We start from the raw sequence: 115,343 nt of genomic DNA, 5'->3' as shown, positions 1-115,343 counted from the left end.
CATCCCCGCCCTCGCGGCGGCGGCCGTCCTCCTCCTCGCGGGGTGTACCTCCGCGGGTTCGGGCTCGGGAGGTGACGGACCGTCCAGCACCCCGGTGAAGGGCGGCACGGTCGACGTCCTCTTGAACGCGGACTTCTCGCACCTCGACCCGGTCCAGGGCTTCGACGGCGGCGTGAACAACTTCTACCGTCTGATCTACCGCACGCTGACGACGCAGTCCACGGGCGAGGGCGCCAAGGGCACCGAGATGGTCCCCGACCTCGCGACCGACCTCGGCACGGTGAGCGACGACGGCCTCCAGTGGACGTTCACGCTCAAGGACGACCTGAAGTTCGAGGACGGCACGCCGATCACGAGCAAGGACGTGAAGTTCGGCGTCGAGCGCTCCTTCGACCCGGCCATCGCCGTCGGATCGCCCTACGCCCGCCTCACGATCGCCGGCACGGACTCGTATGAGGGCCCGTACATCACGGGTGACCTGCCGTCCATCCAGACGCCGGACGACCAGACCATCGTCTTCACGCTCAAGGAGCCGTTCGCCGACTTCGCGAGCGTCGTCGGGCAGAACAGCTTCACACCCTTCCCAGCCGACACCGAGCGGGTGACGACGACGAGCCTCGACAAGATGCCGATCGCCTCCGGCCCCTACAAGGTCGACAGCTACGAGCGCGGTTCGCAGCTGAAGCTCGTCCGCAACGACTCGTGGGACCCGAAGACGGACGACGTCCGCAAGGCCTACCCGGACGGCTTCGACTTCACCTTCGGTCTCGACGCCTCGACCATCGACGAGCGCATGATCGCCGGCCAGGGTGACGACGCGAACGCGATCGCCGGGTCCGTCCAGGCGGCCTCCATCTCCCGGATCCAGACGCCGGCCCTCAAGGCACGCACCATCGCCGGTCTCCAGGGCTGCACCACGTACATGGGTCTGAACACGACCAAGCCGAACATGGACAACCCGCTGGTCCGCCAGGCCATCGCCTACGCCATCGACCGCGAGTCGGTGAAGGACGCCTCGGGCGGGTCGCAGCTCGCGGACATCGCGACCACCATGCTGCCGCCCACCGTCGCCGGTCACACCGAGTTCGACCTCTACCCGAGCAAGGACAACGCCGGCGACCCGGAGAAGGCCAAGGAACTCCTCGCCGAGGCGGGCCTGCCCGACGGCTTCTCCTTCACACTCGACATCCGCAGCCAGCCCAAGATGCAGGCGCAAGCCGAGGCGGTGCAGCAGGCGCTCGCGAAGGCCGGCATCACGGTGAACTTCAACCTCATCGACACCTCGACCTACTACGAGGTCATCGGCACGACGTCGCAGCAGAACGACGCCGCCATCACCGGCTGGTGCCCGGACTGGGCCTCAGGCTCGACCTTCCTGCCGCCGCTCTTCGACGGTTCGCAGATCTTCCCGAAGGGCAACTCGAACATCGCGCAGCTGAACGACCCCGCCGTCAACGAGCGCATCGCCGAGATCCGCGCGATGACCGACACCGACGAGGCCAACGCCGCCTGGGGCGCGCTCGACGAGCAGATCCAGAAGCTCGTACCGACGGTGCCGCTGCTGTTCGAGAAGACGGTCATGGTCGTCGGAGCCAACGTCGCGGGTGCGTACTCGCACGCCGGGTACTCCGGTGGCATCGACTACGTGTCCGTCGGCCTGTCCTCGGCCGGCGAGTAGTCGGAAAGCCGGTAGCCGCAGATGTCGTCGTCCGTTCCCAGTGAGCTGACCACCGTCGCCGAGGAGGTGGGTGCGCCGGTCGGTGCGCCCACCCCCGCGCGGCGGGTGATCGCCACCCTCCGTTCCAGCCCACCGGTGCTGCTCAGCGTCGCGTTCATCGTGCTCGTCGTGCTGCTCGCGATCCTCGCCCCACTGATCACCGCGATCAGCGGCTGGGGTCCGTACACCTTCGACAAGTCGGCGGTGGACTCCGACCTCGGCGGCGTACCGATCGGCAACCTCGGCGGGATCTCCGCCGAGCACTGGTTCGGGGTCGAACCCGGGAACGGACGCGACATCTTCGCGCGCATCGCCTTCGGTGCGCAGGTGTCGCTGTCGATCGCCGTCTCGGCGACCATCGTCACCACCGTGCTCGGCGTGGTGCTCGGCATGCTCGCCGGCTTCTACGGCGGGTGGGTCGACCAGGTCGTCTCCCGCGTCATGGACTTCCTCATGGCGTTCCCGTCGCTCATCTTCATGATCGCGCTCCTGTCGGCCCTGCCCGCCGGCAACCGACCGGTCCTGCTCGTCGTGGTGCTGAGCCTCTTCGGCTGGCCGTACACCGCCCGGGTGGTGCGCGGTCAGGCGATGTCGCTGCGGACGAGCGAGTTCGTCGAATCGGCGCGTGCGTCGGGCGCCGGGGGCATCCGCATCGTCTTCCGCGAGATCCTGCCGAACCTCCGCGGCACCATCATCGTCCTGGCCACCCTCGCCGTTCCCGGTTACATCGGCACGGAGGCTGGCCTCTCCTTCCTCGGCGTCGGCGTCACCCCGCCCACGCCCAGCTGGGGCCAGATGATCGCGACCGCGGTCGGCTGGTACGCGGTCGACCCGATGTACTTCCTGATCCCCGGCACCTTCCTGTTCCTCACGGTGCTGTCCTTCACCGTGCTCGGCGACCGCCTGCGCAAGGCCCTCGACTCGGGAGACGCCGCCTCATGACCCTCTACCTCCTGCGCCGCATCGCGTCGGCGATCGGCATCCTGCTGCTCATCAGCCTCTTCACCTACGCCATCTTCTTCCTGCTGTCGCCCGACCCGGCGGTGCAGATCTGCGGCAAGACCTGCACCCCCGACCGCATCGACCAGATCCGGGCGCAGCTCGGGCTCGACCAGCCGTTCTGGCAGCAGTACCTCGAATTCATCCGGGGGATCGTCATGGGCCGGAGCTACGGGGAGGGTGCCTCGGCGGTCTCCTGCGCGGCGCCGTGCCTCGGCTTCAGCTTCCAGACGAACGAGTCCGTCATGGACATGATCACCGCGCGCTTCCCCGTGACCGCGACGGTCGCGATCGGTGCGGCGGTCCTCTGGCTGCTCGTCGGCGTCAGCGGTGGCCTGCTCAGCGCCGTCAAGCAGGGGACCGGCTGGGACCGTGGGGCGATGATGGTCGCGCTCGCCGGCATCAGCCTGCCGAACTACTTCCTCGCGCTCCTCCTGCAGTACGTCCTCGTGGTGCAACTGCAGATCCTGCCGTTCCCGCAGGCCGTACCGTTCGCCGAGGACCCGGTGCGCTGGTTCCAGAACTACCTCATGCCGTGGATCGTGCTCGCCCTCGGCTACGCGTCGATGTACGCGAGGCTCGTCCGGTCGAACGTCATCGACACCCTCGGTGAGAACTTCATGCGGACCGCCCGGGCGAAGGGCCTGCCCGCGCCGCTCATCCTGCGCCGCCACGCGCTGCGCCCGGCGCTCACCCCCGTCGTCACGCTCTTCGGCATGGACTTCGCGGGCCTCCTCGGTGGCGCCCTCATCACCGAGACGGTGTTCGGACTGAACGGCGTCGGCAAGCTCGCCGCCGACTCGATCGCGAAGAACGACCAGCCGGTCATCATGGGCGTCACCCTCCTGGCCGCGTTCTTCGTGGTCATCGGCAACGTCGTGGTCGACGTCGCGTACACGTTCCTCGACCCGAGAGTGAGAGTGAAGAGCGCATGAGCCCCACCGTCACCAGGACCATCTCCCTGCCCGTCCCCGGGGCGGCGCTGCTCGAGGTCGACGACCTCACGGTCACCTTTCCGACCACCTCCGGTGACGTCGACGTGGTGCGGAAGGCGTCGTTCGCGGTTCAGCACGGCCAGACCCTCGGCATCGTGGGCGAGTCCGGCTCCGGCAAGTCCATGACCTCGCTCGCGATCATGGGACTGCTCCCGAACGGCGGGCGCACGACCGGCAGCGTCCGACTGAGCGGACACGAGCTCGTCGGGCGCAGCGACCGTGAGATGCGCCGCGTGCGCGGCGACCGGATCGCGATGGTCTTCCAGGATCCGCTCTCCTCGCTCAACCCGTACTACACCGTCGGACTGCAGATCGAGGAGGCGTACCGCGCCCATCGCGGCGGTTCCCGGAAGGCCGCCAGGGCCGTCACGATCGAAGCCCTCGAACGGGTCCGCATCGCGGACGCCTCCCGGCGCGTCGACCACTACCCGCACCAGTTCTCGGGCGGCATGCGGCAGCGCATCATGATCGCCATGGCGCTCTGCCTGGAACCCGACCTGCTCATCGCGGACGAACCGACGACAGCACTCGACGTCACCGTCCAGGCGCAGATCCTCGACCTCCTCTCCGAACTGCAACGGGAGACCGGCACCGGCATGATCTTCATCACCCACGACCTCGCCGTGGTCAGTCAGGTCGCCGACGACGTGCTCGTCATGCGTGGCGGCGACCCCGTCGAGATGGGCACCGCCGAGCAGATCTTCTCCCGGCCGCAGGCGCCGTACACCCGTGCACTGCTCGACGCCCTGCCGCGGATCGACGACCCGTTCTCCGAGCGGCCGACGGCACCCGCCACGACCGGAGAGGGACGGGCATGAACGACGCACCAGTGCTCCTGCAAACCACCGGGCTCACGAAGGACTTCACGACCAGGGGTGACGGGGCGTTCCGCGCACGCACCACCCGGTTCCGCGCCGTCGACGACGTCGGGTTCGCCGTCCGCGCCGGCGAGACGCTCGGCATCGTCGGGGAGTCGGGCAGCGGCAAGTCGACGACCGCGCGGATGATCGCGAAGCTCATCGAACCGACCGCCGGCACGATCACCTTCGACGGCGAGGACGTCACCACCGCGCGTGGCCCGGCGCTCGCCGCGTTCCGGACGAAGGTGCAGGTCGTCTTCCAGGACCCGTTCTCCTCCCTGAACCCCCGGCACACCGTCGAGCGCATCGTGTCGGCACCGCTCGACTACCAGGGCATCACCCCGAAGCAGGGCAAGCGCGCCCTCGTGCGCGACCTGCTCGACCGCGTCGGCCTGAACCCCGACCACCTCCAGCGCTATCCGCGGCAGTTCTCGGGCGGCCAGGCCCAGCGCATCGGGATCGCCCGGGCGCTCGCCGTCTCCCCGAAGCTCGTCATCTGCGACGAGGCGGTGTCGGCGCTCGACGTGTCGGTGCAGGCACGCATCATCGACCTGTTGCGGGACCTGCAGGCCGAGCGCGGCCTGAGCTACCTGTTCATCGCGCACGACCTCGCCGTCGTGCGGCAGATCGCCCACGACGTCGCCGTCATGCACCGGGGCAAGGTGGTCGAGCAGGGTGACCGCGAGGCGATCTTCGACCACCCGCAGGACGACTACACGAAGACCCTGCTCGCCGCCGTGCCCTCCATCGACCCGAGCTGGGAGGCCGCGCGTGCCACCATGCTCGGACAGGAGCGGACGCACGGATCGACCGCCGGAAGGACAGAGGCATGACCCACCGCACCACCACCTCCCTGCTGCCGGGGATCCACGTGACCGACCACACGGTCGACGTCCCGCTCGACTGGCGGCGCCCCGACGACGGCCGCACGATCAGCCTGTTCGCCCGCGAACTCGTCGACCCTCTGCGTCGCGACGAGCAGCTCCCGGTCCTCGTGTTCCTCCAGGGCGGACCGGGCGGCAAAGGCCCGCGTCCGGTGTCCAGAGACGGCTGGGTCGCCGAGGCCCTCCGCACCTTCCGGCTCGTGCTGCTCGACCAGCGCGGCACCGGCCGGAGCACCAGGATCGACGGCCGGTCCATCGCGGCCGTCGGTGACGCTGCCGCACAGGCCGAGTACCTGGAACGCTTCCGGGCCGACTCGATCGTCGACGACGCCGAGTACCTGCGCCGCACCGTCTTCGGTGGCCGTCGCTGGTCGACGCTCGGTCAGAGCTACGGCGGGTTCCTCACCCTCACCTACCTCTCGCGAGCCCCGGAGGGACTGGCCGCCTGTTACGTCACGGGCGGTCTGGCAGGCATCCACCCGTCGGCGGCTGAGGTCTACCGCCGCACCTATCCGCGCGCGGAGCGCAAGAACCGGGCCTTCGCCGAGCGGTACCCCCAGGACGTCGACACCGTCGCGCGGATCGCCGACCGACTCGCCGCCGATGAGGTGCTCCTGCCGGACGGCGACCGACTCACCGTGCGGCGCTTCCAGAACCTCGGGATCGACTTCGGGATGAAGCCCGGTTACGAGCGTCTCCACTGGCTGCTCGACGAGGCGTTCGACAGTGGCGACCGCTTGAGCGACACCTTCCTGGCGCAGGTCTGGGGGAGGACGTCCTACGTCGACAACCCCCTCTTCATCGCCCTGCAGGAGAGCATCTACGGTGCCACCGGCTCGGGGGCGACCGCGTGGGCGGCGCAGGCCGAGCGCGATGCACGGCCGGCGTTCGCCGAGACGGCCAGGCCGCTGCTGTTCACGGGCGAGATGGTCTACCCCTGGATGTTCGAGGAGATCCGCTCGCTCCGACCCTTCCAGGGCGCGGTGGAGCGACTAGCGGCCAAGGCCGACTGGGACCCGCTGTACGACCCCGCTGTCCTGGAGGCGAGCACGGTGCCGCTCGCCGCGGCCGTGTACTACGACGACATGTACGTGGACGCGCAGCTGCAGTTGGAGACGGTCGACGCGGTCGGCGGGGCGACCGCCTGGGTCACGAACGAGTACGAGCACGACGGGATCCAGGACGCCGCCGTGGTGCGCCGCCTGTTCTCGATGGTGGACGAGCGCGGCGGCCGTCGCGCGGATGAGGAGCAGGCATGACCGACACACAGCAGCAGGCACCCGAGCAGACGGCGGGCCTCGCGTCGGCGACCACGGAGGCACCCGCCACGTCCATGCCGCGCCCGGCGAACCCGGACCCGAAGCTGCCCCGTCTGGCCGAGGTGCCGGCGTTCCGCGAGTTCCTCAGCACCGGCTGGGGCACCCCCGACCGCACGCCGCCGGTCGAGCCCGGGATCGCCGCAGCCGCAGCCGAGCACCGTCGTCGGTTGAGCGAGGCCTTCGTCGGGCAGACGCTCGTCGTCGCCGCCGGTCGCGCGCCCGTCCGGGCCAACGACTCGAACTACGACTTCCGCCCAGACAGCGACTTCTTCTGGCTCACCGGCTGCTCCGCCGAGGACGCGGTCATCGTGCTGCGTCCGAGCGGCACCGGTCACGACGCGACGTTGTACATCCCGGCACCGGCGCACCCGGGCGAGACCGGGTTCTTCGCCGACGCCAACCACGGCGAACTCTGGGTCGGTTCGGCGCCGGGGCCGGCCGACTGGTCCGCGGTCCTCAACCTCCGGGTCGAGGTGCTCGCCGCGCTGCCCGACGCGCTCCGAGGCGTCGAACGACCACTCCTCGCGGGGACCCTGACCTCGCGGCATCGTGCGCTCGAGCCGCTGACGGTCGCGCCGGAACTCGGCCGCGTGCTCTCGGAACTGCGCATGATCAAGGACGACTGGGAGATCGCGGAGCTGCGGCGGGCGGTCGACGCGACCGTCGGCGGGTTCTCCGCCGTGATCCGGGAGCTGCCGACGGCCCTCGCCGGCGGCGGTGAGCGTTGGCTCCAGGGGACCTTCGACCGGCACGCCCGCACCACGGGGAACGGCCCCGGCTACTCGACCATCGTCGGCAGCGGTGCGCACGCACCCACGCTCCACTGGGTGCGCTGCGACGGCCCGGTCCGCCCCGAGGACGCGATCCTGCTCGACATGGGCGTGGAGACGCGTGCGTTCTACACGGCGGACGTCACCCGCACCTTCCCCGTCTCGGGCACCTTCAGTCCGGAGCAGCGTCGCGTCCACGACCTCGTCGAAGCGTCCCACCGCGCCGGGATGGCCGCCGTCCGCCCGGGCCGCGACTTCACCGACTTCCACCACGCGGCCATGGAGGTCATCGCGCAGGGACTCCACGACTGGGACCTCCTGCCGGTGTCCGTCGACGAGGCTCTGAGCCCGGTCGGGCAACAGCACCGGCGGTACCTCGTGTGCGGCATCGGTCACCACCTCGGCCTCGACGTCCACGACTGCGCGAAGTCCTCCTACGAGGCCTACCAGGGTGGCTCGATGGCCCCCGGTATGGTCCTCACGGTCGAGCCGGGGCTGTACTTCCACGCCTTCGATGAGACGGTTCCACCGGAACTGCGCGGCATCGGCGTCCGGCTCGAGGACGACCTCCTCGTGACGGCCGACGGCGCCGAGGTGTTGTCGGATGCGCTGCCCATCGACGCGTCGGGCATCGAAGCGTGGATGCGCGCCCAGTAACCTGAGCGGACCGTGGTGGGAGACGAAGGATGGGAGTCGCGATGAGCATGTCGGCGATCCGACCGGCCGAGGAACGGCTGAGCCTGCGGGCGCAGGTGGAGCGGGCGGTGTCCGCGGCGATCATCTCGGGCGAGCTCGCGCCGGGGACGATGATCTCGGTACCGACGCTGGCGGTGCAGTTCAACGTCTCGGCGACGCCCGTCCGTGAAGCGATGCTCGATCTCGAGAAGCGCGACTTCGTGGAGGCGGTCCGGAACAAGGGGTTCCGTGTCACGGTCGTCAGCGAGGCCTCGCTCCGCAACACGGCGCAGATCCGCCAGCTCCTCGAGCCGCCCGCGATGGCGGACCTGGCGGAGGTCTTCGACCACGGGTCGCTGCCCGAGCTCCGGCAGCAGGCTGACGACATCGTGGCCGGTGCCCGCGACGGCGACCTGACCCGGTACCTCGAAGCCGACCAGGCGTTCCACCTCGCGCTCACCGCGAAACTCGGCAACCCGCTGCTCGTCGAGCTCGTCGCGGACCTCCGCGGACGTACCCGCCTCGTGGGGTTGGCAGCCATGCTCGATTCGCAGCAGCTCGACCGCTCGGCCGTGGAGCACCACGAGCTCCTCGACGCCCTCGAGCGGGGTGACGGGGCCGCCGCTCGCGAGCTCATGCACCGACACATCGGGCACACCACCGGCTGGTGGGCCGGCAAGCCGGAATCCGACGCCGAGTAGCCCCTGGCGTGCGTGCGCGGACCTCGACCAGGATCCGCGATCGCGCACGCTTGCCTGTTCAGTGAATGTGTGACACATTACTGAAAGCCCTTCCCCGCACCGACCGAGAGGACCGCCCATGACCCGCATCGTCATCGTCGGCGCCGGCATCGTCGGTGCGGCCTGCGCGCGGATCCTCGCCCGCCGCGGCGCCGAGGTCGTCGTATTGGACCGTTCGGCGGCCGCCGGCGGTACGAGCGGCTCGGGGGAGGGGAACCTGCTCGTCTCCGACAAGGGGCCCGGCCCCGAACTCGACCTCGCCCGGTACGCTTCACGCCTCTGGCCCGTCGTCACCGCCGAACTCAGTGCCGAACTCGGACCGACCTTCCCGAGCATCGAGTTCGAGCGCAAGGGCGGCATCGTGGTCGCCACAACCGAGGCCGGCGCGCAGCCGCTGCTCGACTTCGCCGCCGCCCAGCGCGCGGCCGGTGTCGACGCCCGGCCCCTCACCGAGGACGAGTTGCTCGCGGCGGAGCCGTCGATCACCCGCTCCTCCACGGCGGCCGTCCACTATCCCGAGGACGCACAGGTCCAGCCCGTCATCGCCACGGAGGCCCTGCTCGCCTCGGCCCGGCGGGCGGGCGCGATCGTGCGCACCGGCGTCACCGTGACGGGCGGCGTCCGGAGCGCGACCGGTCGCCTCGCGGGTGTCCGGACCTCCGTCGGCGACGTCTCGGGCGATGCGGTCCTCGTCTGCGCCGGTCCGTGGTCGGCCGAGCTCGGCGAGGTGCTCGGGGCACCCGTCCCGGTCCGTCCCCGTCGCGGCATGGTGCTCGTCACCACCCGCATGCCGCACCGCGTGCACCACAAGGTCTACGACGGCGACTACTTCGGGGCCACGCAGTCGAGCGACGCCTCGCTCCAGACCTCGAGCGTCGTCGAGTCGACGGCTGCGGGCACCGTCCTCATCGGATCGAGTCGGCAGCAGATCGGGTTCGACGCGCGCCTCGACGTCGACGTGCTCCGCGAGGTCGCGGCGAAGTCGCTGCGCCTCTTCCCGTTCCTCCGCGACGCCTCGGTCATGCGCAGCTACGGTGGCTTCCGGCCGTACATGCCCGACCATCTCCCGGTCATCGGCCCCGACCACCGCCTGGACGGCCTGTGGCACGCGACGGGCCACGAGGGCGCCGGCATCGGACTGGCCCTCGCGACGGCCGAGCTCATCGCCGCCCGCCTGCTCGGCGGATCGGCCGACCTCGACGACGCCCCGTTCCGACTCGACCGCCCGGGGCTCGCCCCGCACCTGCACGTCGACCGGCCGGCGGAGGTGGCCTGATGGTCTCGAGACGACTGCCCGCGACGAGCGACCGGATCCTGCCCGGCCCGGAGGACGCGCTGCGCATCGACCTCGACGGGACGCCCGTCGACGGACTCCGCGGCCAGACGATCGCCGGTGTCCTGTTGGGTTCCGGCGTCCTCGCCTGGCGCCGCACCAGCGGGGCCGGGAAGCCGCGCGGCGTCTTCTGCGGCATCGGGGTCTGCTTCGACTGCATCGTCACGGTGAACGGCCAGCGGGACGTCCGTGCCTGCCAGCGTCGCGCCGCGGACGGCGACCGCATCGAGACGCAGCACGACGCCCTCCCGGAACCCACGACGGAGAACGACCCGTTCGGGGACCGGACATGAGCGCCCGGCAGCGGGAGGTCGTCGTCGTCGGTGCAGGTCCCGCCGGCCTCCAGGCCGCGCTCGCCGCCCGGGCCCTCGGTGCGTCCGTCACCCTGCTCGACGCCTCGGACGAGCTCGGCGGTCAGTACTGGCGGCACCTGCCGGCCAGCCGGCCGTCTGCGGCCGAGGCCTCGCTGCATCACGGGTTCGAGCGCTTCGTCGCCATGCGCGCGGCGCTCGACGCCGACGACGGCTGCACGGTGATCACCGAGGCGCAGGTGTGGGCGATCGACGTCGACCGCGCCGCCGTCGACCACGGCTCCGACGACGTCTCCGGGGCGACCGGCCTGCGTCTGCACGTCCTGGTCGGACCGCCGGACGGCACCGACCGCACGGCGCTCACCCTCCGGCCGGACGCGCTCGTCCTCGCGACCGGCGCGCACGACCGCACGCTGCCGTTCCCCGGCTGGGACCTCCCCGGCGTCTTCTCGGCCGGTGCCGCCCAGGCCCTCGCGAAGGGCGAGCGCGTCGCCGTCGGTGCGCGGGTGGTCGTGGCCGGCGCCGGACCGTTCCTGCTGCCGGTCGCCGCCTCCTTGACCGCGACCGGATCACGCGTCCTCGGCGTCTACGAGGCCACGACCGTCGGCGGACTCGCCAGGGGCTGGCTCCCCAAGCCCTGGCAGCTGCTCGGCGTGACCGGGAAGGCCGGTGAGCTGCTCGGCTACGTCGGCGGCCACCTCCGTCACCGGATCCCGTACCGCGTCGGCCACGCGGTGGTCGCTGCGCACGGTACGGACCGGGTCGAGCGCGTGACCATCGCCGCCGTCGACGCCGACTGGTCGCCGATCCCCGGGACCGAGCGCACGGTCGACGCGGACGCCGTCTGCGTCAGCCACGGGTTCACCCCACGGCTCGAGCTGCCCGTCGCGGTCGGCTGCGCGCTCACCGAAGCCCGGTTCGTCCAGGTCGACGACGAGCAGCGCACGAGCGTCCCGGCCGTCTTCGCGGCGGGGGAGATCACCGGCATCGGGGGCGTCGACGCCGCGCTCGCCGAGGGCGCGATCGCGGGGCACGCTGCCGCCGGCGGACTCCCCGGTGCCTCCGGGATCCGTGCCGCCGTGAGCCGACGCGACACGTTCCTCGCCTTCGCCGACCGGCTCGAACGCGCCCACGGCATCCGCGCCGGCTGGAGCGACTGGCTCGACGACGACACCACCATCTGCCGCTGCGAGGAGGTCGACTACGGCTCGTTGCGCACGACGGCGACCGCCACCTGCGCGACCGGCCTGCGCTCCCTCAAACTCAGCACGCGCGCCGGGCTCGGGATCTGCCAGGGGCGCATGTGCGGTCGCACCGTCGAGGAGCTCCTCCACCGCGTCGCAGCCGAATCCGGCGGCAGCGGCCTCATCGACGGCGTCTCGAGCGACCGCCGGCCCATCGCCTCCCCGCTGCGCATCGGCGAACTCGCCGCGCAGGCACCGGGACACCCTCCTCACGAACCGCCGTCGACCCCGACGGCCGAACACCCAGGATGACCGACCGGTCTCCGCACCATTCCCTCGGAAAGGAACCACCCATGGCCAAGCAGTTCGACCTCGGCGGCGTCATCGTCGCGACCACCCTCGCGTTCAAGGAGGACGCCTCGGCGCCCGCAGGCCTCGCCGTCGACTACGACCGCTTCGCCGAGCACTGCAACTGGCTCATCGAGAACGGTTGCCGAGGCGTCGGCCCGAACGGCTCGCTCGGTGAGTACTCGTCACTCACGGACGCCGAGCGTCGCAAGGTCATCCAGGTCGCGGTCGACACCGTCGGCGACCGCGGCCTCGTCGTCGCCGGGGTGCACGGCGTCGGCTGGCACCAGGCCCAGCAGTGGGCCGAGTACGCGAAGGAGGACGGCGCGGACGGCGTCCTGCTCCTGCCGCCCACCATCTACCGGGCGAACGACGACGAGGTCATCGAGCACTACAGCCGCGTGGACGAGGTCGGCCTGCCGATCATGGCCTACAACAACCCCATCGACACCAAGGTCGACCTCACGCCCGACCTGCTCGTCGAACTCGCCAAGCTCGAGCACGTCGTCGCCGTGAAGGAGTTCTCGGCCGACATCCGTCGGGTGCTCGAGATCCAGGACAAGACCGACCTCGACGTCATCGCGGGAGCGGACGACCTCCTCTTCGAGTCCCTCGTCGCCGGTGCGGTCGGCTGGTTCGCCGGCTACCCGAACGCCTTCCCGCGCGAGGCCGTCGAGCTGTACACGCTCGTCACCTCCGGTCGCGTCGACGAGGCCCGCACCCTCTACCGCGAGCTCGTGCCCGTCTTCGGGTGGGACTCGAAGACGGAGTTCGTCCAGGCCATCAAGCTGTCGATCGACATCGCCGGCGAGAGCTACGGTGGTCCGACGCGTCCGCCGCGCGGTCCGCTGAACGCGCTCCAGACGGAGCAGGTCACGACGCAGACGCGTCGCGCGCTCGACTACCTCGCGGCACGCTGAGCCTGGTGGCCGACGCGACACCCCGACCACGACCACCAGTCCTGAGAGGCACACCATGAAGTCCTCCCGCATGATCAGTGCGGTCGATTCGCACACCGAGGGCATGCCGACCCGCGTCGTCACCGGCGGGGTCGGCGTGATCCCCGGCGCGACCATGAACGAGAAGCGCCTCCACTTCATGGAGCATCTCGACGACCTGCGGCTCTTCCTCATGAACGAGCCCCGCGGTCACGCGGCGATGAGCGGGGCGATCCTGCAGCCGTCCACGCGTGCGGACTGCGACTGGGGCGTCGTGTACATCGAGGTGTCCGGCTGCCTGCCGATGTGCGGGCACGGCACCATCGGGGTCGCGACGGTCCTCGTGGAGACCGGCATGGTGGAGGTGGTCGAGCCGGTCACGACGATCCGGCTCGACACCCCCGCCGGACTCGTGATCGCGCGGGTCGACGTCAGCGACGGGCACGCCGACCGCGTGACGATCGAGAACGTCCCGAGCTACGTCGACCGCCTCGACGCCACGATCGAGGTGCCCGGTCTCGGCACCGTGCCGTACAGCCTCGCGTTCGGCGGCAACTTCTACGCGATGGTCGACCTCGACGACGTGGGCCTGCCCTTCGACCGCGACCGTCAGCAGGACATCCTCGACACGGGCCTGCGGATCATGGCGGCGATCAACGAGCAGGCGCCGCCCGTGCACCCCGAGATCGCCGGCCTCGACCACTGCCACCACGTCGAGTTCATCGCGCCGGGATCCGACGCTGTGCTGTCCCGGCACGCGATGGCCATCTTCCCGGGGTGGTTCGACCGCTCGCCCTGCGGCACCGGAACCTCGGCCCGCATGGCCGAGCTCTGGGCCCGCGGTGAGCTGCCACTTGATCAGGACTTCGTCAACGAGTCCTTCATCGGCAGCCGGTTCACCGGCCGGCTGATCGCCGAGACGTCGGTGGCGGGCCGGCCGGCCGTCATCCCGACCATCTCCGGTCGGGCCTGGGTCACCGGTATCGGCTCCTACCTCCTCGACCCCGCCGATCCGTTCCCGACCGGCTTCCAGTTCTGAACCACACCATGATCCCGGAGGATCACATGACGACCACGCCAGCCCCCGACGCCCCCATCGCTGAGACCACCCCCGAGCAGCTCGAGGAGGTCCTCCGGGGAGCCGCCGCGGCTGCACCCGCATGGGCCGCGACGCCGGCGGACGCCCGTGCGCGTGCGCTCGTCGCCGTCGCCGACGCCCTGCAGGCCCACGCGGACGAGCTCGTCCCGGTCGGCATGGTCGAGACGGGGCTCGCCGAGGCCCGGCTCCGCGGCGAGCTCCTCCGCACCGCCGTGCAGCTGCGGCTCTTCGTGGAGACGATCGTCGACGGCTCCTACCTCGACGTCCGGATCGACGAGGCCGACCCGGACTTCGCGCTCGGCGCGCGCCCGGAACTCCGCCGCGTCCTCGTGCCGCTCGGCCCGGTCGTGAACTTCGCTGCGAGCAACTTCCCCTTCGCCTTCTCCGTCGCCGGTGGTGACACCGCGTCGATCCTCGCGGCCGGATGCCCGGTGATCCTCAAGGTGCACGACGGGCACCCGCGGCTCTCGCTCGCGACGGCGGCCGTCCTCGAGGCCGCGCTCCGGGCGTCCGGGGCTCCTGACGGCGTCTTCCAGACGATCATCGGCCAGGAGGCCGGCGTCGTCGCGCTGCAGGACGAGCGCGTCCGGGCCGGCTCCTTCACGGGCTCCCTCCGGGCGGGTCGGATCCTCGCCGACCTCGCGGCGGCACGCCCCGTCCCGATCCCGTTCTTCGGCGAGCTCGGCAGCGTCAACCCCGTGTTCGTGACGCAGACGGCCCTCGACGAGTCCGCGGCGACCATCGCGACGGGGTTCGTCACGAGCGTCGCGGGGTCGGCTGGTCAGCTCTGTACGAAACCTGGTTTCGTCTACCTGCCGGACGGCGCGGGGCTCGACGAGTCGATCCGTGAGGCTGCTGCCGCGGTCCCCGAGCACCGACTCCTGAACGACCGCATCACGGCCGGGTACCAGGCGAGGCGCGACACGATCCTCGGCACCGACGGCGTGCGGATCATCGCCGAGGGGTCGCTGCGGGTCGACGAGGACGGCGACGGCTGGGCGACCCCCACGATCGTCGCCGTCTCACTCGACGCGCTGCGGGCCGGTCGGGACGCCCTGCTCGACGAGGCCTTCGGTCCGTTGTCGATCCTCGTTGAAGTCCCGGCCGGTACGGCGCTCGCACCGCTCGTGCCGGAGTTCTGTGAGGGCAACCTGACGGCCACCCTGCACGCCGGTGCCGACGAGACGAGCGACGACCTCGTGGAGCTCGTCCAGCAGCTCTCGGCGCACGCCGGCCGCGTGCTGTTCGGCGGTTGGCCCACCGGCGTCGCGGTCACGCCCGCCATGCAGCACGGCGGACCGTGGCCGGCGACGACGAACGACTCGAGCACCTCGGTGGGGACGGCCGCGATCACCCGTTTCCTGCGGCCGGTCGCGTTCCAGAACATGCCGGACCGGTTCCTGCCCGAGGTGCTGCGATCGTCGGCCACCGGCGTCCCGCGGACGATCGCACCCGCGGGCGAGTCGACGCACTGGGGCGAGGCGGCTCAGCGCTGACGCGCGGCCGGCCGGTCTCCCGGACGGCGAGGCGTCAGATGGCGCCCTCGACCGTGGCGCCGACCTCGTCGTCCTCCTCGTCGTCGGGGAGCGGCGGGTCGTAGGCCCAGCTCGGCGCGAGCGCCTTGATCCGCGCACCGCGCCACTGCCATGTCGCCCACAGCGGGTACCAGTAGAGCGGTGCGATCGCGCCGGTGATCACGAGTCGGTCGCGGTACAGGGTCTTCGTCGGATCCTGCTTGTCGCGGGCGACCGCCATCTGGTGGTCCCACCCGGCGAGCTTGCTGAGCGGCCCGCTGACCGGGTCGCCCTGGTCGTGGAGGATGCGGGTGCCGTCACGGCGCTCGATGAACTCGAGGTCGATGATCTGGTCGCCGACCGGGATCGCGCCGGCGGCCTTCACGCGCACGCGGTGCGCTCCCGGCTCCCAGATGGTGGGGAACCCGTCGGCGTCGAGCGCCTCGAGGCCCATGACGGGGCTGTAGAGCTCCCGCAGGACCGCCGGGGAGCGGAGTGCCCGCCAGGCGACGTCGACATCACAGTCCAGGACGAGTTTCAGCATCACGCGCATGCCTCAGTGTCGCATGTGCGGCTCGGCGGCTGCAGGGGGTGCGCCGGTAGGGAAGACTGTGCCTATGGCTATCCGGTACTGGCTGGGCGTGATCCAGCGGGATCACGTCGTCCTCGGCGTCCGGCAGGGCTTCGTGCAGATCAACCACGGGCAGCGCGGCGGTCTCGACCAGATGCGCGAGTCCGACGGCTTCGTGTACTACTCGCCGAGGGTCAGCACCCCGGACGGCGCGCCGCTCAAGGCGTTCACCGCGATCGGGCGGGTCTCCGACGACACCGTCTACCAGGCGGCCGTGCCTCGACCGGACGGAGCCGATTGGCGGCCCTGGCGGCGGAGTGTCGACTGGTACCCGGACGCGGTCGAGGCGCCCATCCGTCCGATGCTCGCGCTCCTCGACTTCACGAGCTTCACCCGGAACTGGGGTGTCCAGCTCCGTCGGGGGTTCCTCGAGCTGAGTCGTCACGACTTCGAGCTCATCCGTAACGAGATGCGTCCGCCCCACCCCGACGACCGTCGCTTCCCCACCGCCTCCCGCTGACCCCCTCCTGCCCTTGCGCCAGCGCGGTGCGCTGACGTCACCGCGGGTCTGGCGCGTGAGCGCGCCCCTCCGGAGGCCCGCACTCACGTCCGATGACCCGCGCTCGCGTCAGCGCACCGCGCTGGCGCCCGCCCCCACCGAGGTCTTCGGACGCAACAGTCGTGGGGCGGGTGGGTGCGCCTGGATACGATGAACGGGTGAGTACCGCAGCCGCCACCCCGCCGCCCGTCCACCCGCCGCTCGCCCAGACCAAGTACCAGGTCAGGTTCGACTGGGGCGTGGCAGGAGCTGGCCGGGTCGAGGCGGCGGACGTCGCGGTCGTCGTGGACGTGCTCCACGCGACGACCTCCGTCGAGCGGCGCGTGAGCGGTGGGGAGACCGTCGCCGTCGCCGAACTGGACGACCGCGGGGAGACGGCTCAGATCGCGACCCTGCTCGCCGACGCGGGTGCGACGGTCGTCGCCGGGTGCCTGCGCAACCGGTCGGCGGTCGCGGACTGGATCATCGCGAAGCAGGCCGAGCTCGGTCGGCGCACGAGCATCGTCGTCATCGCGGTCGGCGAACTCGACGACACGGCCGAGACCCGGTTCGCCGTCGAGGACCTCTTCGGGGCCGGTGCCGTGATCGAGGCGCTGGGGCTCCGCGGCATCGACTTCACCTCACCGGAGGCCGCTGCCGCCGCCGCCGCGTACGAGGGCCTGCGCAACGGCGTCGGGCACCTGCTGTCCGCGTCCGCCACCGCCCAGCAGCTCGCGCAGGCGGGTGCCACGCAGCACGTCCAGGCGGCACGCGAGGTCGACGTGTCAAGCGTCGTCCCGGTCCTGGACGGAGCCGTGTTCCGGGCGTAGTCTCGGCGCATGCGCGCACTCCTCGGAACCACCGTCCTCGCCGAAGCCCCCGAATCGGAGCTCATCAAGATCGAGGGCAACTGGTACTTCCCGCCGTCGAGCCTCAACCGCGAGCGCTTCGTCGAGACCGACACCCAGTACCACTGCCCGTGGAAGGGCGACGCCCAGTACTGGGGCGTCACCGACGGCGGCGAGGTCAAGCCCGATGTGGCCTGGTCGTACCCGACCCCGTATCCGACCGCGTTCGACCGCGTCGGCAAGGACTTCTCCGGCTACGTCGCCTTCGGGAACGAGGTCCAGGTCGTCGACTGATGGCCGACTGGGGCGACCGCCCGCAGCCGCCTGAGCGCGGTGGGGAGCGCGAGACGATCGAGGGTTTCCTCGATCTGCAGCGCGCGAGCATCGTCTGGAAGGCGCGCGGACTCACCGACGAGCTCGCGGCCAAGCGGCTGCTGCCGAGCATCACGACGGTCTCGGGCGTCATCCGACACCTCGCCGATGTCGAGCGCAGCTGGTTCCGCGAGGACATGGACGGGCAGTCGGACGTCCCAGCGCGGTGGACCGACGACGATCCCGACGGCGAATGGCGCGTCACGGCCGAGGACAGCCTGGCCGAGATCATCGCCGACTACGAGGCGGCCTGTGCGGAGTCCCGCGAGGTGGCGTCGCGGTATCAGCTCGACGACGTCTGCCTCGGCAACGACCAGCGGTTCACACTGCGGTGGATCGAGCTCCACATGATCGAGGAGACGGCCCGGCATCTCGGGCACGTCGACGTCCTCCGCGAACAGCTCGACGGCCGCACGGGCGAGTAGCGCCGCGGCCGTCGAGCGAGCCGAGCGTCAGTCGACCACGAGCGCTGCTCGGTCGCGTCCCCGTGAGACGCGGACGACCACGGTGACGACGGCTACCACGACCGCGACGATCAGCGCCGTGACCCCCGCTTCGGTCGACAGCAGTTCACCGGTGAAGCGGCCCACGGCCACCCACGCCAGCCCCCAGCAGAGCGACAGCATGGGGGCGATGCGCCCACGTCCGACGACCGCGAGCAGGATCCCGACCGCGCCGGCGACCGCGAGGACGATGATCGCCCAGACACCGGCGGCCGGGCCGTCCGCGCTCCCGATCCCGGATCCGACGAGCGCCGCGGTGATGTTCGCCGCCGTCGCGACGCACACCCACCCGAGGTAGAGGCCCATCGTGCCGTCCGTGATGATGGCGTCGACCATCCCGGCCGGCCTGGTGCGGAGCACGATGACGAAGATGCGGGCCAGGACACCCAGGAGGGCGACGATCACGAACACGCTGAGGATCAGGAAGCCCGCCTGCACCACGAGGATCCACGCCGCGTTCAGCAACAGGCTCGCCACGACCCAGTAGCCGAGACGACGGTGCCGCTCGCGGGTCGTCTGCGAGGGCAGGAACTGCCAGACCGCATAGGCGACGAGCCCGAGGTAGATGACGCTCCAGATGGAGAACGCAGGTCCGTCCGGTGCGATCGGCGTCGACGAGGCGCTCAACGCGCCGTTCGCCGCGTTCTGGACCTGCGTGCCCCCGGCGGCTCCCGACCCGATGTAGGAGCCGATGATCGCGAGGACCGCGCTGACGGCGACGGCGATCTGCCGGACGCGGTCCGCGGTGGTGGGTGAGTCGATGCCGGTCATGACGCGTGCCTCCAGAATTGTGCAGCTAGCTGATCAATTCAGCGTACGCCACCGTCGGGCACCTCGCGGGGGCTTGCGCCGACGCCGCGGATCAGCCTGCTCAGAGGAGCTTCCGCAGCGTCCGCAGGTTTCGCGTGGTGACGTACGGTTTGAACCGGGCCTTCGAGGACTCCTTCGCGAAGGCGGTGTCGGTGCTCGACCCCTTCGGGACCTCCCAGTAGAGGACGCCGTCGCCGGGTGCGACGCGGTCGGGCTGCTCCCCGGCTGCCGCCGAGAACGCGAACAGTGCGTCGAGCGAGCTCTGTTCGGAGGAGAACATGACGTACGGCTGGACCTCGTCGGCCTCCGTCCAGGGGTAGGCGTCGACGATGTCGGCGAGTGCGTGCTGATGCGTGAGCACGATCCACGCCTCGTAGCCGAAGGCCTCCGCGAGCGCCCGCTCGATTCGCCGTTTCAGCGCGCCGCGTGCATCGTGCGCCGTCTCGCCGGGCTCGTGCTCCGGGTCGTCGAAGACGACGTTGCCGCTCGCGAGGACGGTGCGGACTCCCGTGAACCCGGCCGATCGGAACACCTCGGCGAGGTCCGCGGAGCGGATCGTGACGCCGCCGACGTTGACCCCGCGCAGGAGTGCGATCCAGCTGTCGGCGGGAACCGCGGTGCTGGTCATGACCCGATGCCCGGCTCGGGCTGGGTGGAGCCGTCGAACGCGGCCGCCCGACGCCGCATGGCCGGCGTGACCTCCCGGTGCACCCAGCTGAGGAGGAAGCGTTCGTCCCAGGAACGCGAGCACTTGCCACACGAGGTTGCCCGGCTCGGGCGCCGATGCCGGTAGAGGACATGGCCCGAGGGGCAGGTGCCGACCCACGGGGCGAGTTCGTCGGCCGTCTGGCCCTCGTGGAGACGCGAGCCCTCGTAGCCGATCTCCTCGGCGACCTTGCGCCACTTGGGTCCGTGCCCGGCGCGCGCCCCGGCGAGGGCGTGCGCGACCTCGTGGAGGAGGATCTGGTGGATCTCGTCGTCGTCGTAGCGTGCAGCGAGATAGCGCGAGACGGTGATGCGCTTCGTCGTGAAGTTGCACAGGCCGGCGCGTCGCTTGGCGTTGTCGAAGCCGAAGGTCCAGACCGTCGGGTCGAGGTGCAGCACGATGAGCGCCTGTGCCCACGCCGTGACCCGACTGAGTTCTGCCATGCCTGGATGGTACTCCCGGCGACCGACACCGGACCGCAGGAGCGGGACGACCCTCCGGTGTGGCGGTCGCCCTCAGCGGGCCGCGAGCGGGGCGAGGGGGAGTTCGACGATCCGGTCGTCCTCGGTTCCGGGCGAGCCCCGGCCGTCGGTGTTGTTCGTGAGGATCCAGGCGGTCCCCGGCGGGCCGGCGACGACGTCGCGGATCCGTCCGAACTCGCCGACGAGGTAGGGCACCGCGTCGATCACGCCCACGAGCGCGCTGCTCCCCGCCGGGACGTGCACGCCGTCGGTGATGCCGTACAGGCGCTCGCCGCGGAGCGAGGCCATGAAGATCGTGTCGTCGATGATCGCGAGACCGCTCGGGCTCGCGTCCTCCGTGGCCCACTGCGCGACCGGGTCGATCATGCCCTGGGCTCCGGCGATGCCCTCGGCGACCGGCCAGCCGTAGTTCCCACCGGGGGTGATCCGGTTGAGCTCGTCCCAGGTGTTCTGGCCGAATTCGCTCGCCCACAGGCCGCCGTCGCGATCCCACGCGATGCCCTGCGGGTTGCGATGGCCGAGGGAGTGGACGGGCGACCCCGGGAAGGGGTTGTCGCCCGGTACCGCGCCGTCGGGCGTGAGCCGCAGGATCTTCCCGCCGAGGCTGCTCACGTCCTGGGCCAGGCTCCGGTCACCGGCGTCACCCGTGGTGGCGTAGAGCATGCCGTCCGGTCCGAACGCGATGCGTCCGCCGTTGTGGTTCCCGGCCCGGGGGATGCCGACGAGGACCTCCTCGACGCCGCCGAGCGCGTACGACCCTGCCGCTCCCGTGAGCGGGAACCGCACGATCCGGTTGTCGGACGACGTCGTCAGGTAGGCGTAGAGCCAGGTTCCCGCGGTCTCCGATCCCGCCGGCGTGAGGGCGGCGAGCCCGAGCAGCCCGCCCTCGCCTCCCGCGGCCACCCCGGGGACCACGCCGACCTGCCGCACCGCGCCGCCGCTGACGACCTCGAGGATATCGCCCGCGTCGCGCTGGCTCACCAGCGTGCTGCCCGAGACGAGTCGGACCATCGACCAGGGCGCGTCCAGGCCGCCGACGACCGTGGTGGCCTCACCGGTCGGGGCGACCGGCCCGGTGGGAACCGCGGATGTGGGCGTCGATGCGGACGCACTCGGCGCGGGGGAGGGGGAAAGGGAGGCCGTACCCGGTGATCGTGGCTCCCCGTCGGTGCAGGCCACGAGCGCCAGGGCGGTGGCGGCGAGCAGGGTGGTGAGCGAGGCGGGCGCACGCAGGCCCCGTCGTCGCGGCGTCTGCGTGGTGGCCATGGTCAGCCCTTCGTCTGGAAGATGCCCTGGGCGGGGTTCGGGGAGGGGACGGCGGTCGTGTCCGTGACGACCTGTGCCCCCGCGATGAAGGCGCGCAGCTCGGCGCCAGCCACCGCCTTGGCGGGGTGGGGTCCGGCCGCGAGGAGCCTCGGCAGGAAGTCGAGTGGGAGCGCGGTGTTCGAACCGACGAGGACGACGTTCCCGAAGCGGCGGCCTTTGAGGATCTGCGTCTCCGCGAGGGCGGCGACGTGTGACACGGAGTCGGCGAGCGTCGCGGCCTGTCCGCGGGCGAAGGCGAGTCCGCGGCCGTCGGCGACGTTCACGACGATGACGCCGGTCGGCGACAGCAGCTCGACCGCCGAGGCGTAGAACTCCGTGCTCGTGACGTGGGCCGGCGTGTTGGCGCCGCTGAAGATGTCGACGACGACGAGGTCGACGGTGCCCCGGAGCCCCGGCGGCAGCTTCGCGACGATCTCGCGGGCGTCGCCGTAGCGGACGCGGATCTGGGCGCGCTTCGACCAGGGGAGGTGCTCGCGCACGAGATCGATGAGTTCGCGCTCGAGCTCGACGACCTGCTGCCGCGAGCCCGGCCTCGTCGCCTCGACGTAGCGGGGGAGGGTGAGCGCGCCGGCGCCGAGGTGTACCGCCGTGATCGGCTGACCGGGATCGGCGATCTCGTCGATGATGTGACCGATGCGCTGGATGTACTCGAAGAAGAGCTCCTCGGGCTGATCGAGGTTGACGTGCGACTGCGGCGTGCCGTCGACCACCAGCTGATAGGTGCCCGGCACGAAGCGGTCGGCCTCGATCCTGGCCAGGTATCCGCTGACGCCGAGTCGTACCTGTGCCTCGTCCATACCCCCACCCTAGACTTTCCCGCAGGCGTGGGAGGCGGAGCGGAAGGGGTGCGGCCGTGGCGCAGGTGGACCTCAACAGCGACCTCGGCGAGGTCTGGCGCGGCGTGCCGACCGCCGACGACGACGCCATGTTCGCCCTCATCACGAGCGCGAACGTCGCCTGCGGCTTCCACGCCGGGGACGACGCGTCCATGCGCGACGCCGTCCGCCGCTCGACGGCCCACGGGGTGTCGTTGGGAGCCCACCCCTCCTACCGGGACGAGGCGGGCTTCGGGCGCCGCGACCAGGACGTACCCGCCGAGGTGCTCGAAGCGGAGGTCTTGGAGCAGCTCCGCGCCCTGCAGCGAGCGGTCGACGAGGTCGGCGAAGCCGACGGGACCGCCGTGGGGCTCGCCTACGTGAAGCCGCACGGCGCCCTCTACAACCGGATCGCGCACGACCGGGTCCAGGCGCGGGCGGTCGTCCGCGCGGTGGTCACGGCCTCCGAAGAGCTCGGGCGACCACTTCCCGTGCTCGGGATGCCCGGCTCCGTGATCGGACGCGAGACCCTCGCCGCCGGGCTCCGCTTCGTCGCTGAAGCCTTCGTCGACCGCGGCTACCGCTCCGACGGTTCGCTCGTCCCGCGTGATACCCCCGGGGCACTGGTCACCGATGAGACGGCCGCCGCCCGCCGCGCCGTCTCCCTCGTCCTCGACCGACGCATCACCAGTGTCGACGGTGCCGGCGTCGAACTCGACGCGGTCTCGCTCTGCGTGCACGGCGACACCCCGGGAGCCGTGTCGCTCGCCACGGCGGTCAGGACCGCCCTGCTGGACGCCGGCGTCGCACTGGTCGCGCCGTGGTGAACACGGACACCTCATCGGGACCCGTGCTCCGAGCGATGGGGGAGGAGGCCGTACTCCTCGAACTCGGATCGCTCGAGGACGTGCTGCTCGTGCACCGGGCGCTCGCCGCGTCGCGCCCGGCGGGGCTGGTCGACCTCGTCCCGGCCGCCCGGACCGTGCTCGCCGTGACGGACGCGCGGGGTCCGGCGCTCGCCGCGGTGGGGACCTGGTTGCTCGCGACCGCTGAACGGGCGCTCGCACCCGGCGCGGGAGGCTCGGCGGTCGCTGTCGAGGAGGAGCTGGCGCGGCCGGACGTCGTCATCCACGTCCGCTACGACGGACCGGACCTCCGCGAGACCGCGGAGCTGCTCGGCATGGAGGCAGCGGATCTCATCGCCTGGCACACCGCTCGCGCATGGACCGTCGCCTTCAGCGGCTTCGCGCCGGGATTTGCCTACCTCGTCCCGGAACGGGAGGACGAGATGATCGGCCGGCCACTCGAGATCCCGCGCCTGAGTGTGCCGCGGACGACCGTCCCCGCGGGTTCGGTGGCGCTCGCCGGAACGTTCAGCGGCGTCTATCCGCGTGCCTCCCCGGGCGGGTGGCGCATCATCGGGACGACCGACGCCGTCCTGTGGGAAGATGCAGCGGACCCGCCCGCCCTTCTCGTCCCCGGCGGCCGGGTGCGCTTCGTGCAGGTCGCCGCATGATGGGCGGGACGCTGCTCGTGGAGGCGGCGGGACCGGCGACCACCGTGCAGGACCTGGGTCGACCTGGGGCCGCGGCCCTCGGGGTCAGCCCGTCCGGCGCGCTCGACCGCGGCGCCCTGCGCCTCGCCAACCGTCTCGTCGGCAACCCGGAGGGCCGTGCGGCGCTCGAGGTCGTCCTGGGCCCGTTCGTGGCCGTCGCCGAGGTCGACCTCTGGATCGCCGTGACCGGTGCGTGGGGTCCGATCACCGTCGACGGCAGGCGGTCCGACGGGCACCGCGCCGTCCGCGTACAGGCCGGCTCCCGGCTCGAACTCGGCGCGGCGACCCACGGGCTCCGGTACGTCCTCGCCGTCCGCGGCGGCTTCGACGGCCCGCGGCTCCTCGGCTCGCGGTCGACGGACACCCTGGCCGGCCTCGGCCCGGCACCGGTCGTCGCCGGCGATCGACTCCCGGTCCTCCCCACCCCGCGCCGCCGCGTCCCTCCGCTCGACATCGCCCCGTGGACGCGGCCCGACGCCGGGGAGCGTCTCGTGCGGATCTCGCCGGGGCCCCGCCGGGACTGGTTCGACGACGCCTCCCTGCGGCGCCTCGTCGAGCAGCCGTGGACCATGACGGCCGACGCCGATCGCATCGGGATGCGCCTCGACGGGCCGCCGCTCGAGCGACTCGATCCCGGTCGGGAACTGCCGAGCGAGGGCATGGTCGCCGGGGCGGTCCAGGTGCCGCCGAGCGGTCTGCCGACGATCCTGTCGGCCGACCACCCGGTCACCGGCGGGTATCCGGTCATCGCGGTCGTGCGTGCCGCGGACCGAGACTTCCTGGCGCAACTCCGGCCCGGTCAGCGTCTGCGGTTCAGCACGGGTTGACGGGAACACCGGGGGCGACGCGGCGGTTATACCGGAAAGTCGAAAACTCGTCAAGGAAAGAGTAGACACGCCGAAGATTCCGGCATATAGTTGTTCTTTGCGCTCCCAGAATCTCTATGCCTTCATATTGCGGTCGGCTGGTGTGCGGGTCCAACCCGCCACATGTTCTCTTTCTGGTGAGTAACTCCACTGACGACCAGTAACTCGGCCCCCAACAGGCCTCCGGAGGTTATCCCCTTGGCTGCTGCGCGCAACGCAACCACCAACTCACCCAAGAACGGCCGCGGAGCATCCCGCCTCTCGTTCGCGAAGATCACCGACACGCTCACGGTTCCAGACCTCCTGGCTCTGCAGACCGAGAGCTTCGACTGGCTGGTCGGCAACGACGTGTGGAAGGCACGCGTCGCAGAAGCCACCCAGGCCGGCCGACAGGACCTGCCCACGAAGAGCGGCCTCGACGAGATCTTCGAGGAGATCTCGCCCATCGAGGACCTCGGCGAGACGATGCAGCTCTCCTTCGCCAACCCGTACCTCGAGCCCGAGAAGTACTCCATCGACGAGTGCAAGGAGCGCGGCAAGACGTACGCGGCCCCGCTCTACGTCGAGGCCGAGTTCATGAACCACCTCACCGGTGAGATCAAGACGCAGACGGTCTTCATGGGCGACTTCCCGCTCATGACCGAGCGCGGTACCTTCATCATCAACGGCACCGAGCGTGTCGTCGTCTCGCAGCTCGTCCGCAGCCCGGGCGTGTACTTCGAGTCGGCTCAGGAGAAGACCTCCGACAAGGACATCTTCTCCGCTCGCGTCATCCCGAGCCGCGGTGCCTGGCTCGAGTTCGAGATCGACAAGCGCGACCAGGTCGGCGTCCGCATCGACCGCAAGCGCAAGCAGTCCGTCACCGTGTTCCTCAAGGCGCTCGGCATGACGAGCGAGGAGATCCTCGAGGAGTTCAAGGGCTACGAGTCGATCGAGCTCACCCTCGAGAAGGACACGATCCTCACCAAGGAGGACGCGCTCCGCGACATCTACCGCAAGCTCCGTCCGGGCGAGCAGGTCGCTGCCGAGGCCGCGCGTGCGCTCCTCGACAACTTCTACTTCAACTCGAAGCGCTACGACCTCGCGAAGGTCGGCCGGTACAAGATCAACAACAAGCTCGGTCTCGACAAGCCGCTCAGCGACTCCGTCCTGACGACCGACGACATCGTCGCCACGATCAAGTACCTCGTCGCCCTGCACCGCGGAACGGCCACCCTCCCGGGTGTCCGCAACGGCAAGCCCGTCGACCTCCGTCTCGACACGGACGACATCGACAACTTCGGCAACCGTCGCATCCGCGCCGTCGGCGAGCTCATCCAGAACCAGGTCCGCACCGGTCTGTCCCGCATGGAGCGCGTCGTCCGCGAGCGCATGACCACGCAGGACATCGAGGCCATCACGCCGCAGACCCTGATCAACGTGCGCCCCGTCGTCGCCGCGATCAAGGAGTTCTTCGGGACCTCGCAGCTGTCGCAGTTCATGGACCAGAACAACCCGCTCGCGGGTCTGACCCACAAGCGTCGCCTCTCGGCGCTCGGCCCCGGTGGTCTGTCGCGTGAGCGTGCAGGCGTCGAGGTGCGAGACGTCCACCCGTCGCACTACGGCCGCATGTGCCCGATCGAGACCCCGGAAGGCCCGAACATCGGCCTCATCGGTTCGCTCGCATCGTTCGCGCGGATCAACTCGTTCGGTTTCATCGAGACCCCGTACCGTCGCGTCGTCGACGGCCGGGTCACCGAGGACATCGACTACCTGACCGCGATGGAAGAGGACAACTACATCGTCGCGCAGGCCAACGCTCCGCTGAAGAGCGACGGCCACTTCCAGGAGGACCGCGTCCTCGCCCGGAAGAAGGGCGGCGAGGTCGACCTCATCCCGTCCGAGGAGATCGGCTACATGGACGTCTCCCCGCGCCAGATGGTGTCGGTCGCGACCTCCCTCATCCCGTTCCTCGAGCACGACGACGCGAACCGCGCACTCATGGGTGCCAACATGCAGCGTCAGGCCGTCCCGCTCCTCATGTCGGACTCGCCGCTCGTCGGTACCGGTATGGAGGGCTACGCAGCCATCGACGCGGGTGACGTCGTCACCGCCGACAAGGCCGGCGTCGTCCAGGAGGTGTCGGCCGAGTCCGTCACCATCCAGCTCGACGAGGGTGGCACGCAGACCTACTACCTGCGCAAGTTCGACCGCTCCAACCAGGGCACGAGCTACAACAACCGCGTCATCGTCTCCGAGGGTGCACGCATCGAGGCCGGCGAGGTCATCGCCGACGGCCCCGCCACGGAGAACGGCGAGCTCGCGCTCGGCAAGAACCTCCTCGTCGCCTTCATGACGTGGGAGGGTCACAACTTCGAGGACGCGATCATCCTCAGCCAGAACCTGGTGAAGGACGACGTCCTCTCCTCGATCCACATCGAGGAGTACGAGGTCGACGCCCGCGACACCAAGCTCGGCAAGGAGGAGATCACCCGTGATCTCCCGAACGTCAGCCCGGAGCTGCTGAAGGACCTCGACGAGCGCGGCATCATCCGCATCGGTGCCGAGGTCCGCCCCGGCGACATCCTCGTCGGCAAGGTCACGCCGAAGGGTGAGACCGAGCTCTCCGCCGAGGAGCGCCTGCTCCGCGCCATCTTCAACGAGAAGAGCCGCGAAGTCCGCGACACCTCGCTGAAGGTCCCGCACGGTGAAGCCGGCACGATCATCGCCGTCAAGGTGTTCGACGCACAGGACGGCGACGACGAGCTCGGCTCGGGCGTCAACCAGCGTGTGGTCGTCTACATCGCCCAGAAGCGCAAGATCACCGAGGGCGACAAGCTCGCCGGCCGTCACGGCAACAAGGGTGTCATCGCGAAGATCCTGCCCGTCGAGGACATGCCGTTCCTCGAGGACGGCACGCCGGTCGACGTCATCCTCAACCCGCTCGGCATCCCCGGTCGAATGAACTTCGGTCAGGTCCTCGAGATCCACCTGGGGTGGATCGCGAAGCAGGGCTGGAACGTCGAGGGCAAGCCCAGCTGGGCCAAGAAGCTCCCGGCTGCCGCGCACTCGGCCGAGCCGAACACCAAGGTCGCGACCCCGGTGTTCGACGGCGCCTCCGAGGAGGAGATCGCCGGTCTGCTCGACTCGACCAACGTCACCCGCGACGGCGACCGCCTCATCGGTTCCTCCGGAAAGGCCCGTCTGTTCGACGGCCGCTCCGGCGAACCGTTCCCGGCACCGGTCTCGGTCGGCTACATGTACATCCTCAAGCTGCACCACCTCGTGGACGACAAGATCCACGCGCGTTCGACGGGTCCGTACTCGATGATCACGCAGCAGCCGCTCGGTGGTAAGGCTCAGTTCGGTGGACAGCGCTTCGGTGAGATGGAGGTCTGGGCCCTCGAGGCCTATGGAGCCGCGTACGCGCTCCAGGAGCTCCTGACCATCAAGTCCGACGACATCCTCGGCCGCGTCAAGGTGTACGAGGCCATCGTCAAGGGCGAGAACATCCAGGAGCCGGGTATCCCCGAGAGCTTCAAGGTGCTCATCAAGGAGATGCAGTCGCTGTGCTTGAACGTCGAGGTCCTCTCGGCCGACGGCACCGCGGTGAGCCTGCGCGACACCGACGACGACGCGTTCCGCGCCGCCGAGGAGCTCGGGATCAACATTTCCTCCAGGTTCGAGTCGTCGTCCATCGACGAGATCTAAGCCTGACCACTGTAGAGACTGACGAAACCTTTCATAGGAGATACATTGCTCGACGTCACAACTTTTGACGAGCTTCGCATTGGTCTGGCCACCGCAGACGACATCCGTGCCTGGTCGCACGGAGAGGTCAAGAAGCCCGAGACCATCAACTACCGCACCCTCAAGCCCGAGAAGGACGGTCTGTTCGGTGAGCAGATCTTCGGTCCTTCCCGCGACTGGGAGTGTGCCTGCGGCAAGTACAAGCGGGTCCGCTTCAAGGGCATCGTGTGCGAGCGCTGCGGTGTCGAGGTCACGAAGTCGTCGGTGCGCCGTGAGCGCATGGGCCACATCGAACTCGCCGCCCCGGTCACGCACATCTGGTACTTCAAGGGTGTCCCCTCGCGCCTCGGCTACCTGCTGGACATGGCGCCCAAGGACCTCGAGAAGGTCATCTACTTTGCGGCCTACATGGTCATCGATGTGGACGAGGACGCACGTCACCAGGACATGCCCGGCCTTGAGAACGAGCTCCGTCTCGAGATCAAGACCCTCGGCGACCAGCGCGACTCGCGCATCGCAGACCGCCTGAAGAAGCTCGAGGACGACCTCGTCGCCCTCGAGGAGGAAGGCGCCAAGAGCGAGCAGAAGCGCCGCACCAAGGACGCCGCCGAGAAGGAGATGAGCCAGACCCGCAAGTCCTACGACGAGCAGATCGCTCACCTCGAGCGCGTCTGGGAGGACTTCCGCAACCTCAAGGTCGGCGACCTCAAGCCCGAGGACTCCGTGTTCCACGAGCTGCAGGACCGCTTCGGCCTGTACTTCGAGGCCTACATGGGTGCCGAGGCGGTCAAGAAGCGCCTGCTGTCCTTCGACCTCGCGGCCGAGTCCGAGCTGCTCCACCACCAGATCGCGGAGGGCAAGGGTCAGAAGAAGATCCGCGCCATCAAGCGTCTGCGCGTGGTCAACTCGTTCCTCATCACCGGCAACTCGCCGGCGGCGATGGTCCTCGACGTGGTCCCGGTCATCCCGCCGGAGCTCCGCCCGATGGTGCAGCTCGACGGTGGCCGCTTCGCGACCTCCGACCTCAACGACCTCTACCGTCGTGTGATCAACCGCAACAACCGTCTGCGTCGTCTGCTCGACCTCGGGGCTCCCGAGATCATCGTCAACAACGAGAAGCGGATGCTGCAGGAGGCCGTCGACGCACTGTTCGACAACGGTCGTCGTGGTCGCCCCGTCACCGGTACCGGCAACCGTGCCCTGAAGTCCCTCAGCGACATGCTGAAGGGCAAGCAGGGTCGATTCCGCCAGAACCTGCTCGGCAAGCGCGTCGACTACTCGGGCCGTTCGGTCATCATCGTCGGCCCGCAGCTGAAGCTGCACCAGTGTGGTCTGCCCAAGCAGATGGCGCTGGAGCTCTTCAAGCCGTTCGTCATCAAGCGCCTGATCGACCTGAGCCACGCTCAGAACATCAAGGCCGCGAAGCGCATGGTCGAGCGCAGCCGTCCCGAGGTCTGGGACGTGCTGGAGGAGATCATCCGCGAGCGTCCCGTGCTGCTGAACCGTGCGCCGACGCTGCACCGTCTCGGCATCCAGGCGTTCGAGCCTCAGCTCGTCGAGGGCAAGGCCATCCAGCTGCACCCGCTCGTCTGCGCCGCGTTCAACGCGGACTTCGACGGCGACCAGATGGCTGTCCACCTCCCGCTCTCCGTCGAGGCCCAGGCCGAGGCGCGCATCCTGATGCTCGCGTCGAACAACATCCTGAAGCCGTCCGACGGCCGTCCGGTCACCCTGCCCACGCAGGACATGATCATCGGTCTCCACCACCTGACCACCCTCAAGGAGGGTGTCGAGGGTGAGGGCCGTGCCTTCTCGTCCGTCGCCGAGGCCATCCTCGCGAAGGACCAGGGCTCGCTCGACCTCAACGCCAAGGTGCGCATCCGTCTGACCGACGTGACGTTCGCCGAGGGCACGGGTCCTGAGGGCTACGAGGGCTCGGGTGTCGCACTCGTCGAGACGACCCTCGGTCGCGCACTCTTCAACGAGGCGCTGCCGGCGGACTACCCCTACGTGGAAGACGTGGCGGACAAGGGCAAGCTGTCCTCGATCGTCAACGACCTCGCGGAGCGGTACCCGAAGACGGTCGTCGCGGCCACGCTCGACAACATCAAGGACGCCGGTTTCCACTGGGCGACGCGTTCCGGTGTGACCGTTGCGCTCAGCGACGTCCTGACCCCGCCGAACAAGCGCGAGATCGTGCAGGGCTACGAGAAGCAGGCCGCCAAGGTCCAGAGCCAGTTCGACAAGGGTCTGACCACGGATGCCGAGCGTCGTCAGGAGCTCATCAAGATCTGGACGGAGGCCACCGAGAAGGTCGCCGAGGCCATGCGCGCGAACTTCCCGGCGGACAACACCATCAACCGCATGGTGTCGTCGGGTGCTCGTGGTAACTGGCTGCAGATCCGCAACATCGCGGGTATGCGAGGCCTGGTGAACAACCCGAAGGGTGAGATCATCCCTCGCCCGATCATCTCCTCCTACCGTGAGGGCCTGTCGGTCGCGGAGTACTTCATCGCGACCCACGGTGCTCGTAAGGGTCTGGCCGACACGGCGCTCCGTACCGCCGACTCGGGATACCTCACGCGTCGTCTCGTCGACGTCTCGCAGGATGTCATCATCCGCGAAGACGACTGCGGCACGACCAAGGGTCTCGAGCTCGCGATCGCGAACGTCGACAGCTCCGGTGAGCTCGTGCGCGACCCGAACGTGGAGAACTCCGTGTTCGCCCGTTCGCTGGCCGCTGCTGCGGTGGGCCCGAAGGGTGAGGTCGTCGCCGAGGCCGGCGAGGACGTCGGTGACGTGCTCATCGACAAGCTCGTCTCCGCGGGTGTCGAGAACATCAAGGTGCGCTCGGTCCTGACCTGCGAGTCGACCGTCGGTGTGTGTGCAGCCTGCTACGGCCGCTCGCTCGCCACGGGCAAGCTCGTCGACATCGGCGAGGCCGTCGGCATCATCGCGGCCCAGTCGATCGGTGAGCCCGGTACCCAGCTGACGATGCGTACCTTCCACACGGGTGGTTCGGCATCGGCGGACGACATCACGCAGGGTCTGCCTCGCGTGCAGGAGCTGTTCGAGGCTCGTACCCCCAAGGGTGCGACCCCGATCGCCGAGGCCGCCGGTCGCATCACGATCGACGAGAACGACAAGGCTCGTAAGGTCATCCTGACGCCCGACAACGGCGACGAGCCGGTCGTCTACCCGGTGCTGAAGCGTGCGGTCCTCCTCGTCGAGGACGGACAGCACGTCGAGCTCGGTCAGAAGATCCACGTCGGTGCGGTCGACCCCAAGGAGGTTCTGCGCGTGCAGGGCGTCCGCGAGGTCCAGAAGCACCTCGTCGGTGGCGTCCAGGGCGTGTACCGCTCGCAGGGTGTCCCGATCCACGACAAGCACATCGAGGTCATCGTGCGCCAGATGCTGCGGAAGGTGACCGTGGTCGACCACGGCGACACCGACCTGCTGCCCGGCGAGCTCGTCGACCGCCTGCGCTATGCCGAGCTCAACCGCTCGGCCGTGTCGGAGGGTCGTCGCACCGCATCGGCTCGCCAGGAGGTCATGGGTATCACCAAGGCGTCCCTCGCGACCGAGTCGTGGCTGTCGGCCGCTTCCTTCCAGGAGACCACGCGTGTCCTCACGCAGGCCGCGATGGAAGGCAAGAGCGACCCGCTGGTCGGCCTCAAGGAGAACGTCATCATCGGTAAGCTCATCCCGGCCGGTACCGGCCTGGCGCGTTACCGCAACGTGACGGTCGAGGCCACCGAGGAGGCGAAGGCGGAGCGTTACCCGAACCGCATCTTCGGTGAGGACGGCGCGTTCAACGAGTCCGACCTGAGCTTCGTCGACTTCGACAGCTTCAGCTCCGACGACTTCACCCCGGGTAACTACAACTAGGGCTGAACGACTCACCCGGAGGGCCCGTCCCGATCGTTTCTCGATCGGGACGGGCCCTCCGTCGTTCGTTCGCCCATTCCTGGGCGAACAAGCGCTCGTTTGCCCAGGAATGGGCGAACGAATCGAGTACCGGTGAGTTGTGTGGCGGGTCTCCGCACGACATGCTGGTCCGATGAGTGATCAGCCCGAGCAGCCCACCGGCCAGTTCCAGCCGCTCGAGCCGGACGCGACTCCGGCGCAGCCAGACGTCCGCTACGGTGCTCCGGCACCCCGGCGGAAGCGCAATCGCGTGGTCATCGGTTTGAGCGTGCTCGCCGGTGTGCTGGCGATCGCGCTCGTCGTGGTCATCGGGCTCCTGGTCGTCGGCCCGGGCGGTACCCCTGCCGCCGACTCGACCCGTACACCGAGTGCGACGGCGACCGCCGGCTCCTCTCCTGCTCCGACCGCGACCGACGCCGCGGAGACGCCCGCGGCGCCGGTGCGTCCGACCGAGTGCACGCAACTCTTCCCGGCCGGCTACATCGACTCACTGACCTCGGACGGCTTCCTCGCGTTGAATCCGGAGTGGTCACTGCCGGAACTCGCCACCGACTTCTTCGGTTCGAACGACAGCGCACTCGTGGCCGTGATCTCCTCGAACACCGACCGTCTGAACTGTGCCCTGGTGAAGGCGAGCGGTGGCGGCGACGTCGGCATCACCACCAACGTCCTCTCCATCGACGCTGCGACCCAGGCGTCGGTGGTCGCGCGCATGAACGAGGCCGGTTTCACCTGTTCCGAGGAGACCGGAGGCACGATGTGCTTCACCGAGGTCTCGGAGGACGCCGGGACGTACGGCGAACGTCACTTCGTGCGGGACGGCACGTGGATCGCCACGAGATGGTCGAACACGACCATCAGCGGCTGGACACAGGCGATCGTCTCGACGCTCTTCCCTGCCTGACGGCCGGGCGACCGTTCTCAGGAAGTGCACGGCGCGCCGCGCAACCACGGGCTGGAGACGCCGCCGGACTCCTGAGAAAGGGTCGGAGAACGGTGGCTAGGCGATGCTCCAGTAGTACACGGAGGCGCCGGGGTGGATGACGGTGATCGCCTCGTCCACGGTGCGGTAGTCGGTGTCGTCGGTGTGTCCCGCGTAGTACACCTGGGTGCCGGCGTCGGTGGTCTCGACCTTCGACACGATGCCCGTGTGGTCGCGGTCCCCGCTGTTGTCCCAGTCGAACTGCACGATGTCACCGACCTTGACCTGGTCGCGCTGCGTGTCGTCGAGAGCGGTGGCGAGGTCGGGGTGCTCCTCGACGTAGTTCATGAAGAACGTCGAGCTGACCCAGGCCTTCGAGAAGTCGAAGTCGTCACCGGTCCCCTCGGCCCACCAGTCCTCGTCCATCGTCCACCCGCGTTCCAGCAGACTCTGGCTGGCGAAGTTCGCGCAGTCGGTGTCGACCAGGGAGCCGTATTCAGCCAGGTTGTAGTCGTTCCAGTGCGTGAACACGTAGGCCATCTGCGCGTCGACGGGGCTCGTGATGTCGTAGCTGTAGCTCAGCGCATCACCGTCGACCCGGAGATCGTCCGCGTAGACGGCGATGCCGACGTCGGCAGGGGAGAAGCCGGTGGCTGCCGGCACGGCGACGGTCACCTCGGTGCTCGTCGCCGACAGGATCCGGGCTTCCTCCTCGCCGAACACGACGCGGGTCACGCCGTCCACGTCGACACCGCTCACGGTCAGGGTGCTCCCGCCTGCGACGGATCCGGTCGTGGCGGAGATCGCGGTGACCGCCGTGGCGTTGACCGTGGAGGCCGGGACCGTGGACGTCGTCCCGCCCAGAGCCTGCGCGGCCGGCTCGGATCCGGTCGCGTCGGAGTGCTGCAGCGCGATCGGGGTGATCACCGCGGTGGCGAGGAGGAGGACGGCTCCGGCAGTGGTGCCGGCGACCACGCGTCGCGCGCGCAGGGGGAGGGCGCGGTAGCGGGAGGAGAGCCGCCTGAAGGGGGAGCGGGAATCGACGTGACGGTCGTGGGGGAGTTGCTCGGGCATGGGGCCTTTCCGGGGGATACGCCATGGGGGATCGGCGTCGCGGGATCGGCAGTGATCCGACAGATGGCTGTTCGAGCTCCCACCCAACCGCACGGAGCTGAGGGGACCGTTTCCTCCGGATATGAATCGGACCTGAATCGGGTCGACGGGAGTGAGCGAGTCCCGGCGAGGTTGCCGGGCATCCGCGTCCCGGCTTGCTACCGTGGCGAGCGGAGCGCCGTGAGGGCGCTCCTGAACTGGCTTCCGCCGAAGGAGTACGCGATGAGCACCCAGAACCCCGAGCCCGGATCGCCCACCGACCCGAGCACTCCGGCGGCTGCCCAGACCGCGTCTGGCTCCGCGCGTCCCACGACCGCGGCCGAACAGCCCGCGGCCGAGCGGCCCGTGGCCGAGCGGGACATCCTCTCCGAGGACACCGTGCAGCAGGACACCATCACCACGGCGGACGGCGTCGGGGCGGACCCGGTCGTCGACGACCGCCGGGTCGCAGACCGCGCCGACACGGCCTCGGACGCCGGGGTGCGCGAGACGCGTCCCTACCAGCCGCACACGCCGCAGCGCGCGTACTCGAACATCGACTTCGACGATGACGACACCGCCGGTACCCCGACCTCGACCTCGACCACCCGGCAGGCCGACACCGGTGCCCACCCGTACCCCGCGGCAGCCTACGAGCCGGTCGCCCGCTCCGGCGCGACCGCGACCGCCACCGCCGCAGAGACCGAGCAGCAGCAGGCCTTCCCGCTGTACGTCCAGGCGCCGTCCGAGCCGGAGGTCCGCGGCAACCGCGGCTTCGGCATCCTCATCGGTCTCCTCGGTACCATCATCTTCGCCGGCCTCTACGCGGCCGCTGTCGCGGGCCTTCAGCTGGTGCTGGAAGGCGACGGCACGTTCGTCGAGAACCTCATCCAGATCGCCACCAGCTGGCCGTTCCTCATGGCCGCCGCAGGCTTCTTCCTGGCCTGGGTCGTCACCGCGACCATCGTGAACCGTTCCGGCTGGGTGCACTGGGTGCTCGGCGGCTTCATCATCGGCCTGGTCGTCTTCCTCGCGTGGGTCGGCGGGTTCCTGATCCAGGAGCGCGCGTGGACGCTCAGCATCGACGAGATCCTCGCCGAGGTCACCGGTGTCGCCTTCACCTTCGGGCCGGTCCTCGCCTTCGTCGTCGCCCGTGAGATCCCCGTCTGGCTCGGTGGTTGGATCGCGGCACGCGGACGCAAGGTGCGCGAGGCGAACCTCGAGGCCCGCGCCGAGTACGAGCGCGTCCTCGAAGCCGGACCGACGACCGCCCGCTGAGCATGACCGGTGACGCGGACGGAGCACGTGGCCCCTGGTGGGTCGCCCCGTTCGCAGCGGTCACCTACGTGGCGCTCGTCGTCTGCGCCTTCGGGTTCATCAGCCTGCTGGCGGACCTCGACGTCGTGACCGACCGGGACGCCGGCCCGCTGACCGGTCCGCTCATGGTCGTGGTCGCCACGATCGTGGTCCTCTGGGCGATCATCCGTGAGACGCGCCGCACACCGCTGCGCGTCTCGGTCGGCTCCGCGGTCCTCGCGGGGCTCCTCGCCTGGCTCGCCTACGGGGTGAGCGGCGGCGTGTTCGACGCGATCGCCAGCCGGGACGGAGCGGACGCCGCCGCCTTCGCGGTGACGACGCTGACCGGACCGTTCTCGGTCACCGTGGGTGTGCTCGCGCTCGTCATCGTCCTCGCGGCCGCCGCTGTCGCGACCTCGTCGACCGGGCGGCGCCCGACCCCGCGCTGGCCCTGGGAGCACGACGCGCGGTGAGCCGATGCGACGTCCACCCGGGGCCGCTCGCGAGGTGCGCCGCCCGTCCCTCCCCACGAGGGCGACGGCGTAGGCGATAATCGATCCGTTGCCGTCGTCGGCCGACGGCGCTTGGGGAGGAACCACCGATGAGATCACCCGACCTGACCGACACCGGTCTGGATCTCGACCTCGCGGGGACCGCCGACGACGTCGTCGCCCTTGTCCAACGTGCGGTCGCCGCCTCCGGTGAGGATGCTCAGCAGACCAGGCACTACGTCGCGATCGACGGTGGGACGAGCGCGGACATCCGGTTGCGGGTCGTCTCGGTCGACGACCCCGCGCCACAGCTCGCGTTCGCGATCACGACCGCCCCGTCCGCACGCGGTACGGCGGCGGCGACCTTCATCATGCAGCACGGCGTCCAGAAGCGCCGGCGTCAGCGCTCGTTGCTCGGACAGGAGCCGTTCCTGAGCTTCCTGCGCGCGCTCGCCGAGCTGGTCTCGGAGTCCGATCCCGGCGCGTCCGCCACCCTGCGCGTGCACGGCACGCGCACCGAGCTCGCTCCGCGTCCGGCGGAAGCACCGACCAGCGCCGACGCTGGGCCTGCGGCGACACTCGCGAACATGCCCGTCATGGGCGGAGCGGTCTCCGCGGGCTGGTCTCAGACGGTGACCGACGCGTCGACCCCGTCCCCTGCCACGGCTCCCGACGTCGCGATCCCGAGGGATGCCGATCCGGCGCCGGCCTCCGACACACCGGCAGCCGAGCCTCCGGCCCCCGAACCCGCCGTTCCCGAGGCACCGGTGATCGGGGTCCCGACTCCCGCCACAGGGGCTCCCGAACCACAGTCGACCCCGTCGAGTTCCGCGCCCGTGTCGTCGCCGGTCGTCGTCGAGCCACCGACTCCTGCAGCACCGCTCCGTGAGCCGCAGGCAGCGCCCGCCCAGACGCGCGCTCCGGCCGCGTCGACGTCCTCCGTCCCGCCCGAGCTGCAGATCACCGTGCCCCCGGGGCTGATCGCCGGCGCTCCGATCGCCCCGGAAGCGCCCGACGCGCCCGCCGGTGCCTCAACGCGCGCCACCGAGCAGGCGCCGGTCCATGCCGACCTCGGCGCGACGGTCGTCTCCGCATCGCTGCGAGCGGGGGACTTCGCGCTCGAGCTGCCCGACGGCGAGCGCATCCCGCTCCGCGGGCCGATCCTGCTCGGACGCAACCCTGCGGCGCGGCCCGAACAGCCCGACGCCGAGCTGCGCTCGCTCGTCGACCCGCGCATGTCCGTCTCGAAGACGCACACGGTCGTCGTACCCGGACGACGGTCGCTCCGCGTGACGGACCTGCACTCCACGAACGGCACGACGATCACGGACGCGTCCGGCGCGGTCACCGTCTGCCAGCCGGGCGAGGCCTACGTCGCGGAAGCCGGGTCGACCATCGGGATCGGCGAGTTCCCGATCCGCGTCGTCGTCGGCTGACGGGCCTCCGGGGCATGGGGAGTGCTCCCCATCGTCGTCACCCGCGCTCTCGGTTACGCTGAACGACGTACCCGCTGAGGAGCCATCGGCGGGCGGCGCAGGTCCACTGCGCCGGTGTCACGAAGGGGAATGATGAGCGAGCAACCACTCGTCGTCGACGGGGACCAGATCCTGGCCGTCGCCGCACCACTGACACCCAGCGGGTCCGGCCTGCCGCAGAACGTCCCGCTCGACTTCTCCGGCAGCTGCAGCAGCACGGTGACCGCCGCGGCGGAGAGCTTCGCGATGTACATCTCCGTGCACGTGGCCCTCGCCGGCGGAGCGATGGTCGAGGCCGGTCGCGCGGCGAGCGACATCGTGACCGCCTGGGAGCAGACCGACGCACAACTGAACCCGGGAGGAGAGGGCTGATGGCCAACTGGACTGCTGACGATCCGGGGCGGATCGACTCTGGCGCGCTCGGCACCACTGCGACGACCATTCAGACGACCGAGACGAGTCTGACCGAGGCACGCACGGTCGCGGTCACCGCTCAGGGTGGCATCTCAGACGCCATCTGGAGCGGCGACGCCGCGACCGCCTGGGTGTCCTCCCTCTCGACCCCCATCGGCAAGATCGACGCGATCACCCCGGCGATGGCCGCAGTGCGCGACGCGATCGCCACGTACACGACCACGGTCGACGACATCAAGACCCGTGCGACGAGCTACACCGAGATGATCTTCCAGGCCAACATCTCCGCCAACCAGACCTATCTCGACCCGATGGGTGGGCCGACGCCCGAGCAGCAGATGCAGCGCGACCAGGTCCACCAGGCGGCCGTCGCCGATCGGCAGAGCGCGCAGCGCCTCCTCGACGCCCTGTCGGAAGAGCGCCAGGCCGCCGACGATGCGCTCGCGTCGGCGCTGTCTTCACCGGGTGGTGACAACTGGGACCGGCAGCAGGCCGCCCTCGCGGCCATCGGCATCACCTCCGCATCCGACCTCACCCCGTCCGCCGTCGCCCGCGGCATGGCGGAGATGGCGGCCGAACTCGGGAACGGCACGTTCGAGACCGATCTCGCGGCACAGCTGCAGTCGCTGTACGCGCTCTACGGCAACGACCCGTCCGTCATGGCGCAGATGAATCTGGCGCTCGGCGGCGAGGACCTCATCTCGCTCATCAGCCGGATCGACGACGCCGGTGCGAACGGATGGATGACCCCGGCAGCGGCGCTGCTCCTTGCACAGTCCGTCCGCGGTGGTCTGTCCGTCGGATCCCAGCGTTGGACTGACGCGGTCGGCCAGAACTTCGCGCAGGAGCTCTACGACGGTTCCGCGTCCGTTCATGGCACGGAGAGCTGGACGAGCCTCGCGTTCCTGTTCGGCGACGAACAGGACAACCCGATCGGAGAGACGACGACGGTCGGTCTCGCGAACATCGCCGACGAGATGGAGCGCGGTCTGCCCGGCGCGCACGAGGGCATGTACGGACCCGCACAGGGCGTCATGGGCCCCGGCGGCTTCCTCAGCCTCGCCGAGGCGGAGCAGGCCGGCTACGACGTCAACCGCCTGGGCGACTGGACCTCGCGGGTCTTCAGCACGCTGGGTGAGTACCCCGAGGCCGCCATGGACTGGCTGACCTCGACGGAGCAGGACCCGTACCGCGACGCGCCGCTGTACCCGGACGAGCCCTACGGCTCCGACGACCTCGGGGCGAACCGCCTGGAGTACTGGTACGGGCGTCGCGATTCGAGCCTCGACGGGTTCGAGGGCGTCCTCGCCCTCTGGGAGGGCGCACAGTCCATTCCGGGCGGTCCGGCGGACGGAAACGCCTACATCCCGGAGGCCTGGGATCAGGCGTCGACGCTGAGTCATGACGTCATCGCCCGGCTCATCGGCGAGCCTCGTGCGACCGAGGATGCCGCCGGCTACGTCGCCGGCAACCCACACTTCGTCAGCGAGAACCTCAGCGAGCTGGGGAGTATCAAACTGGTCGAGGCGCTCGCCCCGCAGATGCCCGGACTCGTCGAGTACCCGATGGTGGGAGGCCAGAACCCTGATGGTGTCACCGATCCGACGACGTCGATCAACCCGTTCGGCATCGAGGGCGACCCGCGGGTGTATGCCAACCTCTCACCCGAGGCCCTCGCTCGGATCCTCGGACTGGCCGGGAGCAACGGCGGCGGTGCCGAGGCGCTGCAGGCCGTCGTCAACGATTACCAGAACACCGTGCTCGGCGCCGCGGAGCTCGGTCTCTACAACCCGGTGGACGCCGCCACCCGGGTGTCGACGTTGCAGGCCGTGCTCGACGGCAGCACTGCCGGAGTCGACCTCGGTGAAGCCACCCGACACGACGAGGCCGTCCAATCGGCCATCGGTGTCGTCGAGACCGGAGTCGGCATGTTGCCGATCCCGGGGCTCGACAAGCTCGTAGGGACGCTCGGTGACGCGATCGCCGAGAAGATCGCCAGCGAGGGTATCGGGTACATCCGTGGCCAGTTGACGGATGCCGCGACTGGTGCGGCGGGCGATGCCTGGGCGGGCTCGCACGACGATCTGCTCACACAGCTCGAAGACGGTGGCGATGCACGTTTCCGCGCGACCCAGATCGGGGTCGCCCAGACGCTCATGGAGCTCTCGCCGCCGGACGGGCTCGTCCCTCCGACGACGGACGACGCAGAGGTCTGGTGGGACTGGGTGCAGGACAACCGGGAAGCGCTCGACGACATCATCGACCCCGCCTCCGGAAGCACCCGCACCTTGGCCTCCATCGCCACCAACGCGTCGAACGCGTTCGACGCGTACCAGGCGGATGCGGAGGGTTGATGCGCGGGTGATCGGTGCGGTCACCCTTGCAACCCTGGCTCTCGGCTCACTCGCGGCCTGCACACCGATGGATGACGAGCCGGTGCCCGCTCCGACGGTCGTCTGGGCGTCTGCGGCGCCGCAGGGACCCCTCGAAGCGGACCCGTGGGTCGTGGCCGTCCGCGCCTCCCTGGAGGCGCAGGCGATCGCGATGAATCGCAACGACTTCTCGCTCTCCGAGCTCACCACCACCACCGGGTACGACCTGCGGTCCCGTCTGTACGGTGCCGCTCGCGACCGGGTGACGAACAGCGGCGGCACCGAGATCCTGCCCGGCCCGCTCCCGTTCGCTCCCGTGGAGGTGACGGGCGGACCGGACGAGGAGAACACGTCCGTTCGCGGCTGCGTCGCCGAGCGATGGGCGAGCGAGGCGGGAACCGCACCGGCTGCTCCGGGTGCGCGCGGCATCGAGTACCGGCTCGAGCGGGTGGACGGTGCCAGGATCGTCACGTCGACGGTCAACCTCCCCGAGCTCGACTGCTCGAACGTCGAGCTCGCGGTGGCACTCTTCGATCCGCTGCCGGAGCCCTCGACGGTCGACGATCCCGAACAGATCGTCCGCCCGACCCGCGATTGATCGCGAGCGGTGCCGCGTTCAGTCGCCCGCCCCGCTTCCGTCGCTAGGCTGATCGGGGTCGCGCCGAGCGACCCGCACCTCCAAGGGGATCCTGCATGCGCATCAAGCTGACGTTGACCAGGCCGTCGGGCTCGTCCGCCGACATCGTCGTGACGACGGACGCGGCGGCGAGCATCGCGGAGGTCGCGTCGACCATCGCGCGCGTCGACCCGCAGGGGCCCGACTCCGCGAACGCCGACTTCACGCTGCACGCCCGCCTGCCGGGCTCGACCGAGACCCTCCCGCTCCCGCCGGAGGCCCCGATCGGCGAGGCGTGGGTCGGTTCGGGTGCCGTCATCGAGCTCGCCGACGCGGGCGTCTACTACTCCGCGGCGCGCACCGGTCAGGCGCCGGCCGTCGCGGTGGTGCGGGTCCTCTCCGGCGATGACGCCGGCCGTGAGTTCACCCTGCCGGCCGGCAGCTGGACCATCGGTCGCGAGGCGAGCTGCGACATCGTCCTCGACGACCCGCTCGTCTCGAAGCGGCACGCGCGGCTCGAGGTCGGTGGCGAGATCGAACTCGTCGACCTCGGCGCGGCCAACGGCATCGTCGTCGACGGTGGCATCGTGCCCCGACTCAAGGTCATCGAGCCGGAGCGCGTGCTCATCGGCGACACCGAGGTCGAGATCGGGTTCGCCGGGACCGTCGGCCGTGCGGGCGTCGTCCCGAAGGCCGGGCCCGTGTACTTCAACCGGTCGCCGCGGGTCGAACAGCGCTACGCGGGGGAGACCTTCCCCGCCCCCGAGCCGCCGACCGAGCGCGAGAACCAGCCGTTCCCGCTCCTCGGCATGCTGACGCCGATGCTCCTCGGCGGCGCGATGTACTTCTTCACGAAGAACCCGCTGTCGCTCATCTTCATCGCCATGACGCCGCTCATGCTCATCGGCAACTACTTCACCGGTCGCGGGCGCAACAAGCGCAAGCTCAAGCAGCAGATCAAGATCTTCGACGAGCGGCTCGAGTCCCTCGGCAAGCAGCTCGCGGCCGAGCGGGAGATCGAGCACGACGTCCGCATGCGCGAGGCACCGTCCACTTCGGAGGCGCTCAAGCACGCGCTCACGCGTGGGCCACTGCTGTGGACCAGGCGCCCCGAGCACTGGTCCTTCCTGAACCTCCGGCTCGGCGTCGGCACGATGCCGTCGAGGAACGAGGTCTCGGCGAAGGCTCGCGACAGCTTCCTGCCGGAGTTCCAGGAACGGCTCGAGAAGCTCAAGGACCAGTACGCGACCGTCGCCGACGTCCCCATCATCGACAACCTCTACGACGCGGGCGCGCTCGGCATCGCCGGTTCACCGCAGACCGCCGGGGGAGCGGTGAACGGCATCCTCGTGCAGCTCACCGCCCTCCACTCGCCGGCCGAGGTCGTCGTCTCGGCGATCGTCTCGCCCGCATGGTCGAACGCCCTCTCCTGGGTCAAGTGGCTCCCGCACGCGTCGTCGCCGAACAGCCCGCTCGACGTCGGCCACCTCGCCGACAGCGTGTCGAGCGGCAACCTGCTCCTGGCAGCGATCGAGGAACTCGTCCAGACCCGCCTGCAGGCGGCCAGGGCCGGCGACGCCCGACGCGGAGCCATCTCCGAGAAGCAGGCCGCCCAGGAGCGCGGCGCGGAGATCGGGACCAAGAGCTCCAACGACACCGGCACGAAGTCCCCGATCCCCGCGATCGTCCTGCTCATCTCCGACGACGTCGGCGTCGACCGCGCACGCCTCGTCCAGCTCGCCGAGATCGCGGCGGACGCGGGCGTCTTCCCGATCTGGATCGCCGACGACGTCGTCTCGCTGCCGGCCGCCTGCCGCACCTTCCTGCAGGTCCCGGAGGCCGGCGCCGGCGTCGACGCACCGGCGACGGTCGGCATGGTCCGCCTCGGCTACTCCGTCGACGACGCCCGCCCGGAGTTCGTCGACCCCGTGACGGCCCTCGACTACGCCAGGCGCATGGCGTCCGTGATCGACGCCGGTGCCCTCGTCGAGGACTCGAGCGACCTCCCGCGGTCGGTGTCGATGGTGACGCTGCTCGGGCCGGAGCTCACGACCTCGAGCGACGCCGTGGTCGACCGCTGGCGGCAGAACTCGTCCATCCACGACCGCACGCCCGGGCTCCCGCCGAAGCCCCGCCGGGCCGGCCAGCTGCGCGCGACCGTCGGATCGGGCGGTGTCGACGCCATGCACCTCGACCTCCGATCCCAGGGCCCGCACGCCCTCGTCGGCGGGACGACGGGTGCCGGTAAGAGCGAGTTCCTGCAGGCCTGGGTGCTCGGGATGGCGGCCGAGTACAGCCCCGACCGCGTCTCGTTCCTCTTCGTCGACTACAAGGGCGGTTCGGCCTTCGCGGATTGCGTGACGCTCCCGCACTGCGTCGGACTCGTCACCGACCTCAGCCCGCACCTCGTCCGCCGGGCGCTCACGAGCCTCCGGGCCGAGCTGCACTTCCGTGAGCACCTGCTCAACCGGAAGAAGGCCAAGGACCTCCTCGAGCTCGAGAAGCGCGGCGACCCGGACTCGCCGCCCGCCCTCGTCCTCGTCATCGACGAGTTCGCGGCGCTCGTCGGCGAGGTCCCGGAGTTCGTCGACGGCGTCGTCGACATCGCCCAGCGCGGTCGCTCCCTCGGGATCCACCTCATCATGGCGACCCAGCGGCCCGCCGGTGTCATCAAGGACAACCTGCGCGCCAACACCAACCTCCGTGTCGCACTGCGCATGGCCGACGAGTCCGACAGCCAGGACGTGGTCGGCGTCAAGGACGCGGCGCACTTCGACCCGGGCGTGCCTGGGCGTGGCATCGCGAAGACCGGCCCCGGCCGCCTGAGCATCTTCCAGTCGGGCTACGCGGGCGGTTGGACGAGCGACGAGCCCAAGCGCTCCGACATCGAGGTCCGTGAGCTCCGGTTCGGCGGCGAGACGCGTTGGGAGGAGCCCCGCGCGGCCGACGCCGAGGAGGAGCGCGACCTCGGCCCCACCGACCAGCAGCGGCTCGTCGCGAGCATCATCGCCGCAGCCGACCGTGCGTCCATCCCGGCGCCGCGACGACCCTGGCTCGACGAGCTGGCACCCGTCTACGATCTCAGCAAGCTCCGTCAGCGGTCCGACGCCGAACTCCTCATCGGTGTCGCCGACCTCCCGGACTCGCAGGAGCAGCGTCCGGTCTACTTCCGGCCGGACGTCGACGGCCACATCGCCGTGTTCGGCACCGGTGGCTCGGGCAAGAGCACCGTCCTGCGGACCCTCGCGACGGCGGCCGGCATCACGCCGCGTGGCGGTCCGGTCGAGGTGTACGGCCTCGACTTCGGCGCGGGCAGCCTCCGCATGCTCGAGGCCTTGCCGCACGTCGGATCGATCATCCCCGGCGACGACCAGGAGCGCGTCATCCGACTGCTCCGCCGGATCAAGGAGATCGTCGACGAGCGCAGCGTCCGGTACGCCGAGGCGAACGCGTCCTCCATCACCGACTACCGCCGCGTCTCGGGTCGCAACGACGAGCGCCGCATCCTCCTGCTCGTCGACGGCTTCCAGTCCTTCCGGCAGGAGTACGAGACGACGCTCGGCCTGTCCTCCTGGTACACGCTGTTCCAGCAGCTCATCACCGACGGCCGCCAGCTCGGCGTGAACATCGCGTTCTCGGCCGACCGCCCGGGCTCCGTCCCGACGAACATCAGCTCCGGTGTGCAGCGACGCGTGGTGCTGCGCCTCGCGGACGAGACCGGCTACCAGCTCCTCGGGGTGCCGAAGGACATCCTCGGCCCCGAGTCGCCCGCCGGCCGGGCGATCGTCGACGGCCTCGAGGTCCAGGTCGCGATCCTCGGCGGTTCGCCGGTGCTGTCGGACCAGTCGGTCGCGACGGTCCGGCTCGCGGAGGCCATGTCCCGCGCGGGAGCCACGATCACGGCCCCGCCGATCGGCGCACTGCCGAAGGAGATCGAGGCGCGCGAGCTGCCCGAGCGCGTCGGCGACCGCCCCGTACTCGGCATCGGCGACGCCGACCTCGCACCGATCGGCTTCGACCCGACCGGCGCGTTCCTCGTCGGCGGCCCTCCCGGCAGCGGTCGGACGAACGCCGTCGCATCCCTGGTCGGCGCCATGCGACGCTTCGATCCGGCGACGCGCTTCGTCTACTTCGGCTCCAAGCGCTCGGAACTGCTGCGGGAGCTTCGCTTCGACGAGTCGGCCGTCACCCCGGAGACGATCGCCGAGCAGGCGAAGGCGCTGTCCGCGGCGATCGCGGCCGAGACGGTGACCGGCCGGACGGTCGTCGTCATCGAGACGCTGTCGGACTACCTCAACGGCATCGCCGACCCACCGCTGGTGGAGCTCATCAAGGCCATCAAGCGCAGCGACCATCTCGTGATCGCCGAGAACGAGGTGTCGGGATGGTCGTCGTCCTGGCCGCTCATGGGTGAGATCAAGAGCGCCAGGCGGGGCATCCTGCTGCAGCCGGAGCAGATGGAGGGCGATCTCGTCCTCCGGACGACCTTTCCCCGGCTCGCACGCAAGGACTTCCCGCAGGGGCGCGGAATGTACGCGAACCGCGGTGCGCTGTCGCGCGTGCAGCTGCCGATCGCGCCCGAGTTCCCCGTCGCCTGAGCGGCGTCGTCCCCGGATGGGGACTGCATGGGGAGTGCTCCCCATGTGCTCCCGCGAGGCGTTGTGGTTACATGATGAAGGCACCGACGGTGCCGGTGACCACAACGAAGGAGCAAGACTCATGGCCAACATCAACGTCAACTACAGCGAGATCAAGCAGGCCGCCGTCAACCTGACGACGGGTAAGGGCGAGGTCGAGACCACGCTCAACCGCCTCCAGACCCTCATCAACAACCTCGTGTCCTCCGGGTTCCAGACCGACACCGCGTCCGGCACCTTCAACGAGACCTACACGGCCTTCACGCAGAGCGCGACGGTCACGATCCAGCACCTCGACAAGCTGTCGGGCTACCTCAACAACGCTGTGACCACGCTCGAGCAGACCGACGCAGCGCTCGCTGCCGGCGCCGGCCAGTAGTCACCACCGTCGGCTTCGCTCTGCGCGCCCTCCCGACCACGTGTCGGTGAGGGCGCGCGGTTTTTCCGGCGAAGGCGACCCACGGCGACAGCGAGGCAGCATCACCCGACGAGGAGCGAGCAGTGTACGGCGACACCCAACAGATCCGCCTCCGCGCGACGGAGCTCCGAACCCTCGCGACCGAGGTCCGTGGCCGTGCCGGAGACCTCCGCTCGGCGGCCGAGCTCGCGTGGACCTCCACCGCGGCGGAGACCTTCATCGAGCAGCTCGGCACCCGGGCGGTCTCGCTCGAGAACTCGGCGACGCAGCTCGACGACGCCGCTGACAAACTCGACGCGCACGCGACCGCCGTCGAACACGTGAAGCAGCTCATCGAGGACGCCGCGCGCTGGGTGGGCGACCGCTGGAACGACGCGGTGAACCTCGTCTCCGGTGCGGTCGAGACCGTGAAGGACGGTGCCGCGAAGGTGTTCGAGTTCTTCGGCCAGGAGGTTCCGGACTTCCTCGTGCACCAGGCCAAGGACATCGTCGCCTCCACGCCATCGCTGCCGACCCCCGGTGACCGCAGCTGGTTGGACCTTGCAGACCTCTACCGCAGCCGAGGATGGACCCCCTGATGCCCATGACCCGTACCCGCCCGGCTCCGGCCGCGGCGGCCTTCCTGCTGACCGCCGACGAACTCCACGTCCTGGAGCACCGCACCCCGCACATCGTGCTGCCACCCGCCTTCCACAGCGAATGGGGTTCGGAGGTGTCGTCCGCCGACGTCCGTGAGCGCGAGCAGCGAGCCGTCGCGCGGCTCCGGGAGCGGCGACTCCTCGCCCGCGGCGACGACAGCCTCCCGGACGACCTCACCGCCGACGTCGATCCCGATTTCGCCGCCTTCCTGTCGATGCCGCAGTTCGCGACGGCGGCCGTCGACGCCTCCTGCTGGACCCTCGACCGGACGGCGATCCAGTCCGTCTCCGTGATCGGCGCGCACGCCCTGGCGCTGTTGCGGACGCAGCGGGTCGACCACTCGGACGCGTCCGTCGTCGAGCACGGCACGGCCGCGCGCGACGAGGACGCCGTCGAGATCCGCGCCTTCGACACCGCCGGGCTGGCCCAGCAACTCCTGCGGCCCCTCTCCGCGCTCCACGACGTCCCGGATGTGCGGGGTCGTTCGACCGACGTGGTCGTCCTCCCGCTCGCGGACGCCGAGGCGCTCGTCCTCGCGCTCCGCCAGGACCGACCGGACGTCGTCGGCGCGGTCGTCGAACAGCTCCACAGCCCGGAGGCCGCTGTGCTCCTCGGCGGTGTCGCGCGGCGGATCGACGGCGGCTTCCGGCTCGATGCGCTCTCCCGGAGCGGGGAGCCCATGAGACGGTGGACGGACACCTGGCTCCGCGGTGCCGACGGCTGGGTCGCCGTGTCGGTCGACACGCCGGACGTCGAAGCGGCGGGTATGGACCCGACCACCGTCGCCGAGGGGACCCGGGTCTCGATCCGGGCCGTCCGTCGCGCGGACATCGTCGCCGAGGTGTTGGCGATCGCCGCGACCATCCAGGGAGCACGCGCATGAGCGGGATCACGGTCTCCGGCGGTACTGGAGGCGTCGGCGCGAAGCTCGACGACATGCGGCTGCAGGCACGACAGCTGTCCACGCTGTCGACCGAGCTGATCGGGCGCTCGGGAACCGCGGCCGCGAAGGCGGTCGACGGCGACCTCCTCGAGTCGATCATCCTGTCACCGGTCACCGGGGCGGCCGCGGAAGGCGCCATCGTCCTCGCCTCCGGTTCCCTCCTCCTCGTGGCGACCGAGACCGGCGTCTCCGCCGTCTTCCTCGAGGGCGCCGTCGTCGCCTACGAGACCGCCGACCAGCTGATCGCCGCAGCGACGGTCGCCCTCCACAACGGTGTCGCCTTCGTCGTCGGCGTCCTGGCGGTGCCGGTCGGCGTCGTCGTCGCGGCGGGCGCCGCAGTGGTCGGCGGGGCGTGGATGCTCGGCGTCGCCGGTGGCAACGTGGTCCTGGAGGGCGTGGAGTCGCTGGTCGACGGCGCGCAGCAGACCATGGACCAGATCGGCGACAACCCCTGGCTGCTGCTCTCGCCGGCCGGTGTAGCCGGACTCTTCGCGACCAACTCGATCTCGGCGTACTCACCGCAGGACGTGATCGACCGTACGGCCAAGACCTACTCGGAGGCGCTCGAGAACCTCCAGGAACTGGCGGCGCTCGGGAACACCGTGCTCGGCGAGAACGCCTGGCTCGTCGACGTCCTCACGGACGGGGCACCCGGCCTGCTGACCGGTCTCGCGTTCGTCGGCAACGTGATCCCCGGGTTCAACGGGCTGATGACCGCGTTCACCGGGCAGGTCTGGCCACCGCTCACCTACGAGCAGGCGGTGGCGGCGATCGCGGGCGGCGGGAACCGGTTCGGGCTCTTCGAGGACGGCTCCGCCAGCCTGTCGGTCGGACACGATGGAAGCCCCCGGGGGATCCCGGTCCTGCACGGAGACGTCCGCGGCATCGGTGACCTCATGGGAGGGTCCAGCGCCATCGACAGCATCGGCGGCGAGGAGTTCAGCGACATCAGGATCGTCGAGACGGCCGGCCCACCCAAGTCGTTCATCGTCCAGATCCCGAGCACGATGGTCTGGAACCCCGACGCCGGGTCGGCTGCGAACGACTCGACATCCGACGTCGTCGCGATGCAAGGTGAGCAGACCGCGCTGGCGGCGGCGGTCCTCGATGCGATGCGCGCCCAGGGCATCTCGCCGACCGATCCGGTCATGCTCGAGGGCTTCAGTCTCGGGGGCATCACGGCCGGCCTGATCGCTTCCGACCCGTCTGTGCCGTTCAACATCACCCATGTCGTCACAGCGGGTTCGCCCATCGCGCGCTACGACATCCCCGACGACGTCGAGGTGCTGTCGCTCGAGTTCGAGGAGGACCCGGTCGCGCGCCTGGACGGCCGTGAGAACCCGGACAGCGCCAACTGGACGTCTGTCCAGGGTGACGCCCCGCGGCTCGTCGATCCGGAGAGCGGCGAACTGGAACCGCACGAGCCGGGCATCGCGTCGTCGCACAGCTCGCGCCGGTACGAGCAGTTCGCCGACGAGGTCAGCCGCGCCGGTGATCCGAGTGTCGACGCGTTCCTCGATTCTGCGGGAGGATTCTTCAGCGGCGAACAGACCGTTGTGGACTATCACGGAAGGCGGAACTGATGCATCGGATCCTCAGTGTCGTGGTCGTCTCCGTCGTGCTGACCGGCCTGCTCGCCGGTTGTGCGCTGCTGCCCGGCGCCCGGCGGCCCGCGTCGACCGGGGCGCCCGGGCCTTCGTCCGAACAGGCGCGATCGACCGATGAGGCGATCGCGGCCATCGAGGAGGTGACCGGTGTGGCGGCGCGGATCTCGCCGGCCAACGACGGTTCCACGCGCTATCTCGCGGTCAACCTCGAGTTGGATGAGACCTACGATGCCGGTGTCGTCCCCGAGCGGCGTGCGAACCGCGACGCGGCGCTGCTCGACTTCGTCCTCGCCCAGGTCTGGTCGCAGACCGAGGACGCCCCGGAGCGCTTCGTGACGCTCAGGGTCACCGGTGCCGGTCGCGACACGGCGTGGGTGACGGACACCCTGACGACGCTCGGCGTCGCGACGATCCCCTACGGCGGCGACGTCGTCTCCTTGCGTGGTGTCGATCTCGACGACCGATACGGCACCTGGCCCGGCGAAGTCCCAGCGCTTCCGGACGACCTGGCAGGAGAGGGATGACGACGATCGAGACCGCGCGGTCCACGCACACCCTGCGCAGCGAGGGGCGGACCGACACCGGGCTGGTCCGACGCCTGAACGAGGACGCGTTCTACGCCGGCGCGCCCGCCTTCGTCGTCGCGGACGGCATGGGCGGGCACGAACGCGGCGAGGTCGCGAGCCGTGAGGTCGCGGCGGCGCTCGAACGTGGCATCCCGATCGGCATCCCGACGACGACCGAGGCGGTCGTGACCACGATCGTCGCCGCCAACGCGGTCATCCGCGGCATCCCCACGCCGAACGGGGTCATCGGCACGACCGTCGCGGGCCTCGCGCTCGTGGCGCTGTCGCCGCAGACCGACCTCCATTGGATGGTGTTCAACGTGGGGGACTCCCGGGTGTACACCTGGGCCGACGGCGCACTCCGTCGGATCACCGTCGACCACTCGGCCGTGCAGGAACTCGTCGACGCCGGCTCCATCACGGAGGCGGAGGCGCGCGAACACCCCGATCGCAACATCGTGACGAAGGCGATCGGCGTCGAGGCCGGCATCGACCCGGACGTCTGGCTCCTTCCCGTCGTCGGGCGGCAGCGGTTCCTGCTCTGCTCCGACGGGCTCACCGGCGAGCTGTCCGACGAGCGGATCGCCGAGGTCCTGTCGCAGGGCTTCGAGGGAGCGGCAGACCGCCTCGTGGAGCTCGCGCTGGCCGCCGGTGGGCGGGACAACGTGACCGCACTGGTCGTCGACGTCGTGTCGACCTCGCTGATGTCCAGCGGCCCCGGCTACGATGACGCGGGTGGTCTCGGGTATCTTGAAGAGACGATGCCGCGAGGCTAGAGGAGTGGCCGTGTACTCGTACGAAATGGAACCGGCCGAGGTCCGCCGTTGGCTCGCTGTGGCGGGACCCGGCAGGCTGGTGCTGGTCGACGCCCAGGGCGACGACTCCGCCGCTGCAGCATTCGCCGCAGACCTCCCGGGCGACGCGTCGCTGTCGTTGATCGTCGACCGCCTCGCCGCCGGCGGTCTCTCGAACACGCCCGCGTTCGCCGCGGCCGTCTGGGACGGATCGGGAGCGACGGTCATCGTGCGCGGGCTCGCCGCGGCCGTCGTGACGAGCGCCGCCGGGACCGAGACGGTCCTGGGCGCCCGCGCCACCACCTGGGTCGAGGAACACCACGCGGACGCGGTGAGCGTCACGCTCCGGAGCGACCAGCCGAACCCGTCCGGCGTGCGACTCCCGCTCGGGTCGGGAGCCGTCTGGACGACGTCCATCACGGCGACCCTCGACGAGGAGTCCACGGCTTCCGTCGCCGCTCCGACCAGCGACGAGCGCCGGTCGACCGAATCGTCCACCGATGCGCCGACGGCGGCGGAGCAGCTCGCGGCCCCGCCCGTCCCGGCTCCCGCCGAGCCCGCTGCGTCCGCGGCGACCTCGGACGACGCGGACGACGGGACGGACGGCGACGAGGCGACCCCGGTGGCGCACATCGAGCCGGCGCAGTCGCTCCACGTCGTGCCGTCCGTCTCCGACACCCAGTTCTTCCACGACGAGGACGACCCGGACGAGACCCCCTCCACCCCGGAGGAGCCCGTCGACGAGGGCTATGACTTCCTGTTCGGCCAGACCGTGCTCCGACCGGTCGGTGCGGCGGCGGTCGACGAGGCCGGCGACGCGGAACGCGCGGCGGCCGAGGAGTCGGCGCACCAGCAGGCGGCAGCCACCGCGGTCGCCGCGCCGGAACCCGCGGCAGTCGGACCATCGGACCTCGGCGACCACGACGGCCACACGATCCTCGCCGAGGACCTCGCCGCGCTGCGTGCGCGTCGAGCGGCCGAGACCCCGCCTGCCCGGTCGTCCACGCCGTCGGCGACCCCGCTCACGTATCTCGAACTCCCCGGCGGCACTCGCCAATCGCTCGCCTCGCCCGTCGTCCTCGGCCGGGCGCCGAGCGTCTCGCAGGTCCCGGCGTCCGTCGTCCCGACACTCGTCACGCTCACGGGCGACGACATCTCGCGGAGCCACGTGCGCGTCGCGGTCGAGGGCGGCACGGTCGTCGTCACCGACCTCCACTCGCGGAACGGCACGCAGGTCGTCCTGCCCGGTCAGGCACCGCAGTCCCTCCGACCAGGGGAGCCGACACCGGTGATCGTCGGGACCGTCATCGACCTCGGCGGCGGCGTCGCGCTGCGCGTCCGAGAGGGCTGACGTGCGCCGTTCACCCTCGCAACCGCCGGCCATCCCCGGGCTGCGGTTCGAACGACAGCTCGGAGCGGGTGGGTTCTCCGACGTCTTCCTGTACGAGCAGCAGTTGCCGAGGCGTCAGGTCGCCGTCAAGGTGCTCCTCGCCGAGCACCTCAGCGAGCAGACCCGTGAGGCCTTCGTCGCCGAGGCGAACCTCATGGCGCAGCTCTCCGCGCACCCCTACATCGTCACGATCTACACGGCGGACGTCGCCCCGGACGGACGACCATACCTCGCGATGGAGTACTGCGCGGGGCCGAGCCTCGCCGAGCAGGCGAAGCTGCGGCGGTTCGCCGTCGCCGATGCGCTGCGCACCGGCGTCCGCCTGGCCAGTGCGGTGGCGACCGCCCACGCGGCCGGCATCCTCCACCGCGACATCAAACCGGCCAACGTGCTCACCAACGCGTACGGCTGGCCGGCGCTGACGGACTTCGGCATCTCACAGGCCGTCGAACTCGAGGTTCCGACGAACGCCGGCCCCGGGCGCCCTGGCGACGTCGGTTCCACCGGTGCCTCGGGCACGCAGACGGTCGGTCTCTCCATCCCCTGGTCGCCGCCCGAGATGTTCGAGGACGAGCCGCATCCGGACGTGCGGTCCGACGTGTTCTCCCTGGCGGCGACGGTCTACACGCTCCTCGCCGGGCGGACGCCGTTCGAGATCCCCGGGCAGTCGAACGGTGCGGCCGACCTCATCAGCCGGATCGAGCGCGGGACCATCACGCCGCTCGGGCGCGACGACGCACCGGCTTCCCTCGTCGCGACGCTGCAGAAGGGCCTCGCGAAGGACCGCGCCAACCGTTTCGAGAGCGCCGTCGACTTCGCGCGGGCGTTGCAGCGCGTCGAGATGGAGCTGGCGTACGCGCCGACACCCATCGACATCCCGAACCTCGTGCAGCCGCAGTCGCAGACCCCCCGACCGGACACGTCCAGCAGTGCGTCGGACGAGACGCGGGTCCGACAGGTCCCGACGGTCGAGGCCCAGCCGCGTCCCGGCGTGCCGAGTGTGCAGCCTCCGGTCGGCGACGAGACGGTGGTCCGCTCGGCGGGACCGCTCGTGCAGCCGATCCAACCGTCGGCGCCGATCACCGTCGGAGCGGCCTCGGCGCCTTCCGAGACGATCCGCCGCGACCGCCTCGAGACCGCCGCCGCAGGTCCGGCGGAGGACCCCGATGCCGGTACGGACGGACGAGGCGGACGTCGCCGACTGACCCGCCTCCTCGTGGTGGGCGGCGTCGCGGTGCTCGCGGTCGGTGGGATCGCGGCCGGGATCATCTGGCAGGGCGCGGCCGCCGACCCGAAGCCGACCGCCGCCGCGACCGGGGCGCCGATCCAACTGAGCGACGTCCCCTCGCCGAAGCCGTTCGGGGTGAACATCAGCGAGGACGGCAGCGTCGTCACGTTCATCTGGGACAACCCGGATCCGCAGGACGGCGACTCGTACATCTACCAGGTGACGAGCAGCGGCAAGAACTCGCCGAAGGTGCCGACCTCGACGTACGCGGTCGATCTGAAGCCGAGTGCTCCGGGCGCGCAGTTGTGCATCGAGGTGGTGATCGTCCGGGGCGGCGTCACCTCGCCCGATCCACTCGAGATGTGCTCGCAGCAGTAGCGGGACGGACGCACGGGGAGCGACACGATGACAGATATCAGGGGGACTGGGCGATGAGCATGGACGAGGCGACGGACACGACGACGACGAAGACGGCGGTGCGCGTCGAGTTCTGCGGCGAGGAGTACGCCGTGGACGCACGCAAGCCGTTCCTGATCGGGCGCGAGGGCGACCTCGTCGTCGACGAGAACCCCTTCCTGCACCGCACCTTCCTCAGTGTCACCTTCGACGCCGGGCTCTGGTGGCTCACGAACATCGGGAACACCCTCTCCGCGACGGTGACGGACACGACCGGCAACGTGCAGGCGTGGCTCGCGCCCGGCGCGCGGCTCCCGATCGTGTTCCCCGAGCTGCAGGTGCTGTTCAGTGCGGGGACGACGACCTACGACTTCACGATCACCTCGGATCTCGAGTACTTCAGTCCGTCGCAGCTCTCGACGACCACCGCCGGGACCACGACCGTCGGTCCGATCCACCTGACGAGCAGCCAGCGCCTCCTCATCGTCGCCCTGGCCGAGGACGTCCTGCGTCAGGCGTCGCCCGGCCGCGGTGAGATCCCGGCGTCTGCGGCCGCCGCCGCCCGCCTCGGCTGGAGCCAGACCACCTTCAACCGCAAGCTCGACAACGTCTGCGACAAGCTCGACAAGTTCGGGGTGCAGGGGCTGCGCGGCGGACCAGGCAAGCTCGCGACCGGACGTCGCGCACGACTGGTCGAGTACGCCGTCTCGACCAGGCTCGTCGACGCCAGCGACCTGCCGCTCCTCGACCATGCCGACCAGGCGGGCGTCGACGGGGGACGACCAGCCTGAGGTTGACCCCCGCAACCGTTTTCCAGACGGCACTTGTTTGTTAGAGTGACTCCGCGTTTGCAGCGCGGTGCGTGGACCGTGCCTTGACCGAACATCACCTGGGGGATCGTGAGCAACTGGAGCGCCTGGCTGCGCAAGCGCAAGACCGCGGCCTCCATCACGGCACTGTCGGTCCTCGTCGCCGTACCGGTGACCGCTGCACTCATCCACCAGGGCTTCCCCGTCACCGAGGTCGACCTCGAGTCCCGCGACGTCTGGGTCACCAACGGTGAGTCCCTGCTCGCCGGGCGCCTCAACGATCAGATCTCCGAACTCGACGGAGCGGTCTCGACGGCCTCCAACAACGCCGACGTGCTGCAGGACGGCGACGACGTCTTCCTCCAGGACAAGGCGCTCTCCTCGCTCGAGCGCATCGACCCGGCGTTCACGAGTCTCATCCAGCGCGTCTCGCTGCCGACCGGCGCGACGGTGCACTACGGCGGCGACCGACTCTCGGTCGTGGCGGGGGAGACCGGCAAGCTCTGGTCCGTCGACGCCGCCGGAGAACTCCGGTTCGACCCCACGGAGACGAAACCGATCGTCTCCATCGGCAAGGCCGGTCAGGCGGTCGTCACCTCGACGGGCACCATCCTCGCGGTGGCACCGGCGAAGGGGATCCTCTACCGCATCCTGCCCGACGGCACGAAGACCGAGTCGAAGCTCCCGAAGCTCGACGAGTACCAGCTCAGTGCGGCCGGTGAGCAGGCGGTCATCCTCGACCTGAAGTCCGGCGACCTCGTGAAGCAGGACGGCTCCATCGTCGAGCTGCCCGGCAAGCCCTTGAAGATCCAGGAGCCGTCGGCCTCCGACGACGCTGCCGTCATCGCGACCGGCGACTCCCTCGTGCGCATCCCGCTCGGTGGCGGCGACCCGGAGGTGCTCGACGCGGACGTCGTCACCGAGGCGACGAGTGCGGCCGAGGTCACGGCCCCGGTCAACCTCGACGGCTGCATGCACGGTGCGTGGGCCTCCTCCAGCCGGTATGCCGCCGAGTGCGCCGACAAGAAGCCGGTCATCGCCGACATCAACCCGGAGACCGTCGGGCAGCAGCTCGTCTTCCGGGTGAACCGCTCGGTGATCGCGCTCAACAACGTCCAGACCGGCAACTCCTGGCTCGTGCAGGCGAACATGCGCCTCGTCGACAACTGGGACGAGGTGACGCCTCCGCAGGAGGAGGACGGCGAGGACGGCGACGAGAAGGCGTCAGAGCAGTCCTTCGAGGACACCCTGGCCGAACGGACCGAGGAGAACCGGCCGCCGATCGCCCGCGACGACGCGTTCGGCGTCCGCCCGGGCCGCGCGACGGTCCTGCCGCTGCTCGACAACGACTCCGACGCGGACGGCGACGTCCTGACCATTCAGAACTTCGGCGACATCGGTCCCGAGACCGGCAAGCTGGAGTACATCGACGGCAAGCGGGCATTGCAGTTCACGCCCGCAGAGGGCTTCGTGGCCGGGACGACGTCGTTCCGGTACTCGGTCAACGATGGACGGCCGGGTGGCGTGGCCGAGGCGAACGTGAGCATCGCCATCAAACCGCCCGAGGTCAACGAGCCGCCCACGTCCCATCGCGAGGCCGCCGTGTCGGTCGAGGCCGGGCAGACGGTCACCTACAACGTGCTCGCCGACTGGCGCGATCCCGACGGTGACGACATCTTCCTCCAGTCGGCCTCGCCGGCGTCCGGCGACCTCGTCCGCTTCACCCCGGACGGCTTCGTGACGTTCACGCACGCCTCGCCCGAGATGGGCCCGCGCGACGTCAAATTCGTCGTGTCCGACGGCGTCACCTCGGCGGAGGGGACGCTCAAGGTCGACGTGCAACCCGCCGGCGCCCTCAGCCCCATCGGTACACCGGACTTCGTCTCGACCTTCGTCGGCGAGTCCGCACAGGTCCTGCCACTCGCGAACGACCAGTCACCGAGCGGTGCGCCCCTCGGTCTCATCGGTGTCGAAGCCCTGCAGGGCGGACTCGTGTCGTCGCCGAGTCTCGAGAAGCAGTCGGTCACCGTCTCGTCGAACGAGCCGGGCACCTACTACCTGAAGTACACGCTCGGTGCCGGCATCGCCTCGAGCATCGGGCTCATCCGCGTCGACGTGCTGGAGAAGCCCACCGACGTGCAGCCACCGGTCGCCGTGAAGGACGAGGGCTACCTGCGACCGAACGAGACGATCACGATCCCGGTCCTCGCGAACGACGAGTCGCCGGGCGGTCAGGTGTTGGCGCTCCAGTCCGTCGACGTGCCGGACGAGTCCGCCTCCCTCTCCGTCGAGGTCCTCGACAGTGCCGTGGTGCGCGTCTCCTCCTCGGCACCGCTCGAGGGACAACTGCAGTTCACCTACACGGTCTCCGACGGGACCTCCTCGGCGACGGCGGCGGTCACCATCGTCCCCGTGCCGCCGCTCCCGAAGCACCAGGCGCCGGTCGCGAGCGACGACGCCGTCGTGGTGCGCGCCGGCGACATCGCGAACGTCGCCGTGCTCGACAACGACTACCACCCCGACGCGGCCGTGATGTTGGTCGACCGCGAGCTGGTCGACGTGCCGACCGCCGGCCTGGCCTTCGTCGACGACGACGAGGTGCGGTTCCAGGCGCCGACCGAGCCCGGCACCTACACCGCCACGTATCGCGTGTACGACACCTTCGGCGAGGCCGACACGGCCACGGTGACCTTCAACGTGGTCGGCGAGGACAAGAAGAACAACCAACCGCCCGTCCCGCAGCTGCTCACCTCCCGGGTGTTCGCCGGTGCGACGGTCCGCGTGGACGTCCCGCTCGACGGTCTGGATCCGAACGGCGACTCGGTGGTCCTCGACGACATCGCCTCCGCGCCCCTCCTCGGTCGCGTCATCGAGCAGGGGAGCACCTGGTTCGTCTACGAGGCGGCCCCGGACTCCTCCGGCACCGACACCTTCCAATACCGGGTCAAGGACACCTACGGCGCGGTCGCAGTGGGCACGATCAAGATCGGCGTCATCGGGCGTCCCGAGGTCGACGGGCAACCGAACGCGGTCGACGACTACATCGAGGTCCTCCCGGGCAAGGTCGCCTCCGTGCCGGTGCTCTCCAACGACTCCGATCCGAACGGCTACAAGCTCAAGCTCGAACCGAAGCTGCTCTCGGTGGACGACGGCCTCACCGCCGAGGTCAGCAAGAGCCGCGTCGTGATCGAGGCGCCGGACGAGGAGGCCTTCTTCACCGTCCGATACCAGATCACCAACGGCAAGGGCGGGATCGACAGCGCCTACATCCAGGTCAAGGTCACGAAGGACGCGAAGCCCCAGTTCCCCGAGGCCGACGACCACGTCCTCGAGGACGCCGACATCGTCGGGAAGAAGACCGTCGACATCGACGTGCTCGACGGTGCGCAGAACCCCGGGGGGCTCGTGGACGACCTGCAGCCGAGCCTCGAGGGTGCGAACGCCCCGTCCGGCGAGGTGCGCGACGGTGGCACCATCCGGGTCACCCTCACCGACCGACGCCAGGCGATCGCCTATCGGTTGACGGATCCCGTCACCCAGCTGAGCGGCGCGGCGTTCATCATCGTGCCGGCGGCGACCGACGGTGAGCCGCCGCGGATCAAGAGCCCTCTGCCCGAGCAGATCGTCAAGGTCAACGAGACGCGGACCTGGAAGCTCTCGGAGATCACCGAGGCGCCTTCCGGGAAGCCCGTCACCATCGCCTCCGAGGGCAGTGTCGTGAACTTCCGGAGCAACGGCACGTCGAGCTACGTCGACGACGCCACGATCACCTTCACCCCGGCCAAGGACTACCGCGGACCGGCGTCGGTGAGTTTCGAGGCGACCGACGGCCGGGACAGCAAACTGCTCACCCTGCCGATCACGGTGGGTGACCCCGACCTCGAGGACGTCCCGCCGACGTTCACGCCGCCGACGGTGACGATCGAGGCCGGAGAGGCACCCATCACGGTCGACCTGCGGGCGTCGAGCGACCACCCGAACCCGAAGATCCTCGCAGCCCTCACCTACCAGGGCTTCGGCGGGACCACAGCGGGCGTCCAGGGGAACCTGTCGGGCTCGCAGGTGACGATCTCCGCCCCGCAGGGCACCCAGCCCGGCACCTCGGCGACGCTCACCTTCACCGTGAACTACAAGGAGTACTCCGTCCCGGGGTCCGTCGACGTCCGCGTCGTGTCGTCGACGAGGCCGCTCCCGCGTGCCATCGACGACCGCGTGGAAGAGGGCCGCAAGAACAAGGCCGAGTCGATCAACGTACTCGCCAACGACTACAACCCGTTCCCAGACACGCCGCTCAAGATCCTCGACGCCACGGTCGAGAGCGCCCCGGCGGGTGGAGCGACGGCCTCGGTGTCCGGGAGCTCGGTCACCGTCACGCCCGGTTCGTCCAAGAGCGGGACCGTGAGCGTCATCTACACGGTCCAGGACGCGACGAACGACCCCAACCGACGAGTGCAGGGCCGCATCACCGTCATCGTGAAGGACGTCCCCGATCCGCCGTCGCTCAATCTGAAGAGCGCGAAGAGCGGCAAGATCACCGTCGTCGTCGGCGGTTCGCCCGCGAGCAACGGCGCGCCCATCGAGTACCACGCGGTGAAGTGGAGCGGCGGCGGGGAGAAGCAGTGCGCCCCGGGGAACGACTGCACCTTCGACGTCACGAACGGGCAGAGCTACACCTTCTCCGCCTACGCGCACAATGCCGTCGGCAACAGCGCGGACTCCGAGACGGTCACGGCCACCGCCTACGGCGTCCCGACCGCGCCGCAGAACGTGTCGCTGCGGGCATCCGGAGATGCCCCGGCGACCCTCACCATGCAGTGGGCGAGGCCAGCGGATGACGGTGGACAGGTCACGAGCTACAGCTGGCGGATCATGAGCGGTTCGAGCACCGTGAAGACGGGGACGACGGGGAGCACCAGCGATTCCGTCGGCGGCATCGGCGCGGGCACCTATCAGGTGTACGTGTCCGCGACCGGGCCCGGCGGAACCGGCCCGGAGGGCGGACCGGCGGAGGCCACGGTCAAGGATCCGCCGCCGCCGAAGCCCAGCGGCTCCCTGTTCAAGTCCGGGGGCGCGCATGCCTGTCAGAGTGGCGGCACCGGCTGCTACGACGTCGGTGTGAACTACCAGAACGTGCCCCAGGGCAATTACACCGTGGACATCACCCGCGATGGACGCGCGATCGGCACGTCCATGAACGTGACCGTCGGTGGTAACGGGAGCTTCACGCACCACAACCATCTCGGCGTCATGACCGGCGGCGAGACCATCGCCGCGACGTTCCGGAACAACGCCACCGGTGAGACGTTCACCATCGGCTCGATGTCCGGCTCGGCCTGGAACAACCTCTAGAACCACAACGACCTTCACTTCACGGAGAACACACCCATGACTGTCACGCAGGAACAGGCCACCTGGTTCGCCGACGCGTTCGGCAAACTCGTCGGCAACGTCGAACAGGCCATCCTCGGCAAGGAGCACGTCATCAAGCTCGTGGTCACGGCCATGCTCTCGGAGGGCCACGTGCTCCTCGAGGACTACCCGGGCACCGGCAAGACCGTGCTCGCCAAGGCCCTCGCGAACACGCTCGACGGCACGAGCTCGCGGATCCAGTTCACGCCCGACCTCCTGCCGTCCGACGTCACCGGTGTGACGATCTACGACCAGGGCAAGGGGATCTTCGAGTTCCACAAGGGACCGATCTTCGCCTCGATCGTGCTCGCGGACGAGATCAACCGCGCCTCGCCGAAGACGCAGTCGGCGCTCCTCGAGGTCATGGAAGAGGGCATCGTCACGATCGACGGCACGAGCTACGAGGCCGGCAAGCCCTTCATGGTCATCGCGACGCAGAACCCGATCGAGCAGGCCGGGACGTACAAGCTGCCCGAGGCGCAGCTCGACCGGTTCCTCATCAAGACGACGCTCGGCTACCCCGACCGCCAGACCTCGGTGAACCTGCTGCTCGACGCCTCCAACCGGGCCCGCGCGACGAAGGTGCAGCCGATCATCGCCTCCAGTGCGGTCATCACCATGGCGCAGCTCGCTACCGAGGTGCACGTCGACGGCAGCATCCTCGAGTACGTCGCCGACGTCGTGGCTGCCACGCGGGACGACCAGGACGTCGCGCTCGGCGTCAGCATGCGTGGTGCCCTCGCGCTCGTGCGCGCCGTCAAGACCTGGGCGATCTCGCAGGGACGGACGTACGTCACCCCTGACGACGTCAACGACCTCGCGCAGGCCGTCCTCGCGCACCGCATCATCATCGACCCCGAGTCCGACTTCGCCGGCGTGACCGCGCAGGACGTCGTCGCCCGGGTCCTCGTCAGCATCGCTCCGCCGGCGTACCGCGCAGCATGAGTGAGACCCTCGAGCAGCGCGCCGCCGCCGCGTCGGACGGATCCGACCCGGTCCGCACGGCGACGGTCGGCGCGCCTGCCGAGACGAGCCCGGACGGCCCCGACGCGCACGACGACGGTGGGCCGGTCCCGGCCCGACGGCCGAACCCGGTCCGCGGCCTCGTCGACGGCGTGGGCGCCGTTGTCGTGCCCTGGGTCAGGGTCGCCTGGACGGCGGCGCAGCCTGTGCTCGCCGTGGTCAGCGGCCTCGGCTGGGTCGTCCTGGCGATCGGCGTCATCGCGACCGTCGCAGGCTTCATCCTGGGGTGGGCGGAACTCGTCTTCCTCGGCTTCGTGCCGTTGGCCGCGTTGCTGGCCTCCGTCGCCTACCTCTTCGGGCGGTCGACCTTCCGCATCTCCATCCATCTGAACCCCAGCCGGGTCACCGTCGGCGAGCGCGCGATCGGGCAGGTCCTCATCGCCAACCCCGGCAACCGCGCCACGACACCCACCCGCCTCGAGGTCCCCGTGGGCTACGGCCTGGCGGAGTTCGCGATCCCGGCCATCCCGAAGGACGGCGAGCACGAGGAGTTGTTCGCCGTACCGACGAACCGGCGAGCCGTGATCCCCGCCGGGCCCGCTGTCTCGGTCCGCGGCGACCAGCTCGGTCTGTTGCGTCGCGAGGTGCGTTGGACGGAGCCGGTCGAGCTCTTCGTGCATCCCGAGACCACGCGCCTCCACCCGACGGCCGCCGGTCTCATCCGCGACCTCGAGGGCCTCGTCACGAAGACCATCACCAACAACGACATCTCCTTCCACGCCCTCCGCGGATACGTCGCCGGCGACGACCGCCGTTACATCCACTGGAAGTCGTCCGCGAAGACCGGCCAGCTCATGGTCCGGCAGTTCGAGGAGACGCGGCGGTCGCAGCTCACCATGGTGATGACGACCGACTCCCGCTACTACGCCGAGGACGAGGACGAGTTCGAGTTGGCGGTGTCGCTCACCGCGTCCATCGCCACCCAGGTGATCCTCGACCAGGTGCCGATCAGCGTCGTGACCGATCGACTCGCGCTCCGGACCCACACGGTCACGTCCTTCCTCGACGACAGCTGCCGGCTGCAGCTCGCCGAGGGCACCTTCGACACCCCGCGCACCTTCGCCCGGGAGACCACGAAGCGCCTGCCGGCACCGAGCGTCGTCATCATCGTCGCCGGTTCGCGACTCGAGGCACAGGAGTACCGGGGGATCCAGCGTCTCTTCGGTCCCGACGTCAACGTGTTCGGCATCCGCGTCGAGCGCGGCGCTCGAGCCAGCATCAAGGACGTCGCCGGGATGAACGTCATGACCGTCGGGGCGCTGAGCGACCTCGCCAAGGTCATGTCGAGGGCCCTGTGAGCGGGGTCGACGAGCGCACGACGGTGCGCCCCGGGCGCGTTCCCGGCTCGGCGGCGGACGTCGACGTCCAGGGCATCGTTCCGACCTTCACCGCGCCCTGGCCGTTGCCCGGCCGTTCCTGGATCGACCTCGCGGTCGTCTTCGTCCTCGCGGCCCTCGGCCTGCTCGGCTTCGGAGCGGCGCTCAGTGGCACCGGGTTCCTCCTCGCGGGCCTCGGAGGCCTCGCGCTCGGCATGGCGGTGGGCGTCGCCTCCCACGCCCTCCGGCTGAACGCCCTCCTGACCGGCCTCTCGACCGTCCTCGTCTTCTACGTCCTCGGCAGTGCCCTGGCGATGCCGTCCGTGGCGACGTTCGCGGTCCTCCCGAACCTGCGGACCCTGGGCGGGATCAGCATCGGCGCGGTGTTCGGGTGGAAGGACTTCGTCACTCTGCAGACCCCGCTGAGCGCGCCCGCGTACATCATGACCCTGCCCTACGTCGCAGGGCTGCTCGTCGGCGTCGTCTCCGCCGTGCTCGCCGTCCGCTGGCTGCCGCGCCGTCCGCAGGTCGCCGTGCGCTGCGCGATCGTGCTCGTCGGCCCGACCGTGCTCTACGCCCTCGGCGTCCTCCTCGGCACGCAGACGCCCTTCCTGGCGGCCGTCCGCGGGATCGCGTTCGCGCTCATCGCCCTCCTCTGGCTCGGCTGGCGGCCGGGTGCCGGTCGTGGCGAGAACGCGGCAGCGTCGACCACCGCCGTCCTCCGTCGCAAGAAGATCATCGGCACGGCGGTCCTCGCCGCGGTCGCGGTCGTCGTCGGCGGCGGTGCGGCCGTCGTCGCCTCGCCTCCCACGGACTCACGGTTCGTCCTCCGCGAGGTCGTCACCCCGCCGTTCGACCCCCTGGAGTACCCGAGCCCGCTCGCCGGGTTCCGCGAGTACACGAAGGACCTCGCCGAGACGAAGCTCTTCACCGCGACCGGCCTCGAGCCGGGGGATCGGATCCGTCTGGCGGCCATGGACAGCTACGACGGCCGTCTGTGGACCGTCTCCGGGCCCTCCACGGCGACCGACGGTTCCGGTGCCTTCGAGCTCGTCGGCGACCACCTCCCCGCACCCCAGCTCATGACACCGGGGAGCGACCGGCGGGTGTCCATCGACGTCACCGGCTACGACGACATCTGGGTGCCCAGCGTCGGGTACCCGAGCGCGCTCACCCTCGACGGCAAGGCGGCGGAGCGATCCGAGGACATCCGCTACAACGCCGAGAGTGGCGCGGCCGTCATCACCTCGGGCATCGGCACGGGCGACGACTACGAGGAGCGGACCACGACGCAGGCGGTCCCGAGCGACACGGCCCTCGCGACGACGCCGACCGCAGCGGTCGAGCTGCCGCCCGTCACGAACATCCCGGACATCGTGGTCGCGAAGGCCTCGGAGTTCGTCGGCGCCGAGACGACCCCCATGGCCCAGCTGCGGCGGATCGAGCAGACGCTCCGCACCACCGGGTTCCTCAGCCACGGGCTCGCCTCGGACAGCTCTCCGTCGCGCGCCGGTCACGGTGCCGACCGGATGTCGGAGCTGTTCACCCGCACACCGATGGTCGGTGACGAGGAGCAGTACGCCTCAGCGTTCGCCCTCATGGCCCGATCGCTCGGCTACCCCGCGCGGGTCGTCATGGGCTTCGCGCCGGAGGTGACGGAGGGCCAGGGTTCTGTGCAGGTCGTCGGGGACGACGTGACGGCGTGGGTCGAGGTGCCTTTCGAGGGCTACGGCTGGGTCGCGTTCTCGCCGACCCCCGATGAGACCGAGATCCCGCAGGACCAGGACCCGAAGCCGAAGACCGAGCCGCAGCCGCAGGTGCGTCAGCCGCCGCGCAGCGACAACCTCGACGACAGCCTCCTCACCGAGGCCTCGATCGACGACGGCGACGACAAGGACAAGAACGACGGACTCGTGATCCCGGAATGGGTGTGGTGGCTCGCGCTGATCGTGGGTGTCCCGGTGTCGCTGTACGTCATCCCGCTCCTCGCCATCTCGGGTGCGAAGCGTCGGCGGACGAAGCGTCGCCGCGCGGGCGGTGGTGACCGCAGTGCGGCCGGTGCGTGGGACGAGCTGATCGACCGCTACGCCGAGCTCGGGTACTCGGTGCCTGCGGCCGCGACGCGGTCGACCACGGCGTCCGTGCTCGGAGCCCAGGAACCGGAGGGCGCGACCACGCTCACCGCGCTCGCGGGGACGACCGACGACGTCGTCTTCTCCGGTCGTGACGTGGACGACACGACGGCCGACGAGCTGTGGCAGCGGTCGGAGGCCGAGGCGTCACGGGCGCAGGGAGCGCTCGGCTGGTTCGCCCGCCAGCGGAGCCGGTTCCGCTACCGCGCGAAACGCGGTCTCGTGAGTCGGCTGCAGCCGTCCGGTTCGCTCGCCCGTCGAGCGGCACGCGACCAGCGCGCCACCGGAAGTCGCTGAGGTCGTTGCGGCCACCGAGGCACTACCCTCGGTGAGTATGGAGCGCTCGCTCGAGACCAGTGTGAGCCAGGCCGTCGACGCCTGGCTCCGGTGGTTGCCGCGCTGGCACCCCGCCGCACACCGTGGACGCACCCGGATCTGCCGCCGGTGCATCGGATCCCCGATCCTCCGCGCAGCAGGCCTCGTCGACGACGTGCCGCACCAGGTGCAGCACGGCCTCGCCACCCGGATGAAGGCCCTCGTCGACCACGCGGTGGCGGAGTACACCGAGCGGAACCTCCCCGTCCTCCGTGCCGAACTCCGCGCTGCCGACCTGCGCGAGGCGCAGCGCTCCTACCGTCCGGGGGAGGGGCTCGACCCGGAGTTCGACGGCCTGCAGCTCGACCCCGACCCGGATCCCGAGCAGCCCTACCTCTTCACCCTCGCGGAGCTCGGCGAGTCCCAGGCGAGGACCGTTCCACCACCCCCGCCGTTGTCCGACGACGCGAAGGAGGCGCTGCGCACCGAGATCGCCCTCGCCGACCAGTGCGCGAACGAGACCGGGCGCCGCATCTGCGAACTCCTCGTCGGGCACCGGCTCGCCATCCACGACGCCGTCGAACGGTACGTCGAACCGCAGGTCGCCGCACTCCTCGACGACCTCGCGCTCGAGCTCGATTCCCCCACCTCGCCCTGGTAGTCGTCGGGGCTCACCCGGACGCAGGAGGGGAGATCTCCCCATCGTGCTGTCCGACACCCGTCACTATACTTTCGAGCACTTGTCATCAGCACGATCCATGCTCATTGGGGGCGCAACACCATGACCGATCCCGGAGATCAGAACCCGCAGCAGCCCCAGTGGCAGCGACCGCCCGCCCAGCCCGACCCGCAGCAGGGATGGCAGGGCAACGGCCCGCAGCAGTCGGGTTCGGGCCAGCAGCAGGCGGGCCAGTACGGACAGCAGTCGCCGTACGGACAGTCGCCGACCCAGCCGTCCGGGCAGTACGGGCAGCAGTCCGGCCAGTACGGTGAGCAGTCGTCCGGCCAGCACAGCCAGCAGACGGGCCAGTACGGCCAGCAGTCCGACCAGTACGGCCAGCAGACCGGTCAGTACGGTCAGACGGCGCAGTACGGCCAGCAGCCGACCGAGCAGTTCGGTCAGCAGGGCACCGGTCAGTACGGCCAGCAGCCCACGGGACAGTACGGTCAGCAGCCCACCGAGCAGTACGGTCAGGCGCCCTACGCGCAGGGCGCCGGCGGGTATGGCGGCGGCCAGCAGCCGCCGAAGAAGAAGCTCTCGAAGAAGGGGCTCACCGGCATCATCGCCGGCGGCAGCGCCCTCCTCCTCATCATCGTGGGTGGCGTCGTCGGTGTCACCGTCGGCAACGCGCTCCACGCCCCGCAGGTGACGGTCGAGAGCTACCTCGACGCCCTCAAGTCGGGTGACGCCGAACAGGCGCTCAAGCTCTCCGGCACCGAGGTGTCGGCGGCCGACGTGCTCCTGACGGACGACGCGTACAAGGCCGCGTCCGGCAAGGTCTCCGGCTACACGATCGGGAAGACCACGACCAACGGGAACACCGCGACCGTCCAAGCCCGCCTCACCCAGGGTGGCGAGAGCGTCGACCAGGAGTTCACGCTCACCAAGGTCGGCAAGGACGCCGTGCTCTTCGACAAGTGGAAGCTCGAGGCTCCGGAACTCAGCACGGTCCAGGTCGACGTGGTCGCCCCTGAGGACGCGGTGGCGACGGTCGGCGGTGTCGACCTCACCGACGTCGAGCCGATCGCCGAGGGGTCGTACCAGCTGCGTGCACTCCCCGGCACCTACGACGTCGCCCTCAGCGAGAGCGACTGGTACACCGCCGAGGCGACCACCACGACGGCCGTGGGCTTCGGTCAGGCCGCGGAACCCGCGACGCTCGCCGTCGCCCTCACCGACGCCGGGACGACCGCCGTCGAGGAGGCCGTCAACGCGTACATCGACGGCTGCGGCGCCGCGACGGAGCTCGCCCCCGAGGGGTGCCCCTTCGAGATCCGCAACGACACCGGCTTCACGCCGTCCGGCGTGACCTGGAAGTTCGACACGCGCCCGACCTTCACGGTCGGCGAGTTCTCGGGCGGCGGCTGGGCCGTCGACTCCGAGACCGTCGGGCGCATGTCGATGACGTGCACGCTGACCGACCCGGCCACCGGCCAGACCGGCCCGGGCTACAGCATCAACCCGGTCGACTTCATCGTCGGCGGCACGGTCGAGGGCTTCACCGACGAGGGCGCGACGTTCGTCCCCTTCCCCTAGACCGACAGCTGTACGACCCCTGGGAGCACTGCTCCCGGGGGTCGTCGTCGTTTGACCACAGGCCCTCCGCGGGCTAGTCTTGGTTGGGTGTGCGCGCTGTCGTGCGCTCTCGTGCTGTCCACGTTCTCCGGAGCCTGGCTCGGGGGAGCGGACAGCAGTCTTGCACCATCGGGTTGATCCCCGCCGGGCTGGTCCCGGTTGCAGATCGCCCCCACGGCATACCCACCACTTCAGTGATGCGCACTCGCGCGTCACCGGTGGGTCCATACGACCTCGTGGTCCGGGAGACCGGTCCACGAATGCTGCAGTACCACTGTCACCGTGCAGTCATCATCAAGGAGCAAGTAGTGCCAACCATTCAGCAGTTGGTTCGGAAGGGCCGCAGCCCCAAGGTCGTCAAGACCAAGGCGCCCGCCCTGAAGAGCAACCCCCAGCAGGCCGGCGTGTGCACCCGCGTGTACACCACCACCCCGAAGAAGCCGAACTCGGCGATGCGCAAGGTCGCCCGCGTGAAGCTGCGCAACGGCACCGAGGTCACCGCGTACATCCCCGGTGAGGGCCACAACCTCCAGGAGCACTCGCTGGTCCTGGTCCGTGGTGGTCGTGTGAAGGACCTCCCGGGTGTCCGTTACAAGATCGTCCGTGGCGCCCTCGACACGCAGGCCGTCAAGAACCGCAAGCAGGCTCGCAGCCGCTACGGCGCGAAGATGGAGAAGAAGTAATGCCTCGCAAGGGTCCAGCTCCGAAGCGTCCCGTCGTCGCCGATCCCGTCTACGGCGCCCCCATCGTCAGCCAGCTCGTCAACAAGATCCTGCTGGACGGCAAGAAGGGCCTCGCTGAGCGCATCGTCTACGACGCACTCGAAGGCGTCACCGCCAAGAACCAGGGCGACGCCGTCGTCACGCTCAAGAAGGCGCTCGACAACGTCCGCCCGACCCTCGAGGTGCGTTCGCGCCGCGTCGGTGGTTCCACCTACCAGGTGCCGGTCGAGGTCAAGCCTCACCGCGCCAACACCCTCGCCCTGCGCTGGCTCGTGAGCTACGCGAAGGGCCGCCGTGAGAAGACGATGACCGAGCGTCTCCAGAACGAGATCCTCGACGCATCGAACGGTCTCGGTGCAGCCGTCAAGCGTCGTGAAGACACGCACAAGATGGCCGAGTCGAACAAGGCGTTCGCGCACTACCGCTGGTAGTCGCCGCCCGATGCGAGGGCGGACGATCCGTCCGCCCTCGCACACCTGAGTGAATCAGCTCACCCCTACCTATCCCCGGAGGACCCCGTGGCACAAGACGTGCTCACCGACCTGAACAAGGTCCGCAACATCGGCATCATGGCCCACATCGATGCCGGCAAGACCACCACCACCGAGCGCATCCTGTTCTACACGGGCGTCAACCACAAGATCGGCGAGACGCACGACGGCGCCTCGACGACCGACTGGATGGAGCAGGAGAAGGAGCGCGGCATCACCATCACGTCTGCCGCCGTGACCTGCTACTGGAACAAGAACCAGATCAACATCATCGACACCCCCGGCCACGTCGACTTCACGGTCGAGGTCGAGCGTTCGCTCCGCGTCCTCGACGGCGCGGTCGCGGTGTTCGACGGCAAGGAGGGCGTCGAGCCCCAGTCCGAGACCGTCTGGCGTCAGGCCGACAAGTACGACGTCCCGCGCATCTGCTTCGTCAACAAGATGGACAAGCTCGGCGCCGACTTCTACTTCACCGTCGACACGATCATCAGCCGTCTCGGCGCGAAGCCGCTGGTCATCCAGCTGCCGATCGGTGCCGAGTCCAACTTCGAGGGCGTCGTCGACCTCGTCGAGATGCGTGCGCTGACCTGGCGCGGAGACGCCAAGGGTGACGTCGAGATGGGCGCCAAGTACGCCATCGAGGAGATCCCGGAAGACCTCAAGGAGAAGGCGGCCGAGTACCGCACCGCGCTCCTCGAGGCCGTCGCCGAGACCGACGACGCACTCATGGAGAAGTACTTCGGTGGCGAAGAGCTGACCGTCGCGGAGATCAAGGCCGCGATCCGTCACCTCACCATCACGAGCACCATGTACCCGGTCCTCTGCGGCTCCGCGTTCAAGAACCGCGGCGTCCAGCCGATGCTCGATGCGGTCATCGACTACCTCCCCTCCCCGCTCGACGTCCCGGCCATCGAGGCCCACGACGCGCGCGACGAGGAGAAGGTCGTGGAGCGTCACCCCGACTCGACCGAGCCCTTCACCGCGCTCGCGTTCAAGGTCGCGGTGCACCCGTTCTTCGGTCGCCTGACCTACGTCCGCGTCTACTCGGGTCGTCTCGACTCCGGTGCGCAGATCATCAACTCGACCAAGGGCAAGAAGGAGCGCATCGGGAAGATCTTCCAGATGCACGCCAACAAGGAGAACCCGGTCGACTTCGTCACCGCCGGTCACATCTACGCGGTCATCGGCCTGAAGGACACCACCACCGGTGACACCCTGTCCGACCCGCAGCACCAGGTCGTCCTCGAGTCGATGAGCTTCCCGGAGCCCGTCATCGAGGTCGCGATCGAGCCGAAGACCAAGGCCGACCAGGAGAAGCTGGGCACCGCGATCCAGAAGCTGGCCGAAGAGGACCCGACGTTCCGCACCGAGCAGAACACCGAGACCGGCCAGACGGTCATCAAGGGCATGGGCGAGCTCCACCTCGACATCCTCGTCGACCGCATGAAGCGCGAGTTCAACGTCGAGGCCAACGTCGGCAAGCCGCAGGTCGCGTACCGCGAGACCATCAAGCGCAAGGTCGAGAAGTACGGCTACACGCACAAGAAGCAGACCGGTGGTTCGGGTCAGTTCGCGAAGATCCAGTTCGATCTGGAGCCGATGGACGTCACTCCGGAGACGACCTACGAGTTCGTGAACGCCGTGACCGGTGGTCGCATCCCGCGCGAGTACATCCCGTCGATCGACGCCGGTTTCCAGGACGCCCTGCAGGTCGGTGGCCTCGCCGGCTACCCGGTCGTGGGTGTCAAGGCGATCATCACCGATGGTGCGGCGCACGACGTCGACTCCTCGGAGATGGCGTTCAAGATCGCCGGCTCGATGGGTCTCAAGGAGGCCTACTCGCGTGCCAACCCCGTCCTCCTCGAGCCGCTCATGGCGGTCGAGGTGCGTACTCCCGAGGAGTACATGGGCGACGTCATCGGAGACCTCAACTCGCGCCGTGGACAGATCCAGTCCATGGACGACGCCACCGGCGTCAAGGTCATCCGTGCCAACGTGCCGCTCTCCGAGATGTTCGGCTACATCGGCGACCTCCGGTCGAAGACCTCCGGTCGTGCCGTGTACTCGATGACGTTCGAGAGCTACGCGGAGGTCCCGAAGGCTGTCGCCGACGAGATCATCCAGAAGAACAAGGGCGAGTAGTCACTCACTCTCTCTTCACCGCGGTCCGGCCGGGTGTGCGAACACCCGGGCGGATCGCGTAACATGAATACACATCCCTGCAGTGCGTCGGGCATCGAATGGTGCCCGGCGTCCCGCACAACGTCCTGAGGAGGACTCACAGTGGCAAAGGCCAAGTTCGAGCGGACCAAGCCGCACGTCAACATCGGTACGATCGGTCACGTCGACCACGGCAAGACCACGCTCACCGCGGCGATCTCGAAGGTCCTGGCGGACAAGTTCCCGTCCGCGACCAACGTGCAGCGCGACTTCGCGTCGATCGACTCCGCGCCGGAAGAGCGTCAGCGTGGTATCACGATCAACATCTCGCACGTCGAGTACGAGACCCCGAAGCGCCACTACGCGCACGTCGACGCCCCCGGTCACGCCGACTACATCAAGAACATGATCACCGGTGCTGCGCAGATGGACGGCGCGATCCTGGTCGTCGCCGCCACTGACGGCCCGATGGCTCAGACGCGTGAGCACGTGCTGCTCGCCAAGCAGGTCGGCGTGCCCTACCTGCTCGTCGCGCTGAACAAGTCCGACATGGTCGACGACGAGGAGATCCTGGAGCTCGTCGAGCTCGAGGTCTCCGAGCTCCTCGCCTCGCAGGGCTTCGCTGAGGACGCACCGGTCGTCCGTGTCTCGGGCCTCAAGGCGCTCGAGGGCGACGAGAAGTGGGTGCAGAGCATCCTCGACCTCATGGACGCCGTGGACGCCAACGTCCCCGACCCCGTGCGCGACAAGGACAAGCCCTTCCTCATGCCGATCGAGGACGTCTTCACGATCACCGGTCGTGGAACCGTCGTCACGGGCCGCGCCGAGCGTGGCACGCTCGCGATCAACTCCGAGGTCGAGATCGTCGGCATCCGCCCGACGCAGAAGACGATCGTCACGGGTATCGAGATGTTCCACAAGCAGCTCGACGAGGCATGGGCCGGCGAGAACTGTGGTCTCCTGCTCCGTGGCACGAAGCGTGAAGACGTCGAGCGCGGCCAGGTCGTCGTGAAGCCGGGTTCGGTCACGCCGCACACGAACTTCGAGGGCACCGCGTACATCCTGTCCAAGGATGAGGGTGGGCGTCACAACCCGTTCTACGCGAACTACCGTCCGCAGTTCTACTTCCGCACCACCGACGTCACCGGCGTCATCACGCTGCCCGAGGGCACCGAGATGGTCATGCCCGGCGACACCACCGACATGACCGTTGAGCTGATCCAGCCCATCGCCATGGAGGTCGGCCTCGGTTACGCCATCCGTGAGGGTGGCCGCACCGTCGGCGCCGGCACCGTCACCAAGGTGCTCGCGTAAGCATCCGCTGACGCGAACCCCTGATCGACCTCAGGGTCGACACGGTTCCACACGAAGGGCCCGGAGCATTTCGCTCCGGGCCCTTCGTCGTTCCTGCTGTCGGCGATCAGCGCCCCGGAGTCTCATATGTAAGATATCGGTCGACCCATTCTGTATCGAGCCGCCCGAGGTGACCGTGTCCCGTTCGTCCATCCGTCCGCGTCGTCTGTCGCGCCCACGTGTCCTGATCCCGGGCGTCTTCGTCCTGTCCATCCTGCTCGGCATCGTCGGAGCCACCGTGTCGGCGGCGGTGGAGGCCATGTCCGTCCGGGACGATCTCGCTTCGGTCCTGCCTGAGATCGAGGCGATCCGAGCGGGCGTCGATGGCGTCGGCACCGACGCGATCGATCCCGACGGCGTGCAGCGTGCCGGCGATGCGGTCGAGCGGGCCCTGGCGTCGACGCAGCGGCCTGACTGGTGGCTCGCGGAACGCGTGCCCGTCTCCGGGGCCAACTTCGAGGCGGTGCGCACGGCCGTCGAGGCGGCGCACGTCGTCGTCGACGAGGTCGTCGAGCCGGTCCTCGGCCTGTCCCTCGACGGACTGGCGGTCGACGGACGACTGGACGCGGCGCGGGTGGGGAGCATCGCCCGCACCTCGGCGCGTGCGCTGGAGCGGCTCGAGGAGCAGGTGGCGCGCCTCGACCGCCTCGACCACTCGGTGCTCCTCCCGCAGGTGGCGTCGGCGCTGGTCGGGCTCGACGGTCCGCTGCGCGAGGCGTCACCGCTCGCTGCCCGGCTCGCACCGGTGCTTCGCGCGCTGCCCGGGTTCCTGGGGGAGGACGGGCCGCGAGACGTGGTCGTCCTGTTCCAGAACTCGGCGGAGAGCCGAGCCCTCGGGGGCATCGCGGGAGCTTCGGTGCTCGTGCACATCGAGGATGGGGTGCTCAGCGTGACGAGGACCCTCGGCGGCGCGGACTTCGTGTCGCACGCCGATCCGGTGGTGCCCCTCCCGGCCGATGCCGACGCGCTCTACCGGACCGAGGGATACGCTACCGCGGGCACCTCCATCCATGAGGTGACGGCGAGGCCGGACTTCCCCTACGGTGCGCAGGCGGCCTCGAGGCTGTGGCAGGAGAGTCAGGGCGTCACGCCCGATCTGGTGCTCGCCGTCGACCCGGTCGCGTTGTCCCACCTGTTGCGAGCGACCGGCCCCGTGGTCCTTGCCGACGGTAGGGAGCTGTCGAGCGACACGGCGGTCGACGAACTCCTGAACGGCGTCTACCGGGATCATCCCGGTCTCAGCGACGAGGCGAACCGGGCGCAGGACGCCACCTTCACCGCCGTCGTCCAGGCGCTCACCTCGCAGCTGCAGGCGGGGTCCATGTCGGTCCCCCGGGCGATCGGCGGCTGGGTGCAGGCGGTCGACGAGCGGCGTCTGCTCGCCTGGAGTCCCGACCGCGTCGAGGAACGGGCGTTGGTGCTCGCCGGGGTCGGCGGCGGCTTGCCCGAGCGTTCGTCCCGTTCGGTGCCGTTCGGGCTGTACCTCTCGGACGCGGTCGGCTCCAAGCTCGAGTACTACCTCCGACAGCAGGTCCGTGTCCGTGCGGGCTCGTGCGACGTCGATGGGACGCGCACAGTGATGGTCGCGTCGGAACTCTCGAACACGATCGACACGGAGTCGGAGCTCGACACGGAGGCGTTCGACTACATCGCGGGGTTCCACGAGCGTGAGGGGCTCCCTCGTGGTTGGATGCGCCTGCGGGTCATGGCCTACGCGCCCGACGGTGCCGACATCCGCTCGCTTCGCGTGGACGGCACCGAGGTCCCGTACACGGCCGGATCGGACGACGGACGCCCGGTGGCCTACATGGTGGTGACGATCGCGCCGGGCTCGACGGTGACGCTCGACGTCGATGCGGACGTGTCCGGTGCGACGGTCGACGCCGTGCGGTTCCTGGGCACTCCGGGGGTGCGTCCGGTCGAGGTCGACAACGCCGTCGAGCCCTGCTGAGCAGCGGCGCCTCGGTGCTCGGACCGCCCGAGACTGGGCGGATCCTGACCATCCGACGCCCGCGACACGCCCGGGTTGCACGCATGGTGGATCCGTGGCAAACTAGTCCAGTTCAGTACTTCGGACGAGCGTGCCTGTGCGCGCTCCGGCGGATCACTGCCAGGTAGTGCATAGGAGCTCCCAGACGCGGCAACGCGACAGGGATCGAGCCTAGGCCGCGGGTAGCAGAACACCAATCACTTCATCGCAATCCAGGTCGTAGCAGTGCTACGCCCAGCGCCGACCACGAGTCGGGGTGGAACCCGGTGGATGACCACGAGGGTCGCAAGACACGAGTGGTCGTTGACAGCAGAACAGTGGTGCGACACCAGTAGTGCCAATGGCGTGGAGCAACCGAACGTTGCAAAGCGCACGATATGCGTCCAATACGGAGCGATCCGCATGACGCGAGACAGAGAGTGAGTCACACATGGCGGGACAGAAGATCCGCATCCGACTGAAGTCGTATGACCATGAGGTCATCGATACTTCGGCGCGCAAGATCGTCGACACGGTCACCCGTGCAGGCGCAACCGTCGTCGGCCCGGTGCCGCTTCCGACGGAGAAGAACGTGGTCTGCGTGATCCGTTCGCCGCACAAGTACAAGGACAGCCGGGAGCACTTCGAAATGCGCACCCACAAGCGTCTGATCGACATCATCGACCCGACCCCGAAGGCCGTCGACTCGCTCATGCGTCTCGACCTGCCGGCGGACGTCAACATCGAGATCAAGCTCTGAGCTCGGTAGAGACGGAAGGAAGACATGTCTAACACGAAGACCAGCAAGGGTCTGCTCGGCACCAAGCTCGGCATGACCCAGGTGTGGGACGAGAACAACAAGCTCGTCCCCGTCACCGTCATCGAGATCACGCCCAACGTGGTCACGCAGGTTCGCACCCCCGAGGTCGACGGCTACGACGCCGTGCAGATCGCGTACGGCCAGATCGATCCCCGCAAGGTCAGCAAGCCTGACGCGGGTCACTTCGACAAGGCCGGCGTGACGCCGCGTCGCCACCTCACCGAGGTCCGCACCGCCGACGCATCCGAGTACTCGCTCGGCCAGGAGCTCACCGTCGACGGTGTCTTCGAGGCCGGCCAGAAGGTCGACGTCGTCGGCACTTCGAAGGGTAAGGGTTTCGCCGGTGTCATGAAGCGTCACAACTTCAAGGGCATGGGCGCATCTCACGGTGCTCACCGCAACCACCGCAAGCCGGGCTCCATCGGCGCCTCCTCGACCCCGAGCCGTGTCTTCAAGGGCATGCGCATGGCCGGTCGTATGGGTGGCGAGCGCGTCACCGTGCTGAACCTCCGGGTTCACGCCATCGACGCCGAGAAGGGCCTGCTGCTCGTCAAGGGTGCCGTTCCCGGCGCTCGTGGCCGTATCGTATTCGTCCGCACCGCAGTGAAGGGAGCGTAGTTCCATGGCTATCGCTACTCTCGACGTGCTCGACACCAAGCTCAAGAAGGCCGGCACCGTCGACCTTCCTGCCGAGGTGTTCGACGTTCAGACCAACATCCCGCTCATCCACCAGGTGGTCGTCGCGCAGCTCGCTGCCGCCCGCCAGGGGACGCACAAGACCAAGCGCCGCGGCGAAGTGTCCGGTGCCGGCCGCAAGCCGTTCAAGCAGAAGGGTACGGGTAACGCTCGTCAGGGCTCCATCCGTGCACCTCAGATGACCGGCGGTGGCATCGTCCACGGTCCAGTGCCCCGCAACTACGCACAGCGCACCCCCAAGAAGATGATCGCCGCGGCTCTCCTCGGCGCCCTCTCCGACCGCGCACGCGGCAGCCGCCTGCACGTCGTCGACTCCCTCTCGATCGGTGAGAAGCCGTCGACGAAGGCCGTGTCCGAGTACCTGACGAACGTCGCTTCCTCGAAGCACGTCCTGATCGTCCTCCAGCGCGACGACGAGCTCAGCCTCCGCAGCGTCCGCAACCTGCAGAACGTGCACGTGCTGTCGTACGACCAGCTGAACGCATACGACGTGCTCGTCTCCGACGACATCGTCTTCACCAAGGCCGCCTTCGAGGCATTCGTCGCCAGCAAGACCGGCAACACGGCCGCAACCGAGGAGGTCTCGGCATGACCGCGATCAACAAGGACCCCCGCGACGTCATCTTCGCGCCGGTCGTCTCCGAGAAGAGCTACAGCCTGATCGACGAAGGTAAGTACACCTTCCTCGTCGACCCGCGCTCGAACAAGACCGAGATCAAGCTCGCCATCGAGAAGATCTTCGGTGTCGAGGTCGCTTCGATCAACACCCTCACCCGTCAGGGCAAGACCCGTCGCACCAAGTTCGGCACCGGCAAGCGCAAGGACACCAAGCGCGCCATCGTGTCGCTCAAGTCGGGTTCCATCGACATCTTCACGGCTGTTGGCTAAGACGGCCGGGAACGAAGAGGAATAAGAAATGGCTATTCGTAAGTACAAGCCCACGACTCCTGGTCGTCGCGGTTCGTCTGTCGCGGACTTCGCGGAGATCACCCGCACCACGCCGGAGAAGTCGCTGCTTCGTCCGTTGTCGAAGTCCGGTGGTCGCAACAACCAGGGCCGCATCACGACGCGTCACATCGGTGGTGGCCACAAGCGCCAGTACCGTCTGATCGACTTCCGTCGCAACGACAAGGACGGCGTCAACGCCAAGGTCGCTCACATCGAGTACGACCCCAACCGCACCGCGCGTATCGCGCTGCTCCACTTCGTGGACGGCACCAAGCGCTACATCCTGGCTCCGAACAAGCTCAGCCAGGGCGACGTGGTCGAGTCGGGTGCCGGCGCGGACATCAAGCCCGGCAACAACCTGCCGCTGAAGAACATCCCCACCGGTACGGTCATCCACGCGATCGAGCTCCGTCCCGGCGGCGGCGCGAAGATGGCCCGCTCCGCGGGTGCATCGGTGCGTCTCGTCGCGAAGGACGGCCCGTACGCGCAGCTCCGTCTGCCGTCCGGTGAGATCCGCAACGTCGACCTGCGCTGCCGCGCCACCATCGGTGAGGTCGGCAACGCCGAGCAGTCGAACATCAACTGGGGTAAGGCCGGCCGTAAGCGCTGGCTGGGCGTCCGCCCGACCGTCCGTGGTGTCGCGATGAACCCGATCGACCACCCGCACGGTGGTGGTGAGGGCAAGACCTCCGGTGGACGTCACCCGGTCAGCCCGTGGGGCCAGAAGGAAGGCCGCACGCGCCACCCCAACAAGGAAAGCGACAAGCTCATCGTTCGTCGTCGTACCGCCGGCAAGAAGCGTAAGTAGGAGTAAGAGAAGATGCCACGCAGTCTCAAGAAGGGCCCCTTCGTCGACGACCACCTGCTCCGCAAGGTCGTCACGGCGAACGAGGCCAACAACAAGAACGTGATCAAGACCTGGTCGCGTCGATCGATGATCATCCCGGCGATGCTGGGTCACACCATCGCCGTCCACGACGGTCGCAAGCACATCCCGGTGTTCGTCACCGAGACGATGGTCGGGCACAAGCTCGGCGAGTTCGCGCCCACCCGCACCTTCCGTGGACACGTGAAGGACGACAAGAAGGGCCGTCGCCGCTAACGCGGTGACGTGAAGGAGGAAGAGAAATGGTGGAGTCGATCGCCCGCGTGCGACACATCCGCGTCACCCCCCAGAAGGCCCGTCGTGTCGTCGCGCTCATCCGTGGCAAGCAGGCTCAGGAGGCCTTGGCCATCCTGAAGTTCGCACCACAGAGCGCCAGCGAGCCCATCTACAAGCTCGTTGCCTCGGCCATCGCGAACGCTCGCGTCACGGCCGACAAGGACAACGTGTTCCTTGACGAGCAGGACCTGTACATCGCGAAGGCGTACGTCGACGAGGGTGCAACCCTCAAGCGTTTCCGTCCCCGCGCACAGGGCCGCGCGTTCCGCATCCTCAAGCGCACCAGCCACATCACCGTCGAGCTCTCGACGCCTGATGAGACTGCCGGCGCTGCCAAGGCCAAGAAGGTGAGCAAGTAATGGGTCAGAAAGTCAATCCATACGGCTTCCGTCTGGGAATCACGACCGACCACGTGTCGCGTTGGTTCTCCGACAGCACGAAGAAGGGTCAGCGTTACAGCGACTTCGTCGCGGAAGACGTCAAGATCCGCCGTCTGCTGGCGACCTCGCTCGACCGCGCTGGTGTCAGCCGCATCGAGATCGAGCGCACCCGTGACCGCGTCCGCGTCGACATCCACACCGCCCGTCCGGGCATCGTGATCGGTCGCCGTGGCGCCGAGGCCGAGCGCATCCGCGCCGACCTCGAGAAGCTCACGAAGAAGCAGATCCAGCTGAACATCCTCGAGGTCAAGAACCCCGAGGCCGACGCTCAGCTCGTCGCGCAGGGCATCGCCGAGCAGCTCTCCGCACGTGTGGCATTCCGCCGCGCGATGCGTAAGGGCCTGCAGGGCGCTCAGCGCACGTCCACCGTCAAGGGTGTCCGCATCCAGGTGTCCGGCCGCCTCGGCGGCGCCGAGATGAGCCGTTCCGAGTTCTACCGCGAAGGCCGTGTGCCGCTGCACACCCTCCGCGCGAACATCGACTACGGCTTCTACGAGGCGAAGACCACGTTCGGCCGTATCGGCGTGAAGGTCTGGATCTACAAGGGCGACATCACCAACAAGGAGCTTGCTCGCGAGCAGGCCAACCAGAAGTCGACGCGTCCGGAACGTCGCGACGGTGGCGACCGCCCCCGTCGGAACGCCGGTCCGAGCAGCGCCCCCAAGGCAGCTGCCGAGGCGCCCGCCGCCGCAGGAGTTGAGGCATAACCATGTTGATCCCACGCAAAGTCAAGCACCGGAAGCAGCACCACCCCGGCCGTTCCGGCCAGGCGACCGGTGGCACCAAGGTGTCGTTCGGTGAGTTCGGTATCCAGGCCCTGACGCCCGCTTACGTGACCAACCGTCAGATCGAGTCCGCTCGTATCGCCATGACGCGTCACATCAAGCGTGGCGGAAAGGTGTGGATCAACATCTACCCCGACCGTCCGCTGACCAAGAAGCCCGCCGAAACCCGCATGGGTTCCGGTAAGGGTTCGCCCGAGTGGTGGGTCGCGAACGTCAAGCCGGGTCGTGTGCTGTTCGAGGTCGCCGGAGTCGATGAGACCCTGGCCCGCGAGGCGCTGACCCGTGCAATCCACAAGCTGCCCCTCAAGGCACGCATCATCAAGCGCGAGGAGGGCGACGCATAATGGCGATCGGATCCAAGGAGCTCACCCCCGTCGAGCTCGACACCTTTGAAGACCAGCGCCTCATCGAGGAGCTCCGCAAGGCCAAGGAAGAGCTGTTCAACCTGCGCTTCCAGTCGGCCACGGGGCAGCTCGAGAACCACGGCCGCCTGCGCGCCGTGAAGCGCGACATCGCTCGCATCTACACGGTCATCCGTGAGCGCGAGCTCGGCATCCGGGCCACGCCGACCGTCGAGGTCGTCGAGGCCAAGGCCGAGAAGAAGACCAAGAAGGCCAAGGCCGCACCGAAGTCCGAGGACACCGCTGCAGCCGACGCCGAGACCACGAAGGAGGCCTAGACATGGCTACCGCTACTGACAAGGCCCCCGAGGGTCACGAGTCGGCCGAGCACGACGTCAAGGACGCCGCTGCTCGTGGCTACCGCAAGACCCGCCGTGGTCTGGTGACCAGCGACAAGATGGAGAAGACCATCGTCGTCGAGGTCGAGGACCGCGTGAAGCACCCGCTCTACGGCAAGGTCATCCGCCGCACCTCCAAGGTCAAGGCTCACGACGAGGCGAACTCCGCCGGCATCGGCGACCTCGTCCTGATCAGCGAGACCCGCCCCACCAGCGCCACCAAGCGCTGGCGTCTGGTCGAGATTCTCGAGAAGGCCAAGTAGGCCTCGCGGCTTACTGAGAGGAAAGCGAACAATGCTTCAGCAAGAATCACGAGTCAAGGTCGCCGACAACACCGGCGCCAAGGAGCTCCTGACCATTCGCGTGCTCGGTGGCTCCGGCCGCCGCTACGCGGGCCTCGGTGACACCATCGTCGCGACCGTCAAGGACGCGATCCCCGGTGGCAACGTCAAGAAGGGCGACGTCGTCAAGGCGGTCATCGTCCGCACCCGCAAGCAGACCCGTCGTTCCGACGGTTCGTACATCAAGTTCGACGAGAACGCCGCTGTCATCCTGAAGGCTGACGGGGACCCCCGTGGTACCCGCATCTTCGGACCGGTCGGTCGCGAGCTTCGTGACAAGAAGTTCATGAAGATCGTCTCGTTGGCGCCGGAGGTTATCTAAGTCATGGCAAAGATCAAGAAGGGCGACCTGGTTCAGGTCGTCTCCGGCCCGAAGCAGGACCGCGGTGGTTACCGCGGCAAGCAGGGTCGCGTCATCGAGGTCCTGGCGGACAAGAACCGGGTGATCGTGGAGGGCGTCAACTACGTCACGAAGCACTCCCGTGTCGGCCAGACCCAGCGTGGAACGAAGACCGGCGGCATCGAGACCGTCGAGGCTTCGATCCACATCTCCAACGTCGCGCTCGTCGACCCGGAGACCAAGGGCCCGACCAAGGTCGGCCACCGCAACGAGGAAGTCACGAAGGACGGCGTCACCAAGACGGTCCGCGTTCGTTACGCCAAGAAGTCAGGTAAGGACCTGTAATGACCGACACAGAAGTGGCGACTGGCAAAATCCAGCCCCGTCTCAAGCAGAAGTACCGCGCTGAGATCCTTCCGCAGCTGCAGAAGGACTTCGGCTTCACGAACGTGCACCAGGTGCCCGGACTCGTGAAGGTCGTCGTCAACACCGGTGTGGGCGAGGCCGCTCGCGACAGCAAGGTCATCGACGGCGCTGTTTCGGACCTCACCAAGATCACCGGCCAGAAGCCGCAGGTCACCAAGGCACGCAAGTCCATCGCGCAGTTCAAGCTGCGCGAGGGTCAGCCCATCGGCGCTCACGTCACGCTTCGTGGCGACCGCGCGTGGGAGTTCCTCGACCGCCTGCTGAGCCTCGCTCTTCCGCGTATCCGCGACTTCCGCGGTCTCTCGGACAAGCAGTTCGACGGCAACGGCAACTACACCTTCGGTCTCCAGGAGCAGTCCATGTTCCACGAGATCGACCAGGACAAGATCGATCGTGTCCGCGGCTTCGACATCACCGTCGTGACCACGGCCAAGAACGACGACGAGGGTCGCGCGCTGCTCAAGGCGCTCGGCTTCCCGTTCAAGGCGGCTGAGTCCAAGTAGGCTGAGCTTCTGCCCGGTCCTCGGTGTATGTCGAGGACCGGGCTTCCGCCCGTTCGGGGCACTCCTGCCCAGAACGGTTCAACCACCACAGGTCGGCACCCTTGCACAGGATGTCGAAACCTGGTGAACAAAGGAAACACTCGATATGACCATGACAGATCCGGTCGCAGACATGCTGACCAGACTGCGCAATGCGAACTCGGCGCACCACGACACCGTGTCGATGCCGCACTCCAAGCTCAAGGTGAACATCGCCGAGATCCTCAAGTCCGAGGGCTACATCTCCGGCTGGGAGGTCGCTGACGCGGCCGTCGGACAGACGCTCTCACTGAGCCTCAAGTTCGGCCCGAACCGCGAGCGCTCCATCGCCGGCATCAAGCGCGTCTCGAAGCCCGGCCTCCGCGTCTACGCGAAGTCGAACGAGATCCCCAAGGTCCTCGGCGGCCTCGGCGTCGTCATCCTGTCCACCTCCAGCGGCCTCCTCACGGACCGCCAGGCCGAGAAGAAGGGCGTGGGTGGGGAAGTCCTCGCCTACGTGTGGTAGCCAGTCATGTCTCGTATTGGAAGACTCCCCATCGACATCCCGGCAGGCGTCACCATCGACGTCGCCGGTCAGAACGTCACCGTCAAGGGCCCGAAGGGTGAGCTCCAGCTCACCGTCGCGAGCCCCATCGAGGTCAAGCTCGAAGACGCACAGCTGCTCGTCACGCGTCCCGACGACGAGCGCAACTCGCGCTCGCTGCACGGCCTGACCCGCACGCTCATCGCGAACCAGATCATCGGCGTCACCCAGGGCTACACCAAGGGCCTCGAGGTCGTCGGTACCGGTTACCGCGTCGCTCAGAAGGGCAGCGCCGTCGAGTTCGCGCTCGGCTTCTCGCACCCCGTCACCGTCGAGCCGCCGGTCGGCATCACGCTGACCGTCGAGGGCAACAACAAGCTCACGGTCGCCGGTATCGACAAGCAGGCCGTCGGCGAGGTCGCCGCCAACATCCGTAAGATCCGCAAGCCCGAGCCGTACAAGGGCAAGGGTGTGCGCTACGCCGGCGAGATCGTGCGTCGCAAGGCCGGAAAGGCTGGTAAGTAACCATGGCTCGTCCAACGAAGACTGCCGCACGTGGCCGTCGCCACACGCGTCTGCGCAAGAAGGTCGAGGGCACCGCGGTCCGTCCGCGCCTCGTCGTCAACCGTTCAGCCCGTCACGTGTTCGTGCAGGTTGTCGATGACACGAAGGGTCACACCCTCGTCTCCGCCTCGACCATGGAGGACACCCTCCGGACGTTCGACGGCGACAAGACCGCCAAGTCGCGCAAGGTCGGCGAACTCATCGCCGAGCGTGCCAAGGCAGCCGGCATCGACGATGTCGTATTTGACCGTGGAGGCAACCGCTACGCAGGTCGCGTGGCAGCAATTGCCGATGGTGCTCGAGAGGGCGGATTGAACCTGTGAGCGAAGACAACAAGCAGCAGCAAGAGCCTGTGGCGACCGTGGCCGAGGCCCCGGTCGAGACCGCGGCATCGACGGCGCCCACCGGCGACCGCGAGCCGCGCGAGGCGCGCCGCGGAGGCCGTGAGCGCAACCCCAACCGCGACCGCGGTAGCCGCGACAGCGACAAGAGCCAGTTCCTGGAGCGCGTCGTGACCATCAACCGTGTCTCGAAGGTCGTGAAGGGTGGTCGTCGCTTCAGCTTCACCGCCCTCGTGGTCGTCGGTGACGGCAACGGCATGGTCGGCGTCGGCTACGGCAAGGCCCGCGAAGTCCCGCTCGCGATCGCGAAGGGCGTCGAAGAGGCGAAGAAGAACTTCTTCCGCGTCCCGCGCGTCGGCTCGACCATCCCGCACCCCACCCAGGGTGAGGCAGCAGCCGGTGTGGTGCTCCTGCGCCCCGCCGCCGCTGGTACCGGTGTCATCGCCGGTGGTCCCGTCCGCGCCGTCCTCGAGTGCGCCGGCATCCACGACGTGCTGAGCAAGTCGCTCGGTTCGTCCAACACGATCAACATCGTCCACGCGACCGTCACGGCGCTGAAGCAGCTCGAGGAACCTCGTGCCGTCGCAGCCCGTCGTGGTCTCGAGTTCGACCAGGTCGCTCCGGCCCGCCTGCTCCGTGCAGAGGCAGAGGCCGTTCAGGCGGCCGCTGCTGCGAAGGTAGGTGCCTGATGGCCCAGCTGAGGATCACCCAGATCAAGGGCAGAATTAGTGAGAAGCAGAACCAGCGCGACACGCTTCGCAGCCTGGGTCTCCGTCGCATCGGTGCTGTCGTCGTCCGCCCGGACAACGCGCAGAACCGCGGCTACGTGAACACTGTTGCTCACCTCGTACAGGTTGAGGAGATCGACTAATGGCTGAGAAGAACGAAACCACTGAGGAGAAGGCCCCCAAGGCCGCTGCCAAGGCAGTTCCTAAGACGGCTGCCGCGAAGGCCGAGCCCAAGGCGAAGGCGGCCCCCAAGGCCGCTGCAGCCAAGAAGCCCGCGAAGGACGAGCCCGCTGAGAAGCGCGAGCAGGTCCTGAAGGTGCACCACCTCCGTCCCGCCGCCGGTGCCAAGAAGTCCCGGATGCGCGTGGGCCGTGGTGAGGCGTCCAAGGGTAAGACCGCCGGTCGCGGTACCAAGGGTACGAAGGCGCGTTACAACGTCAAGGTCGGCTTCGAGGGTGGGCAGATGCCGCTGCACATGCGCACCCCGAAGCTCCGTGGCTTCAAGAACCCCTTCCGCGTCGAGTACCAGGTCGTGAACCTGGAGAAGCTCGCCGAGCTGTACCCGAAGGGTGGCGACGTCACCACGGTGGACCTCGTCGCCAAGGGTGCCGTCCGGAAGAACGAGAAGGTCAAGGTTCTCGGAAACGGTGACATCTCGGTTAAGCTGAATGTCGCGGTTGACAAGGTCTCCGGCTCAGCTGAGCAGAAGATCGTGGCAGCCGGGGGCAGCGTCAAGTAGCCCTCGGCCGGCTCCGCACAGGAGCTCACTCGGGTGGCCGGCATCATGCCGGTCACCCGGGCCGACCCCGCAACATCTCACAGGAGGCCCCTTTTGTTCAGCGCCATCGGCCGGATCTTCCGGACCCCGGATCTTCGTCGCAAGATCGGGTTCACACTCGGGATCATCGCCATCTACCGGCTGGGGTCCTTCATCCCCGCTCCGTTCGTGAACTTCCCGAACGTGCAGCAGTGCCTCGCGAACCAGCAGGCCGCCGGCGCATCAGGCCTCTACGAGCTCGTCAACCTCTTCAGTGGTGGCGCGCTCCTCCAACTCTCCATCTTCGCGCTGGGCATCATGCCCTACATCACCGCGTCGATCATCGTCCAGCTCCTCCGCGTGGTCATCCCGCACTTCGAGACGCTGCACAAAGAAGGCCAGGCCGGCCAGGGCAAGCTGACGCAGTACACGCGGTACCTCACGATCTTCCTCGGCATCCTCCAGTCGACGACGCTCATCACGGTCGCCAAGAGCGGTGCACTGTTCGGCAACCAGGGCGGCGTCTGCGCCGACCTCATCACCGCCCAGGGCGGCACCTGGTACGGCATGCTCCTCATGGTCGTCACCATGACCGCGGGCACCGGCCTCGTCATGTGGATGGCCGAGCTCGTCACCGAGCGCGGCGTCGGCAACGGCATGTCGCTCCTCATCTTCACCTCGATCGCAGCCACGTTCCCGGGCTCGCTGGCCGCCATCTGGACCGCGAAGGGCCCGGAGGTCTTCCTCCTCGTGCTCGCCGTCGGCCTCGTGATCGTCGGACTCGTCGTCTTCGTCGAGCAGTCGCAACGTCGCATCCCCGTGCAATACGCGAAGCGCATGGTCGGACGCCGGACGTACGGCGGCAACAACACCTACATCCCCATCAAGGTCAACATGGCCGGTGTGGTGCCCGTCATCTTCGCGTCGTCGATTTTGTACCTGCCGGCCCTCATCGCGCAGTTCAACCAGCCGACGACCGGCACTCCGGCGCCCTGGGTCCTGTGGATCCAGCAGTACCTCACCAAGGGTGACCACCCGCTGTACATGCTCATGTACTTCCTGCTCATCGTCGGCTTCACCTACTTCTACGTCGCGATCACCTTCAACCCTGAAGAGGTCGCCGACAACATGAAGAAGTACGGCGGGTTCATCCCCGGCATCCGTGCCGGACGCCCGACGGCCGAGTACCTCGACTACGTGCTGACACGCGTGACCCTGCCCGGATCGATCTACCTGGGGTTGATCGCGCTCCTGCCGCTCATCGCGCTGGCCCTGGTCGGTGCGAACGCGAACTTCCCGTTCGGTGGGGCGTCGATCCTCATCATCGTGGGTGTCGGACTCGAGACGGTCAAGCAGATCGACTCGCAACTCCAGCAGCGCCACTACGAAGGGCTCCTGCGTTGAGCGCGGCGGCCGGCAAGCCCCGCCTGCTCATCGTCGGTCCTCCGGGATCCGGCAAGGGCACCCAGGCGGCCTTCCTCGCGGAGCGCTTCGACATCCCCGCGATCTCGACGGGCGACATCTTCCGCGCGAACATCAAGGAGGGCACGGCGCTCGGGAAGCAGGTCCAGGCGATCGTGAGCGAGGGCGGGTACGTCCCCGACTCCTTGACGAACGAGATCGTCCGCGACCGGCTCCACCAGCCCGACGCCGTCGAGGGGTTCCTGCTCGACGGGTACCCGCGGACCACCGACCAGGTCGTCGCGCTCGACGCTCTGCTCGCTGAGAACGACGCGAGCCTCGACGCCGTCGTGCAGCTGCAGGCCGACACGGAAGAGGTCGTCTCACGACTCCTCAAGCGTGCCGCCGAGCAGGGTCGCACCGACGACACGGAGGAGGTCATCCGCCACCGGCTCGACCTCTACGCGCACGAGACCGCGCCGCTGATCGAGGTCTTCACGGCCCGGGGGCTCGTCGTGGCAGTCGACGGCCTCGGCGAGGTCGACGACGTGACCGCGCGGATCGACGCGGCCCTCGCCGCTCGCGGCATCATCGTTCCGGCCGTCTGACGCACCGACACATCCACCACGGTGTTCCGGAAGTCGATCTACAAGACCCCTGACCAGATCCGCGCCATGATCGCGCCGGGACTGGCCACCGCGGCTTCGCTCGATGCGGTGCGTGCGCTCGTCGCCCCCGGGGTGACGACGCTGCAACTCGACGCGGCTGCCGAGGCGGCGATCGTCGCGGCCGGCGGGCACTCCAACTTCAAGCTCGTCCCCGGCTATCGCCACACGGTCTGCACCTCGGTCAACGAGGACGTGGTCCACGGTATCCCCGGGTCGCGCGTGCTGCAGGCGGGCGACATCGTGTCGATCGACAGCGGCGCCGAGATCGACGGCTGGAACGGCGACTCCGCGATGACCATCGTGCTCACCGATCCCACGCGCCCGGAGCTCGTCACCGAGCGCGAGGGCCTCTCGGCGGTGACGGAGGGCTCGCTGTGGGCCGGGATCGCCGAACTCGCGACCGCCCGACACCTGAACCAGGTCGGTGCCGCGATCGAGGAGTACGTCGAGGACCACTCACCCGAGGGCAAGCCCTACGGCATCCTCACGGACTACGTCGGGCACGGCATCGGACGCACGATGCACGAGGCTCCGCCGGTGTTCAACTACCGCGTCCGCCAGCGCGGCCCCGAAGTGAAGCCCGGACTCGTGGTGGCCATCGAACCCATGGTGGTCGCCGGGAGCCCAGACACCTTCGTCCGCGACGATGAATGGACGGTCGCCACGCTGGACGGTGGCTCGGCGGCGCACTGGGAGCACAGCGTCGCCGTGCACCGCGACGGCATCTGGGTCCTGACCGCTCACGATGGCGGGGCCGCGGCCCTCGCCGCCTTCGGCGTCACCCCGGTCCGTCCAGCCTGACCGCCCGCCAGGTCGCCGGCCGGACCTCGTCCGTCCCGGTAGAGTTGCTCGGCATGAGCGTGCCGATCGTGTTCCTTCTCGACGTCCTCCCTGCAGACACCGTCCTCGACGACGCCGACCTCGCGGCCACGATCACGCCGGCCGGCGACGGGTCCGGCGTCTTGAGCGTCTTCGATCTGGGTCCCGCGCGGGGGGACGGGATCTTCGAGACGATCGGTGTCGTCGGCCGGCACCCGCAGTCGGTCGAGGCGCACCTCGATCGGCTGACCGAGTCGGCGGCGATCCTCGATCTGCCCGCGCCGAACCACGCTCAGTGGCGAGTCGCCATCGCCCGCGCGGTCGCGGAACTCCCCGTCGTCGATCAGAGCGCCGTCCGACTCGTCGTGACGCGGGGGAGTGGCGGACGCCCGACCGCGTGGGTCTCGGCGACGCCGGCTGACGGGTTCCCCGAGCGCGAGAACGGCATCGAAGTCGTCCTGCTCGACCGAGGCCTCGCGAGCGACGTGCAGCAGCGTTCGCCGTGGCTGCTCGCCGGTGCCAAGACACTGTCGTACGCGGTCAACATGGCCGCGCTCCGTGAGGCGCACCGTCGCGGAGCTGACGACGTGCTCTTCGTCAGCAGCGACGGCTTCGTCCTCGAGGGCCCGACCTCCACCGTGGTCGTGCGGATCGACGGGACCTTCGTGACGCCGCCGCCGTCGAGCGGCATCCTCCCCGGGACCACGCAGCTCGCGCTCTGGGCCCATCTCGAGGAGCAGGGGCTCGCGCACGAGTACCGGATGCTGACACCGGAGGACGTGCTCGACGCGGAAGCGGCGTGGCTGCTCTCCAGCGTCCGACTGGCAGCGCCGGTGCGTGCGGTGGACGGACGTGCGCTGGCGATGGACGCCGGTCTCACGACGCAGATCAACGACGCGCTGCTCTCCCGCACCGACTGAGAGGTCGTGGCCGACGTTGAGTTGGCGAAACCCGGAAACATAGCATAGAATCGATCTTTGGTGCTTTCTGCATGCCTTCGGCGAGCCGACATCCGCACCGCAATCCATCCGCACGACCAGTGCGACTCAACCTGAGCGACAGTGAGGCTATGGCCAAAAAAGACGGCGTCATCGAGATCGAGGGCCAAGTGGTCGAGGCTCTGCCCAACGCGATGTTCCGCGTTGAGCTGACCAACGGACACAAGGTACTTGCCCACATTTCGGGCAAAATGCGTCAGCACTACATCCGCATCCTCCCAGAGGACCGCGTGATCGTGGAACTGACCCCCTACGACCTGACCCGTGGTCGGATCGTCTACCGCTACAAGTAGGTCGCGCTGTAAGTAACGGCCGGACGCGCCTCCACCACCCGGTGGTGGGCCCGGCACGATGACAGCGAAAAGAGAGAACTATGAAGGTCAAGCCCAGCGTCAAGAAGATCTGCGACAAGTGCAAGGTCATCCGTCGCAACGGCCGCGTCATGGTCATCTGCGAGAACCCGCGCCACAAGCAGCGCCAGGGTTGATCTCAGAGGACCTGCAGCACGCAGCCCTGAGCAACACAGCACCACCCCTCTAACGGCAGTTCCAGATCCCGCAGCACATCGTGCACCGCGGGTGACACCTCGGGTCGGAGGCCCGAGCACCGGAACTGCTCCACACCTCCACAACTCCTAGGAGAAGCCACCATGGCACGTCTCGCCGGCGTAGACATCCCACGCGACAAGCGCGTGGAAGTTGCACTGACGTACATCTACGGTGTTGGCCGCACGCGGTCACTCAAGACCCTCGCCGACACCGGCATCAGCGGAGACATCCGCGTGAAGGATCTCACCGATGACCAGCTGATCGCCCTGCGCGATTACATCGAGGGCACCTTCAAGGTCGAGGGTGACCTCCGCCGTGAGGTCGCCGCCGACATCCGCCGCAAGGTGGAGATCGGGTCCTACCAGGGCATCCGTCACCGTCGTGGACTTCCGGTCCGCGGCCAGCGCACCAAGACCAACGCGCGCACCCGCAAGGGCCCGAAGCGCACCGTCGCCGGCAAGAAGAAGGCTCGCTAGGCCCCGCCTAGTCGCCTCGTCATAGGACTCAGGAGATATTCATGGCAGCACCAAAGTCGGCCGTTCGGAAGCCGCGTAAGAAGGAAAAGAAGAACATCGCCGTGGGCCAGGCCCACATCAAGTCGACGTTCAACAACACGATCGTCTCGATCACCGACCCCTCGGGCGCGGTCATCAGCTGGGCTTCGTCCGGTGGCGTCGGCTTCAAGGGCTCGCGTAAGTCGACCCCGTTCGCCGCACAGCTCGCCGCCGAGTCGGCTGCGCGTCAGGCGCAGGAGCACGGCATGAAGAAGGTCGACGTCTTCGTCAAGGGACCCGGCTCCGGCCGCGAGACCGCGATCCGTTCGCTCCAGGCCGCGGGCCTCGAGGTCGGCTCGATCAACGACGTCACGCCTCAGGCACACAACGGTTGCCGCCCCCCGAAGCGTCGCCGCGTCTAATTCCTTCGGTTCACCGGCCGTGATCCGTCCGTAGCGATCGTCCGATCGCCGCGGACGGATCACGGCATGGTCCTGGTGACCAGGGCCAGCGAACACCATTCACTACCTCGCCAACGCAAGTGTCATATAGCGGACACTTAGCCGAAAGGAATCCATAGTGCTCATCGCACAGCGCCCTACGCTCACCGAAGAATCCATCTCGGAGTTCCGCAGCCGGTTCATCATCGAGCCGCTCGAGCCAGGCTTCGGGTACACCCTCGGGAACTCGCTCCGTCGCACCCTGCTGTCGTCCATCCCGGGTGCAGCCGTCACCAGCATCCGCATCGACGGCGTGCTGCACGAGTTCAGCACGATCCCCGGTGTCAAGGAAGACGTCACCGAGATCATCCTGAACATCAAGGGCCTCGTCGTCTCCAGCGAGCACGACGAGCCGATCACGGCGTACCTCCGCAAGACCGGCGCAGGCCAGGTCACCGCAGCGGACATCTCGGCTCCGGCCGGCGTCGAGGTCCACAACCCGGACCTCGTCATCGCGACCCTCAACGACAAGGCGAAGTTCGAGCTCGAACTCACCATCGAGCGTGGCCGTGGCTACGTGTCGGCCACGCAGAACCGCAACGAGTTCAGCGAAGCCGGTCAGATCCCCGTCGACTCGATCTACTCGCCCGTCCTCAAGGTGACCTACCGCGTCGAGGCGACTCGTGCCGGTGAGCGCACCGACTTCGACCGCCTGGTCGTCGACGTCGAGTCGAAGCCGGCCATCACGCCGCGCGACGCCATCGCGTCGGCCGGTCGCACGCTGACCGAGCTGTTCGGCCTGGCTCGCGAGCTCAACACCGCCGCAGAGGGCATCGAGATCGGCCCCGCGCCGGTCGACGCCGTGCTGCCGGGTGAGCTCTCGATCCCGATCGAGGACCTCGACCTCTCCGTGCGCTCCTACAACTGCCTCAAGCGCGAGGGCATCAACAACGTCAGCGAGCTCGTCGCGCTGTCGGAGACGCAGCTCATGAACATCCGCAACTTCGGACAGAAGTCGGTGGATGAAGTTCGCGACAAGCTCACCGAAATGGGCCTCTCCCTGAAGGACTCGGTTCCCGGGTTCGACGGCGCCCACTTCTACAGCGGCTACGACGACGAGACCGTCTCCTAGCACGCGATCCACCTGACGACTTTCCAACCTGAAGAGAGACAAGAATGCCTACTCCCACCAAGGGACCCCGCCTCGGAGGCGGACCTGCCCACGAGCGTCTCCTGCTCGCCAACCTCGCTGCTGCGCTGTTCACCCACAAGCGCATCCAGACCACCGAGACCAAGGCGAAGCGCCTGCGTCCGCTCGCTGAGCGCCTGATCACCTTCGCGAAGCGCGGCGACCTGCACGCCCGCCGTCGGGTGCTCGCGACCATCACCGACAAGAGCGTCGTCCACGAGCTCTTCACGGAGATCGCGCCCCTCGTCGCCGACCGTCAGGGTGGCTACACGCGCATCATCAAGACCGGTTACCGCAAGGGCGACAACGCTCCGATGGCCGTGATCGAGCTCGTCCTCGAGCCCGTCACGCCGAAGGCGAAGCCGGCCAAGCAGTCCGCGAAGCACGCCGCAGCGCCGGTCGACGAGGCTCCGGCCGAGGAGACCCCCGCCGAGGTCGAGGCCGACGCAGAGGCGACGGAAGCCGTCGAGGCGACCGAGACCGACGGCGAGTCCGTCGACGCCGACGAGGCTCCCGCGAAGGACGCCAAGTAGGTTCAGCGACACACGAACGGAACCCCGCCCTCCACCTGGAGAGCGGGGTTCCGTCGTCCCTGGCGGCGCTGCGACGGTGTCCTAGGCTGGAGACATGAGTACCACTCCCGCCGTTCCGGCCGGCCAGCCGGCCCTGCCGCAGCACCCCGACGTCGACCGATGGCGTCCGGCGGTCCGCGCGGACATCGACGACATCGTGGCGCTGTGCGGCGCCATGGATCCGTTCGACAACCCCCACCGGGTGACGAGCCGCGACGAGATCGCGGACGAGTTCGACCACGCGTGGATCGACATGGCTGCGGACAGCCTGCTGGCGATCGCCGCCGACGGCACGCTGGTCGCCTACGCGATGGTGATCCTGTCGCCCTCACGAGACGTGTCCGTCTATTCGTACGTCTTCGGCGGCGTGCATCCCGCATGGCGTGAGCGGGGGATCGGCCGAGCGGTGCTCGCGTGGTCGATGGAACGGTCCGAGCAGCAGCTGGCTTCCGTGGAGACGGGTGCTCCAGCTTCGTCCCGTGCCTACGTCGACGAACGGAACCCGGGGGCGGCGCGGCTGTTGGAGCGGTTCGGCTTCGCCGTGGCGCGGTACTTCACGATCATGGAACGCGATCTCTCCGCGCCCGTCGACGAGATCGACGTGCCCGACGGTGCCCGGCTCGAGGCGTACCACCCGGACGTGGCCGAACGCACGAGAGAAGCTCGGAACGACTCGTTCCGGGATCACTGGGGCAGCCTGGAGACGGTCCCGGCGATGTGGGAGCAGTTCGTCGGCGGGTCCCACTTCCGAGCCGACCTGTCCGTGGTGGCGATGGACGACGACGGACGGGTCGTCGGCTTCACGCTGGCCGAGGTGGACGAGGACAGCTGGTCCGCGCAAGGGTTTACCAGCGCGTACATCGCCCTCGTCGGGACCGTGCGCGACTGGCGTGGCCGACGACTCGCACCGGCACTGCTCGCCACGGCGCTTCGTCGGATCCAGGCAGCCGGCCTCGAGCGGGCGACGCTGGAGGTCGACACGGCCAGCCCCACGGGTGCACTCGGGCTGTACGAACGACAGGGCTTCGTCGCGACGACGCGTGATCTGGCGTACGTCCGTGAGCGCTGAGCAGGTCGCGGCAGCGGACGTCCTCCCGACCCAGCGGTTCCGGCTCGCCATCGCGTACGACGGCACGGACTTCGCCGGATGGGCGAAGCAGCCGGGGCTCCGGACGGTCGAGGGAGTCCTGGAGGAGGCGCTGTATCGCGTGCTCGGCAAGACCGTCCCGCCGATGCCACGGTTCGTGGTGGCCGGACGGACTGATGCCGGCGTGCATGCGGCCGGTCAGGTGGCGCACCTCGACCTCACCGAGCCGCAGCTCGCGAAGATCACGCGATTGCAGGGGCGCCACGCCGAGTTCCACGACGGTACGCCGCGGAACGAGACCGCGAGCTCCCTGCTCGTGCGTCGACTGAACGGCGTGCTCGGGATGGACCGCGACGTCGTGATCCACACGGCGGAACCGGCGTCGGAGGGCTTCGACGCGCGCTTCTCGGCTGTCTGGCGTCACTACCGCTACCGCCTCGCGGACGCCGACGTCCGCAAGGACCCGATCCTCCGGCGGACGACGAGCTGGACGACGGCGTCGCTCGACGTCGAGCTGCTCCACCGGGCGGCCACCTCGCTCGTGGGGCTCCACGACTTCCAGGCGTACTGCAAACCGAGACCACGCGCGACGACCATCCGGACCCTGCAGTCCTTCAGCTGGGAGCGGGACGAAGCGGGCGTGCTCGTGGCGAGCCTCACCGCCGACGCGTTCTGCCACAGCATGGTGCGGGCGCTCGTCGGCGCCTGCGTCGCCGTGGGGGAGGGGCGCATGTCGCTCGACGAGGTCGTCCGGCTCCGCGACGGCGGGCGGCGGGAGATCGACTTCCGGGTGATGCCGGCGCGCGGGCTCACCCTCGTCGAGGTCGGTTACCCCGAGCCGGGGCTGCTGCACGCGCGGGCCGCCGAGACCCGTCAGCGGCGGAGCCACGAGCACGTGGAAGCGAGCGCCGAGTGAGGTTCCCGGTGGGAATTGACCACCGGGACGTCGTCGCGTAGACTCTCCCGTTGGTGCCTGCGCCTTCTGCGGCGCGGTACCCGAAGTTGAGCCCTCCACCTCGGGCGTTCCGTTCGGAACACCCAACAGGAGCGGGATTCACGAACGACCAACTCCGACCAGAAAGCAGCACTATTGTGACGCGCACGTATTCCCCGAAGGCCAGTGAGATCACGCACGACTGGGTCGTCATCGACGCCACTGACGTGGTCCTCGGCCGCCTGGCCAGCCACGCTGCAGCGCTCCTGCGCGGCAAGCACAAGGCGACCTTCTCCCCCCACATGGACGGTGGCGACTTCGTCATCATCATCAACGCCGACAAGGTGGCCCTCACCGGCGCCAAGCTCCTGCAGAAGAAGGCCTACCGCCACTCCGGTTACCCGGGCGGGCTCTCGGCCGTCACCTACGCCGAGCTCCTCGAGAAGAACCCGATCCGCGCCGTCGAGAAGGCGATCCGCGGCATGCTGCCGAAGAACACGCTCGGCCGCGACCAGCTGAAGAAGCTCAAGGTCTACACGGGCAGCGAGCACCCGCACGCCGCTCAGCAGCCCAAGCCGTTCACGCTCGACCAGGTCGCCCAGTAAGCACCGGACAAGAAAAAAGGATTACACAGTGGCGAACATCGCAGATTCCATCGAAGAGACCCCGCAGAGCTACTCCACCGAGTCGGCTCCTGAAGCAGCAGTCACCGCGCCTCGCGCCGTGCTGAGCGTCCCCGGCGCAGCCGTCGGCCGTCGCAAGCAGGCCATCGCCCGCGTGCGTCTCGTCCCCGGCAGCGGCACCATCACGGTCAACGGCCGCACGCTCGAGGACTACTTCCCGAACAAGCTGCACCAGCAGCTCATCAACGACCCGTTCACCGTCCTCGACCTGGCCGGCGGCTACGACGTCATCGCACGCATCTCCGGTGGTGGCCCCTCGGGCCAGGCCGGCGCGCTGCGCCTCGGCATCGCTCGCTCGCTGAACCAGATCGACGAGGAGAACAACCGCGCCACCCTGAAGAAGGCCGGCTTCCTCTCCCGTGACGCTCGCGTCAAGGAGCGCAAGAAGGCCGGACTCAAGAAGGCCCGTAAGGCTCCGCAGTTCTCGAAGCGCTAAGCGCTCTCAGGACAAGCGAAGCTCGATGCCTCAGCTGTTTGGTACCGACGGCGTACGCGGACTCGCGAACGCCGACCTGACGGCAGACCTCGCTCTCGGCCTTGCCCAAGCCACCGCAGTGGTGCTTGGGCAAGGCCGTAGTGCTGAGGCCCGCCGTGCCGCCGGGAAGCGCCCGGTCGCCGTGCTCGCACGCGACCCGCGCATCTCCGGCGAGTTCCTGTCCGCCGCCGTCGCGGCGGGCCTGGCGTCCTCGGGCGTCGACGTGCTCGAGGCCGGCGTGCTGCCCACGCCCGCGACGGCGTTCCTCATCGCCGACATCGACGCCGACTTCGGCGTGATGATCTCCGCCTCGCACAACCCTGCGCCCGACAACGGGATCAAGATCTTCGCCCGCGGCGGCACGAAGCTGCCCGACGCGGTGGAACGCCGGATCGAGGAGTACCTCGACCGCCCCAAGCTCAGCCCGACCGGCGCCGATGTCGGCCGGATCATCCGCTTCGCCGACGCCGAGGACCGCTACGTCCTCCACCTGCTCGGCAGTCTCCCGAACCGCCTGGACGGCATCCATGTCGTCCTCGACTGCGCGCACGGCGCGGCTGCGGGAGTGTCGCCGGAGACCTTCCGCGACGCCGGGGCCAAGGTCACGATCATCGGCAACGACCCCGACGGCATGAACATCAACGACGGCGTCGGCTCCACGCACCTCGACCTCCTGTCCAAGGCGGTCCTCGAGCACGGTGCCGACCTCGGCATCGCACACGACGGCGACGCCGACCGCTGCCTCGCGGTCGACGCTGCGGGCAAGGTCGTCGACGGCGACCAGATCATGGCCATCCTCGCGGTCTCGATGCAGGAGCGAGGCAGGCTCAAGGACGACACGCTCGTCGCCACGGTGATGAGCAATCTCGGCCTGCACGTCGCGATGCGCGAGCACGGCATCAACGTCGTCCAGACCGGGGTCGGCGACCGCTACGTCCTCGAGGCGATGAACGCGAACGCCTATTCGCTCGGCGGCGAGCAGTCGGGTCACGTCATCATGGCCGACTACGCGACCACCGGCGACGGCATCCTCACCGGCCTGCACATCGTGGCCGAGATGGCGCGCACCGGGAAGACGCTCGCGGAGCTCGCCGCGGTGATGCAGGTGTATCCGCAGATACTCGTCAACGTCACGGGTGTCGACCGCACGCGCCTCGTCGGCGAAGAGGTCGTCGACGCTGCCGTACAGGCTGCCGAAGCAGAGCTCGGAGACGACGGACGCGTGCTGTTGCGGCCGTCCGGCACCGAGCAGCTCGTCCGCGTCATGGTCGAGGCGGCCGACCAGCCGACCGCCGACCGCCTGGCGCACCGCCTCGCCGACGTCGTCCGCGAACGACTCGCCATCTGAGTCGTCCGGCGGCGGGTCGGCACCTCAGCTGTGGAAGAGTGATCGCATGACTTCGACGACGACGGGTGGTGCCTCCGGGCAGCCGACGCCCTACGTGGAGATCGACCGTGCCGAATGGGCGCGACTCGCTCCGGAGACGGCCACACCGCTCAGCGAGACCGAGGTCGTGCAGATCCGTGGGCTCGGCGACCGTCTCGACATGCGGGAGGTCGAAGAGGTCTACGTGCCGCTCAGCCGACTGCTGAGCCTCTACGCGAAGGGCACCCAGGACCTCGGCCGCGCGACGAGCCGGTTCCTCGGCGACCAGGCGCTCCGGACGCCGTTCGTGATCGGCGTGGCGGGTTCCGTCGCCGTCGGCAAGTCGACGATCGCGCGGCTGCTGCGCGAACTGCTGTCGCGCTGGCCGGACACCCCGCACGTCGAGCTCGTGACGACCGACGGCTTCCTCTATCCGAACGAGGAACTCCAGCGGCGCGGCATCATGGATCGCAAGGGCTTCCCCGAGTCGTACGACCGCCGGGCGCTCTTGCGGTTCATCACCGCCGTGAAGAGCGGCGCCGCCGAGGTACGGGCACCGTTCTACTCGCATCTGCGCTACGACATCATCCCGACGGCGCAGGTCGTCGTCCGGCGCCCCGACGTCCTGATCGTCGAGGGCTTGAACGTGCTGCAGCCGGCTGCGACGGCGAGCGGACTCGCGATCAGCGACCTGTTCGACTTCAGCATCTACGTCGACGCACGGACGCGCGACATCGAGTCCTGGTACGTCGACCGCTTCATGGCGCTCAAGCGGGGCGCGTTCTCGAACCCGAACTCCTTCTTCAACGTGTTCGCCGAGCTCTCCGACGAGGAGGCGGCCGATCAGGCACGCGGGTTCTGGCGCTCCATCAACGAACCGAACCTCATCGACAACATCCGCCCGACCCGGTCACGCGCGAAGCTCGTGCTGCGGAAGGACTCCGATCACACGGTGTCCTCGGTGCTGCTCCGCAAGCTCTGAGCAGCGGCAGGGGAAGGGCTCGGCTACCGCTGGATCCCGGCAGCATCGTCCTGCTCCCTCGCTGAGCGTCGGCGCCTCGAGGTTGGTGCAGGATCCTCGCAAAATCGCGCGATTATGCTGCTCTACATGTGTGGAATCGTAGGGTACGTCGGGAACGACAAGACGGTGGACGTCCTCATGGGCGGACTCAAGCGGCTCGAGTACCGGGGGTACGACTCCGCCGGGATCGCCGTGCTCGACGCGACGGGCTCGCTGAACACCCGGAAGCGCGCCGGGAAGCTGGCCGTCCTCACCGAGGACCTCGCCGCGAACCCCATCGCGCCGGGCTCGACCGGTATCGGTCACACCCGTTGGGCGACCCACGGTGGACCAACGGACCGCAACGCGCACCCGCACCTCGGTGACGAAGGACGCCTCGCGCTCATCCACAACGGCATCATCGAGAACTTCGCCGAGCTGCGCGCGGAGCTCCTCGCGGACGGCTTCACCTTCGAGAGCGACACCGACACCGAGATCGCCGCCGTGCTCATCGGCCGCGAGTACCGCTCCACCGGCGACCTCACCGAGGCCTTCCGCCGCGTCGTCGCTCGCCTGGACGGCGCCTTCACCCTGCTCGCCATGCACCAGGACCTGCCCGGCGTCGTCATCGGCGCGCGTCGGAACTCGCCGCTCGTCATCGGACTCGGCGACGGCGAGAACTTCCTCGGTTCGGACGTCGCCGCGTTCGTGCAGTACACCCAGCGCGCGGTCGCGATCGGTCAGGACCAGATGGTCGTCATCACGCCCGACGACGTGACGGTCACCGACTTCGCCGGCAACCACGTGGTGACCGAGCCGTTCGAGATCCAGTGGGACGCTTCGGCGGCCGACAAGGGCGGCTGGTCGAGCTTCATGGCGAAGGAGATCAGCGAGGAGCCCGATGCGGTCGCGAACACGATCCGCGGGCGGGTCGAGGGCGGCCAGGTCGTCATCCCCGAACTCGCCGGTCTCGACGAGCTCTTCCTCGACATCGACCGCATCGTGATCATCGCGTGCGGCACCGCCGCCTACGCCGGCACGGTCGGTACCTACGCGATCGAGCGCTGGGCCGGGATCCCGGTCACCGTGGAGCTCAGCCACGAGTTCCGCTACCGCGACCCGGTCATCGACGCGCGCACGCTCGTCATCTCGGTGAGCCAGTCGGGCGAGACCATGGACACGCTCATGGCGGTGCGTTTCGCGAGCGAGTCCGGCGCGAAGACGCTGTCGATCTGCAACACGCAGGGCGCCACGATCGCGCGTGAGTCGGACGCCGTGGTGTACACCCACGCGGGGCCCGAGGTCGCGGTCGCGTCCACGAAGGCGTTCACCGCCCAGATCACGGCGCTGTACCTGTTCGGGCTGCACCTCGCGCGGGTGCGCGGCACCCAGACTCCGGAGTTCCTGGCGTCGCAGGTCGAGGAACTGCAGGGCGTCCCCGACAAGATCGCCAGCATCCTCGGGGCCTCCGAGAAGATCGCGCAGCTCGCCCACTGGATGGCCGACTCCCGCGCGGTGCTCTTCCTCGGCCGCCACGTGGGGTACCCGATCGCGCTCGAGGGCGCGCTGAAGCTCAAGGAGCTCGCGTACATCCACGCTGAAGGCTTCGCCGGTGGCGAGCTCAAGCACGGCCCGATCGCCCTGATCGAGCCGGGCCAGCCCGTCTTCGTGGTCGTCCCGAGCCCACGTGGCTCGGCGATCCTGCACCCGAAGGTCATCTCGACCATCGAGGAGATCCGTGCACGCGGTGCCCGGGTCATCGCGATCGCGGAGCAGGGCGACGCCGCCGTCCTGCCCTCGGCCGACGAGGTCATCCCGATCCCGCTCGCCGGTCCGCTGTTCGAGCCCCTGCTCGCCGTCATCCCGCTGCACATCTTCGCGATGGAGCTCGCGACGGCGAAGGGCCTCGACGTCGACCAGCCGCGCAACCTCGCGAAGTCCGTCACGGTCGAGTAGGGACGGTCCGCGGGGCCCGAGGTGGCCCGTCGAGCGAGCCTCCGGGCCGCACACGACGGCCGTAGAGTAGAGGGATGATCATCGGCATCGGGGTGGACCTGGTCGACCTCGCACGGTTCGAACGGGCGATCACGCGCACCCCGAACCTGCTGGCCAGGCTCTTCGTCCCGTCGGAACGCGACCTCCCGCTGCGGTCCCTCGCCGGACGGTTCGCCGCCAAGGAGGCGCTCATCAAGGCACTGGGTTCCTCGGACGGTATCCGATGGCAGGAGATGGCGATCGTGAACGGCCCGGAGGGGAAGCCCGATTTCGCGCTGTCCGGAGTCACGGCGGGTGTGGTGGCCGAGCGGGGGATCACGAGCATGCACCTGACCATGACGCACGACGCCGGGGTCGCCGTCGCGTTCGTCGTCGCGGAGCGGGAAGGATGACGCCCGTGTCCGAGGTCGACGAGCGCCCGACCCGCGAGGCGATCATCGACCTCGACGCCCTGCGCCACAACGTCCGTCGCCTGCGCGAGCTGACCGGCGTCGGTGAACTCATCGTCGTCGTCAAGGCCGACGCCTACGGGCACGGTGCCGAGGCGATCGCCCGCGCGGCGATCGAGGCCGGGGCCGATCGCCTGGGAGTCGCCGACATCATGGAGGGCGTCGCGCTGCGTGCCGCCGGGATCACGGCACCGATCCTCGCCTGGCTGCACGGCCCGCAGGTTGCGTTCGGCGCCGCACTCGATGCCGGGATCGACCTCGGTCTGTCGTCGGTGGCGCAGCTCGAGCGCGTGATCGAGGCCGCTCGGGATCGGCCGTCCGTCGTGCCGGTCGTCCAGTTCAAACTCGAGACCGGACTCAGCCGGAACGGTGCGGCCGAAGCCGACTGGCCGGAGCTCTTCCGAGCCGCCGCAGCCGCTGAGGCTGCGGGGCTCGTCCGGGTCGACGGGCTGTTCTCGCACGTCTCCAACACCTCCACCGCCGACGACCGGGCCGCCGCTGTCCGCTTCGAACGCGGTGTCGCCCTCGCCGCGGAGGCCGGTCTCACGCCGCGGAGTCTGCACCTCGCCGCGTCGGCGGCAGCGCTCGGCGAGCCCTCCCTCCGCTTCGACGCCGTCCGCCTCGGACTCGCGGTGTACGGCCTCTCGCCCTTCGAACCCACCGACGACGTCGACCGGTCGGCCGACGCCTTCGGCCTCCGGCCCGTCATGACCCTCCGGGCGACGGTCGCCGCCGTGCGTCGGGTCGAACCGGGTGCCGGGGTGTCCTACGACTACAGCTACCGGACCAGCACGGCGACGACGCTCGCCCTCATCCCGCTCGGATACGCCGACGGTGTGCCGCGGAGCGCCTCGAACGCCGGTCCGGTCGTCATCAACGGACGCCGCTACCGGGTGTGCGGGAGGATCGCGATGGACCAGTTCGTCGTCGACGTCGGCGACGACGCGGTCGCCGTGGGTGACGACGCCGTGCTCTTCGGCGATCCGGCGTCCGGCGCGCCGCGCGTCGAGGAGTGGGCGGAGGCCGCCGGCACCATCAACTACGAACTCGTCACCCGGATCGGACCGCGCGTGGTCCGGACGACCAGGGAGCGGTCATGACCGATCACGTCCTCATCCCGGGCACCGTCGACGTGGCGACGCCCGAGGAGATGCACGCCTACGGCGTCCGGCTCGGCGCCGCATTGTGCGCCGGGCAGCTTCTGGTCCTGACCGGGCCGCTCGGAGCGGGCAAGACGACGCTCACGCGAGGCATCGGCGAGGGCCTCGGGGTCCGCGGCCCCGTCACCAGCCCCACCTTCGTGCTCGCCAGGACGCACCCGAGCCTCGTCGGAGGTCCGCCGCTCGTCCACGTGGACGCCTACCGGCTCGGCTCGGCGCTCGAACTCGACGACCTCGACATCGACTTCTCCCGATCCGTCGTCGTCGTGGAATGGGGAGCGGGATTGCTCGACGGCGTGGTCCCCACGTGGTTCGAGCTCGTCATCGAGCGTCCGACCGGAGCCGGCGACGAACCCGCGACGGACGATGCCGGCGAGGAGCCGATCGAGCGCCGGACCCTCACGCTCTCGCGGCACCCCGCCATCGACGCCGGGTAGGCTGGACGACGTGCTGTTGGCGATCGATACATCCGCGGGTTCGAGCGTCGCCGTCGTCACCCTGGGTGGCGAGGTGCTGGCCGAACGGTCCTCCGACGACCCGATGCGGCACGCCGAGGTCATCGGGACGCTCATCGCCGGATGCCTCGACGACGCCGGGATCGAGGTCGCCGCGCTCACCGGGCTGGTCGCGGGTATGGGACCAGGGCCGTTCACCGGACTCCGGATCGGGATCGCCGCAGCCCGCAGCTTCGGGATCGGCGCAGGCCTCCCGGTGCACCCCGTGGTGAGCCACGATGCGATCGCGCTCGACGCCTACCGTTCCGGTTCCGCCGCAGCCGACGCCACGCTCCTCGTGGTCACGGATGCCCGCCGTCGCGAACGCTACTGGACCAGCTACGCCGGACTCGACGCAGCCGGCCTCCCGGTCCGCGTCCAGGGGCCAGCCCTCGCGAAACCCGACGACCTCCCGACCTCCGAGTCCATGCGCCTCGACGCGCTGGTCGTCCCCGCCGGGGCGCTGGGACAGGTCGCCGCCGCACTCCTCGCCACCGATGGCGTATTCGCGGGGGAGGAACCGTTGTACCTCCGCTCACCCGACGTCACGATGTCCGCGGGCGCCAAGCGGGTGACGGCGTGAGCTGGTCGCTGCGCCGCGCCGGTGTCGCCGACCTCGACGCGATCATGGAGCTCGAGCACACCGTCTTCGTGAACGACGCCTGGTCGGCGGACATGATGCGCGCCGAACTGTCGTCGCCGCACGGGTACTACCTCGTCGCGACGGAGGTCGACGCCGACGACGCGACACTCGCCGGCTACGGCGGGCTCTTCGCGCCTTCCCGCTCCGACGACGCCGACATCCAGACCATCGCCGTCGCCGGGCACGCCAGAGGACGAGGACTCGGACGGCTCCTCATGCAGGCGCTCATCGAGCAGGCCAGGCAGCAGGACGTCACCCAGGTCTTCCTCGAGGTCAGGGCCGACAACCCCGTTGCGATCACGCTGTACCGGAGTCTCGGCTTCGAGGAACTCGGCATCCGCCCCGGCTACTACCAGCCGGACGACGTCGACGCCATCGTCATGCGACGCACGGTCCAGCCGAGACCGCCCATGCCCGCCCACGGCCAGTCCCCGCTCGACCAGACCGACCAGCACCCAGGGAGCATCGCGTGAACCGTGCAGAACCGCTCGTCCTCGGCATCGAGACGAGCTGCGACGAGACCGGGATCGGCATCGTCCGCGGACACCACCTGCTGGCGAACACCATCGCCTCGAGCATGGACGAGCACGCGCGGTACGGCGGGGTCGTCCCGGAGGTCGCCGCGCGCGCCCACCTCGAGGCGCTCGAGCCGACGCTCACGGCGGCGCTCGCCGAGGCCGGCGTCGCCCTGGCCGACCTCGACGCCGTCGCGGTGACGAGTGGCCCCGGCCTGTCCGGCGCACTCATGGTCGGCGTCGGTGCAGCGAAGGCGCTCGCTGTCTCCCTCGGCAAACCGCTGTACGCCGTGAACCACCTCGTCGGTCACGTCGGCGCGGACGTCCTCGACTCCGAAGACGGGGCGATCGAGTACCCGACGATCGCCCTGCTCGTGTCCGGCGGGCACACCTCGCTGCTCCTCGTGCGGGACCTCGTGTCGGACGTCGAACTGCTCGGCGAGACCATCGACGACGCGGCTGGCGAGGCCTTCGACAAGGTCGCGCGCATTCTGGGCCTGCCCTACCCGGGCGGGCCGCAGATCGACCGTGCGGCCGTCGGCGGCGACCCGAAGGCGATCCGCTTCCCCCGCGGACTCAGCCTGCCGAAGGACATGGAGCGGCACCGCTACGACTTCTCCTTCTCCGGCCTGAAGACGGCCGTGGCACGCTGGGTCGAGGCGAAGCAGGACGCGGGGGAGCCGGTCCCCGTCGCGGACGTCGCCGCCAGTTTCCGCGAGGCCGTCGTCGACGTGCTCATCTCGAAGGCGGTCAGAGCGTGCACCGAGCTCGGCGTGCCCCGCCTGCTGCTGGGGGGCGGCGTCATCGCGAACGCGCGGCTCCGCGAGGTGGCCGCCGAACGGACCACCTCGGCCGGGATCGAACTCCGCATCCCGCCGTTGCAGCTCTGCACCGACAACGGTGCGATGATCGCCGCACTCGCCGCGCAGCTCATCTCCGCCGGGCACGAGCCGTCCTCGCTCGACTTCGGCGCCGACTCGACCCTGCCGGTCACCGAGATCCAGGTGTACTGACCGCTCGACCAGCCGTCTCCCAGCCGTCTCCCGGCCGTCGACCGGGTGCGCGGACGTCGGCGCATAGGATGGGCCGGTACCCGGTCACGGATCGAAGGAGCGGCGATGGATCAGCACGAGCACCCCGACGGACGACCTCAGCACCAGGACGGTGCAGTGGACGGGCAGTCGCGCCCGCCGCAGGCTGAGCAGCCCATCGGGCCGCCGCAGCAGCAGTGGGGGCAGCAGCCTCCTCACCAGCCGCAGGCCCAGCAGCCCTGGTCGCCGTACCAGCCGCCGCAGCCCTCCCAGCAGGCTGTCGCGCCGCAGGGCCGGCAGCAGCCGTACGCGCCCCAGCAGCCGTACCAGCCCCAGGGCCAGCAGCAGCCCTACCAACCTCAGCAGCCGTACCAGCCCCAGGGCCAGGCCTCCCCTCCACCGGCGGGTTGGCAGGGCGATCACGCGACCTATCTCCAGACGGTGCCGACGGCGGTCTACCAGGCACCGAGCCAGGGCGGCTACGCCGCGTACCAGCAGTCGCAGACGCAGACCACTGCCGCGTCGACCGGGACCTCACGGAGCACCTGGTCGCTCATCACCGGTCTCGTCGGGCTCGTCGTGTCGGTCTTCGTCGGTTGGGGCTTCCCCCTGTCGATCGCGGCCATCGTCCTCGGATTCGGAGCCAGGCGTCGCGAGCCGCAGGGCCGAGGCCGCGCCCTCACCGGCCTCGTGACCGGGTTCGTCGGTCTCGCCTGCTCCGTCGGCTGGCTCGCCTACAGCGTCGTCGTGATCATCGGGTACGTCTCGACCTGATCCTCCTCGGGACGCTGCGGCCCGGCGGACGCCGTCGGGTCAGGCGTCAGCGGCCGGTGTCACCCGTTCGACGAGCAGCGCACTGTGTTTGCCCGCGATCCTCGTGAGGATGATCGTGGCCGAGCGGTCGCCCTTGAGCGCCATGCGCTTCCGGAACGCCGCGGGGTCGACGTCGACGCCGCGCTTCTTGATCTCGAGGACACCGATCCCGCGATCCCGCATCGTGCGCTTGAGGACCTTCTCGTCCATCGGTAGCCGCTCGAGCACCCGGAAGGTCGTGGCGAACGGCGAGGTCGTCGCCGTGTCGGAGGTCAGGTAGGCGATGCCCTGGCCGAGCATGCCGGCCTCCAAGCGGACGGCGAGGTCGCCGATGAGTCGGGCCCGGATCACCGACCCGTCGGGTTCGTGCACGTAGTCGCCGAGTTCCCGCACGGGGGCGTCGTCGGCGTCGGCCTCGGCGTGCAACTCGTGGTGGACGCCGTCCGCGAGGAGGAGCGCGGACCGTCGGACGTCGGGACGGGCCAGCGGGCCGAACCAGAGCGCCATCTCGACGAGCTGTCCGTCGACCGACACCCACTGCGCCTCGGCGTCGTCGGGGATGAGTGAGCGGTCGAATCCGGGCCCGAGCTTGACGCCTGTGGGGAGGCTGGTCGCCGCACCGAAGACCAGGTCGAGGGACGGGGTGTAGTCGGCGGCACTGGACAACCGCGCGGTGTCGGCGTGTCCTGCGGTGCGCCGCGCGGGATCGAACCAGACCGCGTCGAAGTCGTCGAGCGAGACGTCCTCGGCGGCGGCGTTCCGCACGGTGGCCGTGGGGAACGGAGCGAGGTTGTAGCTGGCGATGGCGGCAGTGACCTCGTCGATGTCGACCGCCGTGACCTCCAGGTCGAGCGAGGCCATGGCCATCGAGTCGGCGCCGATGCCGCTGCCGAGGTCGGCGACGCGCGTGAGGCCGGCCCGGGCGAAACGCCCGGCGTGCAGCGCGGCGACGGGAAGGCGCGTGGCCTGTTCGAGGCCCGCCTCGGTGAACAGCATGCGGCCGGCGAACGGACCGAACTTGCCGACGGCTTTCTGCCTGAGCCGCGACTGCGTGAGGACCGCCGCGACCAGCTCGGGGGAGTGGCCCTCCTTGCGGAGGCGCCCGACCAGGCGGACGGCCTCGTCCTTCGTCGGGTAGGGCGGCAGGGAGTCGAGGAGCCTGAGGCCGTCGGCCGTGAGGAGTTCGACGAGTTCCGAACGGTCCATGGTCAGTGGGCCTCGGGCAGAGCTGGATGCATCCGGCAACGGTAGCAGCCGCTGATTGGCACTCGCATTGCATGAGTGCCAGAAGATGCCTACACTGGAATCAGCACTCTCGCAGTGTGAGTGCTAACCACGTCTTCGTTTCAAGAAAGAGGTCAACCGTGTCGGTCTCCATCAAGCCGCTCGAGGATCGCATCGTCATCAAGCAGGTCGAGGCAGAGCAGACCACCGCTTCCGGTCTGGTCATCCCCGACACCGCCAAGGAGAAGCCCCAGGAGGGCGAGGTCGTGGCGGTCGGACCCGGTCGCATCGACGACAACGGCAACCGCGTCCCGCTCGACGTCGCCGTCGGCGACAAGGTGATCTACTCCAAGTACGGTGGCACCGAGGTCAAGTACGCCGGTGAGGACTACCTCGTCCTGTCCGCGCGCGACGTCCTCGCAGTCGTCGTCCGCTAGTCACCAGCGCACGGATCCGGCGGCTCAAGCCGCTCAACAGCCCGAATGGCATTCGCCGTTCGGGCTGTGTCCGTTTTCGGAGGGTGTCGCGGGGAGTCGCGGGTCTAGCCTGGACCAGTGCAGAACCCCAGCGATCCAGCCGACGTCGACATCCACTCCGTCACCGTCGACGGGGGAGGGGATCGACGTGCGAGTGTGGCCGTGCCCCAGCAGGGGAGCCGGTCCGGACTGCTCTCGGCGGTCGCCGCCTATTGCCTCTGGGGAGCGCTCCCGCTCTACTTCATCGCCCTCGCACCGGCCGGCGCCTTCGAGGTCGTGGCGTGGCGGATCCTCTTCTCCCTCGTCTTCTGCGCCGTCCTCATCCTGGCGACCCGTTCCTGGCGCCGGCTGTTCGGCATCCTCCGCCAGCGCCGCATCGTCCTGACGATGGGCCTCGCCGGAGCGCTCATCTACGTCAACTGGCAGACCTACGTCTACGGCGCGCTCAACGGCCAAGTGGTCGAGGCGTCGCTCGGCTACTTCATCAACCCGATCGTGACCGTCTTCCTCGGCGTCTTCTTCCTCCGCGAGCGGTTGCGTCCAGCCCAGTGGGTCGCGGTGGTCGTGAGTGTGATCGCGGTCCTGGTCCTCGCGATCGGACACGGCAGCGTCCCCTGGATCGCCCTGATCCTGGCCTTCTCATTCGGCCTCTACGGCTACATCAAGAAGCTCGTGGGCGGCTCGGTCGACGCGGTGTCCGGGTTGACGCTCGAGACCGTGTGGCTGATGCCGGTCGCGATCGCCCAGCTCATCGCGGTCGGCGTGACCGGTGGGCTGACCATCGGCACCGCGGGCGTCGGGCACGCCCTGCTCCTCGTCGGCGCCGGCGTCATCACCGCCGTCCCGCTCCTGCTGTTCGCGGCGGCGGCCCGCCGCCTCCCGCTCACCTGGATGGGTTTCATCCAGTACTTCGCACCGATCATCCAATTCGTCGTCGGTGTCGCGGTCCTGCACGAGGCGATGCCGCCGGAGCGCTGGTTGGGCTTCGGTCTCGTGTGGCTGGCGCTCGCGATCCTCACCGTCGACATGCTCGTCGCCTCCACCCGGGGTCGTCGGGTCGTCGGGGCCGAACGACGCCGCTCGACGAGGGTCTGAACAGCGGATTCCAGCGCTGATCGCGCGACCACTGCAGGAAAAGCGCGAAACAGCCCCTCCTGAGGTAACGATTTGGTCGTGTTACACGCTTGTAACGTCAACGACATTGTCCAGCGCACGTGCAGCGGATAACTTGACTCAACGGCAGCCCCTGGAGCTGCCACTCTTCTGACAAGCAAGGAGTACCATGAGCGTCTTTTCGAAGGCCACGGCCGCTCGCTCCCGCCCACGTTCCATCGTTCTCGGTGGTATCGCACTGATCGGAGCCAGCGCGCTGGTCCTGAGCGGTTGCGCCTCGAGTGGTAGCGGCGACAGCGGCAGCAGCAGCAAGCCTGCTGGCGACCTGACCCTGAAGCTCGGCACGGCGTTGCCGCAGACCGGTAACCTCGCGTTCCTCGGCCCGCCCGAGGAGGCCGGTGTCGGTCTCGCGGTCAAGGAGGTCAACGACGCCGACCTCGGCATCAAGATCGACCTGACGCTCGGCGACTCGGGTGACTCCGACAACAAGGCGTACGCGACCGAGGTCCCCCGTCTGCTCTCCGAGGGCGTCACGGCCATCATCGGTGCAGCGTCCTCGGGTGTGTCGAAGCTCTTCATCGACGAAGTCACCGGCGCAGGCGTCATCCAGTTCTCCCCGGCGAACACCTCCGCGGACTTCACCACGTGGGACGACAACGGTCTCTACTGGCGGACGGCGCCGTCCGACGTGCTGCAGGGCGAGGTCCTCGGGAACCTGATCGCGGAGGACGGCAACGCCACCCTCGGCATCATCTACCTGAACGACTCGTACGGCACCGGCCTCGCGAAGTTCACCAAGGAGGCGTTCGAGAGCGCAGGCGGTGAAGTGGTCGCCGAGCAGTCGTACAACACCGGTGACACCTCGTTCGACGCGCAGATCAGCGCGGTCAAGGCGGAGAACCCCGACGCGATCGCGATCATCGCGTTCGAGGAGACCAAGACGATCGTCCCCGGTCTCGCCGGCTTCCCGTCGGACAAGCTCTACTTCGTCGACGGCAACCTCGCCGACTACAGCGCAGACTTCGCTCCGGGCACCCTGACGGGCGCCAAGGGCACGCTGCCCGGTCTCGACACCGCGAAGCTCGGTGACTTCACCGACCGCCTCCAGGCGTTCGTGAAGGACGAGGGTGGCGAGCCGCTCAAGGACTACAGCTACGCGGCTGAATCCTACGACGCCGTCATCCTGCTCGCCCTCGCGGCGCTGCAGGCCGGTTCGACCGAGGGTGCCGACATGGCGGCCGAGCTCCAGTCCGTGTCCGGTGGTAAGGACAAGGGCGAGAAGGTGACCACCTTCGAAGAGGGTGCGAAGGCCATCGCCGACGGCAAGAAGATCGACTACGACGGCAACTCCGGTCCGATCACGTTCGACGAGAACGGTGACCCGACCGAGGCGACCATCGGTATCTACCAGTACGGTGACGACAACAAGTACACCCGCACCAACTAGTCGCCCACGCGACTGACGAGGCCCCGGAGCGATCCGGGGCCTTCGTCGTGTCCGGCAGCTGTAACTGCCGCCCTCGCGTGTGCTGTGCCGTGTGTGGTGGCGCCAGCGCGGTGCGCTGACGCGAGCGCGGGTCCAGCGCGTGAGCGCGGGTCTCCGGAGACCCGCGCTCACGCGTCTGCGACGCGCTCACGCCGATTCCGAGCCCATGCGGCACAGCGGGGCGCGCTCACGCCGGCGCACCGCGCTGACAGCGACCAGTCGGACGCCCGGGTCAACGGAACGCGCGTTGCAGCCCCGCGCGCTCGAGCTTCGCGGCGAGCCGACTCGGATGGACGAGGTCCTCCCAGGTGGCGCGGACGACGGTGTACCCGAGCGCGCGCAGACGGTCCTCCCGATGCTTCTCCGCCAGGACGATGTCGGCCACGTCCCGTCCCTGCGTGAACTCCTCCCGTACATACTTCTGCCGGCCGTCGAGTTCGAGGATGATGCGCTCGTCCGGCCAAACCGCATCGACCACGCCGACCGGTCCGTCCGCGTCGGAGAAGGCCTGCTGCAGCACCGGCAGGGCGAAACCGAGCTGCGCGATCACGACCCGCATCTTCGATTCACCACCGTTCGCGGCGAGCGGGTCCGCGAACTCGATCGCAAAGCGCACCTGGCGTCCTCCCCGCCGGCCCGGCAGGTCTCGTGCGAGCGAGCGGAGCGCCGTCTCATCGGTGAGCTTGAGCCGGAGGGCAGCGTCGGCGACGGCGACGGCGTCCTCGAGGCGGGCGATCCGAGCGAGATCGACGACAGTCCGAGCCGGGTCCGTGACCGCGAGCCCGTACCGCATCCGTCGGGTGACGGAGCCCTGCGTGGTGTGACGGATGATGCCGGGTGCCGAACGTCCTCCGCGATCACCGCTCGTCAGCGTGTGCACCTCGGGAGGCCACGGACCCACGATCGGGAGTCCCCACAACCGCGCCGCCGAGTAGTGGCTGAACAATGCGTCCTTTCGGAGCGCAACGGCCGCCGCATCGATCCGGACCCGGTAGCGGTCATCGGGGGACAGGGAACTCCATATCGGTTCAGGGACGTAGATGCCCTTCCGCAGACGCACCAGGTCGCCGTCGCGGTGGGCGGCGCTCACGAGGCGCTCGGCACCGACCCGGCGTGCGTCGCGAACGAGCAGGAGTCCGTTCGGGCGGAGGAGCAGGTTGAGGTCGAAGGATTCCATCGCCTCACCGTGCCCGTTCGACTCCGCCAGCAGCTCGTGTCGTGGAAGCGATGTGGAGAACTGCTCCCACCCTGCCTCCGGTGGAGCGAGGGTGGAGTGGCACCCAGTGCGGTGCACTGACGCCAGCGCGGGTCGTCGGCCTCAGCGCGGGTCGCTGTGCCGCAGTGGTGATGACTCGGCGTGAGCGCGGGTCCAGCGCGCGAGCGCGCGCCTCCGGAGACCCGCGCTCACGCGCCAGGACCGCGCTCGCGTCAGCGCACCGCGCTGGCGAAAGGGGGAGGGAGAATGCACAACTCCTCCGTCCCCGTCTCAGGAGGCCGTCTTGGTACGACGGTGCCCCTCGGGGGAGGGAGGAGTTGTGGTTCGTTCACCGGTCGGGATCCGGTGGCTTCTGGCCCGTCGCTCGGCACGCGGCCGGGACGAGCATGTTCGAGGGTACCGAAGTACCCGCCGACCCGCGAGTGGGGATCGCCCTGATCAGTCCTCGTCCTGGCCGAGGGTGCCCAGGTAGAGGCCGATCACCTTGTCATCCGAGAGGAGCTCGCGGCCCGTCCCGGTGTAGGCGTCACGACCCTGGTCGAGCACGTACCCGCGGTCGCAGATCTGCAGACACCGACGTGCGTTCTGCTCCACCATGATCGTCGTCACGCCGGCCTTGTTGATGTCCGAGACGCGGATGAACGCGTCGTCCTGTCGGACCGGCGACAACCCCGCGGACGGCTCGTCGAGGAGCAGCACGTGCGGATCCATCATGAGGGCCCGCGACATCGCGACCATCTGGCGCTCACCACCCGACAGCGAACCGGCGCGCTGCTTGAGCCGCTTCCCGAGTTCACTGAAGATCCCGGTGACGAACTCGAGGCGCTCGTTGTACTGCTTCGGCTTCTGGAACAGCCCCATCTTGAGGTTGTCCTCGATGGTGAGGCTCGGGAACACGTTGTTCGTCTGCGGGACGAACCCGACGCCGCGCGCCACGAGCTTGTTCGCCCGCAGCCCCGTGATGTCCTCGCCGTTCAGCAGCACCTGTCCGCTGCGCACCTTCACCTGTCCGAAGATCGCCTTCAACAGCGTCGACTTCCCCGCACCGTTCGGTCCGATGATGCCGATGAGCTCGCCCTTCCGGGCGGTCAGGTTGGCGCTGTTCAGGATGTTCACGCCGGGGAGGTACCCGGCGGTCAGATCGGTGACCTCCACGACCATCTCGGCGGTCTTGACCGCGGTGCCGCCGACCGGCGCACCCTTCACGTCGCTCATTTCCGCTCCTCCTCGGGCTCGGCACCAGCCGCGAGCCGTTCGTCCTCGATCTCGGCGAGCAGCTCCTCGGCCGCAGCGCTGTCCTCTCCGGCGATCCTGCCGGTCACGACCCCGAGGTCGACGTCCTGGTGGCTCCCGAGGTAGGCGTCGATGACGGCGGGGTCCTCCATGACGGTGTCGGGCGGACCCTCGGCGACGACACGGCCTTCGGCCATGACGACCACCCAGTCGGCGATGTGCCGGACCATCTGCATGTCGTGCTCGACGAACAGCACGGTCATGCCCTCGTCCTTCAACGCCAGGATGTGGTCGAGCAGGGACTGCGTGAGCGCCGGGTTGACGCCGGCCATCGGCTCGTCGAGCATGACGAGCTTCGGATCGCTCATGAGCGCCCGCGCCATCTCGAGGAGCTTCCGCTGCCCACCGGACAGGCTGGCCGCGTAATCGTCGCGCTTCGTGTCGAGCTTGAAGCGACGCAGGAGGTCCATCGCCTTGACCTCGAGGTCCTCCTCCTGCTTCCGCCAGAGCGGCTTCACGAGGCTCGAGAAGATGCCCTCGCCGGTCTGGCCGGTCGCGCCGAGCTTCATGTTCTCGAGCACCGTGAGCAGGCCGAGCGCCTTCGTCAACTGGAAGGTCCGGACCTGACCCATGCGGGCGACCTTGAACGCCGGGACGCCGCCGAGGCTCTTGCCGTCGAAGTTCCACGTCCCGGTGTTCGGCTTGTCGAAGCCGGTCAGCAGGTTGAACAGCGTGGTCTTACCGGCACCGTTCGGGCCGATGAGGGCGGTGATCGCGTTGCGGGGCACCTCCAGGTGCTCCACGTTCACCGCCTGCAGGCCGCCGAAGGTCCGGGTGACCTGGTCCGCGATGAGGATCGGGTCGACCTTCTTGACGCCCGGGACGATCTCGCCGACGTGGAGGCCGGTGGTCTTGACCGGTCGCGAGGTGGGTGAGCTGTTACTTGACAAAGGTCAGCTCCTTCTTGTTTCCGAGGATGCCTTGCGGCCTGAAGATGACGATCAGCATGAGCGCGACACCGACCAGCACGTAGCGGAGCGTCGACGCCTGCGTCGAGCTCATGAACGGCAGGACGTCCGCCTTCACGAGCGCCGGGAGGACGTTCGAGAGGAACGCCATGATCACCCAGAAGATCACCGAGCCGAGCAACGGCCCGAAGACCGTCGCGGCTCCACCGAGGAGGAGGATCGTCCAGATGAAGAAGGTGAGACTCGTGACGTAGACGCTGGGCACGACCGCGGAGGGGAGCGCCAGCACCACCCCGCCGAGCGCACCGAACACGCCACCGACGACGAGCGCCTGCATCTTGTAGGCGAACACGTTCTTGCCGAGGGCGCGCACGGCGTCCTCGTCCTCGCGGATGCCCTTCAGCACGCGGCCCCAGGGGCTGCGCATGAGGAGGAACACGAGGAGTGCGGCGACGGCGAGCAGCAGGATGCCGAAGATCCGGACCCACCACTGGTTCGCGTTGAGTTCCCAGGGCCCGAAGCCGTACGTGCCCGGCGGGATCGGGTTCGCGGCCCGGAAGCCCTCGTGGTAGTTGCCGAGTCCGTCGGCCGAGTTGGTGAACTCGTCGAAGACCTGCGTGGTGAAGAGGAGTCGGACGATCTCGGCCGCCGCGATGGTGACGATGGCCAGATAGTCGGCCCGCAGTCGCAGGGTCGGGATGCCGAGGATGAAGGCGAAGACCACCGAGGCCAGACAGCCGACGATGATGCCCGCCCACCACGGGAGGTTGAAGCTCAGGATCGAGATGGCGTAGCCGTAGGCGCCGAGCGCCATGAACCCCGCCATACCGAAGTTCAACAGACCGCCGTAGCCGAAGTGCACGGCCAAGCCGAGTGCTGCGAGCGCGTACGCGATCGTCTCCGGGCTGATGACCCAAGCGAGCGTGTTCGAGAGAATGCTTCCCCAGTCCATGCGCGTGCCCCTAACCGATTCTCTCGCGACGTCCGAGGATGCCCTGCGGTCTCACGAGGAGCACCGCGATGAGCACCACGAGGGCGCCGACGTACTTGATGTCAGACGGGATCCAGAGCGTCGAGACCTCGACGAGGATGCCGATGATGAGGGCGCCGACCATGGCGCCGAAGGCGGTTCCGAGCCCGCCGAGGGTGATGGCCGCGAAGATGAGCAGGAGCAGCTGCGCTCCCATGTCCCACTTGATGCCCGGTCGGAAGTACGCCCACAGGATGCCGGAGAGACCGGCGAGGGTCGCTGCGAGGATCCAGACGATGCGGACCACGCGGTCGACGTCGATGCCGCTGGCCGCCGCGAGGCTCGGGTTGTCCGAGATGGCTCGCGTCGCCTTGCCGGTCTTCGTCTTGATGAGCCACCAGGCCACGCCGAGGAGCACCACGACGCTGACCGCCATGCTGATCATGTCGGTGACGCTGAGCGAGACCGTGCCGAACAGCTTGATGTTCTCCTCTCCGGAACCGGGCAGCTGGAACGTCCCGCCGCCGATGAAGTAGAGGAACACGTAGCGGAGCGCCAGCGACAGGCCGATCGATACGATCATGACCTGCACGATGCCGACGCCCTTGCGTCTCAAGGGTCTCCAGATGCCCGCATCGAGCGCGAAGCCGAACGCGGCGCTCAGGGCGAGGGCGATGATGATGGCCAGCCAGATCGGCCATTGCAGGAACACCCCGAACACGAGCGCCATGATCGCGCCGAAGGTCACCATCTCCGCGTGGGCGAAGTTGCTGAGTCCGGTGGTGCCGAACACGAGGGAGGCTCCGATGGCCGCGAGGGCCAGCATGAGGCCGAAGTTCAGGCCGTTGACGAGTCGTTCGGCGAGTTGGTCCCAGAAGCTGACGGTGACGCGGACGCCCTCGCCGAGGAAGAAGTTCACTGACTTCGACTGGGTGAGACCGAACTCGGCCTCGATGGTCGAGCCGCCCTCGGCGACGATGACGCCCTTCGGGAGGGTCTCCTCGTCGAGCGTTACCTTGTACGTACCTTTCTCGGGGACGCCGATCTTCCACTTGCCGTCGGCGTCGGTGTCGACATCGGCCTTGTAGCCGTTGCCGTCGACCGTGATGTTCACGCCTTCGAGTGGTTTGTCGTCGTACTTGACGTTCCCAGCGAAGTAGAAGTCGTACTCCTCGCCCACCTCGTCAGCATGAGCCGGGACGGCGCTCATGGCGGACGTGAGGGTGATGGCCCCGAACAACAGGGCGATGAGGAGCACGAATCTCCGTGCCAGTCTCGGGTTTCGGGTCGTTCCAGCGAACTTCACTGCACCTCCAGTGCCGGGCCACTTCCGTGGACCGTTCTCCTGCGTCGGACAACGCTGTTCGACGATAGAACCTGATTATTGCCTACATGTTTCGCCCATGCGTATTTCTCCGCATCGATTTGTCGGGATCGTGGAATAGGGGTAGGCCCTGCTCGGTTACGATGGTGATACCGGCAGGTCTGCGTTTCTCCGGTGTGTTCGTGGCTATGAGAGGGATAAATGGACCAGCCTGATCCGTTCGGATTCGTAGGACTCACGTATGACGATGTGCTGCTGCTGCCCGGGCACACCGACGTCATCCCGAGCGAGGCGGAGACCTCGTCCCGCCTGACGAAGCGGATCACCGTGAACACGCCGCTGCTGTCGAGCGCGATGGACACCGTGACCGAGGCCCGCATGGCGATCGCGATGGCTCGCGAGGGCGGCATCGGCATCCTCCACCGCAACCTGTCGATCTCCGACCAGGCCGAACAGGTCGACCGCGTGAAGCGGAGCGAGTCGGGCATGATCACGAACCCGATCACCACCACGGCCGACGCCACCGTCGCCGAGGTCGACGAGCTGTGCGGCCAGTTCCGCATCTCGGGCCTCCCGGTCGTCGACGACAAGGGTGTGCTCGTCGGCATCATCACGAACCGCGACATGCGCTTCGTGTCTCCGTTCGAGAAGGCCACGACCCGCGTCAGCGAGGTCATGACGAGCACCGGTCTCGTGACCGCTCCCGTCGGCACCGACCGCAACGCGGTGATGGCGCTCCTCGCACAGCACCGCATCGAGAAGCTGCCCCTCATCGACGAGGCGGGCAAGCTCAAGGGCCTCATCACCGTCAAGGACTTCGACAAGAGCGAGAAGTACCCGCTGGCCACGAAGGACGACACCGGTCGTCTGCGGGTCGGTGCGGCCATCGGCTTCTTCGGCGACGCCTGGTCCCGTGCGGGCCAGCTGCTCGACGCCGGTGTCGACGTCATCGTGGTCGACACGGCCAACGGTGAGAGCGCCGGTGTGCTCGACATCATCCGCAAGCTCAAGGCCGACCCGGCGTTCGCCGGTGTCGACGTCATCGGCGGCAACGTCGCGACCCGCTCCGGCGCGCAGGCGCTCATCGAGGCCGGCGCGGACGCGATCAAGGTCGGCGTCGGTCCGGGTTCCATCTGCACCACGCGCGTCGTCGCGGGTGTCGGTGTCCCGCAGGTCACGGCCGTCTACGAGGCGTCGCTCGCGGCGCGCGAGGCGAACGTCCCGGTCATCGCCGACGGCGGTCTGCAGTACTCGGGCGACATCGCGAAGGCACTCGTCGCGGGTGCCGACACCGTCATGCTCGGCTCGCTCCTCGCCGGCACCGACGAGAGCCCCGGCGACCTCGTGTTCGTGGGCGGCAAGCAGTTCAAGAACTACCGCGG

The 115,343-nt window shown here is 69.0% G+C and carries 111 protein-coding genes and 1 pseudogene (1 of these 112 running past the window's edge); 99 read left to right on the top strand and 13 right to left on the bottom strand.

Features of this window, described 5'->3' with window-relative positions:
- The 14 genes from RWN05_RS12090 to RWN05_RS12025 form a co-directional block, all read left to right on the top strand.
- A protein-coding gene (locus RWN05_RS12090) for an ABC transporter substrate-binding protein (RefSeq protein ID WP_314139694.1) crosses the window boundary here: on the top strand, positions 1–1,678 show its 3' portion. The gene continues 17 nt to the left of window position 1, outside the view; the window shows 1,678 of its 1,695 coding nt (coding positions 18–1,695); its start codon lies off the left edge, out of view; it ends in the stop codon at positions 1,676–1,678.
- A gap of 45 nt (positions 1,679–1,723) precedes the next feature.
- Positions 1,724–2,659 (top strand): ABC transporter permease, encoded by a 936-nt coding sequence (locus tag RWN05_RS12085; RefSeq protein ID WP_064294392.1) that lies wholly within the window; start codon positions 1,724–1,726, stop codon positions 2,657–2,659.
- The gene (locus RWN05_RS12080) at positions 2,656–3,651 is read left to right on the top strand and encodes an ABC transporter permease (RefSeq protein WP_064294283.1); all 996 of its coding nucleotides are present in this window, start codon (positions 2,656–2,658) and stop codon (positions 3,649–3,651) included. Before RWN05_RS12085 ends, RWN05_RS12080 begins: the two co-directional genes overlap by 4 nt.
- The gene (locus RWN05_RS12075; RefSeq protein WP_121289585.1) at positions 3,648–4,529 is read left to right on the top strand and encodes an ABC transporter ATP-binding protein; all 882 of its coding nucleotides are present in this window, start codon (positions 3,648–3,650) and stop codon (positions 4,527–4,529) included. Before RWN05_RS12080 ends, RWN05_RS12075 begins: the two co-directional genes overlap by 4 nt.
- On the top strand, positions 4,526–5,404 hold the full coding sequence (locus RWN05_RS12070; RefSeq protein WP_314139693.1) for an ATP-binding cassette domain-containing protein: 879 nt from the start codon (positions 4,526–4,528) through the stop codon (positions 5,402–5,404). Before RWN05_RS12075 ends, RWN05_RS12070 begins: the two co-directional genes overlap by 4 nt.
- Complete coding sequence (locus RWN05_RS12065; protein WP_079001647.1) at positions 5,401–6,714, top strand: alpha/beta fold hydrolase; 1,314 nt, start codon at positions 5,401–5,403, stop codon at positions 6,712–6,714. Before RWN05_RS12070 ends, RWN05_RS12065 begins: the two co-directional genes overlap by 4 nt.
- Entirely contained in the window at positions 6,711–8,201 is a 1,491-nt protein-coding gene (locus tag RWN05_RS12060) for an aminopeptidase P family protein (protein WP_314139691.1), read from the top strand. The genes RWN05_RS12065 and RWN05_RS12060 overlap by 4 nt, the downstream gene beginning before the upstream one ends.
- A gap of 41 nt (positions 8,202–8,242) precedes the next feature.
- A complete protein-coding gene (locus RWN05_RS12055) occupies positions 8,243–8,920 on the top strand; it encodes a GntR family transcriptional regulator (protein WP_071259600.1) in 678 nt (225 codons plus the stop codon).
- Positions 8,921–9,038: 118 nt separating this feature from the next.
- On the top strand, positions 9,039–10,235 hold the full coding sequence (locus tag RWN05_RS12050; RefSeq protein WP_314139690.1) for an FAD-dependent oxidoreductase: 1,197 nt from the start codon (positions 9,039–9,041) through the stop codon (positions 10,233–10,235).
- Positions 10,235–10,585, top strand: a complete 351-nt coding sequence (locus RWN05_RS12045) for a (2Fe-2S)-binding protein (protein WP_121289592.1) — start codon at positions 10,235–10,237, stop codon at positions 10,583–10,585. Before RWN05_RS12050 ends, RWN05_RS12045 begins: the two co-directional genes overlap by 1 nt.
- On the top strand, positions 10,582–12,099 hold the full coding sequence (locus tag RWN05_RS12040) for an NAD(P)/FAD-dependent oxidoreductase (RefSeq protein ID WP_071259594.1): 1,518 nt from the start codon (positions 10,582–10,584) through the stop codon (positions 12,097–12,099). The genes RWN05_RS12045 and RWN05_RS12040 overlap by 4 nt, the downstream gene beginning before the upstream one ends.
- A gap of 41 nt (positions 12,100–12,140) precedes the next feature.
- Positions 12,141–13,055: a dihydrodipicolinate synthase family protein gene (locus RWN05_RS12035; RefSeq protein WP_064294275.1), complete on the top strand. Its 915-nt coding sequence runs from the start codon at positions 12,141–12,143 to the stop codon at positions 13,053–13,055.
- 55 nt (positions 13,056–13,110) lie between these two features.
- A complete protein-coding gene (locus tag RWN05_RS12030; protein WP_064294274.1) occupies positions 13,111–14,112 on the top strand; it encodes a proline racemase family protein in 1,002 nt (333 codons plus the stop codon).
- Between the two features lie 26 nt (positions 14,113–14,138).
- Positions 14,139–15,668, top strand: a complete 1,530-nt coding sequence (locus tag RWN05_RS12025) for an aldehyde dehydrogenase (NADP(+)) (protein WP_314139688.1) — start codon at positions 14,139–14,141, stop codon at positions 15,666–15,668.
- Positions 15,669–15,702: 34 nt separating this feature from the next.
- On the opposite strand, the gene RWN05_RS12020 is transcribed toward RWN05_RS12025, so the two are convergent.
- Positions 15,703–16,230, bottom strand: a complete 528-nt coding sequence (locus tag RWN05_RS12020) for a hypothetical protein (protein ID WP_314139687.1) — start codon at positions 16,228–16,230, stop codon at positions 15,703–15,705.
- Between the two features lie 73 nt (positions 16,231–16,303).
- Between RWN05_RS12020 and RWN05_RS12015 the strand changes: the two genes are divergently transcribed.
- The 4 genes from RWN05_RS12015 (at position 16,304) to RWN05_RS12000 (ending at position 18,440) form a co-directional block, all read left to right on the top strand.
- Entirely contained in the window at positions 16,304–16,777 is a 474-nt protein-coding gene (locus tag RWN05_RS12015; RefSeq protein ID WP_121289600.1) for an EVE domain-containing protein, read from the top strand.
- Between the two features lie 197 nt (positions 16,778–16,974).
- Positions 16,975–17,625: a 2-phosphosulfolactate phosphatase gene (locus RWN05_RS12010; protein ID WP_240555694.1), complete on the top strand. Its 651-nt coding sequence runs from the start codon at positions 16,975–16,977 to the stop codon at positions 17,623–17,625.
- A gap of 9 nt (positions 17,626–17,634) precedes the next feature.
- Entirely contained in the window at positions 17,635–17,937 is a 303-nt protein-coding gene (locus RWN05_RS12005; RefSeq protein WP_064296381.1) for a DUF427 domain-containing protein, read from the top strand.
- Entirely contained in the window at positions 17,937–18,440 is a 504-nt protein-coding gene (locus RWN05_RS12000; RefSeq protein ID WP_079001661.1) for a DinB family protein, read from the top strand. Before RWN05_RS12005 ends, RWN05_RS12000 begins: the two co-directional genes overlap by 1 nt.
- 27 nt (positions 18,441–18,467) lie before the next feature.
- Here the strand turns inward: RWN05_RS12000 and RWN05_RS11995 are convergent, their stop codons facing one another.
- The 5 genes from RWN05_RS11995 to RWN05_RS11975 form a co-directional block, all read right to left on the bottom strand.
- On the bottom strand, positions 18,468–19,289 hold the full coding sequence (locus tag RWN05_RS11995; RefSeq protein WP_079001663.1) for a TspO/MBR family protein: 822 nt from the start codon (positions 19,287–19,289) through the stop codon (positions 18,468–18,470).
- Positions 19,290–19,389: 100 nt separating this feature from the next.
- Positions 19,390–19,956 (bottom strand): DUF1697 domain-containing protein, encoded by a 567-nt coding sequence (locus tag RWN05_RS11990; protein ID WP_167620438.1) that lies wholly within the window; start codon positions 19,954–19,956, stop codon positions 19,390–19,392.
- Positions 19,953–20,477 (bottom strand): SprT-like domain-containing protein, encoded by a 525-nt coding sequence (locus RWN05_RS11985; protein WP_079001664.1) that lies wholly within the window; start codon positions 20,475–20,477, stop codon positions 19,953–19,955. The genes RWN05_RS11990 and RWN05_RS11985 overlap by 4 nt, the downstream gene beginning before the upstream one ends.
- 72 nt (positions 20,478–20,549) lie before the next feature.
- A complete protein-coding gene (locus RWN05_RS11980) occupies positions 20,550–21,782 on the bottom strand; it encodes a sorbosone dehydrogenase family protein (protein WP_079001666.1) in 1,233 nt (410 codons plus the stop codon).
- Between the two features lie 2 nt (positions 21,783–21,784).
- On the bottom strand, positions 21,785–22,639 hold the full coding sequence (locus RWN05_RS11975) for a spermidine synthase (protein WP_071259566.1): 855 nt from the start codon (positions 22,637–22,639) through the stop codon (positions 21,785–21,787).
- 56 nt (positions 22,640–22,695) lie between these two features.
- Here RWN05_RS11975 and RWN05_RS11970 point away from each other — a divergent pair, with 56 nt between their 5' ends.
- The 6 genes from RWN05_RS11970 (at position 22,696) to RWN05_RS11945 (ending at position 33,638) form a co-directional block, all read left to right on the top strand.
- On the top strand, positions 22,696–23,484 hold the full coding sequence (locus tag RWN05_RS11970; protein ID WP_079001668.1) for a LamB/YcsF family protein: 789 nt from the start codon (positions 22,696–22,698) through the stop codon (positions 23,482–23,484).
- On the top strand, positions 23,478–24,173 hold the full coding sequence (locus tag RWN05_RS11965) for an allophanate hydrolase subunit 1 (protein ID WP_240555695.1): 696 nt from the start codon (positions 23,478–23,480) through the stop codon (positions 24,171–24,173). The genes RWN05_RS11970 and RWN05_RS11965 overlap by 7 nt, the downstream gene beginning before the upstream one ends.
- Positions 24,170–25,039 carry a biotin-dependent carboxyltransferase family protein gene (locus RWN05_RS11960; protein WP_314139682.1) on the top strand — a complete coding sequence of 290 codons (870 nt, stop codon included), beginning with the start codon at positions 24,170–24,172 and terminating at the stop codon, positions 25,037–25,039. The genes RWN05_RS11965 and RWN05_RS11960 overlap by 4 nt, the downstream gene beginning before the upstream one ends.
- A 237-nt stretch (positions 25,040–25,276) precedes the next feature.
- Complete coding sequence (rpoB, locus tag RWN05_RS11955; RefSeq protein ID WP_064296731.1) at positions 25,277–28,768, top strand: DNA-directed RNA polymerase subunit beta; 3,492 nt, start codon at positions 25,277–25,279, stop codon at positions 28,766–28,768.
- A gap of 45 nt (positions 28,769–28,813) precedes the next feature.
- A complete protein-coding gene (locus tag RWN05_RS11950; RefSeq protein ID WP_064296730.1) occupies positions 28,814–32,695 on the top strand; it encodes a DNA-directed RNA polymerase subunit beta' in 3,882 nt (1,293 codons plus the stop codon).
- 172 nt (positions 32,696–32,867) lie between these two features.
- Entirely contained in the window at positions 32,868–33,638 is a 771-nt protein-coding gene (locus tag RWN05_RS11945) for a hypothetical protein (RefSeq protein ID WP_079001675.1), read from the top strand.
- A gap of 96 nt (positions 33,639–33,734) precedes the next feature.
- Here the strand turns inward: RWN05_RS11945 and RWN05_RS11940 are convergent, their stop codons facing one another.
- The gene (locus RWN05_RS11940; RefSeq protein WP_314139681.1) at positions 33,735–34,730 is read right to left on the bottom strand and encodes an amidase domain-containing protein; all 996 of its coding nucleotides are present in this window, start codon (positions 34,728–34,730) and stop codon (positions 33,735–33,737) included.
- Between the two features lie 261 nt (positions 34,731–34,991).
- Between RWN05_RS11940 and RWN05_RS11935 the strand changes: the two genes are divergently transcribed.
- The 71 genes and pseudogenes from RWN05_RS11935 to RWN05_RS11585 all read left to right on the top strand — a co-directional run bounded on the left by RWN05_RS11935 (position 34,992) and on the right by RWN05_RS11585 (position 103,912).
- Positions 34,992–36,026 carry a hypothetical protein gene (locus RWN05_RS11935; RefSeq protein ID WP_314139679.1) on the top strand — a complete coding sequence of 345 codons (1,035 nt, stop codon included), beginning with the start codon at positions 34,992–34,994 and terminating at the stop codon, positions 36,024–36,026.
- Positions 36,027–36,028: 2 nt separating this feature from the next.
- Positions 36,029–36,517 (top strand): DUF6121 family protein, encoded by a 489-nt coding sequence (locus tag RWN05_RS11930; RefSeq protein WP_079001681.1) that lies wholly within the window; start codon positions 36,029–36,031, stop codon positions 36,515–36,517.
- Between the two features lie 128 nt (positions 36,518–36,645).
- Positions 36,646–37,971: a hypothetical protein gene (locus RWN05_RS11925; RefSeq protein ID WP_314139678.1), complete on the top strand. Its 1,326-nt coding sequence runs from the start codon at positions 36,646–36,648 to the stop codon at positions 37,969–37,971.
- 132 nt (positions 37,972–38,103) lie between these two features.
- On the top strand, positions 38,104–38,382 hold the full coding sequence (locus RWN05_RS11920) for a hypothetical protein (RefSeq protein ID WP_139205334.1): 279 nt from the start codon (positions 38,104–38,106) through the stop codon (positions 38,380–38,382).
- A complete protein-coding gene (locus RWN05_RS11915; protein WP_079001685.1) occupies positions 38,382–40,778 on the top strand; it encodes a hypothetical protein in 2,397 nt (798 codons plus the stop codon). Before RWN05_RS11920 ends, RWN05_RS11915 begins: the two co-directional genes overlap by 1 nt.
- Positions 40,779–40,860: 82 nt before the next feature.
- Positions 40,861–41,394: a hypothetical protein gene (locus RWN05_RS11910; RefSeq protein WP_314139676.1), complete on the top strand. Its 534-nt coding sequence runs from the start codon at positions 40,861–40,863 to the stop codon at positions 41,392–41,394.
- 95 nt (positions 41,395–41,489) lie between these two features.
- Positions 41,490–46,010, top strand: a complete 4,521-nt coding sequence (locus tag RWN05_RS11905) for an FtsK/SpoIIIE domain-containing protein (protein WP_064296721.1) — start codon at positions 41,490–41,492, stop codon at positions 46,008–46,010.
- A gap of 121 nt (positions 46,011–46,131) precedes the next feature.
- Positions 46,132–46,428 carry a WXG100 family type VII secretion target gene (locus RWN05_RS11900; RefSeq protein ID WP_056008215.1) on the top strand — a complete coding sequence of 99 codons (297 nt, stop codon included), beginning with the start codon at positions 46,132–46,134 and terminating at the stop codon, positions 46,426–46,428.
- A 119-nt stretch (positions 46,429–46,547) separates the two neighbouring features.
- A pseudogene (locus RWN05_RS11895) lies at positions 46,548–47,045 on the top strand (hypothetical protein); the annotation flags it as partial.
- On the top strand, positions 47,045–47,989 hold the full coding sequence (locus tag RWN05_RS11890) for a hypothetical protein (RefSeq protein WP_064296719.1): 945 nt from the start codon (positions 47,045–47,047) through the stop codon (positions 47,987–47,989). The pseudogene RWN05_RS11895 and the gene RWN05_RS11890, both read left to right, overlap by 1 nt.
- Positions 47,986–49,632 carry a hypothetical protein gene (locus RWN05_RS11885; protein WP_064296718.1) on the top strand — a complete coding sequence of 549 codons (1,647 nt, stop codon included), beginning with the start codon at positions 47,986–47,988 and terminating at the stop codon, positions 49,630–49,632. Before RWN05_RS11890 ends, RWN05_RS11885 begins: the two co-directional genes overlap by 4 nt.
- Positions 49,632–50,180 carry a hypothetical protein gene (locus tag RWN05_RS11880; protein WP_064296717.1) on the top strand — a complete coding sequence of 183 codons (549 nt, stop codon included), beginning with the start codon at positions 49,632–49,634 and terminating at the stop codon, positions 50,178–50,180. The genes RWN05_RS11885 and RWN05_RS11880 overlap by 1 nt, the downstream gene beginning before the upstream one ends.
- Complete coding sequence (locus tag RWN05_RS11875) at positions 50,177–50,998, top strand: PP2C family serine/threonine-protein phosphatase (protein ID WP_064296716.1); 822 nt, start codon at positions 50,177–50,179, stop codon at positions 50,996–50,998. Before RWN05_RS11880 ends, RWN05_RS11875 begins: the two co-directional genes overlap by 4 nt.
- A 10-nt stretch (positions 50,999–51,008) precedes the next feature.
- Positions 51,009–52,367 (top strand): FHA domain-containing protein, encoded by a 1,359-nt coding sequence (locus RWN05_RS11870; protein ID WP_314139673.1) that lies wholly within the window; start codon positions 51,009–51,011, stop codon positions 52,365–52,367.
- A gap of 1 nt (position 52,368) precedes the next feature.
- Positions 52,369–54,012, top strand: a complete 1,644-nt coding sequence (locus RWN05_RS11865) for a serine/threonine-protein kinase (RefSeq protein ID WP_314139672.1) — start codon at positions 52,369–52,371, stop codon at positions 54,010–54,012.
- Between the two features lie 53 nt (positions 54,013–54,065).
- Complete coding sequence (locus tag RWN05_RS11860; RefSeq protein WP_231884419.1) at positions 54,066–54,821, top strand: hypothetical protein; 756 nt, start codon at positions 54,066–54,068, stop codon at positions 54,819–54,821.
- A 108-nt stretch (positions 54,822–54,929) separates the two neighbouring features.
- Positions 54,930–60,188: an Ig-like domain-containing protein gene (locus tag RWN05_RS11855; RefSeq protein WP_314139671.1), complete on the top strand. Its 5,259-nt coding sequence runs from the start codon at positions 54,930–54,932 to the stop codon at positions 60,186–60,188.
- Between the two features lie 36 nt (positions 60,189–60,224).
- Positions 60,225–61,193, top strand: coding sequence for a MoxR family ATPase (locus RWN05_RS11850; protein ID WP_079001701.1), 969 nt, complete (start codon positions 60,225–60,227; stop codon positions 61,191–61,193).
- Positions 61,190–62,569, top strand: coding sequence for a DUF58 domain-containing protein (locus tag RWN05_RS11845; protein WP_314139669.1), 1,380 nt, complete (start codon positions 61,190–61,192; stop codon positions 62,567–62,569). Before RWN05_RS11850 ends, RWN05_RS11845 begins: the two co-directional genes overlap by 4 nt.
- Positions 62,566–65,016, top strand: a complete 2,451-nt coding sequence (locus tag RWN05_RS11840) for a transglutaminase-like domain-containing protein (protein ID WP_314139668.1) — start codon at positions 62,566–62,568, stop codon at positions 65,014–65,016. Before RWN05_RS11845 ends, RWN05_RS11840 begins: the two co-directional genes overlap by 4 nt.
- A 37-nt stretch (positions 65,017–65,053) precedes the next feature.
- Positions 65,054–65,695, top strand: a complete 642-nt coding sequence (locus RWN05_RS11835; RefSeq protein WP_064296709.1) for a hypothetical protein — start codon at positions 65,054–65,056, stop codon at positions 65,693–65,695.
- A gap of 120 nt (positions 65,696–65,815) precedes the next feature.
- Positions 65,816–67,291, top strand: a complete 1,476-nt coding sequence (locus RWN05_RS11830; RefSeq protein ID WP_071259517.1) for a hypothetical protein — start codon at positions 65,816–65,818, stop codon at positions 67,289–67,291.
- A 347-nt stretch (positions 67,292–67,638) separates the two neighbouring features.
- Positions 67,639–68,013 carry a 30S ribosomal protein S12 gene (gene rpsL / locus RWN05_RS11825; protein ID WP_056008169.1) on the top strand — a complete coding sequence of 125 codons (375 nt, stop codon included), beginning with the start codon at positions 67,639–67,641 and terminating at the stop codon, positions 68,011–68,013.
- The gene (gene rpsG / locus RWN05_RS11820; RefSeq protein ID WP_064296707.1) at positions 68,013–68,483 is read left to right on the top strand and encodes a 30S ribosomal protein S7; all 471 of its coding nucleotides are present in this window, start codon (positions 68,013–68,015) and stop codon (positions 68,481–68,483) included. The genes rpsL and rpsG overlap by 1 nt, the downstream gene beginning before the upstream one ends.
- 87 nt (positions 68,484–68,570) lie before the next feature.
- Complete coding sequence (gene fusA / locus RWN05_RS11815) at positions 68,571–70,685, top strand: elongation factor G (RefSeq protein ID WP_314139666.1); 2,115 nt, start codon at positions 68,571–68,573, stop codon at positions 70,683–70,685.
- A gap of 141 nt (positions 70,686–70,826) precedes the next feature.
- Positions 70,827–72,017, top strand: a complete 1,191-nt coding sequence (tuf, locus tag RWN05_RS11810; RefSeq protein WP_064296705.1) for an elongation factor Tu — start codon at positions 70,827–70,829, stop codon at positions 72,015–72,017.
- Positions 72,018–72,186: 169 nt separating this feature from the next.
- Entirely contained in the window at positions 72,187–74,007 is a 1,821-nt protein-coding gene (locus tag RWN05_RS11805; RefSeq protein WP_314139665.1) for a DUF4012 domain-containing protein, read from the top strand.
- A gap of 469 nt (positions 74,008–74,476) precedes the next feature.
- Positions 74,477–74,785 (top strand): 30S ribosomal protein S10, encoded by a 309-nt coding sequence (gene rpsJ / locus RWN05_RS11800; RefSeq protein WP_005050520.1) that lies wholly within the window; start codon positions 74,477–74,479, stop codon positions 74,783–74,785.
- Between the two features lie 24 nt (positions 74,786–74,809).
- Complete coding sequence (gene rplC / locus RWN05_RS11795; protein ID WP_071259511.1) at positions 74,810–75,463, top strand: 50S ribosomal protein L3; 654 nt, start codon at positions 74,810–74,812, stop codon at positions 75,461–75,463.
- A 4-nt stretch (positions 75,464–75,467) separates the two neighbouring features.
- On the top strand, positions 75,468–76,133 hold the full coding sequence (rplD, locus tag RWN05_RS11790) for a 50S ribosomal protein L4 (protein WP_064296702.1): 666 nt from the start codon (positions 75,468–75,470) through the stop codon (positions 76,131–76,133).
- A complete protein-coding gene (rplW, locus tag RWN05_RS11785; protein ID WP_056008147.1) occupies positions 76,130–76,429 on the top strand; it encodes a 50S ribosomal protein L23 in 300 nt (99 codons plus the stop codon). The genes rplD and rplW overlap by 4 nt, the downstream gene beginning before the upstream one ends.
- A gap of 28 nt (positions 76,430–76,457) precedes the next feature.
- Positions 76,458–77,297: a 50S ribosomal protein L2 gene (gene rplB, locus RWN05_RS11780; RefSeq protein ID WP_071259508.1), complete on the top strand. Its 840-nt coding sequence runs from the start codon at positions 76,458–76,460 to the stop codon at positions 77,295–77,297.
- 12 nt (positions 77,298–77,309) lie between these two features.
- Positions 77,310–77,591 carry a 30S ribosomal protein S19 gene (rpsS, locus tag RWN05_RS11775; protein WP_064296700.1) on the top strand — a complete coding sequence of 94 codons (282 nt, stop codon included), beginning with the start codon at positions 77,310–77,312 and terminating at the stop codon, positions 77,589–77,591.
- Positions 77,592–77,617: 26 nt separating this feature from the next.
- A complete protein-coding gene (gene rplV / locus RWN05_RS11770; protein ID WP_056008137.1) occupies positions 77,618–78,010 on the top strand; it encodes a 50S ribosomal protein L22 in 393 nt (130 codons plus the stop codon).
- Positions 78,010–78,798, top strand: coding sequence for a 30S ribosomal protein S3 (rpsC, locus tag RWN05_RS11765; protein ID WP_064296699.1), 789 nt, complete (start codon positions 78,010–78,012; stop codon positions 78,796–78,798). The genes rplV and rpsC overlap by 1 nt, the downstream gene beginning before the upstream one ends.
- Before the next feature lie 2 nt (positions 78,799–78,800).
- On the top strand, positions 78,801–79,220 hold the full coding sequence (rplP, locus tag RWN05_RS11760) for a 50S ribosomal protein L16 (protein ID WP_064296698.1): 420 nt from the start codon (positions 78,801–78,803) through the stop codon (positions 79,218–79,220).
- On the top strand, positions 79,220–79,555 hold the full coding sequence (gene rpmC / locus RWN05_RS11755) for a 50S ribosomal protein L29 (protein ID WP_064296697.1): 336 nt from the start codon (positions 79,220–79,222) through the stop codon (positions 79,553–79,555). Before rplP ends, rpmC begins: the two co-directional genes overlap by 1 nt.
- A 2-nt stretch (positions 79,556–79,557) precedes the next feature.
- A complete protein-coding gene (gene rpsQ, locus RWN05_RS11750) occupies positions 79,558–79,878 on the top strand; it encodes a 30S ribosomal protein S17 (RefSeq protein ID WP_056008125.1) in 321 nt (106 codons plus the stop codon).
- Between the two features lie 31 nt (positions 79,879–79,909).
- On the top strand, positions 79,910–80,278 hold the full coding sequence (gene rplN / locus RWN05_RS11745) for a 50S ribosomal protein L14 (protein WP_064296696.1): 369 nt from the start codon (positions 79,910–79,912) through the stop codon (positions 80,276–80,278).
- Between the two features lie 3 nt (positions 80,279–80,281).
- On the top strand, positions 80,282–80,641 hold the full coding sequence (rplX, locus tag RWN05_RS11740; RefSeq protein WP_056008121.1) for a 50S ribosomal protein L24: 360 nt from the start codon (positions 80,282–80,284) through the stop codon (positions 80,639–80,641).
- Positions 80,641–81,225, top strand: a complete 585-nt coding sequence (gene rplE / locus RWN05_RS11735) for a 50S ribosomal protein L5 (protein ID WP_056008119.1) — start codon at positions 80,641–80,643, stop codon at positions 81,223–81,225. Before rplX ends, rplE begins: the two co-directional genes overlap by 1 nt.
- Before the next feature lie 145 nt (positions 81,226–81,370).
- The gene (gene rpsH / locus RWN05_RS11730) at positions 81,371–81,769 is read left to right on the top strand and encodes a 30S ribosomal protein S8 (protein WP_064296695.1); all 399 of its coding nucleotides are present in this window, start codon (positions 81,371–81,373) and stop codon (positions 81,767–81,769) included.
- Between the two features lie 6 nt (positions 81,770–81,775).
- Positions 81,776–82,312, top strand: coding sequence for a 50S ribosomal protein L6 (rplF, locus tag RWN05_RS11725; protein ID WP_064296694.1), 537 nt, complete (start codon positions 81,776–81,778; stop codon positions 82,310–82,312).
- 2 nt (positions 82,313–82,314) lie between these two features.
- A complete protein-coding gene (gene rplR, locus RWN05_RS11720) occupies positions 82,315–82,674 on the top strand; it encodes a 50S ribosomal protein L18 (RefSeq protein ID WP_064296693.1) in 360 nt (119 codons plus the stop codon).
- Between the two features lie 38 nt (positions 82,675–82,712).
- A complete protein-coding gene (gene rpsE, locus RWN05_RS11715; RefSeq protein ID WP_229939737.1) occupies positions 82,713–83,381 on the top strand; it encodes a 30S ribosomal protein S5 in 669 nt (222 codons plus the stop codon).
- Positions 83,381–83,563 (top strand): 50S ribosomal protein L30, encoded by a 183-nt coding sequence (rpmD, locus tag RWN05_RS11710; RefSeq protein WP_079001710.1) that lies wholly within the window; start codon positions 83,381–83,383, stop codon positions 83,561–83,563. Before rpsE ends, rpmD begins: the two co-directional genes overlap by 1 nt.
- Complete coding sequence (rplO, locus tag RWN05_RS11705) at positions 83,563–84,159, top strand: 50S ribosomal protein L15 (RefSeq protein WP_314139655.1); 597 nt, start codon at positions 83,563–83,565, stop codon at positions 84,157–84,159. Before rpmD ends, rplO begins: the two co-directional genes overlap by 1 nt.
- Before the next feature lie 93 nt (positions 84,160–84,252).
- Entirely contained in the window at positions 84,253–85,581 is a 1,329-nt protein-coding gene (gene secY / locus RWN05_RS11700) for a preprotein translocase subunit SecY (protein WP_064296691.1), read from the top strand.
- The gene (locus tag RWN05_RS11695; RefSeq protein WP_064296690.1) at positions 85,578–86,186 is read left to right on the top strand and encodes an adenylate kinase; all 609 of its coding nucleotides are present in this window, start codon (positions 85,578–85,580) and stop codon (positions 86,184–86,186) included. The genes secY and RWN05_RS11695 overlap by 4 nt, the downstream gene beginning before the upstream one ends.
- Before the next feature lie 21 nt (positions 86,187–86,207).
- On the top strand, positions 86,208–87,047 hold the full coding sequence (map, locus tag RWN05_RS11690) for a type I methionyl aminopeptidase (protein ID WP_314139653.1): 840 nt from the start codon (positions 86,208–86,210) through the stop codon (positions 87,045–87,047).
- A 53-nt stretch (positions 87,048–87,100) separates the two neighbouring features.
- Entirely contained in the window at positions 87,101–87,985 is an 885-nt protein-coding gene (locus tag RWN05_RS11685) for an aminodeoxychorismate lyase (RefSeq protein WP_079001717.1), read from the top strand.
- Between the two features lie 149 nt (positions 87,986–88,134).
- On the top strand, positions 88,135–88,356 hold the full coding sequence (gene infA, locus RWN05_RS11680) for a translation initiation factor IF-1 (protein ID WP_017885304.1): 222 nt from the start codon (positions 88,135–88,137) through the stop codon (positions 88,354–88,356).
- An 80-nt stretch (positions 88,357–88,436) separates the two neighbouring features.
- On the top strand, positions 88,437–88,550 hold the full coding sequence (gene rpmJ / locus RWN05_RS11675; RefSeq protein ID WP_021759549.1) for a 50S ribosomal protein L36: 114 nt from the start codon (positions 88,437–88,439) through the stop codon (positions 88,548–88,550).
- 162 nt (positions 88,551–88,712) lie between these two features.
- Positions 88,713–89,087 carry a 30S ribosomal protein S13 gene (gene rpsM / locus RWN05_RS11670; protein WP_064296688.1) on the top strand — a complete coding sequence of 125 codons (375 nt, stop codon included), beginning with the start codon at positions 88,713–88,715 and terminating at the stop codon, positions 89,085–89,087.
- Positions 89,088–89,128: 41 nt separating this feature from the next.
- Positions 89,129–89,527, top strand: a complete 399-nt coding sequence (gene rpsK / locus RWN05_RS11665) for a 30S ribosomal protein S11 (RefSeq protein WP_056008094.1) — start codon at positions 89,129–89,131, stop codon at positions 89,525–89,527.
- 157 nt (positions 89,528–89,684) lie between these two features.
- Entirely contained in the window at positions 89,685–90,677 is a 993-nt protein-coding gene (locus tag RWN05_RS11660; protein ID WP_056008091.1) for a DNA-directed RNA polymerase subunit alpha, read from the top strand.
- Between the two features lie 44 nt (positions 90,678–90,721).
- Positions 90,722–91,267 (top strand): 50S ribosomal protein L17, encoded by a 546-nt coding sequence (gene rplQ, locus RWN05_RS11655; RefSeq protein WP_079001719.1) that lies wholly within the window; start codon positions 90,722–90,724, stop codon positions 91,265–91,267.
- A gap of 94 nt (positions 91,268–91,361) precedes the next feature.
- Positions 91,362–92,375, top strand: a complete 1,014-nt coding sequence (locus RWN05_RS11650; RefSeq protein WP_314139650.1) for a GNAT family N-acetyltransferase — start codon at positions 91,362–91,364, stop codon at positions 92,373–92,375.
- A complete protein-coding gene (gene truA, locus RWN05_RS11645) occupies positions 92,365–93,309 on the top strand; it encodes a tRNA pseudouridine(38-40) synthase TruA (RefSeq protein WP_229939722.1) in 945 nt (314 codons plus the stop codon). The genes RWN05_RS11650 and truA overlap by 11 nt, the downstream gene beginning before the upstream one ends.
- A gap of 176 nt (positions 93,310–93,485) precedes the next feature.
- The gene (gene rplM / locus RWN05_RS11640; RefSeq protein WP_071259493.1) at positions 93,486–93,932 is read left to right on the top strand and encodes a 50S ribosomal protein L13; all 447 of its coding nucleotides are present in this window, start codon (positions 93,486–93,488) and stop codon (positions 93,930–93,932) included.
- A 28-nt stretch (positions 93,933–93,960) separates the two neighbouring features.
- A complete protein-coding gene (gene rpsI / locus RWN05_RS11635) occupies positions 93,961–94,446 on the top strand; it encodes a 30S ribosomal protein S9 (RefSeq protein ID WP_064296683.1) in 486 nt (161 codons plus the stop codon).
- 25 nt (positions 94,447–94,471) lie between these two features.
- Positions 94,472–95,833, top strand: coding sequence for a phosphoglucosamine mutase (glmM, locus tag RWN05_RS11630; RefSeq protein WP_314139648.1), 1,362 nt, complete (start codon positions 94,472–94,474; stop codon positions 95,831–95,833).
- A gap of 46 nt (positions 95,834–95,879) precedes the next feature.
- Complete coding sequence (coaA, locus tag RWN05_RS11625; protein WP_064296681.1) at positions 95,880–96,833, top strand: type I pantothenate kinase; 954 nt, start codon at positions 95,880–95,882, stop codon at positions 96,831–96,833.
- Between the two features lie 126 nt (positions 96,834–96,959).
- Positions 96,960–98,807 (top strand): glutamine--fructose-6-phosphate transaminase (isomerizing), encoded by a 1,848-nt coding sequence (glmS, locus tag RWN05_RS11620; RefSeq protein ID WP_079003851.1) that lies wholly within the window; start codon positions 96,960–96,962, stop codon positions 98,805–98,807.
- Between the two features lie 74 nt (positions 98,808–98,881).
- Positions 98,882–99,238, top strand: coding sequence for a holo-ACP synthase (locus RWN05_RS11615; RefSeq protein WP_064296680.1), 357 nt, complete (start codon positions 98,882–98,884; stop codon positions 99,236–99,238).
- On the top strand, positions 99,235–100,395 hold the full coding sequence (gene alr, locus RWN05_RS11610; protein WP_399542974.1) for an alanine racemase: 1,161 nt from the start codon (positions 99,235–99,237) through the stop codon (positions 100,393–100,395). Before RWN05_RS11615 ends, alr begins: the two co-directional genes overlap by 4 nt.
- Positions 100,392–100,892 (top strand): tRNA (adenosine(37)-N6)-threonylcarbamoyltransferase complex ATPase subunit type 1 TsaE, encoded by a 501-nt coding sequence (gene tsaE / locus RWN05_RS11605; protein ID WP_314139645.1) that lies wholly within the window; start codon positions 100,392–100,394, stop codon positions 100,890–100,892. Before alr ends, tsaE begins: the two co-directional genes overlap by 4 nt.
- Before the next feature lie 10 nt (positions 100,893–100,902).
- Complete coding sequence (gene tsaB / locus RWN05_RS11600) at positions 100,903–101,532, top strand: tRNA (adenosine(37)-N6)-threonylcarbamoyltransferase complex dimerization subunit type 1 TsaB (protein WP_314139644.1); 630 nt, start codon at positions 100,903–100,905, stop codon at positions 101,530–101,532.
- Complete coding sequence (gene rimI / locus RWN05_RS11595; RefSeq protein ID WP_314139643.1) at positions 101,529–102,065, top strand: ribosomal protein S18-alanine N-acetyltransferase; 537 nt, start codon at positions 101,529–101,531, stop codon at positions 102,063–102,065. The genes tsaB and rimI overlap by 4 nt, the downstream gene beginning before the upstream one ends.
- Positions 102,062–103,120, top strand: a complete 1,059-nt coding sequence (gene tsaD, locus RWN05_RS11590) for a tRNA (adenosine(37)-N6)-threonylcarbamoyltransferase complex transferase subunit TsaD (RefSeq protein WP_314139642.1) — start codon at positions 102,062–102,064, stop codon at positions 103,118–103,120. Before rimI ends, tsaD begins: the two co-directional genes overlap by 4 nt.
- Positions 103,121–103,225: 105 nt before the next feature.
- Entirely contained in the window at positions 103,226–103,912 is a 687-nt protein-coding gene (locus RWN05_RS11585) for a DUF4190 domain-containing protein (protein WP_314139641.1), read from the top strand.
- Positions 103,913–103,951: 39 nt separating this feature from the next.
- Here RWN05_RS11585 and RWN05_RS11580 read toward each other — a convergent pair whose 3' ends face one another.
- Positions 103,952–105,157, bottom strand: a complete 1,206-nt coding sequence (locus RWN05_RS11580) for a class I SAM-dependent methyltransferase (RefSeq protein ID WP_314139640.1) — start codon at positions 105,155–105,157, stop codon at positions 103,952–103,954.
- Positions 105,158–105,315: 158 nt separating this feature from the next.
- Between RWN05_RS11580 and groES the strand changes: the two genes are divergently transcribed.
- The 3 genes from groES (at position 105,316) to RWN05_RS11565 (ending at position 108,211) form a co-directional block, all read left to right on the top strand.
- Positions 105,316–105,612 (top strand): co-chaperone GroES, encoded by a 297-nt coding sequence (gene groES / locus RWN05_RS11575; RefSeq protein WP_056008047.1) that lies wholly within the window; start codon positions 105,316–105,318, stop codon positions 105,610–105,612.
- A 195-nt stretch (positions 105,613–105,807) separates the two neighbouring features.
- The gene (gene rarD / locus RWN05_RS11570; protein WP_082916238.1) at positions 105,808–106,746 is read left to right on the top strand and encodes an EamA family transporter RarD; all 939 of its coding nucleotides are present in this window, start codon (positions 105,808–105,810) and stop codon (positions 106,744–106,746) included.
- A 187-nt stretch (positions 106,747–106,933) separates the two neighbouring features.
- Entirely contained in the window at positions 106,934–108,211 is a 1,278-nt protein-coding gene (locus tag RWN05_RS11565; protein ID WP_079001731.1) for an ABC transporter substrate-binding protein, read from the top strand.
- 271 nt (positions 108,212–108,482) lie between these two features.
- On the opposite strand, the gene RWN05_RS11560 is transcribed toward RWN05_RS11565, so the two are convergent.
- The 5 genes from RWN05_RS11560 to RWN05_RS11540 all read right to left on the bottom strand — a co-directional run bounded on the left by RWN05_RS11560 (position 108,483) and on the right by RWN05_RS11540 (position 113,847).
- Positions 108,483–109,427 (bottom strand): hypothetical protein, encoded by a 945-nt coding sequence (locus RWN05_RS11560; RefSeq protein WP_314139638.1) that lies wholly within the window; start codon positions 109,425–109,427, stop codon positions 108,483–108,485.
- A gap of 477 nt (positions 109,428–109,904) precedes the next feature.
- Positions 109,905–110,681, bottom strand: coding sequence for an ABC transporter ATP-binding protein (locus RWN05_RS11555; RefSeq protein ID WP_064296669.1), 777 nt, complete (start codon positions 110,679–110,681; stop codon positions 109,905–109,907).
- Positions 110,678–111,649, bottom strand: a complete 972-nt coding sequence (locus tag RWN05_RS11550) for an ABC transporter ATP-binding protein (RefSeq protein WP_064296668.1) — start codon at positions 111,647–111,649, stop codon at positions 110,678–110,680. Before RWN05_RS11550 ends, RWN05_RS11555 begins: the two co-directional genes overlap by 4 nt.
- Positions 111,639–112,619 (bottom strand): branched-chain amino acid ABC transporter permease, encoded by a 981-nt coding sequence (locus RWN05_RS11545; protein ID WP_064296667.1) that lies wholly within the window; start codon positions 112,617–112,619, stop codon positions 111,639–111,641. The genes RWN05_RS11550 and RWN05_RS11545 overlap by 11 nt, the downstream gene beginning before the upstream one ends.
- Positions 112,620–112,629: 10 nt before the next feature.
- Complete coding sequence (locus RWN05_RS11540; RefSeq protein WP_064296746.1) at positions 112,630–113,847, bottom strand: branched-chain amino acid ABC transporter permease; 1,218 nt, start codon at positions 113,845–113,847, stop codon at positions 112,630–112,632.
- A gap of 315 nt (positions 113,848–114,162) precedes the next feature.
- Here RWN05_RS11540 and guaB point away from each other — a divergent pair.
- The coding region (gene guaB, locus RWN05_RS11535) for an IMP dehydrogenase (protein WP_314139637.1) at positions 114,163–115,343 on the top strand (1,181 nt) is incomplete at its 3' end.

Source organism: uncultured Plantibacter sp., assembly GCF_963518075.1.
GTDB classification, from domain to species: domain Bacteria; phylum Actinomycetota; class Actinomycetes; order Actinomycetales; family Microbacteriaceae; genus Plantibacter; species Plantibacter flavus_A.
Note: the sequence above shows the minus strand (reverse complement) of the source record. Positions and strands in the feature narration are given on the sequence as shown.

Bases quoted from the DNA above. Each gene is read 5' to 3' on its own strand.
- RWN05_RS11960 (WP_314139682.1), top strand. From the start codon at position 24,170: ATGATGGGCGGGACGCTGCTCGTGGAGGCGGCGGGACCGGCGACCACC.
- RWN05_RS11930 (WP_079001681.1), top strand. From the start codon at position 36,029: ATGACCGGTGACGCGGACGGAGCACGTGGCCCCTGGTGGGTCGCCCCG.
- RWN05_RS11945 (WP_079001675.1), top strand. From the start codon at position 32,868: ATGAGTGATCAGCCCGAGCAGCCCACCGGCCAGTTCCAGCCGCTCGAG.
- RWN05_RS11830 (WP_071259517.1), top strand. From the start codon at position 65,816: ATGACCGATCCCGGAGATCAGAACCCGCAGCAGCCCCAGTGGCAGCGA.
- RWN05_RS11875 (WP_064296716.1), top strand. From the start codon at position 50,177: ATGACGACGATCGAGACCGCGCGGTCCACGCACACCCTGCGCAGCGAG.
- RWN05_RS11980 (WP_079001666.1), bottom strand. From the start codon at position 21,782: ATGGCCACCACGCAGACGCCGCGACGACGGGGCCTGCGTGCGCCCGCC.
- RWN05_RS12020 (WP_314139687.1), bottom strand. From the start codon at position 16,230: ATGCTGAAACTCGTCCTGGACTGTGATGTCGACGTCGCCTGGCGGGCA.
- rplN (WP_064296696.1), top strand. From the start codon at position 79,910: ATGCTTCAGCAAGAATCACGAGTCAAGGTCGCCGACAACACCGGCGCC.
- rplD (WP_064296702.1), top strand. From the start codon at position 75,468: ATGGCTATCGCTACTCTCGACGTGCTCGACACCAAGCTCAAGAAGGCC.
- RWN05_RS11650 (WP_314139650.1), top strand. From the start codon at position 91,362: ATGAGTACCACTCCCGCCGTTCCGGCCGGCCAGCCGGCCCTGCCGCAG.
- RWN05_RS12060 (WP_314139691.1), top strand. From the start codon at position 6,711: ATGACCGACACACAGCAGCAGGCACCCGAGCAGACGGCGGGCCTCGCG.
- rplO (WP_314139655.1), top strand. From the start codon at position 83,563: ATGGCTGAGAAGAACGAAACCACTGAGGAGAAGGCCCCCAAGGCCGCT.
- RWN05_RS11685 (WP_079001717.1), top strand. From the start codon at position 87,101: ATGAGCGTGCCGATCGTGTTCCTTCTCGACGTCCTCCCTGCAGACACC.
- rplF (WP_064296694.1), top strand. From the start codon at position 81,776: ATGTCTCGTATTGGAAGACTCCCCATCGACATCCCGGCAGGCGTCACC.
- infA (WP_017885304.1), top strand. From the start codon at position 88,135: ATGGCCAAAAAAGACGGCGTCATCGAGATCGAGGGCCAAGTGGTCGAG.
- rplP (WP_064296698.1), top strand. From the start codon at position 78,801: ATGTTGATCCCACGCAAAGTCAAGCACCGGAAGCAGCACCACCCCGGC.
- RWN05_RS12080 (WP_064294283.1), top strand. From the start codon at position 2,656: ATGACCCTCTACCTCCTGCGCCGCATCGCGTCGGCGATCGGCATCCTG.
- rplC (WP_071259511.1), top strand. From the start codon at position 74,810: ATGTCTAACACGAAGACCAGCAAGGGTCTGCTCGGCACCAAGCTCGGC.
- rplQ (WP_079001719.1), top strand. From the start codon at position 90,722: ATGCCTACTCCCACCAAGGGACCCCGCCTCGGAGGCGGACCTGCCCAC.
- RWN05_RS11565 (WP_079001731.1), top strand. From the start codon at position 106,934: ATGAGCGTCTTTTCGAAGGCCACGGCCGCTCGCTCCCGCCCACGTTCC.
- rpsQ (WP_056008125.1), top strand. From the start codon at position 79,558: ATGGCTACCGCTACTGACAAGGCCCCCGAGGGTCACGAGTCGGCCGAG.
- RWN05_RS11850 (WP_079001701.1), top strand. From the start codon at position 60,225: ATGACTGTCACGCAGGAACAGGCCACCTGGTTCGCCGACGCGTTCGGC.
- rpsJ (WP_005050520.1), top strand. From the start codon at position 74,477: ATGGCGGGACAGAAGATCCGCATCCGACTGAAGTCGTATGACCATGAG.
- rplV (WP_056008137.1), top strand. From the start codon at position 77,618: ATGGTGGAGTCGATCGCCCGCGTGCGACACATCCGCGTCACCCCCCAG.
- rpmD (WP_079001710.1), top strand. From the start codon at position 83,381: ATGGCCCAGCTGAGGATCACCCAGATCAAGGGCAGAATTAGTGAGAAG.
- RWN05_RS11615 (WP_064296680.1), top strand. From the start codon at position 98,882: ATGATCATCGGCATCGGGGTGGACCTGGTCGACCTCGCACGGTTCGAA.
- glmM (WP_314139648.1), top strand. From the start codon at position 94,472: ATGCCTCAGCTGTTTGGTACCGACGGCGTACGCGGACTCGCGAACGCC.
- rpmJ (WP_021759549.1), top strand. From the start codon at position 88,437: ATGAAGGTCAAGCCCAGCGTCAAGAAGATCTGCGACAAGTGCAAGGTC.
- rplR (WP_064296693.1), top strand. From the start codon at position 82,315: ATGGCTCGTCCAACGAAGACTGCCGCACGTGGCCGTCGCCACACGCGT.
- RWN05_RS11990 (WP_167620438.1), bottom strand. From the start codon at position 19,956: ATGACCAGCACCGCGGTTCCCGCCGACAGCTGGATCGCACTCCTGCGC.
- RWN05_RS12025 (WP_314139688.1), top strand. From the start codon at position 14,139: ATGACGACCACGCCAGCCCCCGACGCCCCCATCGCTGAGACCACCCCC.
- RWN05_RS11860 (WP_231884419.1), top strand. From the start codon at position 54,066: ATGAGCATGGACGAGGCGACGGACACGACGACGACGAAGACGGCGGTG.
- RWN05_RS11545 (WP_064296667.1), bottom strand. From the start codon at position 112,619: ATGGACTGGGGAAGCATTCTCTCGAACACGCTCGCTTGGGTCATCAGC.
- RWN05_RS11560 (WP_314139638.1), bottom strand. From the start codon at position 109,427: ATGGAATCCTTCGACCTCAACCTGCTCCTCCGCCCGAACGGACTCCTG.
- RWN05_RS11995 (WP_079001663.1), bottom strand. From the start codon at position 19,289: ATGACCGGCATCGACTCACCCACCACCGCGGACCGCGTCCGGCAGATC.
- rpsG (WP_064296707.1), top strand. From the start codon at position 68,013: ATGCCTCGCAAGGGTCCAGCTCCGAAGCGTCCCGTCGTCGCCGATCCC.
- RWN05_RS12040 (WP_071259594.1), top strand. From the start codon at position 10,582: ATGAGCGCCCGGCAGCGGGAGGTCGTCGTCGTCGGTGCAGGTCCCGCC.
- rpsM (WP_064296688.1), top strand. From the start codon at position 88,713: ATGGCACGTCTCGCCGGCGTAGACATCCCACGCGACAAGCGCGTGGAA.
- RWN05_RS11940 (WP_314139681.1), bottom strand. From the start codon at position 34,730: ATGCCCGAGCAACTCCCCCACGACCGTCACGTCGATTCCCGCTCCCCC.
- RWN05_RS12035 (WP_064294275.1), top strand. From the start codon at position 12,141: ATGGCCAAGCAGTTCGACCTCGGCGGCGTCATCGTCGCGACCACCCTC.
- RWN05_RS11905 (WP_064296721.1), top strand. From the start codon at position 41,490: ATGCGCATCAAGCTGACGTTGACCAGGCCGTCGGGCTCGTCCGCCGAC.
- rplW (WP_056008147.1), top strand. From the start codon at position 76,130: ATGACCGCGATCAACAAGGACCCCCGCGACGTCATCTTCGCGCCGGTC.
- rplE (WP_056008119.1), top strand. From the start codon at position 80,641: ATGACCGACACAGAAGTGGCGACTGGCAAAATCCAGCCCCGTCTCAAG.
- rplB (WP_071259508.1), top strand. From the start codon at position 76,458: ATGGCTATTCGTAAGTACAAGCCCACGACTCCTGGTCGTCGCGGTTCG.
- RWN05_RS11925 (WP_314139678.1), top strand. From the start codon at position 36,646: ATGAGATCACCCGACCTGACCGACACCGGTCTGGATCTCGACCTCGCG.
- RWN05_RS11540 (WP_064296746.1), bottom strand. From the start codon at position 113,847: ATGAGCGCCGTCCCGGCTCATGCTGACGAGGTGGGCGAGGAGTACGAC.
- RWN05_RS11885 (WP_064296718.1), top strand. From the start codon at position 47,986: ATGAGCGGGATCACGGTCTCCGGCGGTACTGGAGGCGTCGGCGCGAAG.
- RWN05_RS11985 (WP_079001664.1), bottom strand. From the start codon at position 20,477: ATGGCAGAACTCAGTCGGGTCACGGCGTGGGCACAGGCGCTCATCGTG.
- glmS (WP_079003851.1), top strand. From the start codon at position 96,960: ATGTGTGGAATCGTAGGGTACGTCGGGAACGACAAGACGGTGGACGTC.
- rpsC (WP_064296699.1), top strand. From the start codon at position 78,010: ATGGGTCAGAAAGTCAATCCATACGGCTTCCGTCTGGGAATCACGACC.
- RWN05_RS12075 (WP_121289585.1), top strand. From the start codon at position 3,648: ATGAGCCCCACCGTCACCAGGACCATCTCCCTGCCCGTCCCCGGGGCG.
- RWN05_RS12015 (WP_121289600.1), top strand. From the start codon at position 16,304: ATGGCTATCCGGTACTGGCTGGGCGTGATCCAGCGGGATCACGTCGTC.
- RWN05_RS12055 (WP_071259600.1), top strand. From the start codon at position 8,243: ATGAGCATGTCGGCGATCCGACCGGCCGAGGAACGGCTGAGCCTGCGG.
- RWN05_RS11920 (WP_139205334.1), top strand. From the start codon at position 38,104: ATGAGCGAGCAACCACTCGTCGTCGACGGGGACCAGATCCTGGCCGTC.
- RWN05_RS11900 (WP_056008215.1), top strand. From the start codon at position 46,132: ATGGCCAACATCAACGTCAACTACAGCGAGATCAAGCAGGCCGCCGTC.
- RWN05_RS11915 (WP_079001685.1), top strand. From the start codon at position 38,382: ATGGCCAACTGGACTGCTGACGATCCGGGGCGGATCGACTCTGGCGCG.
- RWN05_RS12005 (WP_064296381.1), top strand. From the start codon at position 17,635: ATGCGCGCACTCCTCGGAACCACCGTCCTCGCCGAAGCCCCCGAATCG.
- RWN05_RS11935 (WP_314139679.1), top strand. From the start codon at position 34,992: ATGAGCACCCAGAACCCCGAGCCCGGATCGCCCACCGACCCGAGCACT.
- rpmC (WP_064296697.1), top strand. From the start codon at position 79,220: ATGGCGATCGGATCCAAGGAGCTCACCCCCGTCGAGCTCGACACCTTT.
- RWN05_RS11555 (WP_064296669.1), bottom strand. From the start codon at position 110,681: ATGAGCGACGTGAAGGGTGCGCCGGTCGGCGGCACCGCGGTCAAGACC.
- RWN05_RS12065 (WP_079001647.1), top strand. From the start codon at position 5,401: ATGACCCACCGCACCACCACCTCCCTGCTGCCGGGGATCCACGTGACC.
- coaA (WP_064296681.1), top strand. From the start codon at position 95,880: ATGACTTCGACGACGACGGGTGGTGCCTCCGGGCAGCCGACGCCCTAC.
- RWN05_RS11975 (WP_071259566.1), bottom strand. From the start codon at position 22,639: ATGGACGAGGCACAGGTACGACTCGGCGTCAGCGGATACCTGGCCAGG.
- rpsK (WP_056008094.1), top strand. From the start codon at position 89,129: ATGGCAGCACCAAAGTCGGCCGTTCGGAAGCCGCGTAAGAAGGAAAAG.
- RWN05_RS12000 (WP_079001661.1), top strand. From the start codon at position 17,937: ATGGCCGACTGGGGCGACCGCCCGCAGCCGCCTGAGCGCGGTGGGGAG.
- RWN05_RS11835 (WP_064296709.1), top strand. From the start codon at position 65,054: ATGGAGCGCTCGCTCGAGACCAGTGTGAGCCAGGCCGTCGACGCCTGG.
- RWN05_RS12070 (WP_314139693.1), top strand. From the start codon at position 4,526: ATGAACGACGCACCAGTGCTCCTGCAAACCACCGGGCTCACGAAGGAC.
- rplX (WP_056008121.1), top strand. From the start codon at position 80,282: ATGGCAAAGATCAAGAAGGGCGACCTGGTTCAGGTCGTCTCCGGCCCG.
- alr (WP_399542974.1), top strand. From the start codon at position 99,235: ATGACGCCCGTGTCCGAGGTCGACGAGCGCCCGACCCGCGAGGCGATC.
- RWN05_RS11890 (WP_064296719.1), top strand. From the start codon at position 47,045: ATGCCCATGACCCGTACCCGCCCGGCTCCGGCCGCGGCGGCCTTCCTG.
- RWN05_RS11880 (WP_064296717.1), top strand. From the start codon at position 49,632: ATGCATCGGATCCTCAGTGTCGTGGTCGTCTCCGTCGTGCTGACCGGC.
- RWN05_RS12050 (WP_314139690.1), top strand. From the start codon at position 9,039: ATGACCCGCATCGTCATCGTCGGCGCCGGCATCGTCGGTGCGGCCTGC.
- RWN05_RS11580 (WP_314139640.1), bottom strand. From the start codon at position 105,157: ATGGACCGTTCGGAACTCGTCGAACTCCTCACGGCCGACGGCCTCAGG.
- tsaE (WP_314139645.1), top strand. From the start codon at position 100,392: ATGACCGATCACGTCCTCATCCCGGGCACCGTCGACGTGGCGACGCCC.
- RWN05_RS11585 (WP_314139641.1), top strand. From the start codon at position 103,226: ATGGATCAGCACGAGCACCCCGACGGACGACCTCAGCACCAGGACGGT.
- rpsH (WP_064296695.1), top strand. From the start codon at position 81,371: ATGACCATGACAGATCCGGTCGCAGACATGCTGACCAGACTGCGCAAT.
- rpsS (WP_064296700.1), top strand. From the start codon at position 77,310: ATGCCACGCAGTCTCAAGAAGGGCCCCTTCGTCGACGACCACCTGCTC.
- RWN05_RS11845 (WP_314139669.1), top strand. From the start codon at position 61,190: ATGAGTGAGACCCTCGAGCAGCGCGCCGCCGCCGCGTCGGACGGATCC.
- RWN05_RS12030 (WP_064294274.1), top strand. From the start codon at position 13,111: ATGAAGTCCTCCCGCATGATCAGTGCGGTCGATTCGCACACCGAGGGC.
- RWN05_RS12045 (WP_121289592.1), top strand. From the start codon at position 10,235: ATGGTCTCGAGACGACTGCCCGCGACGAGCGACCGGATCCTGCCCGGC.